Here is a 115,343-nt window from a genome sequence, read left to right as displayed (position 1 = left end):
CCGGCAGGGTGGGCAAGGGCATGGCGGGCGCACGGTATCGGCGACGGTGGCGCATGGTCGTCTCCCTGGGTCTGGATGCCCGGTTCCATCGGGCGCCCGGCGATCCTCCGAGATTGCTGACAGCGCTGTCAAGCATTTCCGGGGACGGGGGGATGTTGCTGGCGGTGTCGTGTGTCGATGCCTTGATCATCAATGACATGCGTCTCGTTTCAGCGACGGGAATGCTGCACGGCAGCATGTTCCAGCGGTGGATGACCGTCCGGCGCGCGTGCTGCTGCGCGGCCATCCGCAGGCGCCAGCAGGAAGCGCAGCGGATGCGCCACCCGCGCCCGCCAGGCCGCCTCGTTGTGTTCGGCGCCCTCGAAGCGCCGGGTCCGCCACGACCTGCCCTGGCGCCAGCCGGCCCGGGACAGCGCCGTGTCCATCCGCGCCTGGAAGGGCGGATAGCGCGCGTCCAGCGTGGCGGTGCCGAAGTCGAAGTACAGCCGGTGCGACCGTCGGGACGGCAGGTGCGCGGCGAGCCAGTCGATCATGCAGCCGCCGCAGGCCGGCCAGTGGGTGGACAGCGCAGCGGCGCCGCCGAAGGTTGCCGGGTACCGCGCGATCGCATACAGCGAGATCAGCCCGCCCATGCTCGATCCCATCACGAAGGTGTCGTCGCGCCCGGGCCGGGTGCGGTAGCGCCGGTCGATCTCCGGCTTCAGCGCGTCGACGAGGAAGCGCAGGTAGGCGTCGCCGCGCAGGGCTTCGGCGGCGAGCAGCGGCCGCCCTTCGATGCCGCTGTCCACCGGGGTCGTGGTCACCGCCGCCTGCGGCATGTACTCCGCGAAGCGATCCGACGTGTTCCACACGCCGACGACGATGGCCTCGCGCACCTCGCCGCGCGCGACCAGCCGGGTCATCTCGCCGTCGATGTCCCAGTCGCTGCCGGTGAAGGCGATGCCGGGATCGAACAGGTTCTGCCCGTCGTGCATGTACAGCACCGGATACCGCCGCCGTGGCGACTGCGCGTACGAAGGCGGCAGCCACACGTCCACGCGGCGCGGCTGCAGTGGCGCGGCGGGCGTCGCCAGCCAGCGTTCGACCGTGCCGGTGGCCTGCAGTGGCGCATCGTCCGCAGGGGCCAGTACCTGCGCACAGCCCGGGCCAGCCACGAGTGCGGCGACCAGTCCCGCAGCGAAGCACCATGCGAGGCGTGCGCGTCTCATGCCGCCAGGCTCCGCCGACAGGTGAAGAAGCCGTTAAGGGTGAGCCGACCGCGTCGCGGATCCGTCGACAGCCGCTGCGGATGCCGGATCTCGCCGCTGTGGAACACCGTGCCTTCGTAGACGATCAGCCGGTTGAAGCGTGCCGGCACGCTGAGCAGCTTCTCGAACCAGGCATTGGATTCGGTCATGTAGCCGGTGCGCACGCCATAGGCCGCCTCGAAGGCGGCGGCGTCGAGCTGTCCGGAGGCGTGGATCATCGGCAGGATCACCTCCGGCGGATGCTTCGGCGCGTAGAACGCCGTGCCGCCGAGCTCCGGATCGTCGAACAGGTAGAGCACCGAGGCGACGATCCGATGCGCGGGCGAGACGCTGAGGCGATCGACGTGGCAGAGCGACTGCGCGGGCCGCAGTTGCTCCGGCGTCGTCGTGGTCAGCGACAGCCGGCTGTACATGCGCTCGGTGCGGCGCACCGCGAAGTGCTCGCGCAGGTGCAGCGAGAAGAAGGCGTCGAGCTGCGCGGAAAAGGCCTCCGGCATGCGCAGCTCGGGCCCGGGAAAGGCGTTGTGCGGCGCTTCGACGAAGTCCCCGATGTGGCGCACCGCATGCGCGACCAGCGCGCCCGGATCGAGCAGCGCATCGTCGATCACATGGCAGGCATGGCGGCCCGTGATGGGCAGGGTCTCGATGCGGGGACGCGGGTTGAACATGCAGGGGCGGCCGTCGTCACAGACGCACGAATCGTATCGCCGTGCCGCCGCCCGGCGCGAGGCGCAGGTCGAGCCTGTCGCGGGCGGTGACCTCGCGCACTTCGCGCACGTAGGAGAAGCGCTTGTCGCCACGGAAGTCGGCATCGTCGCCGTCGCGATGGATCTCGGCGCGATAGCGGCGACCGGGGTCGAGGAAGTCCAGCGGCACGGACACGCTGCGGCGCTGCTCGTCGTTCACTGCGCCGAGATACCAGTCCTCGCTGTTGCGGTCCTTGCGCGCGATCACCGCGTAGTCGCCGACCTCGCCGGCCGGCGCGCAGGTGTCCTGCCAGTCGACCGGCACCTCGCGGATGAAGCCGAAGGCTTCGGGGAATTTCGCGTAGTGCTCGGGCAGGTCGGCGGCCATGTGCACCGGGCTGTACAGCACCACATAGTCGGCGAGCTGGCGTGCGAGGGTGTTCTGGATCTCCTGGCCGTTGCGTCCGGTCAGGCTGAGCACACCTGGGGTGAAGTCCATCGGCCCGGCGAGCATGCGCGTGTACACCAGGTTGGGCTCGTGCTCGGGCGGGTTCGGCGGATTGCCCCAGGCATTGAATTCCTGGCCGCGCGCGCCTTCGCGCGACACCCAGTTCGGATACGTGCGGCGCAGGCCGGTGTCCTTGATCGGCTCGTGCGCGTTGATCGCGATGCGATGCTTCGCCGCCGCCTGCACCACGCGCAGGTGGTGGTTGCTCATGAACTGGCCTTCGTGCCATTCGCGCACGACCGGGCCACCTGCGATGTCCTGGCGCTCGATCTGTCCCGCGTCGCAGACGTAGCCGGTCTTCACTACATCGATGCCGAGTCGCGCGAACTTTTCGAACGCGGCGTCCATCTGCCGCTCGTAGTGGCTGACCGCGCAGGCGGTCTCGTGGTGGCCGATCAGGTGCACGCCCTTCGCCTTCGCGTAGGCCGCCAGGCCTTCGAGGTCATAGTCCGGCGTCGGCTTGGCGAAATCGAACTGCCAGCCGTTGGCGAACCAGTCGCCGTCCCAGCCGACGTTCCAGCCTTCGACCAGCACGCCTCGGAAGCCGTGCTTCGCCGCGAAGTCGATGTAGCGCTTCGTGTTCGCGGTGGTCGCGCCATGCTTCGGTCCGGTGCCCCAGGTTTCGGTGTCGAGGTGCAGCGACCACCACACGCCGACGTACTTCGAGGGCTTGAACCAGCTGACGTCGCCGAGCGCGTTCGGTGCGTTGAGGTTGAGGATGAGATTGGACTCGACCAGGCCGCCGGCGCGATCGGCGATCTGCAGCGTGCGCCAGGGCGTGGCGAACGGCGTGCGCCGCACCACCTTCGCGGGGCTGCCGGGCGTGAGCATCGCGCGCAGCCGGCCGCCATCGCCCTTGGCGAGGTTCATGCCGGCGTAGTCGACCAGCGCGGCCTCGTGTATCGCGATGTGCGTGCCATCCTCGGTGCGGAGGGTGATCGGTGTCTGCGCGACGCCGACTTCCGACAGTGGCGTGCGGTTGTAGAGATATTCCTCGCGGTTCCACTCGAAGGCCGGCAGCCACCAGGCGGTCGCGGGCTTCGCGATCGCGAATTCGGTCAGCTCTTCCTGAATCTGCACCTCGTCCAGCGCCGGCTGCTTCGGGAACTCGTAGCGGAAGCCGAGGCCGTCGTCGAACACGCGCACCACCACGTCGAAGCGGCGGCGGTCGTGATCGCGCTCGACGAAGCTTGCGCGCAGTTCGTTGTAGTGCTCGCGCACGACGCGGCGCTCGCCCCAGGGCAGTTCCCATGTGGTGTCGCTGCTGCGCAACGCCTGCGTGTCGAGAGTGAGGCCACGCAGCAACTGGCGACCGTTGCCAAGGATGAAGCCCAGCCGTGAATCGTCGACCAGCGGTGCGCCCTTGCGCAGCACGCGGTAGGCGAGGCGGCCTTCGCCGTTGAGGTCGAGTTCGACGGTCAGCGTGCCGTCGGGCGAGCGCACCGAGGCGACGGTGTCGGCCTGCGCAGGCAGCGTGCTGCACAGCAGCAGGACGGGCAGGAGCAGGCGAACGGCTCGGAGCGGATGCATCGGCGTGTCCATCGGATCGGCGGGGGTCGTCGTTCAGGACCCGCACTGTCGCGCATCCCGCGCACCGCGTCGGCGGACTTCCGTATCCTTCCCGGATGAATACGTTTGCAGCTGCGCGTCCGGCAGACCGGGTCATGACCCCGCGACGGCGGCGACGCATACTGCGGGACATCATCCAAGAGGAAGTCGTTGCATGAATGCTGCAGCCGCCGAAGCGCTGGGTCGCGTCACCGAGGTCGTCATCGTCGGTGGCGGCACCGCGGGGTGGATGACCGCTGCGGCGCTGGCCAAGGTGCTGACCCCGGCGCACACCATCCGTCTCGTCGAATCCGACGAGATCGGCACGGTCGGCGTCGGCGAGGCCACGATCCCGATGATCAAGCTGTTCAACCAGGCGCTGGACCTGGACGAGAACGACTTCATCCGCGAGACCAAGGGCTCGTTCAAGCTCGGCATCGAGTTCGTGAACTGGGGGCGCCTCGGCGAGAGCTACATCCACGGCTTCGGCAAGATCGGCCAGGACCTCGGCCTGCTGCCGTTCTACCAGTACTGGTTGAAGATGCTCCAGGCCGGCAAGGCAGGTCCGCTGGACGACTATTCGATCAACACGCTCGCCTGCCGGCACGACCGATTCATGCCCGCGCGCACCGACCGGCCGAACTCGCCGCTGGCCGACATCGCCTACGCCTACCACTTCGACGCCGGCCTGTACGCGCGCTACCTGCGGCGCTATGCCGAAGCGCGCGGCGTGCGCCGCATCGAAGGCAAGGTCGCAAGCGTCGAGCAGCGCGCGGAGGATGGCTTCATCGACGCCGTGGTGCTGGAGAGCGGCGAGCGCGTCGCCGGGCAGCTGTTCGTCGACTGCTCCGGCTTCCGCGGCCTGCTGATCGAGCAGACCCTGAAGACCGGCTACATCGACTGGACGCACTGGCTGCCCTGCGACCGCGCGGTCGCGGTGCAGTGCGAATCGAAGGCGTCGCTCACGCCCTACACGCGTTCGACCGCGCGCGAAGCCGGCTGGCAGTGGCGCATCCCGCTGCAGCACCGCGTCGGCAACGGCTACGTGTTCAGCAGCGCGCATATTTCCGAGGACGAAGCCACCGCCACGCTGCTGCGCAACCTCGAAGGCCAGGCCATCGTCGACCCGCGACCGCTGCGCTTCGTCACCGGCAAGCGGAAGAAGTTCTGGAACCGCAATGTCGTCGCCATCGGCCTGGCCAGCGGTTTCATGGAGCCGCTGGAATCGACCAGCATCCACCTGATCCAGTCGGCGATCGCGCGCCTCACCGCGTTCTTCCCGCACGCCGGCTTCGACCAGGCCGACATCGACGAATTCAACGCGCACTCCGACGTGGAGTTCGACCGCATCCGCGATTTCCTGATCCTGCACTACCACGCCACCGAGCGCGACGACACGCCGTTCTGGAACCACGTCCGGACCATGGACGTGCCGGAGAGCCTGCGCCGGAAGATGGACCTCTTCCTGAGCAACGGCCGGATCTTCCGCGACGGCAGCGAGCTGTTCGCCGAACCGAGCTGGATGCAGGTGATGTTCGGCCAGCGCATGCGCCCGCGCGGCTACCACCCGCTGGTCGATGTCTATACCGAAGAGAAGATCGCCGAGTACATGGCGAACGTGCGTGGCGTGATCGGCAAGTGCGTCCAGGTCATGCCGACGCACGCGGAGTACATCGCGAGGACCTGCGCTGCGCCGATGTGAGTGTGAGCGGTGCGTCTGCGACGATGGGCTGTCGGCGGGCTGTTCGCGACTTGCGTCGCTCCCACAAGAGCACCCGCTCCCCCTGTGGGAGCGACGCAAGTCGCGACGGAACCTCGCGGAGAAGCGATCAGGCGCTGGTGACCACCGCGAAGAACGCGCCACGCGGCGGCAGGCGCAGCGTCGCGCCATCGAGCGTCCCCGCGATCGGTCCCGGTGCATCGATCCGCTGCAGCGCCAGGCCTGCAGGCACGGTCCAGGCCGCATCGTCGTTGGACAGATTGAACGCGACCAGCAGCGTTTCGCCGCTCGCCGCATCGCGCCGCGTGAAGACCAGCACCGGTTCATCGCTGTCGAGGAAGGCGATGTCGCCGGAGACCAGCGCCGGCTGAGAGCGTCGCCAGCGCAGGAAGGCGCGGGTGGCGTTGAGCACGGAGTCGGGATCGGCGTCCTGCGCGGCGACGTTGCGCGCGCGGTGCGAGTCGGGCACCGGCAGCCACGGCGTGCCGTCGCTGAAGCCTGCGTTGTTGCCGTCGTTCCAGGGCATCGGCGTGCGGCAGCCGTCGCGGCCCTTGAACTTGGGCCAGAACGCGATGCCGTAGGGGTCGCGCAGCGATTCGAAGGGAATCTCCGCTTCCTCCAGGCCCAGTTCCTCGCCCTGGTACAGGCAGACCGAACCGCGCAGCGAACAGACCAGCGCGACCAGCTGTTTCGCGAAGGCATCGGACGGCGCATCGCCGCTCCAGCGCGTGACCGCGCGGCGCACGTCGTGATTGGAGATCGCCCAGCACGGCCAGCCTTCGCGCATGGTCGCTTCGAGGCGCTCCACGGTGCCGCGGAGGTGGGCGACGCTGAAATCGTCGGTCAGCAGCTCGAAGCTGTAGCCCATGTGCAGCCGCGACGGCGTGCAGTACTCGGCCATCGTCGCCAGCGAATCCTCCGAGGAGATCTCGCCGAGCGTGGTCGCGCCGGGATAGCGGTCGAGCAGGGCGCGCACGTCCTCGATGAAACCGAGGTTCTCCGGCTGCGTGTTGTTGTGCCAGTGGTACTGGAACGCGTACGGATTGTCCGGGCTGAAGCCGCGACCGGTGCGCAGCTCCGGCGGCTTGGCCGGATTGTCGCGCAGCGCCGCGTCGTGGAAGCAGAAGTTGATGGCGTCCATGCGGAAGCCGTCGACGCCGCGGTCGAGCCAGAACTTCAGGTTGTCCAGCTGCGCCGCGCACACCTGCGGGTTGTGGAAGTTCAGGTCCGGCTGCGAGGACAGGAAGTTGTGCAGGAAGTACTGACCGCGACGCGGTTCCCATTGCCAGGCCACGCCGCCGAAGATCGACAGCCAGTTGTTCGGCGGCGCGCCGTCGGGCTTCGCATCGGCCCAGACGTACCAGTCGGCCTTCGCGTTGTCGCGGCTCTCGCGGCTCTCGCGGAACCAGGCATGGTCGATCGAGGTGTGGCTGAGCACCTGGTCGATCACCACCTTCAGGCCGCGCGCATGCGCCTCGGAGAGCAGGTGGTCGATGTCGGCGAGCGTGCCGAACATCGGGTCGACATCGCGGTAGTCGGCGATGTCGTAGCCGAAGTCGGCCATCGGCGAGCGGAAGAACGGCGAGATCCAGATCGCGTCCACGCCCAGCGACGCGATATGGTCGAGGCGCTCGACGATGCCGGGGAGGTCGCCGATGCCATCGTCGTTGCTGTCGCGGAAGCTGCGTGGATAGACCTGGTAGATCACCGCGCCGCGCCACCAGTCCATCATCGTCATCCGGAGAAAAGCAGGTCAGGGCGCAAGACTATTCCATGCCATCGCACTGCACGAAGCCGATCGTGGTCCTGTCCCGACCTGAATACGATTGCAGGTGCCGTTGTGCACCCGCGCCTCTGTCTACCATGCCTGCGACACGTGCCGACCACCCCGGCCGACCGCCCACGGGAACGCGCCGGGCACGCGACCGGACGCCGTGCGCCGGTGTACGTTCGATGCCACGACGCCATGGCGGCGCCCATGAGGAAACCTGGATGAACCGCAGTCCCACGCAACACCGGCCGGACCTGTCCTTCTGGCAGATCTGGAACATGTCCTTCGGCTTCCTGGGCATCCAGTTCGGCTTCGCACTGCAAGGCGGCTTCATGTCGCGGATCTTCCAGACCCTGGGTGCCGACAAGGACGCGTTGCCGCTGCTGTGGATCGCCGCGCCGCTGACCGGCCTGCTGGTGCAGCCGGTGATCGGCTACTTCAGCGACCGTACCTGGCATCCGCTGCTCGGCCGACGCCGGCCGTACTTCCTCATCGGCGCGATCTTCGCCTCGATCGCCCTGGTGTTCATGCCGTACTCGCCCACGCTGTGGATGGCGGCGGGCCTGCTCTGGGTGCTCGATGCTTCGATCAACGTGAGCATGGAACCCTTCCGCGCCCTGGTCGCGGACAAGCTGCCGGAACGCCAGCGCTCCTACGGCTTCGTGCTGCAGACGCTGATCATCGGCATCGGCACCTGGGTGGCGAGCAGCCTGCCGTGGATCGTGAACCAGCTCGGCGTCGCCAACGAGGCCGGGCCGGGCGTGGTGCCGCCGTCGGTGAAGGTCGCCTTCTCGATCGGCGCCTTCGTCTTCCTCGCCAGCATCCTGGTGACCGTGCTGACCACCCGCGAGGATCCGCCGGAGGATCCCGAGGCCTTCGCACGCGAGAAGCAGTCATCGCGCAACTTCGTCGCCGAGATCGCCCGCGACATCGCCGGCATGCCCCGGCAGATGCTCAACATCGGCATCGTGCAGTTCTTCAGCTGGCTGTCGTTCTTCAGCATGTGGAGCATGGCGACCCCGGCGCTGACCGAGCACGTCTTCAAGGCGCCCGCCCCGGATCCTGCCGCGTTCGACATGACCGTCGCCGCGCAGGCCGAGGCCTTCCGCGTGGCCAACGGCGCGTTCCAGAACGCGGCCGACCTGGTCGGTTCGTACATGGGCTACTACGGCCTGTCGTCGATGGCAGTAGCCCTGCTGCTCGCCCTCTACGCCGCGCGCCGACCGCTCAACCGCCGGCTCGTGCACGGCGTCTCGCTGGTGCTCGGTGGCCTCGGCTTCCTGTCGATGGCGGTGGTGCCGTCGCCCGTCGCGCTGATCGGTTCGTTCGCGCTGGTCGGCGTGGCCTGGGCCAGCATCCTGTCGATGCCCTACGCGCTGCTGTCGTCCTGCGTCGACCCGAAGCGGATGGGCGTGTACATGGGCATCTTCAACATGTTCATCGTGATCCCGCAGATCGTCGCCGCGACCCTGCTCGGTCCCACGTTGCGCCTGTTCTTCGACAACCAGCCGATCTACGCCCTGATCATCAGCGGCGCGAGCCTCATCGTCGGCGCCGTGTGCCTGGTCCGCGTGAGCGAGCCGCAGGCGCAGGCCACCGCCACTTCGCCCGCGCACTGAGGAGTTCCCATGATCCTGCGTCACTCGATCCTCGCCGCCGCACTCCCGCTGGCCCTGTTCGCCGGCGGCGCGCATGCCGGCAAGTCCGCCACGCCCATGACGGCCGACTATGTCGGCACCACCGAAGCGATGGCCGCCGATGCCGTGTACTTCGTCGTCACCGACCGCTACGTCAACGGCGACCCGTCGAACGACCAGCACGAGCAGGGCCGCGACAAGGGCGCGGCCTATTTCACCTTCGATCGGCCGACGCCGGGCGCAGAAGCGGAAGGCGACAACATCGGCTACCTCGGCGGCGACTTCAGGGGCGTGCTCGACAACGCCGACACCATCCGCGACATGGGCTTCGGCGCGGTGTGGATCACGCCGATCGTCGACAACCCGGACGAGGCCTTCACCGGCGGCAAGCGCGCGGAGAAAGGCGGCTTCCTCACCGATGGCGGCAAGACCGGCTACCACGGCTACTGGGGCGTGAACTTCTACAAGCTCGACGAACACCTGCCGAGCGAAGGCCTCGACTTCGCTGGATTCACGAAGGCGATGCGCGACAGGCAGCTGAAGGTGGTGCTCGACATCGTCGCCAACCACGGTTCGCCTTCGTACTCGATGCCGAAGCCGCAGCCGCCCTACGGTCAGCTCTTCGACCGCGACGGCAAGCTGATCGCCGATCACCAGAACCTGCCGCCCGACAAGCTCGATCCGGCGAACAATCCGCTGCACGCCTTCTACAACACCAAGCCCGGCCTGGCCGAGCTGTCGGACATCAACGAGAACAACCCGGCGGCGCTCGACTACTTCGTCGGCGCGTATTCGCAATGGATCGACCAGGGGGCGGCCGCCTTCCGCGTCGACACCATCCCGTGGCTGCCGCATGCGTTCTGGAAAGCCTTCGCCGAGCGCATCCGCGCGAAGCGGCCCGGCTTCTTCATGTTCGGCGAAGCCTTCGACTACAAGGCCGAGAAGATCGCCGAGCACACCTGGATCGAGAACGGCGCGTACAGCGTGCTTGATTTCCCGTTGAAGGAAGCGATGGCCGAGGTCTTCGGCCGCCAGCGCCTCGGCTACGAGCGCATCGCGCCGAAGCTCTTCCTCGACGGCGGCCCGTACCGCGATCCGTACGCGCTGATGACCTTCTACGACAACCACGACATGCCGCGCCTCGACGCCAGCGACGCGGGTTTCATCGACGCGCACAACTTCCTGTTCACCGCGCGCGGCATCCCGGTGATCTACTACGGTTCCGAAACCGGCTTCATGCGCGGCGCCGCCGAGCATGCCGGCAATCGCAACTACTACGGCCAGGCGCGGGTCGATGCCGGCAAGGATCACCCGATCCAGCAGGCGATGCGCCGCATCGCCCGTGTCCGCGCCGCGAGCCCGGCGCTGCAGCGCGGCCTGCAGGTGAACCTCGAAATGGCCGGCGACCGCGCCGCGTTCTATCGCGTGCTCCAGCATGAAGGCGTGTCGCAGATCGCACTGGTGCTGCTCAACAAGGGCGATGCACCGACGGACTTCGCGGTGAGCGACCGGTTGCAGCCCGGCCGCTGGCGCAACGCGCTCGACGGCACGCAGGTCCGCGTGAAGGCCGGCGGTGCGCTGCGCGCCACGGTGCCCGCGCACGGCGTGCAGGTCTTCGTGCTCGATGCCCCGGTGCGCGACGCGGCCCTGCGCGCCTCGCTGGATCGCGCCGCGAAAGGCGCGAAGCCGCGCGGGTAGTCAGATCAGGTCATTGGCTCGTGTAGAGCGGAGCTTGCTCCGCTCGTGACCTTAGCGGGAAACGCGAGCGGAGCAAGCTCCGCTCTACAAAAGCGATATCGTGGATGGCACGGATGGGTCGCGTTGCAGGTTCAGAGAGCGTTCGTCTCGATGCGGATCTCGTCAAGCCGGTAGGGCCATAGATCGCCATAACGCTGCACAAGTTCAGGCAACTGTTCGCGGATATGCTGCAGCGCCAGTTCCGGAGACGCCATGTCGACGCGCAGATGGTCGACCTGATATCCGAAGCCCATGACCGGGTGCCCGTCCCAGCCATCGGTGCTGACGCATTCGATGGAGGCTCGTCTCGCAAATGCGAGCAGGGCATCGTCGTCGGCAAGGTCGAGCGTCGGTGCGACAGCCGAGAAAATGACCGGAAACGGCAACAGCAACGGCCTCGCCGGAAACTCTTCCCACGGCAACCTGTCGCAGTGCGCTGGTCCGAGCGTCGCCAGATCGATCAGTCGCATATCCGGAGTCTCTGATTCTCGGATGCGCGCATCGGCCCACGCGATGATGTCGTCATCGCTGGCGATGCCCAATTTCCAGAACGTCATCGCCAGCGAGATCGCACGATTCGCATCCACCGTTACGCCCCGCTCGACTTCCGCACCACCAGTTTCGCGGGCAGCATCATGCTTTCCGCGGGCTGGTCGCGGACCAGGCGCAGCAGGGTCTCGACCAGCAGTTCGCCGGCGCGGCCGGTGTCCTGGATGACGGTGGTCAGCGGCGGCGTGGCGAAGCGGGCCATGGCGATGTCGTCGAAGCCGACCACCGCGATGTCCTCGGGCACGCGCAGGCCGTGTTCGTTGAGCGCGCGGATCGCGCCGATCGCGATCAGGTCGCTGGCCGCGAACACCGCGTCGAACGCGACCTCGCGCGCGAGCAGTGCCTTCGCGGCCTGGTAGCCTTCTTCCTCGGAACTGAGCGCATCGACCTGCAGCGTCGGATCTGCGGAGAGACCTGCCTCGCGCAGCAGCGCGTCGCAGCCACGGTATCGTTCGAAGAACTCCGGATAGTGGCTCGATGCATAGCCGAGGAAGGCAATGCGGCGGCGACCGCGTCCGACCAGATGTTCGGCCACCATGCGCCCGCCGGCGAAGTTGTCGCAGCCGATCGAGACGCCCGGTTGTCCCGCCAACACCGCGCCCCAGCGCACGAAATGCGTGCCCTGCGCGACCAGCTTCTCGAGCTTGGGCCGGTAGTCGACGTAGTCGCCGTAGCCGAGCAGGATCAGGCCGTCGGCCTTCATGCTGTCCTCGTAGTCGGCATGCCAGTCGTCCGACAGTTGCTGGAACGAGACCAGCAGGTCGTGGCCGTTGCGCGCGCAGGCACGGGTGATCGAGCCGAGCATCGACAGGAAGAACGGGTTGATGTGCGACTCGTCCTCGGTCGGATCCTCGAACAGCAGCAGGGCGAGTGTGCCGGCGCGCTGCGTGCGCAGGCTCGACGCGCGGCGGTCGACCTTGTAGTTCAGCGCCTGCACCGCATCGAGCACGCGCTGCCGCGTTTCGGCATTGACCAGCGGGCTGCCGCGCAGCACGCGCGAGACCGTGGCCTGCGACACGCCGGCGTGATAGGCGATGTCGACCGAGGTCGCCTTGGATTTCTTGTTGGCCATGTCGGATCCGTGGGTGGCTCGATGGGAGTGTACGTCGCCTGTCGCGGCTCAGCGCGCTGCGCCGGCCACCAGCCACAGATCGTCCATCACCTTCGGCCCGTCCGCCGCGCCGCCGCCAAAGCGATGCGGCCCGGCGGTCTCGCCCAGCGCCCGGTAGCCGCCGTCGTAGTCCCAGGTCGTGGCGTAGACCGCGAGGCCGTCGAGCGAGGTCGGATGGCCCAGAGCCCGCGCGGGCAAGGTGAAGGTGACCGTGCCCGCCGTGCGATCGACCTCGATGCGCGCGCTCTCGCCGAGGTTGCGGCCTTCGCGCTGCGCATCGGCGTCGTCGGCCGCGAACAGCGCGTTCGACCAGCCATGCGCGCGCAGGCGCAGCTGCCAGCGGTCGCCGTCCGGCATGCGCGCCGACTGCTGCGGCAGCACAGTCGCGCCGTCCTTGCGGCCGGGCAGGCGCAGGAAGAGGGTGAAGGCGACATGGTCGAAGCCGTTCGCCGGATTCCAGTCGGCGACCAGCGCACGCATGCGCAGCTCGATGCGCAGCGCACCGCCCGAAGTCCACAGCGTCGCGCCGCGCAGGTCCGCCGGACGCGGGCCGCGCCAGCCGGGATCGTCGGGATAGGTGTAGCGGCCGGTCGGGCCGTGGTCATCGTCGAGCGGATCGTCGACGGCCGCGACGCGCGTCCACTGCCGCGCGACCATGAAGCGATGCGCCGCCGACACGCGCCTGCTGGCGGGATCGCGCGCGACCACGCGATGCGGAATCGCCGGGTCGAGCATGTCGTCGGTGCGCAGCGTGGCGCGCCAGCGGCCGTCCGGATCGACGGCGACCGTGCGCGCCGAGGCGAGATCGCCGTCGACCACCAGCTGCACCTGCGACAGGCCCGGCGCGTGGCCGGAGATCGGCAGGTCGCCTTCGCTGCGCGCGGGCGCATCGGCGTCGATGCGCAGGTCCGCATCGCCCGGTGCCTGCGCGGGCTGCGCAACAGGTCCGGCACGCCAGACGAAGCCGGCGCGTGGCGGCAGCACCAGCGTCACGCGGCCATCACGGTCGACCTGCAGCGCTGGCGCATCACCCTCGATCGCGAACAGCGGCTGCAGCGTCGTGCCGGGCGGCAGGCCGGTGTCGAGTGCGTCGAGCAGCTGCGGCCGCGACGCGCTGTTGAGCACGACGAGCGCGCTGCGTCCCGCGTGACCCATGCGCCAGGCGATCGCGCCGGGCGCGGCCGGATTCGCGTCGAGCACGTTTGGCGTGCCGCGCGAGAACACGCGGTCGCCGCGACGCAGCGCGATCGCCTGCTGCAGCCAGCGGTACAGCGGCGCGTCGGTGTCGAAATGGTCGCGTCCGCCCGAGCCATGTCCGCCCGCGAACATCGCGGCGCGCTGTTCGCGGAAGCCCTGCTCGGTGCCGTAGTAGAGCGTCGGGATGCCGGGCAGGGTCAGGATCGACAGCAGCGCCTGCTTCAGCCCCGCCTCATCGCCGCCGGACAGGAATCGATCGACGTCGTGGTTGTCGACGAAGGTCGGCATCCGCCAGGGATCGGCATGCGTGCGCATCATGTCCTCGATGCGGTGGCGCAGCTCGTCAGGTGCGTGGCCGCGCGCGAACACGTCGCCCAGCGTGCCGTACAGCGGGAAGTTGATCATGCCCGGCAGCAGCGGCCTGCCACCGGCATCGCGCATGTAGCCGTCGATCTTGCGTGCCATGGCATTGTCGAACGGCCTGTCCACGCCGAAGCCTTCGCCGAAGACATGGAAGTCGCCGATGCCCGATCCGGCGGCGACCTTCGATACGCCCGGCGCCTGCGGATCGTCCGCATGCAGGAAATCGTCGAAGAAGTCCGGCGGCACATAGAACGCGGTATCGACGCGGAAGGCATCGACGCCGATGTCTCGGATCCAGTCGCCGTAGGCCTTGCGCAGCGCGCGGCGCACCTCGGGATGTTCGGTGTTGAGGTCGTCGAGGTCGGCGAGTTGCCAGTCCAGTTCCTGCCAGCGTTCGCGGAAATCGCGGATCGTCGGTGTCCAGTGGTAGACGCCGTCGGCGCGCTGCGCCGGATCGCGCGCATCGTTGCGATCGAACGGCGCCGGGCCTGGCGCGCTACGTCCGTCGCGCTCCGGGCGCAGCACGAAGCCGCGTTCCGGATGCGCGGCGTCGTAGGCGCCGTCGTAGCCGAAGTAGTCGGCGGTGTGGTTGACGACGATGTCCTGCACCAGTCGCATGCCGCGTCCATGCAGCGCGTCGGCGAAAGCCCGGTAGGACGCGCGCGTGCCGAAGTGCGCATCGACTTGGGCGAAGTCCCGCGTCCAGTAGCCGTGGTAGCCGCCGTACTGCGCCTTGTCGTTCCACCACTGGTTCGCGACCGGCGGCGTGATCCACACCGCGGTCGCGCCGAGTCCGGCGATGTAGTCGAGGCGTCGCGTCAATCCGGCGAGATCGCCGCCGCTGAAGCGACGACGGTCGCGCGGATCGTATTCGCCCGCGCCCTGGTCGTTGTTGCGCGCATCGCCGTCATCGAAGCGGTCGATCATCGCGAAATAGATGACCTGGTCGCGCCAGTCGTCCGGTGTGTCCGCGGTGGAGGCCAGGCTGGCTGGCGCCCACGCCAGCACGGCGGCGAGGGCCGCGTGCTGCAGTGCACGATCGGCGGACGACCGCCATCGCGCGCGGAGGCATGCGTCACGGAAACGAGGCATCGGGCGTCCTGATCGTCACGGGGCTGCGCGCACTATTCCACCGTCGGCATGCCTGGAAGCCCCTGATTCGTGCGGATTTCTGGATGAATACGTATGCAGGCGCGGTTGCATGGCGCAGGCCCGGACTACCATCGCCCTGCACGCCGGCGAAGGACTGGACGCCGGACGTGACCGTGACCCGGGCTGCGCCACGCGCGGCCGGACGGCATACAAACTCCAGCCGCAGTGGAGGGGAGCAATGCAGCCTTTGAAGCGAAACCTGCTGAGCATGGCGCTGGCGTCAGCCGCGCTGATGCTGGCCAATGGCGCGTACGCGCAAGCGGCGCCGGCGCAGGAAACGGCGGACAACGCCGATGAACTCGATACAGTCCGTGTGGTCGGCATCCGCCGCAGCATCGAAGCCTCGACGCAGACCAAGCGGGAATCGACCTCGATCGTCGAAGCGGTCTCGTCGGAAGACATCGGCAAGCTGCCGGACACCTCCATCGCGGATTCGCTCGCACGCCTGCCAGGCCTGACCGCGCAGCGCTTCGGCGGCCGACCGCAGGAAATCAACATCCGCGGTTTCGCCGGCGATTTCTCCACCACCACGCTCAACGGGCGCGAGCAGGTGAGCCTGGGCAACAACCGTGGCGTCGAGTTCGACCAGTACCCGTCCGAACTCGTCAACCAGGTGCTCGTCTACAAGACCTCGGATGCGCAGCTCGTCGGCCAGGGCCTGTCCGGCACCGTCGACCTGCGCACCGTCCGCCCGCTGGCCTTCGGCAAGCAGGCGTTCGCGGTCAACGTGCGTGGCGACATGAACAAGGTCGGCGACGAGAAGGAGAACGGCTATCGCGCCAGCGTCTCCTACATCGACCAGTTCGCCGACAACACGATCGGTCTGGCGCTGGGCTACGCCCATCTGAACAATCCCGGCCAGAGCAAGCAGTTCGGCGATGCCTGGGGCTATGACGGCAACGGCATCTTCGGCGGCGGCAAGCTCTACGACCTGGAGAACGACAACGAGCGCGACGGCCTGATGGGCGTGCTCGAATACAAGCCCAGCGACGAGTACCACATGGTCCTCGACGTGTTCTATTCCAAGTTCGACAAGGAAGAGAACAAGCGCGGCATGGAATTCGGCGCGGCCTTCGGCGGCACCACCTTGCCCGGCAGCACCCCGGCCAATTCCAATTTCACCGGCATCAACCCGGTGATCCGCAACGACTTCAACGCAGCCTACGACGAACTGTTCGCCATCGGCTGGCGCCACCAGCTGGAGCTCGGCGAGCACTGGACCGCCGTCGCCGACATCAGCAACTCCCGCGCCAAGCGCGAGGAACGCATTCTCGAAACCTACGCCGGCGTCGGCCCGGGCCTGCCGCGCGACACGCTCAACGCGCGCTACAACTCCGACGGCCATTACGACTTCGACTTCGGCTACGACTACGGCGATCCGAACATCCTCCGTCTCGGCGATGCCGGCGGCTGGGGCCAGGACGGTTACATCAAGGACTTCGAGGTCCGCGACAACCTCACCTCGCTGCGCTTCGACCTCGAACGCCGCTTCGACGAAGGCTGGTTCAGCAGCGTGGAGTTCGGCGCCAACCTGACCGACCGCACCAAGAGCCGCGCGTCGAACGAAGCCTTCCTCGACATCACCGCCTGCCTCGCCGGCGTGTCGCCGACCTGCCCGGACGGCGTGTCCGCGCCGCTGCCGACCGGCATCAGCCGCAGCGCCGCGTTCAATGCCTACGGCGTGCCCTCGATCTACGGCTACGACGCCCTGCGCGCCTACGAGACGCTCTACACCCGTCGCACCAACGTCAACAGCGACATCAGCAACAAGAACTGGGAAGTCAACGAGCAGGTCACCACCGCCTACGTGCAGGCCAACATCGATACCACGATCGGATCGGTCGGCGTGAAGGGCAACATCGGCTTCCAGGCGGTCGCCGTCGACCAGTCCTCGGAAGGTGCCCGCACCTATCCGGGCAACGGCCTCGGCGCCGACATCTCCGGTGGTGCTGCCTACACCGATTTCCTGCCGAGCCTGAACCTGTCGTTCGAGCTGCCCTGGGAACAGGTGGTGCGTTTCGGCGCGAGCCGCCAGATGGCCCGTCCGCGCATGGACGACCTGCGCGCCAACGGCAACGTCAGCTACGACCTCAACTATCGTCGCCCCGACGGCACGATCGCGCCGACGTGGAAGCTGGACAGTGGCAACCCCGAACTGGAACCGTGGCGCGCCAATGCGCTCGACCTGGCGTACGAGAAGTATTTCGGCGACAACAAGGGCTACGTTGGCGTCGCGTACTTCTACAAGAACCTGCGCAGCTACATCTACAACCAGACCAGCCTGTTCGATATCCGCGACGTCACCGAATTCCCGCCGTCGCAGTACCCGTCGAACGCGCCGACCGACCCGATCGGCTATGCCTTCAAGCCCGAGAACGGCGAGGGCGGCACGATCAAGGGTTGGGAGTTCAACATCTCGCTGCCGCTGGACATCCTGTGGGAGCCGCTGATGGGCTTCGGCATCCAGGCGAATTATTCCGACACCAAGAGCGACATCCAGCCGCAGGGTCCGGGGTTCCCGAACGAGCCGCTGCCTGGCTTGTCCAAGTACGTCTCCAACATCACCGCCTACTACGAGCGCTTCGGCTTCAGCACGCGCGTCAGCCAGCGCCATCGCTCGCAGTTCGTCGGTGAGGTGCAGGGTTTCGGTGGCGATCGCACCCGGCGCACCTTCGAGGGCGAGACGGTGACCGACGTGCAGCTGGGCTACACCTTCCAGTCCGGTCCGCTCAAGGACATCTCGCTGCTGCTGCAGGTCAACAACCTGGAGAACGAGCCCTTCCGTTCGTCCTTCAACGGCAACGATCTGCAGCCGCGCGAATACTTCGAGTACGGCCGCACGTATCTGTTCGGTGTCAACTACCGGTTCTGATCTCTCTCCCCAGAATCAGGCGAGCGCTTGGCCCTTGCGCGGTTCCCCGCCGCCAAGGGCCTTTTCTGTGGGGCTTGAAGGAATATCTGCGACGCGTCCGTCGCGACTTGTGCCGCTCCCGCAAAAGCCTGCTTTTCCGTGGGAGCGACGCAAGTCGCGACGCACTTAGACAAGGTGCATGCCCAATGACGAACGCAACGATCAGCGTGCGGCTTCGGCTGCCAGCATCCCGATGCTCGCCCAGTCCCTCGCCTTCAACGCATCCGCAGGTACCATCCACGAGCCGCCGACGGTAAGCACGTTGGGCAGCGCGCGATAACCCGGTGCCTTCGCGGCATCGATGCCGCCGGTGGGACAGAACTTCACCTGCGGGAACGGGCCGGCGAAACCCTTCAGCGTCGCAATGCCGCCGCTGGCCTCGGCAGGAAAGAACTTGAAGCGCATCCAGCCGTGTTCGAGACCGCGCATCAGTTCGCTGGCGGTGGCGATGCCGGGCAGGAAGGGAATCGCTGAAGATTTCGCGGCGGCGTAGAGCGCGTCGGTGGCGCCGGGCGAGATCGCGAACGCCGCGCCTGCCGCTTCAACCGCAGCGAGGTCGTGCGCGTTGAGCACGGTCCCGGCACCGACAATGGCGCCGGGCACCTCACGCATGCGGCGGATGGCGTCGAGTGCGACCGGCGTGCGCAGGGTGATTTCGAGCACGGGCAATCCCGCGTCGACGAGCGCGTGTGCCAGTGGCACGGCGTCGTCGAGATCGTCGATGGCGAGCACCGGCACCACCGGCGCGGCGCGCAGGATGGCGTCGATGCGCTGCAGCTGATCGGGCGTCATGCGCACAGATCCTTGTCATCGCCGAACGACGCGTCTGCGAACAGCGCGCACGCGCCGCGTTCGGCGGAGGTCGTGGTGCGGCGCATGGTGGCGAACAGTTCGCGTCCGGTGCCGTGGGCGCTGGCGGCGAGATCGGGTTGAGCGGGTTCGCGCGCGGACCACTCGGCCTCGTCGACCAGCGCCTGCATCGTGCCGGCCTCGGCGTCGATCGCGATCACGTCGCCCTCGCGCAGCATCGCGATCGCGCCTCCGCAGGCGGCTTCCGGACTCACGTGGATCGCCGCCAGCACCTTGCCCGAGGCGCCGGACATTCTTCCATCGGTCAGCAGCGCGACCCGCTGCCCGCGATCCTGCAGCACCGACAGCGTCGGGGTCAGCTTGTGCAGCTCCGGCATGCCGTTGGCGCGGGGGCCCTGGCCACGGACCACCGCCACGAAGTCGCCTTCGAGCTGTCCGGCCTTGAACGCCGCCAGCAGCGCGTCCTGGGTCTCGAACACCTTCGCCCGCGCTTCGATGCGGCGATGCTCCGGCGCGACGGCCGAGACCTTCACCACCGCGCGGCCGAGGTTGCCCTGCAGTCGCCTGAGTCCGCCTTCGGCATCGAAGGGTTCCTGCACCCCGCGCAGGATCGTCGTGTCGCCCGACTGCGTCGGTGCCTCGCTCCAGATCAGCTTCGTGCCATCGAGTTCCGGCACCTTCGCCTGCCGCAGCAGGTCGCCGCCGTGCACGCAAAGCAGGTCCCGGTGCATCAGGCCCGCCTCGACCAGCTCGCGGATCACGAAGCCCAGACCGCCCGCCGCGTGGAAGTGGTTCACGTCCGCGCTGCCGTTGGGATACACCCGCACCAGCAGCGGCGTGTGCCTTGAGAGTTCGTCCAGATCGTCCCAGTCGATGATCAGGCCCGCCGCTCTCGCAATCGCGACCAGATGGATCGCGTGGTTGGTCGACCCGCCGGTCGCGGCGAGCCCGACCATCGCATTCACGATCGCCTTCTCGTCCACGACCCGGCCGATCGGCCGGTAGTCGTTCGTCAGGTGCGTGATCCGCAGCGCCTGTTCAGCCGCCGCGACGGTCAGCGCATCGCGCAGCGGCGTGTTCGGGTTCACGAACGCCGTGCCCGGCATGTGCAGGCCCATCACCTCCACCAGCATCTGGTTGGAGTTGGCCGTGCCGTAGAAGGTGCAGGTGCCCGCGCCGTGGTAGGACGCCGACTCCGCTTCGAGCAGCTCCTCCTTCGTCGCCTTGCCCTCGGCGAAGCGCTGCCGCACCGCCGCCTTCTCCTTGTTCGGCAGGCCAGACGGCATCGGCCCCGCAGGCACGAAGATCGTCGGCACATGCCCGAAGGCCAGCGCGCCGATCAGCAGCCCCGGGACGATCTTGTCGCAGACCCCAAGCAGCAGCGCGGCGTCGAACATCTCGTGCGAGAGCGCGATCGCGGTCGACTGCGCCACGACATCGCGCGAGAACAGCGACAGTTCCATGCCCGCGCGGCCCTGGGTGACGCCGTCGCACATCGCCGGTACGCCGCCGGCGACCTGCGCCGATCCGCCGGCATTGCGCGCGGCCATGCGGATGAGGGTGGGGTAGTGCTCCATCGGCTGGTGGGCCGAGAGCATGTCGTTGTAGGCGGTGACGATGCCGATGTGCCCGGCGTGTCCCGCCTTCAGCTGCGGCTTGTCCGCGCCGGAGGCGGCGAAGCCGTGGGCGAGGTTGCCGCAGCCGAGGTCCTTGCGCGCGGGGCCTGAAGGTCTGGCTGCATCGATGCGGGCGAGGTAGGCGCTGCGCAGCTTCGCGCTGCGCTCGGCGATGCGCGCGGTGACGCGCTCGGTGACGGGGTGCAGGCTCATGGGTGGAGAGTCCGATCTGCGCCGATGCGCATGTCATGGTCGCGCAAATCCCCCCGCCCGTCGCTGCGCGCCGGTCGACCCCCTTTTTCAAAGGGGGTATGACCTCCGGTTGCACGAAGGGATGCTGATCGTTGACGCGTGCCTGTTGCCGCATCAGGCGCCACGTCATGGAGACGTGCTGTTCCCCCCCTTTGCAAAAGGGGGGCAGGGGGGATTTGCTCTTGCAACACGTCAACACGCTGCATCACGGACTCCAGTGCACATGCACGTCACGCGCTGCGCGCAGCACGGCGGCGACGGGATGGCGCAGCGGGTCGTTGGCGGCCATCGCCTCGCGCAGCACTTCGCGCTTGCGCGGGCCGGTGACGATCAGGTGGATCGAGCGCGTGCGCAGCAGCCGTGCCAGGCCCAGCGTGATGCGCGGGTACGGTGCTTCCGGCGGCAGCGGCTCGGGATGGATCAGGAAGGCGTCCTCGCGCGAGGCCGGCGACAGTGCCGCCGGCAAGCCGCGTGCGCCGGGGAACAGCGAGGCGGTGTGCGCGTCCTCGCCCATGCCCAGCACCACCGCGTCGAAGGTGTCGGCGTGGCGGCTGAGCATCGTGCGTGCATGCTGCAGCGAGGCGCCGGGATCACCGTCGGGCGTGGTCAGCGCACCGATGCGCACGCCTTGGGCCTCGGCGAATGCGTTTCGCAGCGACGCGACATTGCTCGCCGCATGGTCCCAGGGCACGCAGCGGTCGTCGCCCGGAACGATCGCGATGTCCTCCCAGTCGATGCCCTCGCTCGCGGCCAGCTGCCGATAGGCCGGGAACGGCGTGCGTCCGCCGGCCAGGCACAGCAGCGCATGACCACGATGGGCCAGCGCGCTCGCGCAGGCCTGGCGCAGGCGCGCGGCCACCGCCTCGGCCAGCACCGCGCTGTCCTCGTAGGCGTGTTCGATCACCGCCATCGCGGGGTCCCTCCGGTCATGCCGATCCCGCAGATGGCGGACCGGCAGCGTGTACAGCTCAGCCTGTGCATGCATGCGTGTCTCCCTTCACTCGCGCCAGCTGTGGCCGTGGCGCTCGGCCAGGGCGACGGCGGCGGTCGGGCCCCAGGTGCCGGCGGCGTACGGACGCGGCGCCTGTTGTGATTGCTGCCAGCCATCGAGGATCGCATCGACCCACTGCCACGCCGCCTCGGTCTCGTCGCGGCGCACGAACAGGGTGCCGTTGCCTTCGATGGCATCCAGATACAGCCGTTCGTAGGCCAGTCGGCGACGCACGCTGGCGAACTCCTCGTCCAGGTCCAGATCCAGCGACACCTGCGACAGGCGCAGGCCGCTGCGGTCCAGACCCGGGGTCTTGTGCATCAGCTGCAGCTCGATGCGCTCCTCCGGCTGCAGGCGGATCACCAGCGCGTTGGGCTGGGTCGCGGCACCGCCGCGCGCGAAGATCGAGTGCGGCACCGCGCGGAACTGCAGGTAGATCTCGGTGCAGCGGCGCGGCAGGCGCTTGCCGGTGCGCAGGTAGAAGGGCACGCCCGACCAGCGCCAGTTGTCGACATGCGCGCGCAGCGCGACGAAGGTCTCGGTGCGGCTGGAACGACCCAGTTCGTCGAGGTAGCCCGGGACGGAACGACCATCGATCGCGCCGGAGGTGTACTGACCGGCGACGGTCTCCGATCCGACATCACTACGCCCGATCGGTCGCAGCGAGCGCAGGACCTTGATCTTCTCGTTGCGCACCGCCGTCGGCTCGAACTGCGAGGGCGGTTCCATCGCGGTCAGGCACAGCAGCTGCAGCAGGTGGTTCTGCAGCATGTCGCGAATGGCACCGGAGCCGTCGTAGTAGTCGCCGCGACCTTCCACGCCGACGGTCTCGGCGACGGTGATCTGCACCTGCTCGATGTGCCGCGCGTTCCACAGCGGCTCGAACAGGGCGTTGCCGAAGCGCAGGGCGAGCAGGTTCTGCACGCCGTCCTTGCCCAGGTAGTGATCGACGCGGTAGACGCGATCTTCGTCGAAGCACGCGGTGACGCCGTCGTTGATCGCGATGGCCTCGGCAAGATCGTGGCCGATGGGCTTCTCCAGCATCACCCGCGTGCCGGGCCCCGCCAGCCCATGCGCGGCGAGCGCAGCGCAGGCACGGACGTAGAACGACGGCGATGTGGACAGGTGGTAGAGAACGTCGCCCGAGCGCAGCGACGAGACGCGAGAAGCCAGCGCGGCCATCGAGGCATCGTCGTCGAGCGATGCCGGTTGGTAGTGCACGCGATCGAGCAGCGCGGCGATGGCGGCATCATCGAGAAAACCCGCCGGCACGAAGCGGCGCAGCGCGGCATCGACCAGCTCGCGGAAGCCGGCATCATCGAGCGAGGACCGCGCGGTGCCGAGGATGCGCAGCGAGGGATGCAGCAGGCCATCGCGATGCAGGCCGTACAGCGACGGCAGCAGCATGCGCTGCGCCAGGTCGCCGGTGGCGCCGAAGATCGTCAGCAGGGTCGCGGGGGAGGGAACGGCGAGTGGGCTCATGTCAGCGCGGCAGCAGTCGGATGCGATCCAGCACCCACATCGTGGGCCGGGTATCGCCGGTGAAATAGACGCAGAGGTCCTTCGATTCGGTCTGCGCGGGCAGCGGCAAGGTCAGGTCGAGGAAGCCGTCCTTTCCAGGCGCCGCCGGCAGTGGCGTGGTCGCGAGCACCGGGCCGTCGCAGCCGGCCCTCAGCACGGCCTCGCCATGCGCAGTCGTCGCTGGTTTGAACCTGCGATTCTTTTCGTCGTGGGCGAGCTGGAAGTAGTAGGGAATGCGGCCGACGCGCAGCGCGACCGCGCGCGTGCTCGACAGCGGTGCCTGCGTCCATTCCCAGCATGGGTTGAAGATGTCGACGTTGAAGATCGCGCGTTCGCCGGCGACGGTGGTGTCGTCCTCCAGGCGCAGCATCAGCGCACCGGTGCACATCTTCAGGGTCTCGTCAGTGCGTTCGAGCAGCGAGGCCTGCGTGATCGTGTAGCGGTCGGCGGACTGCAGCGGCTTGTCATCGACGAACACCGCCGCGCGCACCGTCGCGGTCTGCGCCAGCGACAGCGGTGCGTCGTAACGTGGCGAGGTCGCCTTCGGCTCGCTGCCGTCCGTGGTGTAGCGGATCTCCGGATAGCCCGTGGCATTCGACAGCGCGACCGATGCCCGGCCATCGTCGGACGCGTTCGCGTCGAAGCGTACTTCGAACGGTGTGCGTGCAGGCGCGATGCCGAGCATGCGGTAGCGGGCGAGCTGCGAGGGGAGGCGGCCGATGAAGTCGTCGTAGCTGCGCGATGCCTCGGCGCTCCAGCCGACTTCGGCCAATGCAGCGAGGCGCGGGAACATCGCATGCTGCACGCGCGCATAGGTGCGCATGTGCTCGGTCCAGGCATTGGCCTGCACGCCGAGGATGTGGTGGTGGCGATCGGCGGCCAGCGAATCGGGCACCGGATCGAAGTCGTAGAGCTTGCGCAGCGTGACCGTGGTCGGGCGTCCCGGCGGTTCGTTCGGCGATTCGGTCTGCAGGTAGTCGAGATAGAGATGCGACACCGGCGACATCACCACGTCGTGGCCCTTGCCCGCCGCCTGCAGGCCGCCTTCGATGCCGCGCCACGACATCACCGTCGCGCTCGGCGGCAGCTCGCCTTCGAGGATCTCGTCCCAGCCGATCAGGCGCTTGCCGCGCGCCGCGAGGAAGGCCTCGAAGCGCGCGACCATGCGGCTCTGCATCTGCATCTCGGTCTTCAGGCCCAGCGCCTTCATCTGCGCCTGCACGCGCGGCGAGGCGATCCACTGGTCCTTCACCGCCTCGTCGCCGCCGATGTGCACGTAGCGCCCCGGGAACAGCGACACCAGTTCCTCGAACACATGCTCCATGAACACCATCGTCGACTCCTCGGTGTTCAGCAGGTTCACGAACACGCCCCATTCGGCCACCGGCTTCAGCGGTTCGGTGGTGGTGCCCAGCTCGGGATAGGCGGCGATGATCGCGGTGGCGTGACCGGGGATATCGATCTCCGGCACGATCTGGATATGGCGTTCGGCGGCGTACTTCACGACCTCGCGGATCTGGTCCTGCGTGTACCAACCGCAATACCGTACCGGTTTGCCGTCGGCATCGATGCCGGCATCGCCGGAAGGCTGGCGGCAGCCGCCGACTTCGGTGAGCTTCGGGTAGCGCTTGATCTCGATGCGCCAGCCCTGGTCGTCGGTGAGATGCCAGTGGAACACGTTGAGCTTGTGCACGACCATCGCATCTATCAGGTGCTTGATCTCGTCGACGGTCTGGAAGTGACGCGCCGAGTCGAGCATGACGCCGCGCCAGCCGAAACGCGGCGCATCCGCGATGCGCACCGCCGGCAGCGTCGAACGCGGGCCGTGCGCATCGATCGCCAGCTGCCACAGCGTCACCGCACCATGCTGCAGGCCCTGCGCTGTCCGGGCGCGGACCACGGCGTGCTTCGCATCGATGTCGATCTCATACGCCTCGTCGCTGTCGCCGCGCAATGCGGGATCGATCTCGAAGACGATGCCGGTCGTCGTGCGACCTGCGTCGACGGCGGGACTGAAACCGTGGCTGCGCTGCGCGAGGTCGGCGAACAGTGTGGACGCGCGCTTCGCTGTCTCGCTTCCGGCATGGATCTGCGTGTTTCGATCGAAGCGCAGCTGTCCGCGTCCGGGCTGCAGCGAGGACGGCACCGGGATCAGGCCCGACGACACGGCGCGTTCGCCTGCGGTGGAGGTGCCGCAGGCGAACAGCGACAGCGGAATCAGGAGCAGGGCGGCGTATGCGCGGGTCGTGGCCATGGATACCTGTCTGTACGGAAGAGGATGTCGCGGGAGACCGGACGCGTCGTCCCGGGCTCGACTGTAATTCATGCCGGTTGCGGAGCACCCAAAAAAACGGGCCCGGTGTCACCAGGCCCGAAGGGGGATCGTTCCAGCACCCGGAGGAGGAGAGAGAGCGGTGCGAACCGGACCCGGCGCGAGGCCGGGTCCGGTCGGGACATCAGAACTTCATGCGGAAGGTCAGGTAGTACTGGCGACCGTTCTGGTAGATCGAACGCGGGCGGTCGCGATTCTCGGCGTAGTAGGCGGTCTTCGGATTGTTCAGGTTCAACGCATCGAGGGCGATCGAGTAGTTGTCGTTGAACTTGTAGCCGAACGACGCCGACACGTTGTCGATTTCGTCCTGGTAGAACGCCGAGGCGCGATCCAGGCCGCTGAAGAACTCGGAGCGGTAGGTGTAGTTCAGGCGCGCGTTGAAGTGCTCGTTCTCGAAGTAGCCACCCAGGTTGTAGGTGTTGCGCGAGGTGCCGAGCATGTCGCCGCCGTCCTCGGTGGTGCCCTTGGCGAAGGTGTAGTTCGCGAACACGCCGAAGTAGTCGCCGAACGGCTGTTCCCAGGCCACTTCGAAGCCGCGGACCTTGGCCTGCGAGTTCACCGGGATGCTGAGGTCGTACTGGACCATGGCGCCGGTCGGGTTGCTCGAATCGATGGTCAGGTAGCTGCGGCGTTCGTTGCCCAGCGTGACGTAGTTGTCGATGTCCATCAGGAAGCCGCTGACCGACAGCAGTGCGCGCTCGCCGTAGTACCACTCGAAGGTCGCATCGAAGTTCGTCGACAGGATCGGTTCGAGTTCCGGGTTGCCGCCGCTGCCGGTGCCGATGCCGCCGACGGTCGCCGGCGGGCTCAGCGAAACCGCACCCGCGATCGCCGAGTAGTCCGGGCGGGTCATGGTGCGCGACACCGCGAAGCGCAGCAGCTTGTTGTCGTCGATCGAATAGCGCAGGTTCACGCTCGGCAGCCAGTCCTTGTAGACGTTGGTTACCACATCCTGGCGGAACGGGCCGAAGGCCGAGGTGGTGACGGCGCGCGGATCGGTGGCCGAGGTGTTCACCCAGTTCGCGGCTTCCATGTCGGTGCGCACGTAGCGCAGGCCGAAGTTGCCGGCCCACTTCTCGCCTTCGAAGTTGGCCTGGAAGTAGGCGGCGGTGCTGCGCTCGTCGAGGCCGTACTCGGCCGGGAAGAAGCGGCGGCTGACCGGGTCGCGGGTGGTGAAGCGGTTGAACTGCGCGAGCTGTTCCGGCGAGTAGTACCAGATGTTGCGCGGGAAGCTGCCGCCGAGGCCCGACGCGAAGTTGCCCGGATAGTTGCGATAGCCGCTGGGCCAGTTGGCCGGATCGAACGGCGACTGCGAGCCGGCCGGGCAGAAGTAGGTCGCGGCCCAGTCGAACGGCACCACCGCGCCGTTGGCGCCGATGCAGCCCGGGCCCTGGGCGACGACGTTGTCGAGGTTGCGCTCATGGCGCGCATCGCGCACGCCGAACTGCAGCGAGGTGAAGAAGCCGTCGAGGAAGACTTCGCCGTCGAGCTTGAGCCAGCGTTCCTTGTCGACCACGTCGACGTCCTGGAAGCCGAAGATCCAGTCGAGCTTCATCGAGGTGTTGAACGTGCCCGGCGCGCCGGTGTTGGTGTTGCCGAGGTTCCAGTCGGCCGCGCCCACGCCGTTGAGGCGCCAGCCGGCGCCGCTGCCCAGGCCCACGTCCCATTCGGCCACGTCCTGCGTCGGCGTCTTGCCGTGGCCGGTCGAGGTGCCGAGCTGCCCGCTGAGGCGGAACTTGTCGTTCACGTCCCACTGGAAGTCGCCGCTGATGAAGTTGCTGCTCGATTCGGCGCCGGGACGCGAGATCTGGTCGTAGATGCCGTACTGGCGGGTGGCGTCCGGGGTGAAGGTGGCGCTGACCAGGGTGTTGTTGCGCACCACATAGCCCGGCGCCGGCGCCTGGCCGCTGCCCTGCGCGAGGATGCGGCTGCCCCACAGCATGTAGTTGCGGTTGTAGTTGTCCGCCTTCATGCGCGAGCTGAAGCCGGTGAGCGAGAACTTGAAGTCGTCGGTCGGCTTGAACTCGGCCGAGACCAGGCCGCCGGTGCGCTTGCGTTCCTGCTCGAACAGCGCCGAACCGATCAGGGTCGGGTAGTACACGCCGCTCAGGTTGGGGTTGCTCACCGCGATCGGCGAACCAGGCAGGATGCGCTCGTAGCCGAGCAGTTCCTGGCCATCGCGACGCAGGTGGCGCTCTTCGCTGAAGGCCTGGACCATGATGCCGAAGCTGCGGCTGTCGTTGGTCCAGTTGGCGAGGGCCGAGAGCTGCGGATCGGTCTTGCCGGGCAGGTCGGCGTTCACCGCGCCGAGCGAGATGTGCGAGGTGAAGCCTTCGCCGAAGTTCAGCGGACGACGGGTGACGATGTTGACGTTGCCGACCGCGCCGCCTTCGACGAGGCGCGCTTCCGACGACTTGATGACTTCGACTTTCTGCACCAGTTCGGAGGGCAGCAGCGAGTAGCTGACGCTGCGGCCGACGGTGCCGCTCTGGTTGAGCACGAACCAGTCGCCGGAGCCGATGTTGTGGCCGTCGATGAGGGTCTGGGTGAAGCTCGGGCTGGTGCCGCGCATGCTGACGCGGTCGTTCTCGTCGAACGCGCCTTCGTTCGCGCTGGCCGCACTGATGTTCACGCCGGCGATGCGCTGCAGCGAGTCGGCCACGTTGTGGTCGGGCATCTTGCCGATGTCCTCGGCGGAGACGACTTCGATGCGGTTCTTCGCTTCGCGCTTGGCGTCCTGCGACTTCTCGATCGAGCCGCGGATGCCGACGACGACGACGGTATCCAGATCGTCCGCCTCCTTGGCGCCCGTCGACGCGCTGTCCTGCGCGAAGGTCTGCCCGGCGAAGCCCAGGCCCGCCAGGATGGCGATCGAGAGCGCGGTTTTCTGCAACTTCATGTGTGTACTCCCCTCATCATTGGAATATCGGCGCGTGCCTGTCGCCGCGACGCTGCCGGGCTGTGTTGACGATTGCGAAGCTGTGCTGCGTGAACGTGTTTCGTGAGCTTGCTGGTGGCCTTGCTGGGTGACCTTGCTGGGTGACCTTGTTTGTTGTTCCGGACATCCTGTCCCGAGCTGTCGATCCTGGTCCGGACATGCGTCCGGACGCGTTATCCGGACGCGATCCGCCGCGCTTCGCGCTGGTGGAGGTACCAGTTCGCCGCGCCGATCACGCCCAGTTGACCGTGCTCGACCAGCCGCACGGGAATGCGTTCCAGCGCCGCGCGCATCGGTCCCTTGTCGAGGAACCGCGCGACGAAGCCGGAGTGAAGGAGGAAGTCGCTGATCTGCGGCAGGATGCCGCCGGCGAGGTAGACGCCGCCGGTGGCGCCGTAGAGCAGGGCCATGTCGCCAACGACGCTGCCGAGCAGGCCGCAGAAGATGTCGAGGGTTTCGCGTGCCAGCGCATCCTCGCCGGCGAGTGCGGCGCGGGTGATCTCGCCCGGATGCCGGTAACGCTGCGTTTCGCCGCGGATCTCGCACAGCGCGGCGTGCAGGTTCATCAGCCCCGGCCCGGAGAGCGCCGATTCGACCGGCACATGGCTGCGCTGCTTCATCAGTTCGGCCAGCAGCGCCATTTCCACGGCGTTGCCGGGCGTGAGCGCGGCCTGGCCGGCCTCGGTGGGCAGCACGAGGCTGCGGCCTTCGCTCTGCACCGACAGCGCGGCGCCGAGACCGGTGCCCGGGCCGAGCACGAGGATCGGCCCCGATGCCGGTGCGTCGACCGGGCCGGTGAGCAGCACGGCCTCGCGCGGATCGACTTCGGCGATGGCGTGCGCCACGGCTTCGAAATCGTTGACCACGCGCAGTTCGCGGAAGCCGAGGCGTTCGCGCAGTGCGGCGGGCACCAAGGGCCAGGGCAGGTTGGCCGCGATCAGCGAGCCGTCTTCGAGCAGATGGCCTGCGCTGGCGATCACCGCCTCGTCGACCTGCACGCCGTCGTCGAGACGGGTGAGGAAGTCCTCGAAGATCTCGGCGGGCGAGGGATGGTCGGCGCAAGTGTATTTGCGGTAGTGCAGCACGCTGATCGGTGCGCCCGCACCGGCGGGACGGATCAGGCCGATGCGTACGTGTGTGCCTCCGACGTCGGCGGCAATGAACGGACGCGTGGTCGCGTTCAGAGGAAGCACCGTCGTCGGCTTGGGGTTGGCCACAGCAGGTCCTTGTGTCGGGGGCGACCGTGGGGGTCGGGTTCGGCGGAGTGTGGCCATCTCTTGACAACGTTGTCAACAAAACAGCCCAACGCTCGCCTGGTCCGGCCGCAATGTGTGCGCCCATGCGATCAATCGACAAGCGGATCGCGAATTGATTGCAGATTTGCGATCAAATCCGGGGTTCACCGAACCGCATGAAAACAGGTCATGTTGCAGTGCACACACGTTTCTCGTGCCATTCGCCCCCGTATTTTCCAAAGGATTCGCAGTGGGGAGTGGTTTTTGCGCGAAAGTTGTGACAACGTTGTTTTCGCCTGCGGGCCCGGTACTGCCTCGTTTGCAGGCCGCCGCACGGTCGCTGCCCCCTATCGCCGCCGTCCGCCACTGTCCGGTCGCCGCCGGATGCGCCACGACGACCCGCCTCACGGAGTCCGCACGACATGACCGCAGTCCGCCACACCACGTCGATCGCCATCATCGGCGCGCTGTTCTTCATCTTCGGCTTCGTCACCTGGCTCAACGGGCCGCTGATCACCTTCGCCCAGCTGGCCTTCGACCTCGACGAGGTCAACGCCTTCCTGATCCTCACCGTGTTCTTCCTGTCCTACTTCTTCCTGGCGATCCCCTCGTCCTGGATCCTCAAGCGCACGGGGATGAAGAAGGGCATGGCCATCGGCCTGTTCACCATGGCGGTGGGCGCGGCGCTGTTCGGCGAGTTCACCACCCAGCGCTGGTATCCGGGCGCGCTGGGCGGCCTGTTCGTGATCGGCGCGGGCCTGGCCCTGCTGCAGACGGCGGTGAATCCCTACATCAGCATCCTCGGCCCGATCGAGAGCGCGGCGCAGCGCATCGCGGTGATGGGCATCTGCAACAAGATCGCCGGCATCCTCGCGCCGCTGGCGATCGGTGCGCTGGTGATGCAGGGCATCGGCGACCTGTCGACCCAGGTCGAGGCCGCCGATCCGGCGACGCGCGAACAACTGCTCAACGACTTCGCGGCGAAGATCCATGCGCCCTACCTGGCGATGGCGGGCCTGCTGGCCCTGCTCGCGGTCGGCGTGCTGTTCTCGCCGCTGCCGGAAATCAAGGCCGCCGAGGTCAATGCCGCACGCGGCGCGGGCGAGGACGATCGGCGCAGCCTCTGGCAGTTCCCGCAGCTGTGGCTGGGCGCGCTGTGCATCTTCGCGTACGTCGGCGCCGAAGTGATGGCGGGCGATGCCATCGGCACCTACGGGCGCGGATTCGACCTGCCGCTGGACCAGACCAAGTTCTTCACCTCGTTCACGCTGGGCGCGATGCTGGTCGGCTACGTGGTCGGCCTGGTCATCATCCCGCGCTTCATCTCGCAGGAGCGCTACCTGTTCGTGTCGGCGGTGCTCGGCATCGTGTTCACCATCGGCGCTTTCCTCACCACCGGCTACGTGTCGGTGGCGCTGGTCGCGGCGCTGGGCTTCGCCAACGCGATGATGTGGCCGGCGATCTTCCCGCTGGCGATCCGTGGCCTCGGTCGTCATACCGAACTCGGCTCGGCGATCCTGGTCATGGGGATCGTGGGTGGCGCGATCATCCCGCGCCTGTTCGCCGAGTTGAAGCAGCACTACGACTTCCAGTGGGTGTTTCTGCTGCTGATGGTCCCGTGCTACGTGTACATTCTGTACTTCGCGTGGCGCAGCCAGCGCGCCGAGGCTCCGGTCGCCCGCGAGGCGACCGCTGCGGCGCCTGCATCGGCCACCGCGATCGAACGGCCAGCCGGCAGCAACGGCTGACATGCCCATCCGAATGTACGGCTGAAACAACGCCAGCGAAGAACAGCAGCATGCGCAGACCCACCATCAAAGACGTCGCCGAACGCGCACAGGTCTCGTTGAAGACCGTGTCGCGCGTGATCAACAACGAAACCTCGGTGATGCAGGGCACCCGCGCGCGGGTGCTGCATGCGATCTCCGAACTCGGCTACGAGCCTGACGTCACCGCGCGCAACCTGCGCAGCGGCACGCCGTTCGTGATCGGCCTGGTCTACGACAACCCGAACGCGTACCACATCATCGGCGTGCAGAACGGCGTGCTCGCCGCCTGCCGGGAAACCGGCTTCGGCCTGCAGATCCATCCCTGCGACGCGACCTCGCCGCTGCTGGCCGAGGAGCTGATCGAATTCGTGAAGCGCTCGCGCCTCGCCGGCCTCGTGCTGACCGCACCGATGTCGGAGAACGAGGAGCTGGTGCAGGCGCTGGCGGCGCGCGACGTATCGCTGGTGCGGATCATCGCCGCGACCGAAGACCCCGACGACGGCCATCCCTGCGTCTATGTCGACGACCGCGATGCCGCGTACGAGATCACCGAACACCTGATCCAGCTGGGCCACACCCGCATCGGCTTCCTCTGGGGTGGACTGGCGCACAAGTCCAGTACCGAACGTTTCGCCGGCTACGAGCAGGCGCTGCAGGACTACGGCATCACCCTCGACAAGCATTTGGTGATTCCCGGCGATTACACCTTCGACGACGGTTTCCGCGGTGCGCGCCGCCTGCTCGCGCTGCGCGAACCGCCGACCGCGATCTTCGGCTCCAATGACGAGATTGCGGCCGGCGTGCTCGCCGCTGCGACTTCGGCCGGCATGAACGTGCCCTACGATCTCTCGATCGCCGGCTTCGAGGACAGCCCGTTCTCGCGCCAGTCGTGGCCGCCGCTGACCACCGCGAAGCAGGCGACCGAGGACATCGCGCGTCAGGCCGCGCGCCTGTTGATCGCCGGCATTCGCCAGGACGCCTACGACGAACATCCCATCGCCATGCACAACCAGGGCTTCGCGCCGCAGCTGGTGGTGCGTGGCTCGACCGCGCCGATGCGCCGCGACCGCGCGCAGGAACGCCAGGCCGAGCGCCTGCCAGAACGCACGCCCGACCGCGACGACGGCGGCGGTTGACGCACATTTTTCCCTCGCCCCCACGACCCCGACACCCACACGTGAACGCACCCATCGACGGCTCCATCGCTCCCTCGATCGCCGAACCCGCGCCCGAATCCACCCTGATGCACACCGAGGCGGCGCAGGCGGCCGAGGTCGTCGCGACCCAGTTCCGTCGCAACGCCGATGCGGTCGCCGCACTCGCTGCCGAACTGCGCGCATCGCCGCCGGCGTTCATCGCGACCTGCGCGCGAGGCAGTTCCGATCACGCCGCGACCTACGCGAAATACCTGTTCGAGACGCAACTCGGCGTGGTCACCGCGTCGCTGTCGCCGTCGGTGCATTCGGTGTATGCGGCGCGTCCGAACCTGCGCGGCGCGCTGTTCGTCGCGATCTCGCAGTCGGGCAAGAGTCCCGACCTGCTGCGCAATGCCGAGGCCGCCCGCGAGTCGGGTGCGCGCGTGGTCGCGCTGGTCAACGCGGAGGATTCGCCGCTGGCGCAGCTGGCCGACGTGACGCTGCCGCTGTGCGCCGGTGCGGAACGCAGCGTAGCCGCGACCAAGAGCTATCTCGCCTCGCTGTCGGCGGTGCTGCAGCTGGTCGCGCACTGGCGCGGCGACGGCGCGTTGCACGACGCGCTGGCCGCACTGCCCGATGCGCTGCGCGATGCCTGGTGTGCCGACTGGTCGTCGCTCACCGATGGCTTGGTCGATGCGCGCAACCTGTTCGTGCTCGGTCGCGGTCTCGGCCTCGGCGCGGCGCAGGAAGCGGCGCTGAAGTTCAAGGAAACCTGCGGCCTGCATGCGGAAGCCTACAGCTCGGCCGAAGTGAAGCACGGACCGATGGCGCTGGTCGGACCCGGATTCCCGGTGCTCTGTTTCGCGCAGCCGGACGAGACCGGCGCCGGTACGCTGGCGATGGCGCGCGAGTTCCGCGAGCGCGGCGCGCAGGTGTGGGTGGCCTCATCTCAGGATGCCGCGCCGGGCGTGCGACTGCCGCTGGGCCTCTCGCATCCGGCCTGCGCGCCCCTGCTCACCGTGCAGAGCTTCTATCGCGCGATCAACGCGCTGGCCCTGCGTCGCGGCTTCAATCCCGACGTACCGCCGCACCTCAACAAGGTGACGGAGACGGTGTGAACAGCATGCGCGGATACCTCGCATGAGCCGTATCGCACTGGTCAACGCCCGCGTGCTTGCCGGCGAATCGCTGCGCGAAGGCCTCGCGGTGGTGATCGAGGACGGTCGAATCACGATGGTCTGCGATGAGACCGCGCTGCCGCCGGATTGCGAACTGCGTGATCTCGGCGGAAAGACGCTACTGCCCGGTTTCATCGACGTGCAGGTCAACGGCGGCGGTGGCGTGCTGTTCAACAATGCGTCGACGGTCGACGCCCTGCGGCGCATCGCCGAGGCGCATCGCCGCTTCGGCACCACCGGCCTGCTGCCGACGTTGATCAGCGACGATGTCGCGGTGATGCGCGCAGCCATCGCGGCCGTGCGTGAAGCGATCGAGATCGGCGTGCCGGGCATCCTCGGCCTTCATCTCGAAGGGCCCTACCTCGCCGCCGCGCGCAAGGGCACGCACGATGCCGGCAAGTTCCGCGTGCCGGACGAGGAGGAGGTCGCGCTCGCGTCCTCGCTCGACAACGGCGTCACGATGCTCACGCTCGCGCCCGATTGCGTGCCCGATGCGACGCTGCGTGCGTTCGCCGCGCGTGGTGTCGTGCTCTGCGCGGGACACACGGCCGCGACGTACGAACAGACGCGCGCCGGTCTCGATGCCGGCGTTCGCGGTTTCACGCATCTCTACAACGCGATGACGCCGATCCAGGGCCGCGCGCCGGGCGTGGTCGGCGCGGCGCTGGAAGATCGCGACAGCTGGTGCGGGATCATCGTCGACGGCCACCACGTGCATCCTGCGTCGCTGCGTGTCGCGCTCGCCGCGAAGCCGCGCGGCAAGCTGGTGCTGGTCACCGATGCGATGCCGCCGGTCGGCGCGGACGATCCTTCATACGTCCTCTACGGCGACACCATCAGCGTGCGCGATGGCGTGCTGCGCAATGCCGAAGGTGCTCTCGCCGGTTCCGTGCTCGACATGGCCAGCGCGGTGCGCAATACGGTCAAATGGCTGGACGTGCCGCTTGAAGAAGCCGCACGCATGGCGTCCACATACGCCGCAGAGTGGATCGATCTGGGCGATCGCCACGGCCGCATCGCGCCAGGCTATCGCGCCGATCTCGTGCTGCTCGACGAGGAATTGCAGGTGGTCGAGACGTGGATCGACGGCGCGTCGATCCGACACGGCGGATGACATGACGGCGGCACAGCGTTTCGTTTCCGTCGACGCGCTGCGCGGACTGACCGTTGCGGCGATGCTGCTGGTGAACAATCCCGGCGACTGGTCGCACGTGTATCCGCCCCTGCTGCATGCGGAATGGTATGGCTGCACGCCGACCGATCTGATCTTCCCGATGTTCCTGTTCGTGGTCGGCGTGTCGGTCGCGCTGGGCCTCGTGCCTCGCGTCGAGGCCGGCGACGAGCATGGCGCATTGACGCGTGCGGCGCTGTGGCGGGCGGCGCGCATCGTCGCGCTCGGGCTCGCCTTGCATCTGCTTGCCTGGTGGTGGCTGGATCGCGAGTTCTTCCGGCCCTGGGGCGTGCTGCAGCGCATCGGCCTGTGCTTTGCGATCGTGGCGCTGTGCGCGATCCACCTGCGTCCACGCATGCAGTGGATGCTGTGCATCGCCTCGCTCGCGGGCTACGCGGCATTGCTCGCCTGGGGCGGCATCGCGCCGTTCGACAATCCGGTGAGTCGTGTCGATACCGCCCTGCTCGGGCCGATGGTCTACCAGTTCGATGCCGTCAGCGGACGCGGGCACGATCCCGAAGGTTTGCTGAGCACCGTGCCTGCGATCGTGACGACCTTGCTCGGTCTGTTCGCAGGTGCATGGCTGCGTGCGGGGCGTGCACAGCATCTGCTCGTCGCAGCTCTCGTGCTGCTGCCGCTAGGCTGGCTGTGCGCGCAGTGGCAGCCGATGAACAAACATCTGTGGTCGCCGAGCTACGTGCTGTGGACCGCGGGCTGGGCGATGCTCGCGATATTCGCCTGCCACCAGCTGTTCGACGTGAAGCGCTGGCCGCCGCTCGGCCATGCGTTTGGCATCAACGCCATCGCCGCGTATGCCGGCTCCGCGATCGCGGTCTACGCCTCGGCCGCATTGGGCTGGGGCGAATGGCTGTATCGCATATTGTTCGTCGCGCCGATGCCGCCCGGCACCGATCCGCGCCTGCCGTCGCTGCTGTTCGCGCTGGCGTTCGTCGCGACGTGGTGGTGCATCGTCGTCGCGATGCGGCGGATGGGTGTGCGCATCCGCTTGTGATGCCCGCGCCCTGTAGGGCGGAGCTTGCTCCGCTCGCTTTTCCCGTGAACGCATGAAACGCATGAGCGGAGCAAGCTCCGCTCTACAAAGGTGGATCAGGCGGTTTCGACCAGTTCCGCGCGCGGCGGCAGCGACCAGTCGATCGGTGCCTTGCCGCGACGCTGCAGATACTCGTTGGTCGAGGAGAAATGCCCGCAGCCGAGGAAGCCGCGATGCGCCGACAGCGGAGACGGATGCGGCGCCTTGAGCACGCGGTGGCGCTGCGGATCGATGACCTTGCCCTTGGCCTGCGCGTAGCTGCCCCAGAGCAGGAAGACCAGGCCCTCGCACTCGCGATTCAGCACGTCGACCACGTGGTCGGTGAAGCCTTCCCAGCCCTTGCCCTGGTGCGCGCCGGCGCGGCCGTCCTCGACGGTCAGGACCGAGTTGAGCAGCAGCACGCCGCGCTCGGCCCATGGCGTGAGGCAGCCGTGGTCGGGACGACGGATGCCGAGGTCGCGCTCGATTTCCTTGAAGATGTTGTCCAGCGACGGCGGCACGATCACGCCGGGCCGCACCGAGAAGCACAGCCCGTGGGCCTGGCCCGCGCCGTGATAGGGGTCCTGGCCGAGGATCACCACCTTCACCGCATCGAAGGGCGTGGCGTTGAACGCGGCGAAGATCTGCGCGCCGGGCGGGTAGATGCGCACGCCCTGCGCCTTGCGCTGGCGCAGGAAGTTGCCCAGTGCGGCCATGTCCTCGCGCTGGAGGTAGTCGCCGATGCGGCATTTCCAGGAAGGGTCGAGTTTGATGCGGTCGTCGTCGGCCATGACGTCAGGGACTGGGCGGGGCGTTGTCGGCCATTGTCGCGCGATTCGGTCCGCGTGCCTGCCCGTACGGTGGCAGCGGCCGTCAGCCCGCCGCCGAGTGTTCCGGCAGCTTCGCCATGCGCAGCTGGAAGAAGGTCTTGGTGATCAGCATGCGCTCCTCGATCGGCTTGAGCACCAGGTCGTTGGCGCCTTCGCGGAGGAGGTTGGACTGCTTGTCGCGGTTGCCGTCGCCGGTCATCACCAGCACCGGCAGACGGCGCTTGCCGTAGCCGAGCTCGTTGCGGATCACGCGCAGCAGGTCCAGGCCGCTGACCTCACCGTCCAGGGTCACGTCGGTCAGCACCAGGTCGGCGCCGATGTCGTCCATGCCGGCCTGCTCGCGCAGGTAGGCGAGGGCGTCGTCGCCGCGGCTCATGTGCATCACGGTGATGTCGTGCGCCTGCAGCATGCGCCGGGTGGCCATCGCCACGGTGACGCTGTCCTCGACGTACAGCACGCGGGCATCGGGGATGGCCTGCGGCTGGATATAGCCGCGCAGGAAGGCGGCGAGGGCCGGGTAGCCGTTGGCCTTGTCGAAGTAGTCGGTGACGTCTTCGGTGAACCGGCGCGATTCGAGATGGTTCTGCGCATCGCCGGAGACCACGATCACCGGCACGTAGCGCTGGCCGGCGCTGGCGCGCACCTGGCGGGCCAGCTGCATGCCGTCGCCGTCGGGCAAGGCGAGCGAGGTGGTGACCAGGTCGAACGGGCCCGCCGCCAGCGCGGCCTCGGCCTCGGCGAGGCCGGCGCAGCCGACCACTTCGACGCCGGGCAGGTCGGCCTTCAGCACGTCGCCGATCAGCTTGCGCACCAGTTTCGAGCCGTCGACCACCATCACCCGCGGGGTGTCGGTGGTGATGTGACGGACGTCGCGGGGAGCCTTGGGCATGGGGCGTGGAACCGGCTGGGGACGCGCTCGGGCGCTTCAGGCTCTAGTCTGACGCAGAAAATGCCCGGTGACCACGCCGGCGCCCAGCCATCCGAGTGCGGCTGCGACGACCAGCACAAGTCCGGCCTGCAGCGGGTCCACGCCGCCCAGCGCGAAGCGGCTGCCGTAGCTCTCGGCCAGGGCGCGCAGCGGCTGGCGCAGCGCGAATTCGGCGGCGGTGAGCAGGCCCAGTGCCAGCGCGCCGGCGGTCAGGCCGTAGGCGGCACCGAGATAGAGGAAGGGGCGGCGGATGAAGCCGTCGGTGGCGCCCAGCGATTGCAGCACCGCGATCTCCTCGCGTCGCGACTGGATGTCCAGGCGCACCGTGTTGCCGACCACCAGCAGGGCGCCGAGGCCGAGCAGCGCGGCCAGCACCCAGGCCAGGCGTGCGCCGAAGCCCAGCCAGCGGTCGAGGCGGTCGCGCCAGATCGCGTCGTGCTGCACGAAATCGGTCTCGGGCAGGGCCTGCAGCGCGTCGGCGAGAGTCCGTTCGTCGCCGCGCGGGCGCACCACCAGCACGTGCGGCAGCGGGTTCTCGTCGACGGCGGCGATGGCGTCGGCATACACGCCGGTGCTGGCCTCGCGCAGGCTGGCCAGGCCCTGTTCGGGCGTGCGCAGGGTGACCGAGGCCACGTCGGCGCGTGCGCGCAGCGTGGTCGCGAGGGTGTCGACCCGCGCCGGGTCGATGCCCTGTTTCAGGAACACCGCGACCTCGCGCGATTGCTCCACGGTCCCGCCGAGGCGGGCCACGTTCTCCAGCACCAGCCACAGCCCCAGCGGCAGGGCCAGCGCGACCGCCATCACGCCGACCGTGAGCAAGGTCGCCCACGGCTTGCGCAGCATCCGGCCGAGGCTGGCGACCAGGCTCTGCAGGTGGTGGTCGAACCACGCGGCGACGGCGGAGCGAGGCTTCGCGGCGGTGGCACCGGCGGCGCCCGGCCTGGCATTGGGCTTAGCCATCGGCCAGTTCCTCCGGCGAGATGTCGTCGACGAGGCGGCCGTGGTCCAGGACCAGCACACGCTTCTTCATGCGCTTGACCAGGCCCAGGTCGTGGCTGGCCACCAGCACGCTGGTGCCGCGCTCGGGCAGGCCGGCGAACAGGGTCATGATCTCGGCCGAGAGGGTGGGATCGAGGTTACCGGTGGGTTCGTCCGCCACCAGCAGCGCGGGCTCGCCGATCAGGGCGCGGGCGATGCCCACGCGCTGCTGCTCGCCGGCCGACAGCTGGGTCGGCAGCGCGTCGGCGCGCGTGCCCAGGCTCACCCGGTCCAGCACGCTGCGCACGCGCTTGCGGATCTCGTCGCGGCGCACGCCGCGCAGCACCAGCGGCAGGCCCACGTTCTCGGCCACGCTGCGGTCGGTCAGCAGGCGGTGATCCTGGTAGACCACGCCGACCTCGCGCCGGTGCATCGCCACGCCGCGCCCGGACACGTTGCGCAGGTTGCGTGCGCCGAACAGCACCGCGCCGCGCGTCGGCCGCTCGGCCAGGTGGATGAGTTTGAGCAGCGTGCTCTTGCCCGCGCCGGAGTGCCCGGTCACGAACAGCATCTCGCCCGGGTTCACCGAGAAACTCATGTCGGTCAGCGCCTGCTGCCCGCCGGGGTACTGCTTGCTGACGTTGTCGAAGCGGAGGACGGTCATGCGGACAGCTTAGCGGGTGGCGATGGTGGTACCAAGCCGACGAAATGCAAGGATCGAATGCTGTCGAAGGGCCGCTTCCCGGTTACGCGCCGGGATGCAGGTCGGTTGGCCTCAGATCGCGGTCTTCATAACGCTTCGAAACGCGTCTTCCGTTTTCGACGATCCAGTAATGCCAGATGCCGTCCTTGAAGTGCCAGCGCATTTCGCCGATCAATCCCTGGCGATACGTCGTATTGCGCCCGTTGAGAACGACTTCGACCGATTGCCCGAGCGAGAAGGCCGGAGGTGGCTTTCCGGCCAGAATGTCCACCTCTCCCAAGTCTTCGGCAATGCCGAGGAGCTGTTCGTCATGTTTCAGACAGGACAGCAGTTCATCCCGGGAAAAGCCTGATGACTGGCCGTAACGCAAAAACCAGCCAAGGATCTCCTTTCTCGTTACGCAAGTGGATCGTGGACTTTCGATCTGGCGAGTCAGTTCCGCACGCAACCAATGCAATCGGCTATCTCTTCCGCAGATCGCCGTGTCGCCAGCATTGGTGGGCATGCTTCAATGCCGCGAACTCGGCGCCCGGGTCACCAGCGACTTGAGCTTGCTGCCGATGCGCGAGATCAGCGAGGGCTTGCCTTCGGTCGTGGGCTTGACCGCGACCGGCGCGGGGGTTTCCAGCGCGCGCACGGCCTGGGTGACCGGATTTTGCGCGGTGTCGCCTTCGGCACCGTCGATGCGCTTGCCGCCACGACGGCGACGACGCTTGCGCGGGCCGCGTTCGCCCTCGGCGCCCGGCAGGCCGGACGCTTGCACGGCGGGTACGGCATCGGGTGCGGATGCGGGCGTCTGCGTCGGGGCCTGCGCGGGATCGCGCGGCGGGCGCGGGGTACGTTCGCGACGTTCGCCGCTGCCACCCTCGCTGCGGCTGCCTTCGCGGCGTGGACCGCCGGAACGCTCGCCTCGGCCACCGCTGCGGCCGCCCGGGCCACCGCGACTGCTGCCGCTGCGGCCACCGCCGCGCTTGGCGTCGTCGGCCGCACGCTGTTCGCGGGCTTCGCGGAAGATCGTGGTGATGCTGTCGTCGCTCTCGCCGTCCTCGCCTTCGACCACGGCCGGGCGCTCGCGCTCGGGGCGAGGCAGGGCGGTCAGCAGCTCGCGGGTGACCGGCTCGGACGGGATCTTCTGCTCGATGTAGGCCTCGATGTCCGGCAGGCTCATCGCGTAGCGCTCGCAGGCGAAGCTGATCGCGTCGCCCTCCGCGCCCAGACGCGCGGTGCGGCCGATGCGGTGCACGTAGTCCTCGGCATCGAACGGCAGGTCGTAGTTGTAGACGTGGCTGACGCCGTCGATGTGCAGACCGCGCGCGGCCACGTCGGTGGCCACCAGCAGTTCGAGCTGGCCGGCCTGGAACTTCTTCAGCAGCGATTCGCGCTTCTTCTGCGGCACGTCGCCGCTGAGCACGCCGACGCGGTAGCCGGCGCGCTCCAGCGCACGGGCCACGCGCTCGACGAAGGCCTTGGTGTTCACGAACACCATGGTCCGCGCGCCCTCGCTGCGCGAGAGCAGGCCCAGCAGCAGCGGGATCTTCTCGTCGTCGGCGGGGTAGTAGATCTTCTGCCGGACCCTGGCGGCGGTGATGAACTCCGCCTCGACCACGATCTTCTCGGGTTCGTTCATGTGTTCGTAGGCCAGCTCCAGCACGCGATGGCTGAGGGTGGCGCTGAACAGCAGGGTCTGGCGCGTGGTGCGCTCGGGCATGCGGCGCAGCAGGAAGCGGATGTCCTTGATGAAGCCGAGGTCGAACATGCGGTCCGCCTCGTCCAGCACGCATACCTCGCAGGCGTGCAGGCTGACCACCTTGTGCTGCTTGACGTAGTCGATCAGCCGGCCGGGCGTGGCGATGATCACGTCGGCGCCGGCCTGCAGCAGCGCGCGCTGCTTGTCGTAGTCCACGCCGCCGTAGACCAGGGCGAACTTCAGCCCCAGGTCCGAGCAGAACTTGACCGCGTCCTTGTGGATCTGGATCGCCAGCTCGCGGGTCGGCGCCAGGATCAGGGCGCGCGGGTCCTCGGGCTTGCGCTCGGCCAGGGCCGGGCGGCTGAGCAGGCGGTTCACCACGGTCACCAGGAACGCGAGCGTCTTGCCGGTGCCGGTCTGGGCCTGGCCGGCGACATCGCGGCCGGGCAGGGTGACCGGCAGGGTCAGCGCCTGGATCGGGGTGCAGCGGGTGAACCCGGCGGCTTCGAGCCCGGCCAGCAGGGCCGGATGCAGCTCGAAGGAAGAAAAGGTGATGTCGGTTAGGGGCTTGTCGCTCATGCTTCTGGCGTTGGAGGCGGGACGACGCGGCGGCGGGATGCCTGCTGCGTGCTTGCGTGCGGAGGCGCGGGGCAGCAGACTGCCGGCCTCTGCGCATTGACTCGGACGTGGCGCTCGGCCCGGGGCGTGGCCCTTGAAGCCGGCGATGCGAGCCCGCAGTGTAGCAGCCCGAGGCCTCTCCGCCCGCGACCCGGCCGGAGCCCGTCTTTGCCCCCGCCTCCCCACCGGACCCCCGCGTCCGCAAGCAGCTTCCCCCCGGAGACCGAAAGTGAGCGACAAGATCATCCATGCCACAGAAGCCGATTTCGATGCCCACGTCCTGCAGTCGGACGTGCCGGTCCTGGTCGATTTCTGGGCCCCCTGGTGCGCCCCCTGCAAGATGATCGCGCCGCTGCTCGACCAGCTCGCCGACGAATACGAAGGCCGCGCCAAGATCGTCAAGGTCGACATCCAGGAGCACCAGAAGCTCGGCATGCGCTTCAACGCCCGCAGCATCCCGATGCTGCTGACATTCAAGGACGGCCAGGTCCACGGCACCCAGATCGGCGCCGTCGGCAAGCCGCAGCTGGCCCAGCTGATCGAAAAGGCGCTCTGATCCGCGCGCTCCCGGCGATGCGGGCACCTGCCCGCACCGCCTGTCCGCTGCCCGGGCGGACATGAATGGCGGCGCCCCGCCGCTTGCCGCCGGGCCTCTCCGGTGCTAGTTTCTGGCGAACCGACGCGCCCATGGCGCCCTCTCGCTCGATTCCGACCACCCACTCCTGACACCGTCCGCGCACTGCGGGCGCTCGCAGACGCGAGGATCTCCGCTTGTCCGACAAGACCCCCGAATCCGGCGAAACCGCCGAGAAGCGCGTGCGCAAGCCGCGCGCGACCAAGACCGCCGCCGTCCAGACCAGCATTCCGCTGCCCGAGGCGCCCAGGCCGGTCGATCCGCCCGCAGCATCGCCTGCACCCGCGCCGGCCCCGGCGCCCGCACCAGCCCCAGCTCCCGCCGCGCCTGCGCCCGCAGCACCGGCTCCCGAATTCTCCGCGCCGCCTCCGGCCCCCCGGCCGCAGTCCGATGCGCCTGCCGCGCAGAACCCGCCCCAGAATGTCTCTCAGGCCCAGGTGTCCGGTGGCCAGAACGACGGCGGCGAAGCCCGCAACGATGGCCAGCGCGGCCAGCAGGGCGGCGGCGACAATCGTTTCAATCGCCGCGACCGCTTCCGCAATCGTCGCGACCGCTTCCGCAACCGCGACCAGCAGGGCGAAGGCGAGGCCGAGGGCGGCGGCGAGTACGCGCCGCAACAGCAGCAGTTCCAGCCGCGCCCGCAGCCGGCCGTGCCCGAAGGCTTCCCGCAATATTCGCTCAGCGACCTCAAGCGCATGCCGGCGCCCAAGCTGCTGGACATCGCCGAGCAGCTGAACATCCAGGAAGGCGTCGCCCGCGCGCGCAAGCAGGACGTGATCTTCGCCGTGCTGAAGGTGCTCACCCGCCACGGCGAGGGCGTCGCCGCCGACGGCGTGCTGGAAATCCTGCCCGACGGCTACGGCTTCCTGCGCGCCCACGAGGCGAGCTATCTGGCCGGCCCGGACGACACCTATATCTCGCCCAGCCAGATCCGCCGCTTCAACCTGCGCACCGGCGACTACATCGCCGGCAAGATCCGCTGGCCGAAGGACGGCGAACGCTACTTCGCGCTGGCCGTGGTCGACACGATCAACGGCGAGCCGCCGGAGGCGTCGAAGAACAAGAACCTGTTCGAGAACCTCACCCCGCTGTTCCCGCGCAAGCGCTTCCGCCTGGAACGCGGCGACGGTTCGACCGAAGACATCACCGGCCGCATCCTCGACCTCATGGCCCCGCAGGGCAAGGGCCAGCGCTCGCTGATCGTCTCGCCGCCGAAGGCGGGCAAGACGATGATGATGCAGCAGATCGCCAGCGCGATTACCTACAACCATCCGGACGTGCACCTGATCGTGCTTCTCGTCGACGAACGCCCGGAAGAAGTGACCGAAATGCAGCGCACCGTGCGCGGCGAAGTGGTCAGCTCCACCTTCGACGAGCCCGCCGCCCGCCACGTGCAGGTCGCGGAAATGGTGATCGAACGCGCCAAGCGCCTGGTCGAGCACAAGAAGGATGTGGTGATCCTGCTCGACTCGATCACCCGCCTCGCCCGCGCCTACAACAACGTCGTGCCCAGCTCCGGCAAGGTGCTGACCGGCGGTGTCGACGCCAACGCGCTGCATCGTCCGAAGCGCTTCTTCGGCGCCGCGCGCAATGTCGAGGAAGGCGGCTCGCTCACCATCATCGCCACCGCCCTGATCGATACCGGCAGCGCGATGGACAAGGTGATCTACGAAGAGTTCAAGGGCACCGGCAACAGCGAAATCCACCTCGACCGCCGCATCACCGAGAAGCGCGTCTACCCGGCGATCGCGGTCAACCTCAGCGGCACCCGCCGCGAGGACCTGCTGATCGAGCCGGACCTGCTGCAGAAAATCTGGATCCTGCGCAAGCTCCTGCACGGCATGGACGAAATCGCCGCGATGGAATTCCTGCTCGACAAGATGAAGACCACCAAGTCGAACGACGAGTTCTTCGCTTCGATGCGTCGTTGATCGCTCCTCTCCCTCCTCCGCTTGCGGGGGAGGGCCGGGGTGGGGGCGAACACGCTGCCCACTCTGATCGCAAACGAACGCCCCGCCCTGTGCGGGGCGTTTGCGTTTCGTCCGCCGCTCTGATGACATCGGGTTGTGCCGACACGCGCAAAGGCCATGACGGTCGGACGAACGCACGAATACACTGCGGACTTTCGTGCGTGACGGAGAAGGCGATGCTCAGGATCGGCGTGGTGGGCATGGGCGCCATCGGTGGCTGGATCGCCGGGTTCCTCGGGCACCGCCTCGGTGCCGATGCGGTGCGGGTGTCCGCATATGCGCGCGGCGCCACGCGCGATGCCCTGCGCGCGCACGGGCTGCGCCTGGACAGCGGCGAGGCGCGCATGGTCGTGCCGGTGCAGGCGAGCGACCGCATCGACGACCTCGGTCCGCAGGATCTGATCGTGCTTGCGGTGAAGGGGCCGTCGCTGCGCGAGGTCGCGCCGGTGGTCGAGACATGGCTCGCAGCCTGCGATGCCGATGCGCGCGTGCTGGTCGCGATGAATGGCGTGCCGTGGTGGTTCTTCGAACGCCTCGACGGTCCGTGCGCGGGCCTGCATCTGGATGCGGTCGATCCCGGTGGCGAAATCGCGCGGCGCATCCCGGCCGATCGCGTCATCGGTTCGGTCGTGCACGCCAGCTGCGCGGTGAAAGCGCCCGGTCATGTGCGCCACGTCATGGGCATGGGCCTGATCCTCGGCGAGCCGGCCGGCGGCATGTCGCCGATCCTGCAGCGCATTGCCGAATCCTTCGTGCAGTCGGGTTTCAACGTCACGCTGTCGCCGCGGATCCAGAACGACATCTGGTACAAGCTCTGGGGCAACATGACGATGAATCCGATCTCCGCGCTCACCGGCGCGACCACGGATCGCATTCTCGACGACGACCTCGTCCGCGCTTTCGTCAGCGCCGTCATGCGCGAAGCGGCGGAGATCGGCGCACGCATCGGCTGCCCGATCGAGCAGACACCCGAGGAACGCCACGCAGTGACGCGCAGGCTCGGCGCCTTCCGCACCTCGATGCTGCAGGACGCCGATGCCGGTCGCCGGCTGGAACTCGATGCGCTGGTCGGCGCGGTCGGCGAGATCGGCCACCGTCTCGGTGTGCCCACGCCGCACACCGATGCGTTGCTTGGGCTGACGCGGCTGATGGCGCAGACGCGCGGGTTGGCGTGATCGATCGCGCTGCCGAGGACAGCCCGGTCGTCGGCTTGCTGCTTGCGCGCGGGAGTCGGATTCGCGATCCTGCGCGCCTCTGAGGGGGGGATGCATGCAGGATTCCACGATCATGGCCGGCGCCGAGAGCGCAGCCAATCCAAGCCCTGCGCGATTGCTGCAGGCACTCGCGCCCAATTCCATCCGGCGCCCGCGCATCTCGCCGGTCTATCTGGTCAGCCTGTGGCTGGTGACCGCCCTGTGCCTGCTGGTGCCGCTGATCTACTTCGGACTGATCGCGGGCATTGTCTGGCTGGAATACCTGTTCTATGCCGAATGGCGGCTCTCCGACTGGGCCGGCCATGTCCCGGTCAAGGCCACGATCCTCGTGTTCGCGCTCTATCTGCTGCCTGGCATCGTGGGTGGCATGCTCGTGCTCTTCCTGATCAAGCCGCTGTTCGCGCCGCGAAGCCCGCCGCCTGTCACGTATCCGATCGATGCCGCGAAGGAATCCGAGTTCGTCGCGGCCGTGCGCGCGCTGTGCAAAGCGATGAATATCCGCCCGCCCGCGCAGATCCGATTGTCCAATGAAGTGAATGCCTCGGTGCATTTCGAGCGTGGCCTGCTCGGCCTGTTCACCGGACGCAAGGTGCTGACCATCGGCCTGCCGATCGTGGCCGGCCTCAACGCACGGCAACTGGTGGGCGTGCTCGCCCACGAGTTCGGCCACTTCGCGCAGTCGGGCGGCATGCGCTGTTCGTTCCTGATCAATACCGTCAACCGCTGGCTGCATTCGCGCGCCTACGTCGAGGATGCCTGGGACCGCGTGCTGCGCGAAACGATCGACGAGGAAGAAGAGTTCCTGCCCAAGGTGCTGCCTGCCATCCTGCTGACATGCCTGTCGTGCACGCGACTGCTGATGCGCGGCCTGTTCGTGCTCAGTTTCCGCATGAGCCGTCGCCTGTCGCAGCAGATGGAGTTCGATGCCGACCGCTATGGCGCGACCGTCGCGGGCAGTGGCACGGTGCGCGAGATATCCCTCCGCGTGCGCGGCCTGATCGTGGCCTGGCACCAGTCGCGCATGAAGAACGCAGCTGCGTGGCAGGAGGGCCGCCTCGTCGACGATCTCGCCGATGCGGCCCGGCTGCGCCTGCAGTCCTTCGACGCCCGGGAGTGGGAGGCCGTCGCGCTCGAACTGCAGGGTGCGCACACGACCGAATACTGGGATACGCATCCGGCGGACCAGGAGCGCATCGAGAACGCCGAACGCCTGGGCGCGCCGGGCCTGTTTCCCGACGACCGTCCGGCGGCCGGGCTGTTCTCCGACTTCGGCGCGCTGTCGCGACGGATCACCATGCTCCATTACAAGGACGCGCAGCTGCCGGTCAGCCCCACGCGCATGATCGATGCGCAGAAGCTGTGGGGCTTGAACCGCGTCGACGAGACCCTCAAGGACGCGTGGATGCGCTACGGCAACGGCCTGCTGTCCGACGTGATGCCGCTGCGCCCGCACGAGATCGCCGACCCGGCCGTCGCGCAGATCGGATGGCAGCAGTCGGTCGACGAACTGCGCCGGCTTGGCCCCGAAGTGCAGGGGTTGTGGCCGCGCCTGGGCAAGCGCCGCGACCGTGCCGACAATCTGGCGTTCTGGTTGCTGCTGATCGAGCACGGCATCGACTTCAGCCTGCCCGATGGCCAGGACTACGACGGCGGCGCGATTCGCCAGGAGTACCTCGACTGCCTGTCCGAACGCGATGCCGATGCGAAGCTGGGCCTGCGCGTCCTCGCCCTGTTCGGCCGGCGGATGCAGCATGCGGTCGACGCGGCAGCCGATGACGCCACCGCTGCGGCCACCTGGGCGCTGCTGCAGCGACTGTCCGTGCTGTGGCCCAAGGTGCGTGCGCTGGAAGTGTCGCGTCGCTCGCTGGCGCGCATGATCCAGGGCCTGTCGCCGGAAGACGACACCTTCGCACCGCTTGCAAAGCGCCTGGTTGAGGTGCATCGCGACCAGGCCATGGCCCTGCTGGCCACGATGGACGAGGTCGTGCTCGACGATGCCCCGCTCGGCAAACAGCTGACCGAGCGCTGCGGCCACCTGTCCGCCACCCGCGATGACCCCTTCCGCTTCCTGTTCGCGACCGGCCCGCTGGAGACCGGTTTCATGCATGCCTACCGCGTCACGCTCGCGGCGATGGTGGACATCGCCGATCGCATCGAGCGCGAGCAGGGCATCACGCCGATCAGGATCGTGATCAAGCCGCGCGACGCGGTGGCCTGCTGAGCCAGGCCACCGCAGCACGAACTGCGCCGCAACTGATACCGGGCCACCCCGGGGCCAGGGATTAGAGTCCTGCGATGCGCGTCCGGCGGCGCGTATCGACCGTCGCCGCCGCCCGCGTATGCTGTCGAGGATGCCCGGCTGCCGATGTCTCGGTGGTGCGCCGGAGACGTCGAAGGAAGGTGGGTCCGACACAGGCGGGGCATGCGATGGGGGCGCATGCCATGGCTGGATTCGCCGGGACGAATGCCAGGCCCCCTGTCCTCACGTCCAACGGAATGCGAGATCGCCCATGAGCACGCCAACGCCAGCCACCACGCCCTGCAACCTCCAGGACGCGCAGCAGGTCATCTCCTGTCTGCACGCCCACCTCAACGCCATCTGCGCGGTCGAGTTCTACACCATCCCGCTGTATCTCACCGCCACGTATTCGTTCTCGGTCGCAGCGGGCAACTCCACGACCCCGTTGAGCGCGACCGACTCGACGCCGCTGTTCTGGTGGATGCAGCAGAAATCGCTGTCGGTGGCGGTGCAGGAGATGTACCACCTGCAGTGCGCGTCCAACATCGCCAATGCCGCCGGCTTCCATCCGAGCCTGGATCCGTCGGTGTTCGACTGGAGCGGGCCGGTCCCGCATCTGCCCAACGTCAAGGGCACGGGCTTCGACAACCTGCCGAACGTGCTCGACGTGCTGATCGGCATCGAGACGCCGATCGAGGGCGGCTTCCCGCCGCCGAACCTCCAGGTCGTCTACGACTCGATCTCGGCGCTGTACCACGCCACCCTGACCCTGCTGGACATCGTGGTCGCCGCCGAGGGCCTGCTGCCGCTGCAGCCGGGCCCGGTGCTGTCCGGCGGCTCGCCGCAGGCCCCGCTGGTCGCGCCCGACCAGATGAACTACCTGACCTTCCAGAGCCGCTACCAGTACACCGTGGTCAAGTGCGCCGACGACATCGCGCACCTCGCCAATGCGGTGAGCTTCCAGGGCGAGGGTGCGGGCGTGGTCGCCGACTTCGCCAGCAAGTTCCCGAACCTCGCGAAGGTGCTGCAGGCCGGCGACGACGGCAGCAACGGCGAGGTGCCGGCGCAGTACCAGCCCAAGGCAGGCAGCCGCTTCGCGCGCTGGGACAACGTGAGCCATTACGAACGCTTCGTCGCGCTCAAGGCGATGATGACGAGCGCCGGCTACGAAGCCGCCGCCGCCCAGTTGCCTGCGGGGCGCAGCGTGTTCAACCGCACCGGCGCGGCCGATCCAGATCGGCCGGCGTGGGTCGCCGATGCCGCTGCGCTGCAGAACTGCATCAACCTCGCGTATTCGCGCACGCTCGACATCATCAACAACGGCATGACCGTCGGCGGTCCGCTGGATACCGCCAATTCCGGCAGCAGCTACACCTTCACCGTGGTGATGACCTCGTTCAAGTACCTGATTCCGCAGCTGTGGCAGTGGGGCCAGGTGCCCACCTTCAGCTATGTCGCAGGGGTCACCGACGACCAGCTGCAGGCCGCGTTCGACCAGGCCGATCCGCTGTGCCTGTATCACTGGGACAAGGTCACCCAGCAGATCCGCGAGGAACAGCCCGACGACATGAACGTCTGCCAGGGCCTCAACAGCTGCCAGGGCCTGGGCTGGGGCGGCCTGGGCACGCAGGCCGGCGACGGCGCCTGCGCCACCGCCGACATCCACACCTGCAGCGGCGGCAACAGCTGCAGGCATCGCGGCGGCTGCGGCTACACCGTCAGCGGCAGTCCGATCGAAGACCAGTGGGTGCCCGGCTGGAACTCGTGCAAGGGGCTGGGCGGCTGCCAGGTGCCGATTTCGACCCAACAGAAGTTCAGTTCGCCCGCGCCGCAAGGCAGCAAGGTCCAGCCCGGCGACGGCGTGTGGGACGAAGCGCGCAAGCTGCTGCAGAAGAACGGCGTCGACGTCACCCGCAGCGTGCAGGCCAGGCAGGGCTGGCAGGCCACCGGAGTCAACGTCACCCAGGGCCAGCCGCTCACCGTGTCGCACTGCAGCGGGCTGTGGTCGGCCGATCCGGACACGAATGGCGGTGCGCCGTACGACGCCAAGGGCTGCCCCGGCGTGATCGTGCCGGCGGACCAGACCGGCTACCCGATCGTCGGCGTCGCGATGGGCGCGCTGGTCGGTCGCATCGCCGGCGGCACGCCGTTCCTGATCGGCGACGGCATCAGTCTGTCGTCGGCACCGGCGGGCGGCCTGCTGGAGCTGTGCATCAACGACGACATCAACCATCTCTACGGCCCGGGCCTGGCCGACAACTTCGGCAGCGTGTCGGTGGAGATCACCACGCCGATCACCCAGCCGCTGCCGCAACCGCAGTCGAAGCAGGTGCCCGGTGGCGTGAACTACAACGGCCTGGCGCGTCGCGAGGCGATCACGCCGACGTCGACCTGATGTCGGCCTGATCCAAGAAACCGCGTGCGATACGACGACGGCTCCGGACACGGGGCCGTCGTTGTGTTGCGGGTCTGCGTACCGCTCAGCCGCGCCTGCCGACCAGCAATCCCCGGCGCTGCTGGCGCTGCAGCCACAGTGCGAGGCCTTCGTCGCCGGCACCCGCGCGGACATCAGCGAGGCCCGCCGCAAGACCGTCTTGGAGGATGCGCGTGAAGATCGCGTGTTCGACCGGGTTGATTGCTTCCACCACCACGCGATACGCCACGCGCGCCAGCGCCAGGTGCGTGGTGCGTGCCGGCATCGCTTCGATGGGCTGGCCGGTGTGATGCCGGCGCAGGCATTCGTGCACGGGATGACTGAGCGTCAGCAGACGCAGGCTGCGTGCCGGCGCCAGCGTGTCGTCCTCGCCGCCTTCCTCGCGATGCTCGTCGCCGGGTCCGTCGTAGACCTCGCACAGCGCGCGCTCGAACGTGGCCAGTGCGATCATGAAATCCGCCCAGTCGCCGTCGTCCGCGTCGCTGCGTGCGGGACGCGTCGCGGCAAGGTGCGTGGCGAAGCCTGTGCCGAGTGCGTGCAACGTGTGGCTGCGCGACGGATGCGCGGCGATGTAGTCCAGCGCGAAGGCGTCGAACAGGCGATCGCCGAGCGCGGCCTGCAGCAGCGGAAAGGTCGCGCGCATGCATTCGAGCAGGCGCAGCCGATAGCCGCCGGCGTAGATGCCCAGCCGCGCCTGCGGCGGCAGCGTGCCGGCATGCACGGTGGCGTCCGCATCCTGCGCGCCGCCGGCGAGGATCGCCTGCCACAGCCAGGCCTGCTGCGCGGACAGGCTCATGAGGTCGCGGCCTCGTAGCCCACCAGGAAGCCCACCGGATTCGAGACCGCATTCGACACCGCGTCGCCGTCGCCGGCATGCGCCGCGCGCGGTTCGGGCAGCGCATCGCGTTCCATCACCGCGCGCGCACGCTCCGCTTCCTGCTGCAGCACCGGGAAGTCGGGAATCTCCTCGTCCCATTCCACCAGCGTCGGCACCGCGCCGAAGCGCCGGATCGCCTCGCGATACAGCGACCACACCGATGAAGGCGTCGGGCCGATGTGGGTGTCGATGCAATGCGTGCCGTGGTCGGTATGTCCCGCGACATGGATCTGGCCCACGCGATCCGGCGGTAGCGCATCGAGATAGGCGATCGCGTCCCAGCCGTGATTGCGGCTGCACACGTACACGTTGTTCACGTCGAGCAGCAGGCCGCAGTCCGCGCGTTCCGACAGATCGGCGAGGAAGTCCCACTCGTGCATCGTCGACGCGCGGAAACTAAGGTAGCTGCTCGGATTTTCCAGCAGCAGGCGCCGGCCCAGCACGTCCTGCACCTGCTTCGCGCGATCCACCACGTGCGCCAGCGTTTCCGCCGTGTAGGGCAGGGGAAGGAGGTCGTGGCTGTTGTGCCCGCCGATGCCGGTCCAGCACAGGTGGTCCGACACCCACGGCGCGCGCACCTCGTCGGCGAGGCGGCGCAGGCGCTGCAGGTAGCCGGCATCCAGCGGATCGCTCGATCCGATCGACAGCGACACGCCGTGCGGCACGATCGGATAGTGTGCGGCGATCCGGCGCAGCGCTTCCGCCGGCCAGCCCTCGCTGTCCATGAAGTTCTCGGAAATGATCTCGAACCAGTCCACCGCCGGACGCTGTTCGATCACGTGGCGGAAATGCCGCGCGCGCAGGCCGATGCCGCAGCCGCGCGCGGGCCGGGGCAGTGCGTGGCCGTGGGTGCTCATGTCGTCTCCGTTGCCATGCCCGGATTGTGGCAGATGCGTCGCGCACTGCGCCCCGGCCGCCGCGCGCCCGCCATCTGCGATGGAATCTGCGACGGAACTGATACCGGCGCCGCCGCGTTGCGGGCCTAGATTGTGTGCATCACCCCGGATGCCGACGCATCCGGTCACTCGTGCCGACAGGGGAACATCGAAATGAACACGGCAGTTCAGGACAGCGCGGGCGCGCAGGGCGTCCAGCAGCAGAGCGTTACCGTCCAGGCCGCGCAGGCCTGGCAATCGAGCGGCGTCAACGTGCCGCCGGGCATCGAAGTCGTCATCGCCTACCAGAGCGGGCAGTGGACCGCGGACCCGCAGACCAACGGCGGCAAGCTCTACGACGCCAACGGCTGCCCCGATGTCATCGTGCCAACCGACCAGACCAGCTATCCGGTCACCGGCGCGCACATGGGCGTGCTGGTCGGCCGCATCGCCAACGGGCGGCCCTTCGTCATCGGCGATGGCCCGTATGGCGTACTCACCGCCACCGGCGGCCTGCTGGAACTGTGCATCAACGACGACCTCACCGGCACCTACGGCGCCGGACTCGCCGACAACAGCGGCAGCGTCACCGTCAGCGTCACCACCTACTTCACGCCGAACACCCCGGCGGACTTCTCGCAGCCGCTCGCACAGGATCCCGCGCAGACCTCGCCGGGCGTCCCCCTCGCGCAGCTCGGTCCGCTGCAGTACCTCATCGGCACCTGGACCAACCAGAACCTGCCGGGTACCGATGCCGGCGGACGCGACAACCCCTACGCCTACAACGTGATGCCGCTGCCGCAGAAGGACCCGAGCACGCCCAGCGGCTACATCCTCAAGAACTTCAGCTACTACGAGGAACTCACCTTCACCGCGATCCACGGCAACGCGCCCAATCGCGGCGGCATCGGCCAGCAGGTCTGCTATACCCTGTTCTACGAGCAGCGCGTGTATTTCGCCGAAGGCCCGAACAAGGACGCCCTCGTCCATGCCGAGAACGGTTCGCTGCTGTACATCCTCGACACCACCCAGCCGCTCGGCCCGTACGGCAACGGCGACCAGCCCGGCCTCGGCACGCTCACCGTCGAGAACAGCGTCCCGCCCACGCAGCGCTTCAACCTGGTCAAGCAGGTCTCGGTGCCTCACGGCAACTCCATCCTCGCCCTGGGCAACTACACCACCGCCAGCGACGGCATCGGCATCCCGATGATCCCGGTCGCCAATCCTCTGCCGTCCGGCGTGCCGACGCAGCAGTACACCGTCGACGACCCGGTCAGCAATCCGCAGCCCGTGCTCACCGCCAATCCCAACCAGGTGCTGGTCAACGCGCTCGACGCGCGTCCCTGCAGCAACTTCATCCATCTCGGCATGAGCAGCCGCAACGGCAGCGGTGGCGTCACCAACATCGGCTACGAACAGCAGCACGCCAACGTCATGCAGTACGACTTCGACTACTGGCTGGAGTCCTTCGACAACGGCGAGAGCTACACGCAGCTGCAGTACACGCAGACGATCACGCTGCAGATCCCGATCGGCGGCACGGTCGTCTCGTTCCCGCATGTCACGGCGAACACGTTGACGAAAGTGCAGTAAGCCGCGAGCGCAATGCAACCGAGCGAACACGACAGGCCCCGCGAGGGGCCTGTCGTCGTTCCGGACCATGCATGTCCGCGCGAACGCAGGTGCATCGCCGCTGTCCGCGCGCCGCTGCACGCTTCGCGAAAATGCGTCTGAACTGATGCCGTGTGCGCGCCGCACCGGGCCTACATTGCATCCAACGGCGCGGCGACCCGCATGCCGCGCGCACGGATCGGCAACGGAAAACAGGACGACACATGGACGCATTGACCACGATCGGCAGCAGCCTCGCGCTTCCCGACACCGACGACTACTTCGGCTTCAAGATCTGGGTCGTCGTACCGGTGAACTCGCCGACCGGCGTGCTCATCGACGGCCTGCATCCCGGCGATCAGGTCATCGTGAACCAGGCCCGCAACCACAACGGCATGGGTGCCTTCACCGACAGCAAGATGCGGCAGGTGCCGGGCATCGTCGGCCTGGCCAATGCGCTGCTGGCGCGCAGCAACAGCCTGCTGTATCCGGACGATGCCGCCGCCAGGCCGTTCGCGAACGCATGGGCCGACGCATTCGCCACCATCAAGCAGGCAGTGCACGAGAATCCGATCCAGCACAAGCGCCGAAATCCCTTCGGCAAGGACCCGGGCGACAACAAGTACAAGCTCGATGAAGGCGGCGTCATCCTGTGCATGCCCGAAGCGGCCGGCCCGATCTATTCCAGCAAGGACACGCGTCCCGCCGACGGCAGCCGCGACAACGGCCGGCAGCCGCAGTACTGGCCGCGGTCGGTGAAGGAACTCAATTCCGGCTTCCTGTACCACGTCAAGCCGAGCGTCATTACCGCTGCCGCCACCCGGCCCGGTGGCCTCATCGTCGTCGCGTTCGACAAGGACAACGCCTACGGCGACAACAACGGCGCCTATGCGCTGGAAATCGACATCCTGCGCACCATGCGCAGCCCGCCCGGCCAGATGCAGTGGCAGATCTTCGATCGGCTGAGCGATGCACCGCCGACGTCCAGCATCGGCGACCTGGGTTTGAACGGATAACCTTCGAAGGAGACGAACATGAGCGACAGCACCAGCACCCCGCCCAGCAGCACGGTCACCCTGCCGTCCAGTGCCGACACCAGCTACTGGGGTTTCAAGATCATGATCGGCGTGTCGTCCAACGACCCCGAAGGCGCGCAGATCGCCGGCCTGGAAGCGAAGGACTACTTCGGCATCAGCGAGATGGCCGGCAGCGCCTCCTTCTCCACCGTCAACGTCAAGCTCATCAAGGGCATCGTCAACGTCGTCAACAAGATCGTCGACGAGACCGTCGACATCGCCACCGACGAAGCCGCCGCACCGATCATGGATGCGTGGAACGAGAGCCTGAAGGCGCTGGAAGACGCCTTCGACGAAGACAAGATCGACACCAAGGTCCGCGACGGCTGGGGCAAGGCCCACGACGGCGGTTACGCGATCGACGAAGGCGGCGTGCTGGTCTGCCTGCCGCAGGCGGGCGGCCCGCTCTACCACGACGATTTCCAGCTCGAGAGCGGCGCCAGCGACGGCCGCCTGCCCAAGTACTACCCGCAGGGCAAGGCCTTCTTCCCGTGCAACAAGCCCGGTGGCCTGCTGTACCTGCAGGCCAGCGAAGCCGGCACTGCCCACGTGCTCGCCTACGACAGCAAGGACGCCTTCAAGGACAACCAGGGCGCCTACAACATCGAAGCCTGGGTCCTGCGCCCCGATCTGATGCCCGCAGGCATGACCTTCGAGGAAGGACTGGAGAAGATCCTCTCGATGCCGCCGAACACCGCCATCGCGAACCCGGACCCCGGCGTCAGCTGAGCCACCGCCGCGCCCGCAACACGCACACCGCAACACCGTCTTGCCATGCCCCTGGAGGGATTACCGGGAAGGGATGGACACCGTCGGGGGACGGGTGTCTGTCTCTTCCCGGTCGTTTATGCTGGATAGCACTGCAGGCTAGGCTCATTCCGCTGGCCCTTGATTTTGCAGGGTAGTTGTGAGTGTAGAGAACACATCCTGCGACGGCGGTATAGGACTCTATTATCAGTCAGCATGGCTGTCGTGATACGAGATGATGGGTTTCGCTGCACTTACGCGATCCTTCACTGGCAGGTTTTTTGATGTCATGGGCAAGCGAATGATTTCCGCAGCGACATCGAAAGAGTCGCTCCGGTAGCGTGATCGCGTCAGGGCAGGCTTGGTCGCTTTCGATTCCATCCATTTTTAATCCGCACAGAGTTCAGATGCTATGCCTCTCTTTGATGATCTCCTTAGCCGTGGATACTTTCCAATTCAGCTTCCGCCAGGCTTCACTACATCGAGCTTTAGCGACAAGCGTGACGAGTACGAGGATGATTGGCCAGCAAACATCCCTATGACTATGGCTGAAAGGTTCTCCGTGCCGCGGTCATCGTACTACCGGAGAAACACAGCAATCCTGAATCCTATCGGCTTCTATCATCTTGCTAAGAAAGTAAGCAGGTACTGGAATGAGATTAATGAGCACTACGAGAAGAGCACATCATCTCGTAGTATTCCATCATTGGGCGGAACACTCCGTGCAATAAAGTTAACCAAGTTCAGTGAACTGCAGGAGGACAAGGTAACTTCATCAGCAGGCTTTAGGTTCGCTCTAGTTACTGATATCTCAAGCTTCTTTCCGACGATCTATACGCACTCGATCCCATGGGCTATTCACAGCAAGGCGATCGCAAAGGCAAACAGGCAAAGAACCGATGAGTTCTTCGGGAACTGGATAGACGTTCGATGCCAAACAACACAGGATGGCCAGACCATTGGTCTGCCCATTGGCCCCGATACCTCTCACATCATTGCTGAGACGATAGGCGTCGCTATCGATCTTGAGGTCGAATCTTCTTTGGGAGCCAAGCCTGCTGGGTTTCGATATGTCGACGACTTCTATCTTTTCTTCAATGAACGAAGTGACGCAGAACGGGCCTTGGCTGCCATAATTAAGGCTGCCGGCATTTTTGAGCTTCAGATCAACCCAGCCAAGACGCGAATCGTAGAAGTCCAAGATATCGTGGAGGACTCGTGGAAGTTCTCTGTCAAGAAGCTCCGCATAGGTCCAAAGCGGCGTGCGCAGCGCAACGATCTTCACCACTATTTTGAGGTGCTGCTGTCTCTGGAGAGGCGCTTTAAGGACGAGAGCATCGTCAAGTACGGCCTAAAGCAATTGTCTTCGATGATTGTTAAGAAACCAAATTGGGATGTTTTAGAAGCCTACCTGTATAAATGTGGGTATGGATTCCCAAACACAATTCAGATCATTGCCCACTTCTTGGCTACGTATCAATTTCATGGCTATGACATAGATCACGAGGCAGTAACGCGATTCTGTAATAATCTCCTGCTTTCATGCGCAGCTTCTGATCACCATGGTGAAGTTGCATGGCTTCTGTGGATAAGCAAGGAGCTCGGGGTAACCCTCACAGATGCCGCAGTTTTGGAAGTTGCCAAGATGGGTAGCCCGGCTTGCACGCTAGTTCTGCTGGATCTACATTACAGTGGACTCGCGCCGAAGGAAGTTCCGATCGAGTATCTTGAGCCTCACGCGAATTCGACCGCTCTCAAGGGGCAATCATGGTTGCTTGCATATGAGGCGGGACGTCGAAATTGGCTTGGTAATAGGAGGATCAGCTATATAAGAAACGATCCGCACTTCGGGCCACTGCTCCGCGCTGATGTCGAGTTCTACGACCCTGACCGCCGTCTCCCCCCAATGTTCAAGTTGAAGCAGGACATTGACGCTGATGCTGAGTTCGACTCAGACGATGATATCGCTGATGATTTCGACTTCGATGATATGGACGAAGAGTACTTTGATGCTGACGATGAGCACTATGAGGACGATAGTGATGAGAACGATGAGGAGGAAGAGGATGACGATTAGGACTTCGGAAGGCAGGTCAGATGTGATGTTTTTTCATGATAAACATCGCCCTAGACGTGCTAAGCGCTGAGGCGCTTGCATCTAGGGAGATCGCCCCGCCTATATCGTCTAATTTGCACAGAGTGACTTGCGTTGTAATGGCGGTTCGAGTTCCCCTTGCAGAACGGTCACGTTGAAAAGGCATCGTTCTCTTTTTTCAGTTACCTTTCAAAAACTGTAGGGAAATCTTCTATCTATCGTATTCTTGTTCGCTTACAGGCATTGTTGTTAAACAATAATTGCTGGTGAGAATTCCGCAATATTATTTCTCTAATGGATGTAATGGATATGCCCATCGGCCGCGTTGCACACACTCATCTCCCGTATTGCCTTCAAAAGACTAAAGATGGCAAATGGCTTGTGCTTAACCGAAACTACAAGCCGCTTGGGGTTACTTCGAAAGAGTGGGTTGATTACGATAATCATCCTGATCGCATAGCGATCAATGCTCGAACTATTTCCGCTTTGCGCAAGCTGGCGATCTACGATATTCCTGATATGCCGGATGATCCTGGCCTGTTTTTCTTCTACAACGATGGTTCTATCCCAACCGAATCTCCTGCAAACTGGAATCGTTACGCCAAGATCCTGCAGTTGCTTGCTGGTGCCAAAACCAAGTGAGTAGGTAGCGCCATAGAGTGGATTTAAGCGTCGTAGCCCGTAAGGCGGTTGCGTTTCCTGCGTAGAAGGGAAAAGCGCCGTAGGGCGGGCCAAGCCCGTCGGAAAGAAGCCGCAAACCGCAAGGCGCATCGCGAACGTCCCGGGGAGCTTCCGGTATAGACACTGCTGGTGCTTGACGCGGATCAAGGTGTGTACAAGACCCGTCCTGCGACACTGGCGGAGAGTGAATCGAAGTGCTTGCCCCGTCGTCGTCCCACTGTCGCACCGTGCTCGGCGTGTCAAAGTCGTGGCGAGTTGCGGTGCAAACCTTGACGCGCCTGCGCGCGATGCGGTGTTGAATCGCCAACGGCGCCCACGGTGGGCGTCGGGCGAATCAAGGAATGCCGTCATGCTCAAGCAGCCCAACGTCCTGCTCGTCGAAGTCCCGCCGCAGTTCATCGCGCTGTGTGAATCCACCGGCGTCAGACCGCAGGCCGCGCTGCGCGGCATGGCCGCGATGGTCTGCGGCCTGCAATACGATGCCAACAACCGCCTGGTGCCGCTGGAAGGAGAGGCCGCGTGAGATGTGCCTGGGCGCGGGGTGTTCCCGCGCCCGGTTCATGCTTGCGTTGCTTGCCAGATGATCGCTCACGGATCGCATGACGTTCACCGGTTCCCTCGCCGATCGCTTCCTCTGCAATCCATCGAAGCGCCGCACGGCGGAATCAACCGCGTACCGCGCAGTTCCGCCATGACCTCGACCCGGGCCGTGGGCATGAGGTCTGCGCTCGAACCGGCGCTTGCGGAAGCGCCGCATACCGGACAGACTGATCTCAAGGCGCAAGCAATCGCGGTGTTCCATGTCGCTCGTAGCGGGCCAATTCTGCGAGGCACGATTCGCATGAGACTGTCTCTACAGTGCTTTGTGCTTGCTTCCTGCTTGCTCGCCATTGGGGTGCCGGCCTCGGCGAGTTGCCTGGGTAGCGGCGATGCCGAAATCGAAGCCCTTGCCAAGGACATCGGCCGCCAGCCGCATCGGGCCCTGCAAGCCATCGAGCAGGCATTGCGCCCGAGCAGCAGCCTTTCGACCGAGAAGCGAGCGTGGCTCGAAGCCGCGCGCGCCCAGGCCAAGCGGATGATCGGTCAGCAAACGACCGAGTTGCCGCTCGCGATCAAAGGCGCGGCGGCGCTGCCTGCAGGCCACGCCGCGCGGCTGCATTTGCAGATCGCTGGTCTGTACGGCGCAGTGCTGTCGCAGTCGAATCGGGAGTCCATCGAAGGGCTGCATCGTCAGCTGGCAGCTCGGCCTCCCCGTCAGCCCGCGACGTTGTGCCTGAAGGTTCGCCTTGCCTCAGTGATGGCCGATCACGTCGAGTTGAACGGCGTGGCATTCCAGCTGGCTTCCGAGGCCTATCGCGATGCCGACACTGACACGCTGGCGTGGGTGCGCGCGGAGGCGGCTTCGGTGCTGGGCCAGGTGGCGCTCAGAACCGACACCCGCTATGGGCGGGCACTGAGCCAGGCGGCGCTTCGCTATTTCGAGTCGCAGGCGATGCATGACATGGCGGCCAACGAATTGTTCATGGATGCCCTGTCCTGGGCTCATCAGCGAAACACGGGATCGTTGCGGATGGCCGAGCAGCAGTTCCTCCGCTCCGCGATAGCGGCACGCCAAGCCAACAACCCCTTGGCCGTTGCCTACGCCGAGGCCGGGCTTTGTGAAGTGCAGGGCCAGTTGGGCCGGGTGGAGGACGCGCTGCGCACCTGCAGCGCCAGCCTTCGACAACTCAAGGGTATTGGCCACGTGACCGAATACAGTACGAACATCCATTACGCATCGGCCCTGCTCGCATCCGGCCGCCCGCGTCAGGCCATGTTCGTGCTCGCGTCCTTGCAGCGTGACTGGCCGGGATCGGATGTCGGCTACAACGGCTACCTCTTCTACGAGGCCAAGGGGAAAACCCACGCAGCCCTTGGCAACGACCGGGAGGCGATTGCCGATCTCAAGTCGGCACTGCTTCTGCTTCGTGAACACGAAAGCAGCACCGGAGCGCGCAGCAGCCGCTTGATCCAGGCACGCTTCCGTGTCGATCAGCTGGAGCAGTCCCTCGAGCAAAAAAAACGCGAGTCCGACGAGAAGGAACAGCGCAACCGCCTGTTGATTGGCGCCGGGCTGATCGTGCTTTTCTTGCTGAGCGTCCTCGTTGTCACGCTGGTCAAGAATCGGCGCCTGTATCGCCGCATGGCTTTCACCGATCCGCTGACCGGTGTCGCGAATCGGCGTTATACCGAGGCGCGGGCGCAGGAGTCCATGCAGCACGCCCTGGCGCGAGGCCAGCAGATGCACATCGCGCTGCTCGATCTGGATCGTTTCAAGTCCTGTAACGACCGCTATGGCCATGATGCCGGCGACGAAGCTCTGCAGCGGTTCGCCAGTGTGGTCAAGGCCGTGCTGCGTCCCGGAGACCTGTTCGGCCGTTGGGGCGGCGAGGAGTTCCTGCTGGTGCTGCAGGGCGTTGACCGCGATGGCGCCGCCGACGTGCTGGGGCGGCTGCGCGCTGCCGCCGCATCCGAGCGTCTTGCTCTTGCCCCCGAGTACCCGTTGCAGTTCAGCGCCGGTGTCGTCGCACTGCCGAATACACCTGCCACTCTGGCTGAGTTGCTCACCTTGGCCGATCAGGCGCTCTTCCGTGCAAAGGCCGAGGGTCGCAACCGAAATTGTTTTGCCGATACCTAAGTGCGAAAAAAAGCCGGGTTCATATCCTCAGGCAGGTGCCCCGTTGTCGTCCCACTTTCGCACCATGCTCGGCGCGTCAAGGTTGGTGCGAATTGCGATGCAAACCTTGACGCGCCTGCGCGCGATGCGTTGCTGGAATCCCTAACGGCGCCCTCGGTGCGCGTCGGGCGAATCAAGGAATTCCGTCATGTTGAAGCAGAACAAAGTCATGCTCGTCTAGCTCTGCCGACAGCGCAGACGAAGCTTGCGCCGGGGGCGCGACGCCCGGCAATGCGCAGGGACACCGTAATGACGCCGGATGCGGTCGATGATGAGACCGCATCGATACCGCCAGATCGCGTATGCTCGGTCATGCAGGGATCGCCGCTCGCGGTGTGCACGGCGAGCGCTCGCGTCACGTTGAGGTCCACACAGGGAGGTCGTCGCGCATGTACAGCCGTCGCAAATTCCTCAAGTCCGGCGTTGCGCTCGGTGCGCTCGCCCTCGCCGGCGGTTGCCGTGGTCGCCTTGTCAAACCACCGAGCTGTCCGCAGTACGCGCGGCCCGACGGCCAGGTGGTGATCGATGCGCATTGCCACATCTTCAATGGCAGTGATCTGCAGATCGCCGGCTTCGTCAATCAGGTCGGATTGCGCCAGCCCGATCTGAGCCCGGTGAACCTGATCGGCGACATCGTCCAGGCGCTGGCGTGGGAGCTGGCGCCGACAGCCGACGAGGAGTTGCGCTGGCTTCGCAGTCGCGACAAGAGCGATGGGCTGGGCATCGGTTCCCAGGAAGGCTCGCTCGTCGCGCCGCATCCGCTGTCGGCCACGCTGCAGGGCGTCGGCAAGGACAGCGACATGCGCTTTGTCGAGTTCTGGCAGCGGCTGGACGCATTCGATGCGGGCGCGGCCGCGCGCAAGGGTCTGCTGCGTGCCAACGATGCGGAGGTGCGTGTCGATGAATTCTTCCGCAGGCTGGAGCAGGGCACGCCGCGCACCAGTGCCGAGAAGAGCGCCCGGTCGCTGCGCCAGCAGCTTCAGAGCCCCGATGGCATCATCGAGGCGCTGCGCGCCGAGGAAGCCGGCGACGGCCGCGTGTCCGCCATCATCAGCTTCCTCAAGACCTTCTTCCGTTTCCGGATCGAGAACGCGTGGACGATGCTGCAGGCCTATGGCTGCGACTCGAAGACCGGCGTCGACCTGCTGTGTCCGGCGATGGTGGACTTCGACCTTTGGCTCGGCGACGCCAACAGCAATCGCGGGCGTACGCGTTCTCCGATCGACCGTCAGATGGACGTCATGCGTGAGATCGCGCTCGCCACCGAGGGGCGGGTGCATGCGATGGCGCCGTTCAATCCGCTGCGCGCCGCCTGCGACCCGGACGCGGGTTACATCCGACGTGCGGTCGAGGAATACGGCTGCATCGCGTTCAAGGTATATCCGCCGATGGGGTTCAGCGCGGCCGACAACGCGCAGATCACGCAGCCGACGTTGAAGCAGTGTCCGGGCAACCGGCCCGTCGCCACGCGGCCGCAGCTGGATGCGATCCTGCACGATTTCTACTCTCGTTGCGCGGAACTCGGCGTCCCGGTGATGGCCCACACTTCCGACTCCAACGAGGCCTATTCCGGTTCCGGCAAGCTCGCCGCGCCACGTTTCTGGGAAGACGTGCTGGGCAGCTACGGCAGGGAGATGGCCGCCGGTCGTTCCAGTCTGCGGATCAACCTCGGCCACATGGGCGGCGACCACAAGGCCGACGAACCGAATGACTGGCGCGAGCAGGTCGCGACGGCGATGGCGCGTTTCCCGGGACAGGTCTACACCGACCTGAGCTACTACGAACACATGATGGGCAGTGCCGACGTGCGCCGCCGGCTCGCACGGCAGATGCAGATGGTGAAGCGCGACGGTGTCTGGCAGCACGTCATGTACGGATCGGACTGGAGCATGCTGGCGGCCCAGCCGCGCTGGCGCCATTACATCGACGACTTCGCGAGTTTCCTCGACAACGACCTGCAAGTGGATGCACCGATGCGCGCAGCGATCATGGGCGGAACGGCCCTCACCTTCTACGGCCTGCGCGACGGTCAACCGACGATGGAGCGCCTGCGCAAGTTCCACGACGCCGACTGGCGAGGCATGGGGGCGCTGGTCGAAAGAGGGTAAGGTCGATGCGCTCGGTGCAAACGTAGCCGCTGGTTGCAGCCACCTGCGAGCTCTGCCCGCTCAGCGCGCGTAGGTGGGAGGCAAGAGGGCGATCGGGTCGGGATTGGCGATCACCCAGTGCACCGCGAGTTCGGCGAGCCTGCGTAGCTGGTCGACGTCGCCCTTGCCATGGCGCAGTCCCGTGGCGATGCGGCGTGCGTCCGCGACCGCGTCGTGCGGGAGCGAGGTGCCGCTGGCGATATGCGCGACGAACGCGTCGAGCATCGCCCTGAAGTGCGCGTTCCAGTTGACGCCGCCGTTGTCGAGGATTTCCTGCGAGAGGCGCCCGGTGATGCGGATCGCCTCGCCCTGCACGGTGGCGGCTGCGCCGGAGGAGGGCACCAGCAGTTCCCACAGCGCCTGGTGCTGGTCGGGCCAGTCCATCGCGGCGACGCGGATCGGCGAGACGCCGTCGTGCATCACCCGTTGCGCCGCCGGTCGGGTTGCGAACAGGCGATAGAGCGTGTGGAGGCTGTCGTCGGTTTCCGTCAGGAACTCGGGATTGAAGCCGGCGCGGTGGAACTCGAACTCGCGTCCGATGCGCTCGACCTCGGCGCGCATCGTGTCCGTCACCGTGACGCCCGTGGTCAGCAGGGCCTCCGCGAGTTTCGCCGTCTCGACGATGTCGATGTTGCGGGTTGTGGTTAGGGCCAGCTCCAGCGGTGTGGCACCGCTGGTGGTCCTGGCATGCGGATCCGCGCCCTTCTTCAGAAGCGCGTCAACCGAGGCGGACTTGTGGCTTTCGGCGGCTGCATGCAACGGTGTATGCCCACGGTCATCCCGTGCTTCGATGTCCGCACCGAGCGAGAGCAGGCGATCGACGCCGCCCTTCCAGCTGGCGCTGCGATGGTGCAGCGGCGTGCGCCCATACGCATCGGCGGCGTTGATGTCGGCGCCCTGTGCGACCAGCCACTCGACCAGCGCATCCGGGCAGTTGTAGAAGCCGAGCGCGGTACTCTTACCGTAGCCGCCGGTAGATTCGAGATCGCAAGCGCCGAAGACCGCGATCAGGTCGTCGAGTGGTGCATTGTCGAGCATCTCGCCGAAGTTCTTCGGTAGCGTCTTGCGCTTCTGCTTGGCCATGCCTGTGTTGAACGCTTGGAGGAAGTCAGGATGCGATGCTGGCAAATGATGCCAGAGGTATTGAATGATGCTCGTGCAGTGCCTGCGTCGATATATTCCGCGCTGCAGCAAAACTCATCACATCTGACTATGCAAGATTGGCGTTGTCTTTAGGTTGAATGATGCAGTGTGCTTGTGCAGAATCAGGAAGAAACCGCAGTACGACATGAGCTTGAAAACCGCCTAGGGAGGGGGGCATGCTGGAACCATGGACGAATGACGCAGGGTCAATCAATTTCGAGAACCTGCCGCAGGTGATGAACAAGCTTTTCGGACCGGACAAGATCCGGCGTTTCATCCCGAACTACGTTATCCGAAATCCTGAAGATCTGCTATCGAGGCCTTACATCCTGATTGGATCGAAAGGTTCGGGAAAGACACTGCTGTTGCGGTGCAAGGAAGCCATCCTCAAGCAGTTCGAGGAAGAGCTGAGTCTTGTCTTCGCGCCATATGCGCATGACCTTCGAAAAGGTCATTCGATACTTCTCACTGGCCAGAGCATCCGCATTCCGGCACGAAGCAGGAACATGTATCGAAGCGTGAGGGCATGGTTCTCGCTGTTCTACTTTCTGATTGCGTGCATGTCGCTGATCAGACTCGCCAGGCATCACATGGCGCCTAGATATCGCGTTGAAGAGACCTACGATGAGTTTTGCCGGGTCTACCTGCAGGAGGCAAGTCCGGTACAGAAGGATTTGGTCGGCGAAGTATGGAGAATGTATGCTGAGGATCAGAAGGGCGAATTCCTCAGCCGGATCATCTCGAGACTGGTGCAGGCCCACCATGATTTTCATATCTTCGAGTCAACAGCAGAGCTCATAGATCTAGGCTCGCTTCCCGGCGATCGTAGGTTTGTCATCCTGATTGATTCGATAGACGAAAGCTTCTGTGACGAAAATGGTGCCGCGCTGGTCGAAAACATCGGCGAATTCGTTGGCGGCAAAGGGGACGGTTCTGTTCCTGGCAAGGGAATCGATGTCGCCGACACCATCGAAATATGGACTGCCATACAATGTGGTTTGGCTGACGCGGTCATCAAGTTGTGGGAAAAAAGCAACAATCGGATCGTCGCATATGCGACAGTAAGGGGCGAACTCAAAAGCGCTTACAAGGGTGACGCGCAGTTGAAGGATTACACCTTGAGTCTGGAGTACACGAGGGACGACCTCGAATCGGTATTCGACTCCAATGTGCAGCTTTGGATGGAAGTCAACCAGCGACCGCCATCGGAGGAGGGGCATGGAAAGTCCGCGAAAGTTCATGAAACCGTCGATCCCAGGGAGCAGCGTCTGAAGGCCTTCTTCAGGGATGGCTGCCAAGTGGCAGGCGAAGATGCACTCTCTCGTGTCCTGAGGCATGCATTGCCCTATCCGCGTTGTGTCGTCGAGATCGGGCGTGAGATATCGGAACTGAGCAATCGTAAAAGACAATCCGATGTCCGCTCGGCGATCGAAAGGGGGGCTAGGATTTCATGTCAGGACCATCTGCTCTACGCTGTTCCTTCGTTTCTGCCTAACAGGGGCGATGAGGCAGAAGCCATCACAAAGCGGAAAATTGAACTCCTGCGTGAAATATTCAAGTCGAATGTCATCTACAAAACCATTGATGCGAATGCATCGAATCGCAACGAGGAAAAGTCGAATCATTTCGGGCTGCAGGAAGATCAATTCCAAACGCTGATACGTCTCCGCCAGTTGGGATTGATCGGAATACCGATTCCTGCAGGGGGCGGCTGTGAACTTGACTTCTACGAAGACAGCTTCGATGGCGGAAAGTCCGAAAGGACCACCGAGCGGATCGCGACTGCGCGCGAACGATTAATGTCCGCGCCGTATCTCGTCGCACACTCGGCACTGGCCGCATATTTGGGGAGCGATATGATCAAGGTCGACAGAAGAATTCGACCGGGAGAGCGCCTTCCTTGTCCTCCCCAGCTTTATCGTCCATCCGTTTATATCTACGTGCAGAATGGAAAGCTGATGTTGAAGATCGATTCGACATCGGCCGATGCTGAAGGTCAGGAAAAAGTCGTTGAGGTGAATGACCGGTATGCGAAGCTGGCGGTGAGCGTTCTCATCTGTGCGGCTGCCCTGTGCAAGGATGAGGTCTCAAACAAGGAAGTGAAGGCGAACAACGACAAGATGCAAATGATGGAAAAAAGATTCCGATTCAATGGGGCGCTCAAGGATCAGGGTGCCGTCAAGCACATCGCATCTGCTCTGAAGCCCTTGGGCCTCAACATCGGTGTCAGAAAGAAGAGGCAGCTCGACAAGGAGCACGACCATGATCTCTTCGCTGTGCAGGGAGTGCATGCATCGCAGATCTACCTTGCCGACCACCTGGAGTTTCTGAACAGATACGGAAACTCGAAGATCACAGCGGAATGAGGGCCGAATGGCACTGCCACAGATGGAGCCCAGTAGATCTCCGGGCCCATCCGGGTTTCATTGAATTGCAGATCTATTCGGTCATGAGTGAGAAGCGTTTTGTCAGTGGGCGAAGCGAATCGCTTGGTCCGAATATGATCGCTGCAATGTATTCAGGGCTTTCATCGCCTTCGACAGCGCGCAGTTGTTCTTCGAGCGATGCGCCGATCATGCTTCTGGTGAATGCGGCGAATCGAATGCCTGCTTCGTGAGACTCGTTTATCAACCGCGAGATGTGCGCGTTCGATTTAGATGTCATCACGATCACGGGATAGGTTGAGATCGCTGCCAGGATGCCCCGTGCATCCTGGTACGCGACGAAACGGAATGGTGCGCTGTCATCATGCGAGAAGCCAAGTGCAAGGTGGGTTGCCGCATTCATGATTTCTGACATTCGGCTTCCCGAACGCGTAACGATGATGGTCTTGTGGTCGTTGTTGGCGTAGCTCATTTTCCAGCCTCCTCGATGTGCTGCATGACGGCGGTCAGCACGGCGCCATAACCCCAGTACTCCCGGGTCTCGATGTCGTTGTCGTACAGTTCCCAGCGCAGCGCGCCAAGTTTCTGGAAGTCCGCGTTCGGGCGAAGATGATGCATGTCGTGCTGGGGAAGGTCTCCATTGAGCGCAAGCACGCGCATCGTCAGGTGCAAGGTCAGAAGGCGTGCCCACCAGCGAATCCACCCGAGTCTGCTCGAAGGCGTTGGATCGCAACTGAAACGTGCATGTGAAAGTCGTGCGGCACGACAGTTGGCGGACTCTCCAGGCAGCATGGGGCTGAACCACAGGTGCTCTGTCGTGAACTGGAACAATGCAGCACAGTGCACGACCGGGAACAAAGCGAAAGTCAGCATTGCGCCGAACGCAGGCTCCAGCAAAATCAGTAGCAGAAGCATCGACAATGTCGTCATGACACCAATCTTTCGTGCCATGCTTGGTCGACCTGCGCTGCAGATCCGCTGCCAAGCCATCCTGGCATGCAACCGCGGACTCAGCAGTGTCCTGAGCAGCAGCCACCTCTGCTTGGCAACAGAAGTGCCAGGAATGAATCCCAGCCCCAAGAGGAACGCCGCGTCTGGATCCGCTGTGGTCGCAAAGATCCGGAGGGTCTTGTGATGCGCTGCTATGTGCTCTTCGTGATAATCCTCCGGCGAAGGCAGCAAGAACATGCATGATGCGATACTCGCGTAGCGAAGATTGCGCGGATCTTTGCCATGTTGCCCAGCCTGTGTGGGATGGTCAGAATCCATCCCGGGCTTCGATTTGAACAGCATTCCATGTGCTGCGTGGTGCATCAACACTGTCTGGTGGTAACGAATGCTGCCTGCAAGAACGATGCAGCCCATGTATGCCAGAATAATGGTCCACAAGCTGATGGCAGAGGATGTCGCGAGATACAGCGCTGCGCCTCCAGCAATCATCGATGCAGTCGAGGCTGCAATCAGCGTGTGCGCGGACCATGTCCTCTCCTTGTGGTCCCGCGCAGGGCATCCAGAGATATGGCTCACCAGCAGATCGGCGAGCGGATGCAGTCTGGACGAAATTTGATTTCGGACATTTGACATTGGACTCACCATTCATGTTGAAGGCGAGACCGATTCTGCAGGCGCTAGGGGCATGCATCAGGGAGCATGCCGGTGCGAAGTCGTTGCTCCTGGCAGTGTTCGGACAGAACGGTCCGAGTGTTTCTTCGGTGCTCTGCCAGTTTCGATTCTTCAGTAAGTGATTGATGACGATGGAAATCCGGTACGCGCCGCAGCTGGCTTGATGTCTTGACTCAAACCATCCTGCTTGCTTTGTTCGGGAATCGCGTCTGCGATGCATACGATTTCATTCTGGAAATCGATTCCGAATGAGGGGTTGGAACCGAGCATCCTTCCTGTCGATACAGCAGGGAGACACTTGCTTTCATGCGCTGCAATGCGACATCGACGTCATGGATGTGGAGCCATGAGTCTGGGGTAGGGACGTGCCAGGATGAGTCCTTCTCCAGCGCGTGCAAGCTCCGTACAAGTCGGGCTGTAGAAGTGTGGTAATTACCCGAAACTCGGGCCTCGGCAGGAGCTGTTACCCGGCGAATGTATCGGGTCCGTTTCGAATTTCCGCCCTGCCTGTGAACGGCATGGGGTGGAGTTTCGACTGCGAATCTTTCGCGCAAGCCTCAGCGATAGCTCGCCATTTCAGGCGTTGGCCCCGATGTTTGCGGTCGAAGTTGGATCTGTGCAGGGTAGTGTTCAGGTAGCATTGGATCTGGGCGTGCGGGACCTGGCGTCCACTGTCACGGACGTGCTCTTCCGTCTGGACAAGGCCGTACGATTTAAAGACTGTGCGACCTATTCATTGATGTTTCCTAAGCCTATCTCGGCGGCGGGCTGTTGCGCGCTTCAAGACTCGGCATGGATTGCTCGAACTGACACCGAACTGATACCGACGACGTCACAAGCGATGTCGCGGCGTCCGCTTCCATGCGGGCGGCGCGTATCACTCCATCGCATCCCGCACACGCAATCGATCCCCAGCCCATGGAGCAGCGCATGTCGACCTACCTGATGGCATCGAACGGCAACGATGGTTCCTTCTGGGCCTTGAACGGGTCCCATCAGGCCCTGCGCTTCCTGGGTAACAGCACCATCCAGCCGGAGGATTCGCAGGCGCTCACCTGCATCGCGGTGGCGAATGTCGACACGGTCTACGGACTCGATGCGGCGGGCGATCTCTATCGACTGGTGAACACGGGCTTCCAGCAGGCGCCGTGGGCGCCGATCTGGCACGCGGTGCCCGGCCCGGATGGCAGCGTGTGGGGCGTCGATGGCGGTGGCGGGATCTTCGAGTGGACGAACGGGCAGTGGGAGGGCCGTCCCAACGGCGGCGCCTATGCGCTGTTCGTCGCGGTGGGCGCCAACGGCAACATCTGGACGATCGACAACAACAGCGGCTGGTGGGGCGGCCCGGGCGTGCCGTACAAGTGGAACGGCAGCACCTTCGTGCCGGTGGCCGGCGCGCCGAACGCGCAGTGGATCTCGATCGCGCCCGACGGCACCGTGTGGCTGCAGTCCGACGACAACCGCACGCTGTATCTCGATGGCAATACGTGGCGCGTCGCCGCGATGAATACGCCCCGGCTGTTCGGCATCTCGGCGGGCAACAACGGGCTGGTGTACGGCTGGGATTTCGGTTCGCTGTACCTGTTGGCTGGCGGCGTCTGGCAGTACATCAACACGCCGGGCAACTGCGCGTCCGCCAGCACCTGTCAAGACGGTACGGTGGTGGCCGACGGCATGCCGGTGACGCGCCTCGCGGGTTTCTCGGCGTGGAGCCCGGTGCCGGTGCCGGGGCGCACGCTGGACGTGTTCGCGCTGGATGCGCACAAGATGTATTTCCTCAGCATCGATACGAACCGCTACCTGCAGTGGGGCGGAAGCACCTGGCAGAAGATCGCGGGCGGCGGCATGGCCTCGATCTCGGCGGGCGTCGATGGTGCGCTGTGGGGCGTGGATGCCGCGCATGCCGTGTGGAGCTTCGACGGCGCGAACTGGCAGCGCGTCCCGGGCACGATGCAGAAGGTGTCGGTGGGCTCGTCGCAGAACATCGTCGGCCTCGATCCCAATGGCCGGATCTTCTATTTCGATGGCGGCGGCTGGCGACCGATCGCATCGCCGACCACGGGCCCGATGCTGGACGTGGCGATCGGCAGCGATGCCGCGCTGTTCGTCATCGATGGTGCGAACGACCTGTGGTCGCGCATCGCCCCCGGCGACTGGATGAAGCCCGGTGCATTGCCGCTGATGCAGATCAGCGCCGCCGATCGCTACCACGTCTGCGGTGTCACCAAGCCCGACGGCGCGGGCAGGAACCAGGTCTGGCTGGGCGCCGGCGTCGCGGTCGGCGCCGACCACCACCTGCATCACTACTTCAAGGCGCCCGGCTGGGCTGCACGTCAGGAGGCGATGATGGCGCAGAGGGCTTGCGAGGAGATGTGATCGCGTTTCGCGATCACCACATCAGATCGTCCGGCACCTCGAACTGCGCGTAGTAGGCGTCGTCTTCGGAAGTACTGGCCTCGGGTTCGCTGCCCGCGGCTTGGCCGTGGTCGAGGACGATCATGCTGGCGTCGCGTTCGCGGCGCCTGTGCGGCGCGTGCAGAGGGTTCATGGCCGGCGCAAACGCCATTGCACGAGAAAGCTCGTCCCGCTTGGTCTGCTGCTCAGGCATCGGATTTACCTGGCCCCGCAATGAGCGCGCTGCGAAAAACGCTGATCAACAAGCCAAAGCGCGCTGAAACCGCATTGAGCTCTGCGGTGGAAAATGCGACCGGATTGGGCAACAAGTCAATGTGGATGCCGGGTGCCGAGCCATGTCCCCAGCCAACAGACGCATCGCACAGAAGCGGTGCCGTAGTCAGATGCTTGACGCCGATGATGATTGCGACATTGTCCGCTAGCTCGTCGGGCGTGCCAGGGAACAAGCACTCCAGCCCCACGTCATGCCCTTGATATGACGTGAGTCCTCCTGTTGAAGAAGACCAAACATTGAAATGGAAGCTCGGGAACTCACGCTCAAGCATCTCTTTCGCCGCGTCAAGTCGCGGCAGAAATGCCTCTTCCAGTTCTTGTACAACCTGACTGCCCATCATAAGGCGTCTCACACCTGAATAATCAGGACTATGGTGGTTCAGTGCTTGATGTCCGGGTCAGCGCCGCGCGCTCACCACATCAGATCGTCCGGCACCTTGAACTGCGCGTAGTAGGCGTCGTCTTCCGAGGTGCTGGCCTCGGGTTCGCTGCCGGTGGCCTGGCCGTGGTCGAGGACGATCATGCTGGCGTCGCGTTCGCGGACCTTGTCGGCGGCGGGGCGGGGCAGGAGCTCGAAGCGGTCGTCGATGCGTGCGATGACCAGCGCGCCGGAAGACAGCTTCCTGCGCAGGTCGTCGTTGACCAGCAGGGTGCGGATGGCGCCGTCGACGACGAAGCGGTATTCGCTCTCGCCGGTGCGCGGCACCTTGCGGTCGTTGATGATCTGCCGCGCCTGGGCGCGCAATTCGGCGGTGCGGGCCTGCGTCTTGCGCTCGGCTTCCAGCGCGCGGTCGCGTTCGACCTTCTCGGCGCGTGCGCGCTCGGCTTCCAGCTGGATCTCGCTCGGGCCTGACGCGGCCTTGGCGTGCTTGGCCTTGTGCTGTTCGCGGGCCACTTCGGCCACCTTGGACTTCTTGACCAGGCCGGCCTTGAGCAGCTGTTCCTGGAGCGGGTTCGCCTTCGCCATGTCGCGGTATCCTGCGGGGATGTTCTGATCCGGTTGTCCGCGCATGATACCCGCCGATCCCGCTGCCTGGTCGCCCCGCCGATGGACGCACTGAAGTACCTCGCCGGCTATCCGGAGCCCCTGCTGGCGCAGGTCCGCGCCCTGATCGACGCGGACCGGCTGGGCCCGATGCTGGCCGAGCGCTACGCCGAGCGCCACGCGGTGCGCAACGACGGCCAGCTGTACGACTACGTGCAGGCGATGAAGGACCGGTATCTGCGCAAGTCCGTGCCACTGGGCAAGGTGGTCTACGACGGGAAGTTGCAGGTGGTGCAGCACGCGCTGGGCACGCACACTGCGATCTCCCGCGTGCACGGCGGCAAGCTCAAGGCCAGCCGCGAGATCCGCATCGCCAGCGTCTTCCGCGACGCGCCCGCCGAGTTCCTGAAGATGATCGTGGTGCACGAGCTGGCGCACCTGAAGGAAACCGAGCACAACAAGGCCTTCTACCAGCTCTGCACGCACATGGCGCCGGACTACCACCAGCTGGAGTTAGATTTGCGGTTGTATTTGACGCAGTTGGATTTGGAGACGAGGTGAGATTGGCAGGGATTCGAGCGCGCGAAACCTTGCGTCGAAAAGCCGGTGCGCTGTAGCGCACCCTATCGGGTGTTTCGAGTCACACTGCCATGCCTGCAGCGTTTCCTGACGCCCAGGCCCACTGGAAGTTGTAGCCGCCGAGCCAGCCGGTGACATCGACGACTTCGCCGATGAAATGCAGGCCGGGCAGGTGTTTCGACATCATCGTGCTCGACGACAGTTCGTCCGTGTCCACGCCGCCGAGGGTGACTTCGGCGGTGCGATAGCCTTCGGTGCCGTTCGCGATCAGCGGGAAGGCCTGCAGGAAGGTCGCGATCTCGCGCAGCTGCGGATCGTTGTACTGCCGGATCGGCCGGCTCGGGAACCACACTTCGCACAGACGCTCGGCGAAGCGCTTCGGGAAGAATTCGGCGAGCGCGGTGCGCAGCTCGATGCCGGGGCGGCTCGCGCGCAGGGATTTGAGCGTCTCGAAGGCGTCGGCCTGCGGCAGCAGGTCGAGCAGCAGCTCGTCACCGACGTTCCAGTACGAGGAGATCTGCAGGATCGCCGGGCCGCTGACGCCGCGATGGGTGATCAGCATGAAGTTGCTGAAGGCGCGGCCGTTGCACTGCGCGGTGACCGGCAGCGACACGCCGCTGAGCTCGGCGAAACGTTCCTGCGGCTTGCCGGTCATCGTCAGCGGCACCAGGCCGGCGCGCGTCGGCAGCACGGTGTGGCCGAACTGCCGTGCCAGCTCGTAGCCGAAACCGGTCGCGCCCATGCTCGGGATCGACAGTCCGCCGGTGGCGACGACCAGCGACGGCGCGCGCAGTTCGCCGAGCGTGGTGCGCACGCGAAAACCGTCGTCGGTCTTCTCGACGCCTTCGACGCTGCAGCTGGTATCGATACGCACGCCGGCATCGGCGCATTCGTCGAGAAGCATCTTCACGATCAGCTTCGACGACTCGTCGCAGAACAACTGGCCGAGTTCCTTCTCGTGGTAGGCGATGCCGTGCGCCTCGACCATGTCGATGAAGTGCTGCGGCGTGTAGCGCGCCAGTGCCGACTTGCAGAAATGCGGGTTGTTCGAGAGGAAATTCGCTGGCGTGGTACCGGTGTTGGTGAAATTGCAGCGCCCGCCGCCGGACATCAGGATCTTCTTGCCGCAGCGGTTCGCGTGCTCGACCACCCGCACGCGCTTGCCGCGCAGACCGGCCACGCGCGCGCACATCAGGCCCGCCGCGCCGCCGCCGATGATGATGACGTCGCTGGTGGTGGTGCGGTCTATGCTCATCGAGAGGTCGGTCGGGGACGGGGGTCTGGGCGCTATTGTAGGGAAACACGCGAATTGAACGCGAAACAGCCGGCCAATCCGCTATTGCGGGTAGAAAAAAGCAACGTCATCCTCGCGCAAGCGAGGACCCATGCATCAGCGACGATCTGGCTTGGGTCCTCGCTTGCGCGAGGATGACGAGGATTTTGATGGCTCGCAAAAGCCCCGTCTCCCGCCACGGTCACATGACGGGAAACGGGGCGCACGAATCACAGCTTCACCGTATCCGCGTTGGCGCGCACCTCGGCGAAGGTCCAGTCGCGCAGCAGGCGACCGTCCTCCCACACCGTGACCATGGCGTCATCGAAGCCGGCGGGCATCTCGACATCCGCCAGCGAGGCAGCCTCGGCGGAGACAGGCACGGTTCTGTAGCTGCCGTACTCCCGGTGACGCAGCAGGGTCATCCGGCCGCGTTTGCTCTGCTTGCCCTTGTCGGTGATCGGATCCTTGTAGACGTCGATCCACTGGCCGTCGACGCGCGCGGCACTGCACTTGAGCGCGAACTTCTGCGTGTCGCGGTTCAGCTGCTGCAGCAGCGCGCCGCCCATGCCGAAGGCGAGGTTGTCGGTGGCGTAGCCGTCGCTGGTCACGCGTTCGAGGATCGCGCGCAGGCTCGTCGGATTGATGCCGTCGCCCTGGATCACGCGGACGTGGTTCAGCACCTTGTAGCCCTTGCTGTTGACCGTGTGGCCGAAGGCCTCGTCGAGCAGCTCGATGCACTGGTGCACCACCGCGACCGGATCACCCGAGTCGGGACGCACGACCAGCGTGCCACCGGAGGCGATGACTTCGTCGCGCAGGGTCTTGCCCCAGTGCTCGCGGATCGCGTGGTAGATGTCGTAGCTGTCCGACACCACGGCGACGATGCTGCCGGGCTTCGCGAATTGCTTCAGCATGTTGCGATAGGCATCGAGTTCGCGCTCGCGGCCCCAGCTGGTGATCGTGCTGTGCTCGGCGGCGGGGATCGAATAGCCGGCCATGGGCTCATGGTAGTGCGCTCGCGCCAGCAGCAGGCCCGATACAGTGTCAGTGCCCATGAAGTTCACCAGGTGCGCTGCACCGCCGAACGCGGCCGATTCCAGGCTGGATACGCCGCGCGCGCCGAAGTCGTGCAGCTTGAACGGCAGCTGGCCTGCGGGATCGTCGCTGGTGCGTTCGAGGAACTGGCGGATCGTCTGCTTCGCGTGCCAGCTGATCGTGGCCACGGTGATCGGATACCAGATGCGCAGCAGCATCGTTTCGAGATACGACGGCACCCAGAAGGCTGCGGGATCGGTCGACTCGATGGTCATCAGCGCGTGATGCGTAGGCACGACGCTGCCTTCGGGGACCGCACGGATGCGGATCGGCAGATGGCCGCCGAGGCGATCGACGATATCGCGCCAGCCGGCCTCGTTGAACGGCTCGCCGTGCGCGGCGAACAGGTCGCGCGCTTCATCCACGTCCGCATGCGTGATCGGCGTGGACAGATATTCCTTGAGAATGGCCTGCAGGCCGAAGAACACGGTGCGGTCGTGCACGCCGCCGCGCGATTCCACGTAGAAGAAGGTGGCGTCGGTGCCGGGCGGGTACTGCAGCCAGTGGCTGGCCTTGTAGCTGTCGGTGTTGAGCAGCAGGTTGCGCAGCGATTGATTGAGCGATTGCATGACGGGAAGCTCCTTCGCGTCGTTGGAAGCCGCCGGTCTATCCGGCGACGGGTGTGCGGTCGCGCGTGTCAGACGCGGCCGAGGAAGAATTCGAGGATGTGCAGGTGGTCTTCGTACAGCTTCGGCCCCATCTCCAGCGCCTCGCTGACCGGCACCCAGCGCGCCTTGTCGGCATCGTCGCCGCCACGCACCTCGGGCAGTTCGCCGCTGGGGAAATCGAAGTGGAAGGCGTGGGTGATCGTGCGTCCGCGCTGGCTGCGTTCGGGGTGGTCGAACACGTGCTGCCGCTTCAGCGAACCCTTGAGCACGGGGATCGGAATCTTCAGCCGGGTTTCCTCGCGCAGCTCGCGCAGGCAGCTGTCGAGGAGCGCTTCGTTCTGGCCGACGAAACCGCCGGGCAGCGCCCAAAGACCCTTGCCGGGTTCGGCGCGGCGGCGCACCAGCAGCACGTGGCCCGAATGCACCACCACCGCGTCGGTGGTGACGAAGGTCGGCGGATACGGCGCGTCCTTCCACGCCGCCTTGTACTGCTCGATGAAGCGGTACTCGGCGACCAGCTGCGTGTAGGCCGGCGAACTCCTGCGGAAGGCTTCGAGCATCTCGAACACCGGGTGCGGCACGTTCGCGCGCAGCATCAGCAAGGCGCCGTGGAAGTCGATGTCACCGGCTTCGAAAAGATAGCGACGCAGTTCCGTCGCCGACAGCGCCTCGGTGTGCTGTACGTCGACCAGCGGCCACTGCGGGAATTCGCGGAGGTAGTAGCTCGATGCATCCTTGTCGAAACCGATCAGCCCGACGCGCGCATTCGCATCGCCGCCGTCGTCGCGGATCGCCTCGGCCACGGTGCGCTGCACCCCGGCGATCCACAGGCTTTCGTTGTAGAGATGATCGCGCAGCGGGCGCAGGATCAACCGGTCGGTTGCGCCATCGAGCGCCGCCTGGATCATCACCGAACGCTCGGCGACGGACCATGGATTGCGCAGGCTGCGGGGGGTATCGGCCGAGCCGATCAGGAAGATGACTTTCTTCGCGCGCCCCAGTGCGTGGCGGGCAACGGCCGCGTGGCCGTTGTGGAAGGGCTCGAAACGCCCGATGAAGACGAGGTAGTCGAAGTCGACCGCAGTGCGGTCCGGTGTGCGATCCATGAGGCTCCCTCACGGTTGGGTGGACGGCGCCGAGTCTGTCCCGGGCCTTGGTGTCGATGCTACGCCGATGGTGGGCGGTTTCAAGTGCCCCGGCCACGCAACATTGCGTGCCGAGGGGACTCGATTGACCCGGCGAACGGCCGGGCGCAGAATGCGCGCCTTCCTTCCCTCTCACCCGGCACGGCCATGATGCGGACCCCGCTTCTGATACTGCTGAACCGCCAGCGCGCGAGCGCGGGCCGGGTGCGCCTGCCTCACGGAGCGGGACGCCGGGAATCCTGAGGATTCCGGTAGTCCAGGCTTCACGCAGCAAGCACCCGCGAGGGTGCTTTTTTGTTGCCCGCGATCCGTCGCTTCGATGCGTCGCCATCCACCAGTCCCTTCATCGTCGCGGCATCTGTCGACGACATCCCCCTGATGCTTTTTTCACCGAGGAGAACGTGCCATGAGCATCGCCGCCGAGACCGAACCGTAGCCGCACGCCCTGTCGCCAACCGGGGTGTGCGGCCCCGCATGTTGGCGACCTGGAATGCAACACATGAACACCTTCACACTCTCCCGCTGGCGCAATCTCGGCATCATCGCCCACGTCGACGCCGGCAAGACCACGCTCACCGAACGCCTGCTGTGGGCGTCTGGCGCGATCCATCGCATCGGTGAAGTCCACGACGGCGCCGCGACCACCGATTTCGACGAGATCGAACAACGCCGCGGCATCACCATCGGCGCCGCCGCCGTGCGCATCGACTGGATGCGCGACGACGTCGACCATCGCCTGACCCTGATCGACACGCCGGGCCACATCGATTTCGCGATCGAAGTGGAACGCTCGCTGCGCGTGCTCGACGGCGCGGTCGCGGTGTTTTCCGCCGTCGACGGCGTGCAGCCGCAATCCGAGACCGTGTGGCGACAGGCGCAGCGGCATCGCGTGCCGCTGCTGGCCTACGTCAACAAGATGGATCGCCCCGGTGCCTCGTTTGCGCGCGTGCTGGCGCAGATGCGCGAGAAGCTCGACGCGACGCCCCTGCCGATCGGCCTGCCGCTCGGCGAGGAAGCCGCGTTCGAAGGCTGGGTCGACCTGGTCGATCCAGCCGTGGTGACGTGGGACGCGCACGGCAACGCGATGCGTCGGGCATGGTCGGACGAGAGCGCGCTGCACTACGTCGCGGCGCGCCAGCGCCTGGTCGAGGCTGTCGCCGAACACGACGACGCGCTCGCGCAGCTGTGGCTCGACGAACAGCCGATCGACGCGGCGACGCTCCGCGCGGCCCTGCGTCGCGTGGTCATCGCCGGCCTCGGCGTGCCGGTGCTCGCCGGTTCGGCGATCCGCAACAAGGGCGTCGACACGCTGCTCGATGCGATCGTCGATTACCTGCCGTCGCCGCTCGATCGTCCGGCCGTGCCTGCGCAGCAGGGCGAGGACACCGTGCTCTTGTCGCCGGACCCGCAAGGTCCGTTGGCCGCGCTGGTGTTCAAGGTGGCGCACCAGGACCACGGTCCGGTGACCTACATGCGCGTCTATTCGGGCACGCTGCGTACCGGCGATGCGGTGTGGTGTTCGCTGTCGGCGCGCATGCGTCGCATTGGTCGGCTGGCGGTGGTGCAGGCGAACCGGACGCACGACATCGACATGGCATGCGCCGGCGAAATCGTCGCCGTGCTCGGCTGGAAGGACGCGGCCAGTGGCGACACGCTCAGTGACGCGCACATGCGGTTCGCGCTCGACACCATCCGCGCCCAGCCGGCGGTGCTGGCGTGGCGGCTCAGCGCTGCGAATGCGGGCGATCTGATCCGACTCGGCCAAGGCCTCGCGGCGCTGGCGCAGGAAGATCCGTCGTTCCGCGTCGGCACCGATCCCGACACCGGCGAAACCCTGGTGTGGGGCATGGGCGAGCTGCACCTGGACGTCAAGGTCGAGCGCCTGCGCAAGGACTGGCGCGTCGACGTGCGTACCGGTTCGCCGCGCGTGGCCTGCCAGGAAACGCCGGCGCGTGCGGTGCAGGGCATCGAAGGCAAGGTGTCGAAGCAGACCGGTGGTCCCGGGCAATTCGCCCGCGTGGCCATCGACTTGTCGCCACGCGACGACGGCGACGTGGTGTTCGTCGACCGTACGCGCGGCGGCGCGGTGCCGAAATCCTTCGCATCCGCGACCGAGCGCGGCGTCCGCGAGGCGCTGTCGTCCGGCCCGCACGGCTATCCGGTTGTGGGCGTGGAGGTCGTGCTGGTCGACGGCGAAACCCACGTCAACGACTCGTCGGAACTCGCGTTCCAGCGTGCCGGCATGGATGCGGCACGCGCGGCGCTGGCCCTGGCCGGCACCGTGGTGCTGGAACCGGTGATGACGCTCACCGTCGATACCCCGGCGGCGCATGTTGGCGATGTCGTCGGCGACGTGCAGCGCCGCCTGGGCCGGGTGGTCGCGATCGAGGACAAGGGCGCGCGTGCGGACATCGTGGCGCACGCGCCGCTGTCGCGCCTCGACGGTTACACCACCGCGCTGCGCTCGCTTACCCAGGGGCGCGCATCGGCCAGCATGGTGTTCCATCGCTACGAAGCCGCGCGCGCGGCATGATGCGCAGGGATGCGCGATCGAAGGGGTGCCGGGCGACCGGCGCCCCTTCGTTTTGCAGGGGGCTGGGAGTGTTGTTGCGACAGCGGCAGGCTGCGTGATCACCCACCCATCAGCGGACTGGTCATCCGGCGCTGGTTGCCTCCGCTGTGGAACTGGTTCGGGGCGAGCGCGTCGGTCTGCTCGGCGGTGAGGCCATGACCGTCCAGCCAGGGAATGATCTTGCGCGGGCCGGGGATGTAGGCCTCCCACTTGCCGGGCTGCGGTTCGGGGACGCCTTCGGCGATGAACATCACGGGCAGGGTGCCGGTCCAGTACGGGGCGTCGACATCGGGGCCTGTCGTCGGCGGTTTGAACGTCCAGCCGCGCACGGCCTGGATGCTGAGCTTGGCGAAGGCATCGCGCCAGAGCGCCATGTTCTTCTCGCTGCCGATCGCGCGCAGGTTGACGTGGCTGGCGTCGATGTTCATGACCTTGCCGTCGCGGCCGACCTTGACGTGGAGGTAGACCGTGGCGCCGATGCCGTTCGCCACGAGCGCCTGGGGATAGGCCGGCATCCGGCCGCGGCGTGCGACGCTGATCCTTGCTTCCGGCGGCAGGTCGGCTTCGAAGCTGGCACTGCGCAGCTCCAGCGTGTGCCGGTTTTCGTCCAGCGGCTTGACCACGTACAGCAGCGACATCCGCGAGCGGGTGGCCTGTGCGTTGGCGAGCGTCACCGGCTCGAAGGTCCAGTTCGACGCCAGCTTCGCGGTGAGGTCGACGATGCCTTTCGGCAACTTGTCCACGCCGTCGAGGGTATGCCCCAGCACTTTGCCGTCGGCGGCGATGACGATCTCGCCGCTGACCAGCAGGCTGGATTCGGCCTGGCGGCGGATGGCGTCGTCGTTGCGCTTGCCGGCGTGCACGGACAGCGCGGCGCCGAGGCAGAGCAGGAGGGTGAGCAGGCGCAGCGGGAGGGTGGAACGCATCGTGATGTCCATGGTGCCTGGGTCCGGGAGGGCAGCGTAGCAAACCAGAGCCGGGACGATGCTGCGTTCCCGCCCTGCGATTGCGGCCTGTCCGATGCCCGGCTAAGGTCGTCGCCGGAGGTGCTCATGCACGGTGATGGTCTGCAACTTGCGTTGGTCTTTCTGCTCGCGGCGGTGATCGCCGTGCCGCTGTTCAAGCGTTTCGGCCTGGGCGCGGTGCTCGGCTACCTGGCGGCAGGCGTGGTGCTGGGCCCGTTCGGGGCGAAGGTGGTGCCCGATGCGGCGCCGGTGCTCACGGCGAGCGAGATCGGTGTCGTGATGATGCTGTTCGTGATCGGTCTGGAGCTGTCCCCGGCGCGGCTGTGGGTGATGCGCCGGCCGGTGTTCGGCATGGGCGGCCTGCAGGTGCTGCTGTCGGGCCTCGCGCTGGGCGGAATCGGCCTGATGGTCGGCCTGGGCTGGAAGGCGGCGCTGGTCGTCGGCCTCGCGCTGGCGCTGTCGTCGACGGCGGTGAGCCTGCAGCTGCTGTCCGAGCGCAAGGCGCTGAACACCGAGCACGGGCGGACCGGTTTCGCGATCCTGCTGTTCCAGGACATCGCGGCGATCCCGCTGATCGCGGCCGTCCCGCTGCTGGGCGCGGCGGCGGCGAGCCCGGATCCGATCTGGCACGACGTGCTGAAGGCGGTGGGGGCGATCGCGGCGGTGGTGATCGGTGGTCGCGTCCTGCTGCGCCAGTTGTTCCGTCTGGCGGCGCGGATCGGCGTGCCGGAAATGCTGACCGCCAGCGCCCTGTTCGCGGTGCTCGGCGCAGGCTGGGTGATGCACCTCGCCGGCCTGAGCATGGGCCTGGGCGCGTTCCTCGCGGGCGTGCTGCTGGCTGATTCGGAGTTCCGCCACGAGATCGAATCGCAGATCGAGCCCTTCAAGGGCCTGCTGCTGGGCCTGTTCTTCATGGCCGTGGGCATGAGCATCGACCTGAAGCTCATCGCCGCCGAGCCCGGCCTGATCGTGCTCGGCACCTGCGCGCTGCTGCTGGTCAAGTCGCTGGTGCTGTTCGGGATCGGGCTGCGCCCGGGGGGCATGGGCTGGCGCGAGGCGCTGCAGCTGGGCGCGGTGATGGCGCTGGGCGGCGAGTTCGCGTTCGTGGTGCTGTCCGAAGCGGTGAAGGCGCGCCTGATCGACGATGTCCTGCAGAACCGGCTGATCGCGATCGTCGGTCTGTCGATGGCGCTGACGCCGCTGTCGGTGATCGCGGCCTCGCGCGTGCTGCGCGCGCATCCCGACCGTGCGCCCGCGCGCGAGTTCGATGCGATGCCGTCCGGGCATCCGCAGGTGATCCTCGCCGGCTTCGGCCGTTTCGGACAGATCGTGGCGCGCATGCTGGTGGCGCAGAAGATTCCGTTCGTCGCGCTGGAGACCGATGCCAAGCAGGTCGATTTCATGCGTCGCTTCGGCAACGCGATCTATTACGGCGACCCTGCGCGTCCGGACCTGCTGCGCTCGGCGGGCGCTGCGCACGCGAAGCTCTTCATCAATGCGATCGACAGTGCCGAAGCGAACGTGCGGGTGACGCGGGTCGTGCGCCGGCTGTATCCCGACATGCGCATCTTCGCCCGCGCGCACGACCGCCGGCATGCCTGGCAGTTGATGGATCTCGGTGCGGAGGTGACGCGCGAGACGTTCGCCTCGGGCCTGGAGATGGGACGCGATGTCCTGATCGCGTTGGGCATGAGCGAGGAACAGGCCACGCAGCGCGTGCAGAAGTTCCGTCTCCACGACGAGGAACTGCTCGCGACGCAGCACCTGATCTACGACGACGAGGCCGCGCTGCTGGAAAGCGCGAAACAGGCGCGCAGCGAGCTGGAGCAGCTGTTCGAGGCGGACGTGGAGGAGCAGACGCAGGCAGCGTCGGACGAGACGCGGGCGAAGTAGGAGGGCCTTCAGGCCCGAGCTTTTTGAGCTTTTGTAGGAGGGCCTTCAGGCCCGAGCTCTTGATCTTGCGTGTCGAAAAAAAGCTCGGGCCTGAAAGCCCTCCTACAAGGCAGAAGAAATCACCCGGGCCGGATTACTCCCGATCCTTCAGGAACCGCGCCATCGACAGCTGGCCGGTTTGCGGCGCGAATTCGGCGGCGACATCGATGAAGCCGCGCATCACCGCGATCTCGCGCGGCGTGCGGTTGAGCGCGTCGCGCGCGTCCGGCTCGGCGCCGTCGCGCATCAGTTGCTGGGTGACTTTCAGCAGGCCGTGCAGCGCGGCCAGGTGCAGCGGGCCGAAGCCGCGCGGATCGCGGACTTTCAGGTGCGCGCCTTCGTCGAGCAGGCGTTCCATGCCGGCGATGACCACGTCCTCGTCGCAGGCAGTGCCGGGTTCGGCGCGCGCGCCCAGCAGCAGGAGCAGCGGCGTGACGTTGCCGGCGGCCGGGGTATCGGGGTCGGCGCCGGCCAGCAGCAGCGCGTCGAACAGGGCGACCAGCCGGCGGCGGTCACGGCAGGTGAAGCCGAACAGCGCGGCGCAGTGCAGCGGCGTCAGGCCCTGGGCATCGGTGGCGTTGATGTTCGCACCTGCGGCGAGCAGGCGCGAACAGACGTCCGGCAGGCCCAGCGCGGCGGCGAGCATCAGCACGGTGACGTCGCCGGGCAGGCGCTGCTCCAGCGTGGCGCCAGCGGCGAGCAGGCGGTCGACGATCTCGATCTGGCGCATGCTCACCGCCGCCGACAGTGGCGTGGCACCGGTGCGCGCAGCGATTTCCGGGTCGGCGCCGCGCGCCAGCAGCAGCTCGATCACGCCGCGATGACCACCGCCGGCGGCGCGCAGCAGGGCGGTGCAGCCCTGGCTGTCGACGGTGTCGATCGGCATGCCCAGGTCGAGCAGGCGACGCACCGCGTCCGCATCGCCGGCGGTGGCCGCCTGCGGCAGGTCCGACGGCCGCAGCGCGCGGCCGGGCAGCTGCCAGTGGCGCCAGTCCAGCCAGTCGGCGAGGTCGCGGCGACCGCTGGCCAAGGCCACGCCCAGCGGCGTCTGGCCGTCGGCGGCGCGGACGTTCGGCGAGGCGCCGTGCAGGATCAGTTGCTTGAGGATCGGCTCGCGGCGCAGCGCGGCGGCGAGGTGCAGCGCGGTCATGCCGTGGTGGTCGCGTGCGCCGAAATCGACGCCGATCTCGATCAGGCGCGCGATCAGTCCGCTCCAGCCCAGGCGCACGGCGAGGGTGAGCGGCGGATCGCCGTTGGGGCTTGCGGCGAACGGGTCGGCACCGCGTTCGAGCAGGTCCAGCGCGAGCTTCTCCAGGCCGCGATCGGCGCGGTCGGCGGCGACGCAGGCGGCGAGGAAGCGCGCCAGGCCGCCGGCGCCGGCGGGCGAGACGCCGCGACGCAGCAGCTGCTGGATCGGCACGGTCGCCACCGGGCCCAGCGCCAGCCAGGCGAACAGCGGCGTGTCGCCGTGGCGGTCGCGCGTCTCTGGGTCGGCGCCGTGGCGCAGCAGCCAGTCGATGTGCACCGGTTCGGCCGGCGAGTCGCCGTCGTGCAGCAGGCTGCCGAGTTCACGCGGCGACACCAGCGGCAGCAGGCGCGGCAGGAGGTCCTCGCGGCCTTCGTAGAGCGCATCGCGCAGCATCGCGATCGGTGCGCGGTCCGGCGGCGGCGTGTCGTTGTCGGCATCGGGACCGACGCTGGCCGGCAGGAGATAGTGGGGATCGATGGCCGAGACCAGCGCCCAGCGCCCGGCGGCGGCGGCGCAGTCGATCGCGGCGCGACCCTCGGCGTCGCGATGGTTCCGGTCCAGGCCGAGGTCGAGCAGGGTCGCGATCAATCCCGGCGAGGGCGCATCGGCGAGGCAGGCGAGGATCAGGGCATGACGGCCCTGCGCATCGACCGCATGCACGTCGGGACGCGCCGGCAGCAGCGCCTTCAGCGCGGGCAGGCGCGCGCCGCGTGCGGCGTCGAGGAAGGGCGTGCGCTGTGCGTTGTCGCGGGCATGCACGTCGGCGCCGGCGCCGAGCAGGATGCCGATGATGTCGGCGTGCCCGGCCAGCGCGGCCTCGTGCAGCGCGCTGCGCCCGCGCATGTCGCGCGCATCGACCTTCGCGCGGTGCTTGAGCAGCAGCTGCACGCCGGCCGGATCGTCCTCGTCGCCGCCGGCCGCCGCGTGCAGCGCGGGCACGGCGCCGGGCAGGTCGGGCTTCGCGCCGCGTTCGAGCAGGAAGCGCGCGAGCCGCCAGTTGCCCGAGGTGCAGGCGATCGCCAGCGGCGAGGCGTGGTCGTGGTTGAGCGGATCGATCTCCGCGCCCGCGTCGCGCAGCAGCGCAGCGACGCCGGGGTCGGAGCTGCGTGCGGCGTGGTGCAGCGGCGTGTTGCCTTCGCCGTCGGCGATGCGCGGGTCGGCGCCGTTCGCGAGCAGGGTCATCACCGCTTCCGGACGCCCGTGCCAGCTGTCGCGGGTGGCCGCGACCAGCGGGGTCATGCCGCCGTGCGGTCCGTTCACATCGACGCCGTGGGCGATCAGGCCACGCAGCAGGCGCAGGTCGGGCAGCACGGCGGCCAGCATCGGCAGCGTGCGCTGGTCGCGCTCGTCGGCGCGCGGCAGGGCATGCGGGTTGGCGCCGGTTTCCAGCAGGCCGAGCGCGCGGTCGACGCGGCCGTGGCGCGCAGCGGCGTAGAGCGCGGCGTCGAGGTCGTCCTCGTCGACGGCGGTGGCCTCGGCCACATCCTCGGCCAGGGCTTCCTGGAGCAGGGCCTCGGCACTGAGCGGGGAGGGCGCGGCCATGCGCAGCAGGGCGAAGTGCGCCAGCGGCCACAGCACGAGGCAGGCGGCCACGGCCGGCCAGCGTGCGGCCGACGGCAGCAGGCCCGGCCAGGCCAGCAGCACGATGCCGGCAAGCGGCAGGATCAGCAGCAGCGCGGCGAGCAGGCCGTGCCAGTCGCGGGTATCGGTGTTGCCCAGCGCGCGCCAGTGTTCGGCGAGCGTGCCGCCCTCGCCTTCGAGCCAGCGCCACAGGGGCCAGGTGCGCCACAGGCCGATCAGCGCGCCGCCCACGATCGCGCTGACCGACAGCGCGGCGCCGAGCGTGCGGCCCTGCAGCAGCGCGGCCAGCGGCCAGGCGATCAGCGCGGCGAAGGCGGCCAGCGCCAGCGCCCACAATGCCAGCAGCGGCAGGGCGTCGGTCGCGCGCCCGCGTCCGCGCATCGCCAGCGCGAAGGCCGGCTGCGCGAGCAGGCCCGCGATCGCCACGACGCAGGCGCCCAGTCCGCCGCCGATCAGGGCCGCGCCGACGCCGGCCACGCCGGTCAGGGCGAGGCCCGCCAGCAGCGGCACCGGGGCCGGCCGCCTGCGCGGCGCAGTGTTCAGGACCGCGTCGGTCAAGGCCGCGTCATCCGACGCCATGCCGTCCCGGGGGGTGTGGTCAGGCATCCGTGCCCCAGTCGTCGGTCATCGGATCGAGCACGGTCTTCGGGAACTGCAGGTGGAAGCCGCGCTCGGCCAGGTTCGCGCGGACCACGGCGGCATCGGCCTGGGCCAGCTTCCGCTCGGGGGTCAGGGCCACGTCCAGCACGAAGCGCAGGTCGCCCAGCTGGGCGCGCACCGGCGGCGGCAGGCAGTCGAAGTCGTCGCGCGTGGCGAGATAGACGTAGGTATCGGCCTTCCGCTGGCTCTTGTAAACGTAGGCGTGCATGGCCGGTGGTGCCTCGGAGCGGACTCTTGCGACAGGGAACGACGACCGGCCCGAAGGCCGGCGGCAGTGCGACACGCCACAGGCCCCGAGGAGCCTGCCCCTGTCAGATCAATCACTTGCGAGACCGACCTGCGGCGGATGCGTGGGAGTATCGCCCAACTGCCCGATATTGTGGAACTTCGCGACGAATTGTGCGGGAAAGCACGCTTGCGGGCTAGGTCGGGGACAGGCGTTGCAGCGACGTTCCGACGGCCGGCCGCACAGGCGTGGCGCCGTGACGCAGGTCGTGGTCGCGACGGTGTGCGCATCTTGGCCCGCATCGCGGGTGGGTCCAGTGGCCCATGAAAAAGGCCATCGCACCCTCTAAGCTTCGGCGTCTTTCATCCGCCGGCGCCTTCCATGACCGTTCGCTCCCGCGCTTCCCGCTTCCGCGCTCCGCTCCGCAGCCTGCTCGCCTCCGCCCTCATCATCGGCACCGTGGTACCCGTCGTGCAGGCCGCCGAACCGCTCACGCTCGACACGGTCATGGCCGACCCGGACTGGATCGGCAATGCAGTCGAGCAGGCGTGGTGGTCGCTGGACGGCAAGACCGCGCTGTACCAGCGCAAGCGCGAGGGCGCGAGCATCCGCGACCTGTGGCAGGTGCCGGTGGCCGGTGGCGCGCCGGTGAAGGTCGGCGATGCCGCGCGTGCCGGGCTCGATGCCGCCCGCCCGGCGTACGACGCCACGCGCACCCGCGCCGCGTTCGCGCGCAACGGCGACATCTTCGTCCGCGACTTGCGCAGTGGCGCGCTCACCCAGCTCACCCGCACCGAAGCGCAGGAATCGCGCCCGCAGTGGAGTCGCGACGGCGCCCTGGTCTGGCGCGCCGGCAACGACTGGTATCGCTGGACCGCTGCGCTCGGCGTGGTCCAGGCCTCGAACGTGCAGGCCGCCGACGACCCGGCGAAGGCGCCGCCCGCGGACGACCTGCGTGACCGCCAGCTGCGCCTGATCGAAACCCTGAAGACCGACCGCGACCGTCGCGAGGCCGCGCGCGCGCAGGAACTGGCCTGGCGCCGCGCCGATCCCACCCGCGCGCCGCTGCCGACCTACCTCGGCAAGAACGTCGAGATCGCCGACAGCGCGCTGTCGCCCGATGGCCGCTGGCTGCTGGTCGTCACCACCGCCAAGGGCGCCGACGGCGGCCAGGGCGGCAAGATGCCGAAGTACGTGACCGAATCGGGTTACGAGGAATTCGAGGAGGTGCGCACCCGCGTCGGCCGCAACGCGCCGCAGCCGCACGCCCTGTGGCTGGTCGATGTCGATGAAGCGAAGGCGACGGAACTGAAGTACGACGCGCTGCCGGGCATCGCGGTCGATCCGCTGGCCGAACTGCGCAAGGCCGCGAAGCAGGATGCGCTCAAGGGCAACCGCCCGGTGCGCATCGAGACCGATGGCGACGGCCTCGGCCCGGCCATCCAGTGGAGCCGCGACGGCGGCAACGTCGCGGTGCTGGTGCGTGCGGTCGACAACAAGGACCGCTGGGTCGCCACGGTCGATCTCGCCGGTGCGAAGTTGCAGGCGCGTCACCGCCTGACCGACCCGGCGTGGATCAACTGGAACTTCAACGACTTCGGCTGGCTGCCCGATGGCCGCACGCTGTGGTACCTGTCGGAAGAGAGCGGGTATTCGCATCTGTACCTGCACGATGGCGCGAAGCCGCGCGCGCTGACCTCGGGCCAGTGGGAAGCCTCGTCGCCGGTGCTGTCGGCCGACACCAAGCGTTTCCTGTTCCTGTGCAACCGCGCCTGGCCGGGCGACTACGAAGTCTGCGAGGTGCCGCTGGCCGGCGGCGCGGTGCGCGAACTGACGTCGCTGGACGGCGTCGAGGATTTCGTCGAATCGCCCGAAGGCGGGCGCCTGCTGGTGCGTCATTCCGACAGCTACCTGCCGCCGCAGCTGGCGGTGGTCGCCGACGGCAATGCGCGCGACCTCACCGACACGCGCAGCGAAGCGTTCAAGGCGCGCACCTGGCTCGAACCCGAATACGTGAAGGTGCCCTCGAAGCACGGTGCCGGCACGATCTGGGGCAAGTACTACGGCCCGAAGACGCCCGAGCCGGGCAAGCGCTATCCGGTTGTGCTGTTCGTGCATGGTGCGGGCTACCTGCAGAACGTCAGCGACCGCTACCCGAACTATTTCCGCGAGCAGATGTTCCACCAGATGCTGGTCGAGCAGGGCTACATCGTGCTCGATCTGGATTTCCGCGCGTCCGAGGGCTACGGCCGCGATTGGCGCACGGCGATCTACCGGCACATGGGCGAGCCGGAGCTGCAGGATTACCTCGACGGCATCGACTGGTTGGTCGAGACGAAGCAGGCCGACCGCGACCGCGTCGGCATCTACGGCGGCAGCTACGGCGGCTTCATGACCTTCATGGCGCTGTTCAAGAAGCCGGGCGTGTTCAAGGCCGGCGCCGCGCTGCGTCCGGTCACCGACTGGTCGCAGTACAACCATGAGTACACCAGCAACATCCTCAACACGCCTGTGCTCGATCCGGAGGCCTTCAAGCGTTCCTCGCCGCTGGAATTCGCCGACCGCCTGCAGGACCACCTGCTGATCGCGCACGGCATGATGGACGACAACGTGTTCTACAAGGATTCGGTGATGCTGGCGCAGCGCCTGATCGAACTGCGCAAGGGCAAGTGGGAGCTGGCCAGCTATCCGCTGGAACGCCACGGCTACACCCGCGCGGCGTCGTGGTACGACCAGTACCGCCGCATCCACGAACTGTTCGAGCGCACGCTCAAGCCGTAATGGACGTGCCGCGTTGCCGGCGATCCCCGGCAACGCGGTCTTAACGCCGAACTAGCGGAAACTTGAGGTTCGCCTCATGTTCCGCTAATCCCGTGCGGGCATGCTGCGTGCATGCCCCATGCCGTCAAGACGTTCCGCCCGGCGCTCGGTGCCGGCTCAGTGCTGCTGCTCGTCGTCGCCTATCTCGTGGTCGCGCTGAACGCGCGGTTCTGGGGCGTCGTGTTCGACACGACAGGTCTGGCCGGGCTGCATGGCGCGAAAGTGGTCGCGGCCGTCGCCGCCGCGCTGTTCGCGCTGACCCTGCTGATGCTGCTGCCGCTGAGCCTGCGCTGGACCTTCCGGCCCGGGCTCGCGGTCGTGCTGCTGCTGTCCGCGGCGGCTGCGTTCTTCATCGGCGACTACGGCGCGGTGATCGATCGGCATGCGCTGGCCAGCGTGTACGCGACCGACGCGCGCGAGGCCGGCGAATGGCTGAGCCTGCGCATGCTCGCCTTCATCGCGGCCTTCGGTGCATTGCCGGCGGCGCTGCTGTGGTGGGTGCGGATCGACTGGCGCAGCGCACCGCGCGAACTGTGGTCGCGGCTGAAGCTCAGCGCGCTTGCCTTCGCACTGCTCGCCGTCGCTGCCGGCGTCGCCGGCAAGGACGTGGCTTCGCTGCTGCGCAACCGCATGGAGCTGCGCCACATCGCCAACCCGTTCGCGCTGCTCGCGGCGAACCTGTCCTACCTCGACCACGCACGCGATGCCGATCGCCCATTCGTGCGCATCGGCACCGACGCGCGTCGCGGCGACGTGCTCGTGCCGTCGAAGCGCCCGGTCGTGCTGGTGCTGGCGATCGGCGAATCGCTGCGCGCGGCCAGCCTGGACCTCAACGGCTACACCCGCGACACCGATGTCGACCTGCATCCGCTGCCGATCGTGAACTTCGGTCGCGTCGACAGCTGCGGCACCAATACCGCGACCTCGCTGCCCTGCATGTTCTCCGACCTCGGACGCGCCGCCTACGACGATGCCGAGGCGAAGCATCGCGAGAACCTGGTCGACGTGATCCAGCGCGCTGGCTACGAGGTGCTGTGGATCGACAACAACACCGGCAGCAAGGGCCTGGCCGCGCGCGCGAAGGAACTGTCCGCCGCCGAGGGCGCCGATCCGTCGCGCTGCAATGCCGACGGCTGCCACGACGAAGTGCTCGTCGATCGCCTGAAGACGCTGCTGCCGACGATCCGCCGCGACACGGTGATCGTGGTGCACCTGCTGGGCAGCCACGGACCGGCCTACCACGCGCGCTATCCCGCCGGTTTCGCGGTGTTCCAGCCCGAATGCCGGACCAACGAATTGCAGACGTGCAGCGATGCGCAGCTGCGCAACACCTACGACAACTCGGTGCTCTACACCACGCACGTGCTTGCCGAGATCGTGTCGCTGCTCGGCGAACCCTCGGCGCTGGTCAATCGGATGCCGATCGAAGCGCTGCGCTGTCGCGCGCGACGCGGCCATGCCGGCGCGGGCGCGTGCCCGGAGCCCGACGTGTCGCCGACGGCAGCGGTCGATCCCGGCATCGATGCCGCGATGCTGTTCGTTTCCGACCACGGCGAATCGCTCGGCGAGAACGGCCTGTACCTGCACGGCGCGCCGTACGCGATCGCGCCGGACGAGCAGACCCACGTGCCGATGCTGCTGTGGGCGTCGGATCGCTTCGCCGCGCGCCGTCGCCTCGACCTCGACTGCGTGCGTCGCGGCGCGGACCGGCCGCTGTCGCACGACCACTTCTTCCACAGCGTGCTCGCGCTCGCCGACGTGCGCACCGCCGCGCGCAAGCCTGCGCTGGACCTGTTCGCGGGCTGCGCGCCGTCGCGTTGACGGCGGCGCCTCCGCTCACGCACCGGTTGCGCATCACGCGCTCGCCGCGAACTCCTCGGCATGCAACCACGCGGCCTGGCGCACGGTGCGCCGGGTGCGTTGCCACTCGTCCATCATCGACGGCGCGAGGCGGTTGAGCTCCTCCAGCTGGCCGGGCTTGACCGTGTTCGCGGCCAGTTCGATGCGATGCCCGCTGGGGTCGTGGAAGTAGATCGACTGGAAGATCTCGTGGTTGGTCGGACCGATCACGTCCAGGCCCATGCCTTCGAGACGCGCCTTGGCGGACAGCAGCGCGTCCATGTCCTCGACCTCGAACGCGAGGTGCTGCACCCAGGCCGGGGTGTTTTCGTCGCGGCCCATCGGCAGCGAATTCGGCACCTCGAAGAAGGCCAGCACGTTGCCGCGACCGGCGTCGAGGAAGATGTGCATGTACGGGTCGGGTTCCTTCGTCGACGGCACGCGATCTTCGGAAATGGCCAGCACCAGGTCCATGTCCAGCGCGCGCTTGTAGAAATCGACGGTCTCGTTCGCGTCGCGACAGCGGTACGCGACGTGGTGAATGCCTCGGGTCAGGGCCATGCGTGTTCGCTCCGGGTCGTGTTCGGGAATGCCTGCGCGCCGGGTCAGAGGACCCCGCGACGCTCCTGGTCCTTCTCCAGCGAGCGGAACAGTGCGCCGAAGTTGCCTTCGCCGAAGCCGAGGTGTTCCGCGCGCTGGATGATCTCGATGAAGATCGGGCCGATGAAGTTGCGGGTGAAGATCTGCAGCAGGTAGCCGTCCGCGTCGCCGTCGACCAGCACCTGGTGCTCGCGGATGCGCGCGCGGTCCTCGCGCACGCCGGGCACGCGCTCGAAGACTTCTTCGTAGTACGCGTCGTCGATCTCCAGGGTCTCGATGCCGCTGCCGCGCAGCGCGTCGAGCGAGGCGAGGATGTCTTCGGTGAGGAAGGCCAGGTGCTGCACGCCGGGGCCGCGGTATTCGCGCAGGTATTCGGCGATCTGGTCCTTCTCGTCCTTGGGCTGGTTGATCGGGATGCAGAACGAGCCGTCGGGCGAGCGCAGCGCGTAGCTGGTCAGGCCGGTCTTCGCGCCCTGGATGTCGAAGTAGCGCACTTCTGTGAAGCCGAAGATGTCCTTGTAGAACGCGGCCCACTGCTCGCGCCCGCCGATCGGCACGTTGTTGGTCAGGTGGTCGACGACGAGGAAGCCCTTGTCCTGTTGCACGATCGGCTGGTCCAGCGGCACGAAGTCGCGGGCGTAGACATCCACGCCGACTTCGATGAAATACAGCACGCTGCCGCCGATGCCCCACACCGCCGGATACGCATGGTCCTTTGCCGCTGCCGGCACCGCTTCGGCGCCGCGCGCGACGGCGGTGGCCAGCGCGGCCTCGGCGTCGTCGACCAGCCAGCCCATCGCGCTGATCGCGGGGCCGTGGGCACGGGCGAAGTCGGCGGAATGGCCCTCGCGCTCGCCGTTGAGCAGGAAGTGGATGTCGTTCTGCCGGAAATGGACGATGTCGCGGGCCGGATGGCGGTGCAGCTTCGAGAAGCCGAAGGCGAGGAACAGGCGCTCCAGCTGGCCAAGGTCGGGGCCACAGAACTCGGTGAAGGCGATCCCGCGAATGCCGCAGGGGTTGGCGGTGTCCATTCGATGCTCCTCGTCTGACAGGGTCGGCGCAGGGGCCGGTTGGATTGACCCGGATTCTGGCGAGGCCGTACATTCGAAAAAAGCGAATTGAATTGCGGCTCTCTTTCAGGAATTTCGAACATGAAGGTGGACCTGGAGGCATTGCAGGCCCTGGATGCGGTGATCCGCCACGGCGGCTACGCCCAGGCCGCCGCGCAGCTGAACAAGGTCAGCTCGGCGCTCAGCTACCAGATCCGCAAGCTGGAGGAACAGCTGCGCCTGCCCCTGCTCGACCGCAGCGGCTACCGGGTGCGGCTGACGCCCGAGGGCGAGGCGGTGCTGGCCGAAGGCCGGCGCCTGCTGCTGCAGGCCGGACGGATCGAGACCCTGGCCGAGCAGCTCGGCAGCGGCTGGGAAGCCCGGCTGCTGGTGGTGGTCGACGGCATCCTGCCGCTGGCCGACACCCTGCAGGCGCTCAAGCGCCTGGCCGACGAAGGCGTGCCGACTCGCGTGCAGCTGAAGATCGAATTCCTCGGCGGCGTGCAGTACCGCTTCGCGAAGGAAGGCGCCGACCTGATGCTGGCCAAGGACTACGTGCCCGACCCGGCCTGCCGCGCCCAGGCGCTGGACCCGGTCGAATGCGTGCTGTGCGTGGCGCCGTCGCATCCGCTCGCCGCGCGCGACCACCCGGCCACGCTGGCCGACCTCCAGGCCCACGTCGAGCTGACCGTGCAGGATTCCAGCGAGCGCGGCGGCGAGCGCAACCTGTTCGGCGGCGAACGGGTGTTCCATCTCTCCGGCTTCGTCGCCAAGCGCCAGGCGCTGCTGATGGGCATGGGCTTCGGCTGGCTGCCGCGCTACCTCGCCGACGACCATCTGGCCGACGGCAGCCTCTGCGAACTGGCCTGGGAAGGCGGCTCGCGCTACCGCTTCACGCCCTGGCTGGTCGAACGGCTGGATCGCCCGCCGGGTCGCGCGGGACGGCGGCTGGTCGACCTGCTCTCGGGGCGCGTGGACGCATGAAAAAACCGCAGGCCCGGGGGCCTGCGGTCGGGTGCCATCGATGCTGGGGATTGGGCGCCGATGGCGGCCGGGGTGAACCGGCAGTGCTTCAATCGCGCGGGGCGGCGGTTCGGGGTTGCGCTGTCCTGCCATTCGTCGGCGCGCGCGGGCAGAGCGCGACCAGGGTCGGCCCGCACAGGCGCTGGCTGCCCGAGAGATAACCGCGCAGCGCGCCATCGGGCGGCGTCGGTGCCGGGCCGCCCAGGTGCCGATGCAGCATCGCTTCGAGCAGGTAGAGGTTCGATTCGCGGGCCAGCGGCGTGCGGTTGACGTGTCCGGCCTCGTCGTCGACGAACAGGCTCACGTCCTTGCCGGCCAGCTTCAGGCGTGCGGCGTATTCGACGACCCCGGCGATGCCCACGCGCCGGTCCTCGCCGCCGGCGACCAGCAGCACCGGCCGGCGCAGGCGCGCGAGGTTGGCCATCGGCGACTGCGCGCGCAGCGCGGCCATGCGCGCGGTGTCGTCCGGATCCAGCGCCAGCATGCGCAGCATGTCCGGCATCGGCACCGTGCGCCCCAGCGCCATCGATTCGGGATTGCGCAGGATCCAGCGCAGGGTCCAGGCCATGTCCGGTGGCGGCACGAATGCGATCGCGGCCTTGAACAGGTCCGGCTCGAAGGTGACGCCGAGCAGCGCCGCATAGCCGCCGAACGAGGCGCCGGCGATCGCCACCCGCTGCGGATCGCCGATACCCGATGCAAGCAGGTGGCGTGTGCCCTCGATGATGTCGCGCTGCACGCGGCCGTTGCCGAAGTCGCCGTTCGCTGCGAGCGTGTAGGCGATGCCATGGCCGGTCGAACCGCGGAAGTTCGGTTCGAACACGACGTAGCCGCGATGGGCGAGGTACTGCGCGATGCCGTTGTACTCCGGCCGCGCATGATTCCAAGGCCCGCCGTGCACCAGCACCACCAGCGGCGCCCGCGCGGCGTCGCGGCCTGGCGGCAGTTGCAGGAACCCATGCAGGCGCATGCCGTCGCTGGCCTGCCACTGCACGGGTCGACGATGCGAGAGCATCGCGTCCGGGATGTGCGTGGCCGGCGTGCGGTCGCGCGCATGCAGCGGCGCATCGTCGAACAGCAGCGACAGCGTGCCGGTCGCGGGGTCGTAGCGATGCCAGCGCAGGCCCTGCTGCCTGCCGCCGCGTGCTTCGACCAGCCACTGCACGCCCGGTCCGCGTCCGAGTGACAGGCGCAGGTCGCGGTCCGGCAGACGTGCGGCCAGCGCATCGAGGTGCGGGCGCAGGGTCGGGTCGAGCGCGTGGTTGCGCGCGATCGTGCTGCGATACGCAACGATCCGTGGTGCGTGCGTCGCAGGATCGATCACGATGCCATCCAGATCGGCTTCGCCGTACGGATCGGCATGCAGCACCTGTCGCGTACCGTCGCGCCCCAGGCGCAGCAGCGCGATGCGCTCGGTGCCGTCGCCGGTGTCGACATGCGCGCGCAGCAACAGGCTGCCGTCCTCGCCCGCGACCAGAGGCGTGCAGACGCGCATCTGCGTACAACGCAGCACTTCGGTCGCGCGGCCGTCGGTTTCGATGCGCCGCACCACCAGCGACAGCCCTTCGACGCGCTGCACATGGGTCAGCCGGCCGCGCGGATCCAGCGCGAAGCCGAGGATGCGATGCGCGGCGCCGTGCAGCAGCTCGCGACGCCCGCGTGCGTCGATGCGCACCAGATGCCATCGCGCCTGGGCCGCGATGCCGCGCGGCCCGGTGGTCTCCAGCACGATGGCCGCTGCCGGCCGGGTTTCGTCGATGCGCAGCAGTTCGCGGCGCACCTGCGCGCCGAGCGTCGCCATGCGGCCGGAGCGGCCCTGTCCCGCGCCATGCACGGTCACCGCCAGTGCATCGAGTTGCCCGGGCGATGCCAGCATCAACCAGCGACCATCGCCCGACCAGTCTAGCGATTCCGCCGGCGTGTGCGCGAGCAGGCGCCGCGTCGTGCCTTCGTCGAGCGTGCGCAGCCAGACTTCGCGCGCACGGCCGGCCTCGCGCAGCCAGGCGATGCGACGGCCATCGGGCGACAGCGTCACCGAGGACACCGTCGGCTGCAGCACGAAGGCCTTGCGCGGCAGCGGCGCCGTCGCAGCGGCGACAGGCAGCGATGCGAAACACAGGAGGAAGAGCGATGCGGCGATGCGGGCCGGCGCGCGGCGCGCGGGCACGGCGGGTCGCGTCGCGAACGTCGTCGTCAACGGCATGGGGAGCTCCGGGTGCCGGATCGTTGTCGATCCGGCTGATGGGTTCAGTGGGCGTGGTGCGCGTCGGTGTGCGTGTCGCGGCCTGGTTCGAGCAGGCGATCGGCCGGGCGATGCAGCAGCCACAGCGCACCGAGCGCGGGCGGCCCGAGCACCGTGCAGGCCGCGATCCAGGCCCAGCGACGCGCGGACGCCAGGTCGAGACGACGCGTGCGCCACCAGCCGCCGAGACCGGCCAGCAGCGACAGCACGGCTGCCAGCCACCACATCGCGCGCGGAATCGGCGCCGGCGTCGTGGTTTCCAGCGGCAGCGGCGGTGCGAACAGGCGCAGTGCGCGGTCGCGCACCGCATGCGATGCCGGCGAGATCACGAAGCTGCGGTAGCGGAACACGGCCGGGTAGTCGTATGCGAGCCGGCGTGTCGCGATGGTCTCGATGCGGCCGTCGTCATGCGCGCGCAGCACGTACTGCATGGGCGCGGGGCCGTCCTGGGTGTGGGCGTCGTAGGTGTTGCTGAACACGAACAGGTGTCCATCGACCAGTTCGATGATGTCGAGGTGGTAGATGTCGCGGTAGGCGCCGGGGATCGGCACGCGCAGGCGCGGCGTCATCGTGTCGCGATGCTCGGCCGCTTCGCGCGCATCGTAGAGGTACAGCGCGCGGTCACCGATCACGCCCAGTGTCTCGCCGAGCATGCCGACGCCGACGACATGCTCGCCTGCGGGCAGGCGGATGCGCGCGTGGATGCGCCGTTCCTCGCCGGCGTACTGGTACGCGGTATTGCCGGCGAACAGCAGCATGTCGTCCTTGCCGCCACCCGGCGCGAGGCCCACCGGCACCGCGGGCGCGGGGAACGCGGCCTGGCCGTCGCCCACGCCCAGCATGCCGACCGCACTGCGATCGCTGAGGCGCCAGCCGTGGAAGCGCATGTCGTCGTGGCTGAACACCCAGCGCACGCCCTGCGCGCGATCGTCGAATTCCATCGGTGCCACGTTCGCCAGTTCGTGACGCAGCGGCAGCCTGCGCAACTGCGAAGGAATGCCCAGCGTGTCCGACAGCGCGATCTGCTCCCGCAGCAGCGCCGCATCGGCATGCCGGCTGCCCTCCAGCGCCAGGCGCATCCGCGTCCGCGCGTCGGCCTTTTCCACTTCGTTGTGGCCACCGCGCGGCGGCACGGCGGTGTTGTTCGGATGCGAGCCTTCCGCGATCCAGGCGAACTCCGCGCCGAACGCCGCCAGCACCAGCAGCAAGGACACGCCGATCTGCAGCGGCATCGCCACGATCGCTGCGGCCAGCGGATGCGCCGGCGGCGCATCGAGATCGGGCTGGAACGAAGCCAGAACGACGGCCGCCAGGCAGAGCACGCACAGCGCCTGCAGCGCGAGCATCCCCGGACCGGTGGCCGAGGCCATCGGCAGCAGCAACAGGAAAGGCAGCACGGCCAACGCGCGCCGTGCGCCGCCGAGCATGCCCTGTGCGCCGGCGAGATAGCCGATCGTCGCCAGCTGCAGCCCGGACAGCGCCAGCAGCCAGTGACGCAGGTCGACCACACGCGCGGTCATCGTGTCCTGCCACAGCGCGACCAGCAGGATCGGGATCGCCACCACCATGGCAAGCGCAGCGACGCAGGCGAGCATGATGGCGACCGCGACGCGACGCGGCGGCATCGGCCGGTGCAGCAGGGTCAGCCAGACGTTCGCCTTGCGATAGGTGCCCATCTGGTACAGGCCCGCGAGCAGGCCGATCGCTAGGTAGCAGCCGCCGATGGTCCAGTGCACCACCAGCGGCTGCTGCGCGAGATCGACCACGCGGGTCAGGAAGGCGAGCACGATCAGGTGCGCGCCGGTCAGCGCCAGCGCCAGCGTGCGGAAGCGCAGCCATTCTGCCTTGAACAGTTCGAACATGACGATGCGTCCTCAGTGCGTCGCGCCGGGCGCGATGTGGTTCTTGGCGAGGAATGCGTTCACCGCGCGGTCCAGGCTCACCGGCATGCACTGCACGTTGCGCGCACCCGCGCCGCGCAGGAATTCCGCGAAACCATCGTCCTGGTCGAACACGAGGTAGTGGTGCAGTCCGTCGATGCGCTGGCGTTCCAGCAGGCCGGGGATGTCGGCGGCGTCCGGCCCCTTGAACGGGATGTCCGCGACCCAGTGGCTGACCCGCGCGCAGAACTCGTCCGGTGCCGACATGTGCACCAGCCGGCCGCGTTCGAGGATGATCAGGTTGTCGGCGACGCGCTCGATCTCCTCCATCTGGTGCGAGCAGTAGATCACCGTGCACTGGTCGGTCGCGTTGCTGTACATCAGCGATTCCAGGAACGCGCGCTTGGCGACCACGTCCAGTCCCAGCGTCGGTTCGTCGAGGATCAGCAATTCCGGCGAGCGCGCCAGCGCCAGCGCGAGGTTGAAGCCCGCGCGTTCGCCGCGCGAGAGCTGGCCGACCTTCTGTTCCGGCAGCACGTGGTAGTGGCCGATCACCTCGTCGTAGGCGCGCTGATTCCAGCGCGGGTATTCGCGGCGCTGCATGCGCGCGATGTCGGCCACGCGCATCCAGCCGGGCAGGGTGTGCTCCTCGTTGACGAAGCCGATGCGCGCCCGATCTGCCGGCGACAGGCGGGCGCTGTCGCGGCCGAGGATGCGCGCGCTGCCCGAACTGGGCGAGAGAAAGCCCAGCAGCAGCCGGAACAGCGTGGACTTGCCGGCGCCGTTGGCACCGACGATGGCGTGGATGCGGCCGCGCGGGATGCGCAGGTCGAGGTGGTCGAGCGCGAGCTTGCGCCCGTAGCGCTTGCTCAGGCCGTCGGTTTCGATCACGTGGTCTGTCATGGACATGGCGGGATCCGGTGCGGTTCGTGAACCGGTGGAAGAGGCAGGAAGACACGTCGCGACCGGAACCCGGCACGACACGGTCGCGCCGGGCGCGGCGCGGGAATGCGGACAGCAGGCGGAGCGGAGGATGCGGAGCGACCGCGCCTCAGCGCCCGTCCTCAGGCGGTCTTGCGGGGTGCCAGCGCGCGAAACTCGGCGTCCATGCGTTCATGGACCTCCTCGAGGGTGGCGTCCAGCGGGACGACATCGTTGACGAAGCGCTGCACGGCCTCGTCGAAGCGCCGTTCGCGTTCCGCCTCGCTCAGGCGCTGGCGCGGCGGCGCGACGAACAGGCCCAGGCCTTGCCGACTGTCGACCCAGCCTTCGGTCGTCAGTTCGGCATAGGCCTTGGCCACGGTGTTGGGGTTGATCGTCAGCTGCTGCGCCAGGCCGCGCACGCTGGGCAGCTGGTCGCCTGCCTGCAGCTCGCCGGTGGCGATCTGCATGCGCACCGCATCGACGATCTGGCGGACGATCGGACGTGTGTCGCCGGTGGCGATCTGGATCATCAGCGGGCGGGTGCGTGCCATGGCGGCTCCGGGGTGTCTGTACTGTGTGTAGTAGTACAGCAATGACGCAGCCGGCTGTCAAGCACGGTCCAAGCCGCCTGTCGGCTGAACGCCGGGACGCGGCATGACCTTCGACCCTCCCCGGGCCGGGCGAGGCCCCGCAGTCTGGTCACATGCCGGGTCGATCCACCACCGGCACCACCACCCGCGCAGGCCCTTGATTCTTCCGGCTCCGCCTCCATCGTCAACGGATGGCTGGCCATGACCTTGAAGCAGGGACCGGCACATTAGAGGAAGGAAGCGCACCCCGAGGGTTCGATTCGCAACATGAATGGAACGCTGGGGAACTTTTCAGGGATTTAGCACTCCAAGCAGGCGACTGCTAAGATCGGATCTTATGAACCAGACCACTGCCACTGCCCTGATTCCCAACAGCCTGCCGATCCCGAGCGCGCTGGGTTCGCTCGAGGCCTACATCGGTGCGGTCCACCAGATCCCTGTGATGACGGCCGAGGACGAGCAGGCGCTCGCCCGCCGCTACCACGAGCACAACGACCTCGACGCCGCGCGCGAACTGGTGCTCTCGCACCTGCGCTTCGTCGTCCATGTCGCCCGCGGCTACAACGGCTACGGCCTGCAGATGGCTGACCTGATCCAGGAAGGCAACATCGGCCTGATGAAGGCCGTGAAGCGCTTCGACCCCAGCGTCGGCGTCCGCCTGGTGTCGTTCGCGGTGCACTGGATCCGCGCCGAGATGCACGAGTTCATCATCAAGAACTGGCGCATCGTGAAGGTCGCGACCACGAAGGCGCAGCGCAAGCTCTTCTTCAACCTGCGCCGCAGCAAGACCCGCCTGGGCTGGCTCAACGCCGAGGAAGTCCGCGCCGTCGCCCAGGACCTCAACGTGTCCGAGCGCGAAGTGATGGAGATGGAATCGCGCCTCTCCGGTCGCGACATCGGCTTCGATGCCCCGGACGATGTCGACGACGACCATGCACCGCCGGCACCTGCCGCCTACCTGATGGCTGAAGGCTTGGACCCGGCGCAGACCTACGAGAGCGCCGACAGCGAAGCCGACCAGCTCGACCTGCTCCGCGAAGGCATGGCCCGTCTCGATGACCGCTCGCGCGACATCATCAAGCGCCGCTGGCTGGAGCCCGACAGCAAGGTCACGCTGCAGGAACTGGCCGACGAGTACGGCGTCTCGGCCGAGCGCATCCGCCAGATCGAGGCGAATGCGCTGAAGAAGATGAAGGCGCTGTTCGCCGCCTGATCCGGCCACACAACGCGATCCACCACGACGGCCCGGTCTTCCGGGCCGTCGTCGTTTCCGAGTGTCGCGGGGCCGCCGCCACGTCGCCCTGCGGCGGCTGGTGGCCAGGCGGCGCAGGAATGCCGCAGGCATACTGCCTGCGCCCGTCGAAGGGACGGGCATCCCGATGAACACATGGAGGTTGTCTATGATCGTGAAATCCCTTTCGGCGGCGGTGTCCGCCGGCCTGTTGTCCGTCCTCGCCCTCGCTGCGCCCGCGACCGCGCAGGCCGGCGATGTCTCCAACGCCACCCTGGGCTGTTTCGTCGACACCTATGCCTACGACACGCTGAGCGAAGGCATGTGCACGAGCTGGTGGACACCGTGGAGCGCGGACGATCCGTCCGTCGTCCATCTGGAGGTGGGCGGCTTGCCGCCGGGCACCTATTCGTTCGTGTGGCGCGACACCGACACCGGGCAGACCGTCTGCGCGGGCAGCACGACCACCTGCGGTCGCGCGATCTCCGTGTCGAGCACGGTCAGGACAACCGTCTACGTGCAGGACGTGCAGACCGGCGCGACCAGGCAGCTCAACGCCACTGCCGCCTTCTTCGACGGTTACCACTGATCGACCCGGGATGCGCCCGCCGTCGACGGCGGGCGCATCCCGGCCACCTGATAGGCTTGCGCTTTCGACGATGGGGACGGCGACATGGACGACAGGCTGCGGATCGCACTGCTGATCGACGCGGACAACGCGCCGGCGGCGAAGATCGACGTCGTGCTGGCCGAGCTGGCGCGACACGGCATCGCCAACGTCCGCCGGGCGTATGGCAACTGGAAGAGCCCGAACCTCGGCAAGTGGGAGCAGGCGCTGCATCCCAACGCGATCCAGCCGATGCAGCAGTTCGCGCTGAGCACCGGCAAGAACGCCTCCGATATGGCGATGGTGGTCGACGCCATGGACCTGCTGCACAGCGGACGCTTCGATGCCTTCGCGATCGTGTCCAGCGACGCCGATTTCACGCCGCTGGCGATGCGCCTGCGCGCGCAGAACATGCGCGTGTTCGGCTTCGGCGAGAAGAAGACGCCCGAGCCTTTCGTCAACGCCTGCTCGACCTTCCTCTTCATCGACGAACAGCCGGTCGACGCCAAGTCCGCCAGCGAAGGCCCCGCACCGCGCGCGCCGCTGCCGACAGCCAAGCTGCGCCAGGACACGAAACTGGTCAACCTCCTGCGCGATGCGGTGGAAGCGGAAAAGGACGACGACGGCTGGTCGAACCTCGCTGCGGTCGGCCACAACATCGGCAATCGCGCTTCCTTCGACCAGCGCAACTACGGCTACGCCAAGCTCAGCGCGCTGATCGAGGCCACCGAACTGTTCGAGACGCGGCGTGAGGGCCTGCATGTGCAGGTGCGCGCGAAACCGAAGAAGACCGCGAAACCGCAGGCTGCGCAGAAACCGGGTTGATCGCGGCCGGCTGATCGCGGCAGGAATCGGATATCGCGACGCCGTCGCGTGCGCGACGATGCGCTCCCCTCTGATTCCGGAGCGCATCCATGTCCTTCCGCATCCACGCCTTGCCCCTCGAACCCTTCGCGCCGCTGTTCGCGTTGTTCGACGACGCGCTGCATGCGCACGGCGCGCGCCGCGTCGTCGCCGATGGCCGCCCGGTGTATCCCTGCCGCGTCAGCCTGCAGGATGCGACCGAGGGCGAGCGGCTGGTGCTGCTGCACCATCAACACCAATCTGCCGACACGCCGTATCGCGCCGCAGGCCCGATCTACGTGCGCGAAGCGGCGGTGGTCGCGACACCGGATGTCGATGAAGTCCCGCAACTGCTGCGCCGCCGCCTGCTGTCGCTGCGCGCCTACGATGCGCGCGGCATGATGGTCTGGGCCGACGTGCGGCCGGGTGAAGAGCTCGAAGCGGGCATCGCCGAGCTGTTCGCGATCGATCGCACCGAGTACCTGCACCTGCACTACGCGAAACCCGGCTGCTATGCCTGCCGCGTCACGCGTGCCTGAGCAGGGTCAGTCGTCGCGATCAACCATCACGATCACCCATCACGATCGCCGCCGAGGATGATCCGCGCGCTGCGCTGGTAGCTCCAGTACGCTTGCGCCCAGTCGATCAGCACGACGAGGCGGTTGCGGAAGCCGATCAGGAAGAACACGTGCGCGGCGAGCCAGAACCACCAGGCGAGCAGGCCCGAGAACTTCAGGCCGTGCAGGTCTACGACTGCGGCCATGCGGCCGATGGTCGCGAGGTTGCCGAAATCGCGATAGCGGAACGCAGAGGGCGTCGCGCCGCGCAGGCGGGCGAGGATCGATCGCGCGACATGGCGGCCCATTTGCTTCGCAGCGGGCGCCACACCGGGCACCGGCTTGCCGTCGCATTGGATCGACGCGAGATCGCCGGCGACGAAAATCGACGGATGACCGGGCACGCTCAGGTCGGGTTCGACCAGGACGCGACCGGCGCGGTCGAGTGGCACGCCCAGGTCGCGCGCCAGCGGTGATGCGGCGACGCCGGCAGCCCAGAGCACGGTGCGCGCGGCGATGCGCGTGTCGCCAAGCTGCACGCCTTCGTCATCGATCGCCGCGACCGGCACGCCGGTGCGCACCTCGACGCCGAGTTTCTGCAGCTGCGCGCGCGCCTTTTCGGACAACGATTCCGGAAAGCTGGCCAGGACGCGCGGCCCGGCTTCGAGCAGCAGCACGCGCGCCTTGCGTGGATCGACGCGGCGGAACTCGCCGCGGAGCGTGTGGCGCGCGATCTCGGCGAGCGTGCCGGCCAGTTCCACGCCGGTCGGTCCGCCGCCGACGATGGCGAAGGTCAGCCAGGCATCGCGCTTCGCGGGGTCGTCTTCGGCCTCGGCACGTTCGAACGCGGTGAGGATGCGCCGACGAATGCCCAGCGCGTCGTCGAGCGTCTTCAGGCCGGGCGCGTGCGGTGCCCAGTCGTCGTGGCCGAAATAGGCGTGCGTGGCGCCGCTGGCGAGCAGCAGGTGGTCGAAGGCGAGTGTGCGGCCATCGGCGAGGTGCACCTGTTTTTCTGCCGGCGAGATGCCGGCGACTTCGCCGAGCAGCACGGTGACGTTCTTCTGCCGGCGCAGGATCTGGCGCAGCGGCGCGGCGATGTTCGGCGCGGACAGGCCGGCGGTGGCGACCTGGTACAGCAGCGGCTGGAACAGATGGTGGTTGCCGCGATCGAGCAGGGTGATGCGCACCGGTGCGCTGGACACTGCGCGCGCGGCCCACAGGCCGGCGAAACCGCCGCCGACGATGACGACATGCGGCCGGCGATCCTCGCCGGTGGCGTGCGGGTGATGCTGACTCATGACAACGTCCTGGAAGCGATGGGAATGGCGTGCGGCGTCGCGTCGTGCGCGGTCGTGGTCACGCCGATCGTGCGCGGCGCGCGGCCGAGCAGCGCCGGCAGCCGGTTCTCGCGTGGGAGGTTGTCGCGCTGGAGCAGTTCCCAGTGGCCGTACGAGAACGGCGTGGCATGGAACAGGTCGCAGACGTGCGAGGCGAGTCGGGCGAGAAGGTCGGGCACGGGCAGGCGACGCGCGGGCACCGGCGTGTGCAGCGCGCGGAGCGCGGCAAGATGTCCGGCGAGCGTGCGCACGTGCAGGCCGCCGAGGTCGTGCTCGCGCATCGGCGGCGCGGGGTCGAGCACTAGGTTGGCGATGGCCTCGCCCAGGTCGGCGACATCCAGCATCGCGATCCGCCCGGCGGCGGCCGGGGGCAGCGGGTGCACCGGCCAGCGCGCGACACGGCGGATCCAGCGCGCGCCGAAGCCGCCTTCGCCGTCGAGCAGCGAGGGCCGGACGATGTGCCAGTCCGCACCGCTGGCGCGCAGCGCGGCTTCGCCGTCGCGCTTGGAGCGCAGGAAGCGACTCCCCGCCGGCCCGTCGAGGCCCAGCGCGGAGATGTGGACCAGGCGCAGGCCGCTCGCGGCGCAGGCAGTGGCGAGCGCTGCGGGCGCGCGATGGTGGACGCGGTCGTAGGTCTCGCGCCCGCGTTCGCGGAGGATGCCGACGCAATTGACGACGATGTCGCAGCCTTCGATGACGGGCTGCCAGGCGGCGGGATCGAGGAGGCGTTCGAGATGGGCCTCGCGGCCGGGGAGGTCGCCCAGGCCATGACGCGGCAGGCGGCGACGGGGCCGGCGGCTGCCGACGACCACCTGCAGACCGCAGGCGCGGAGCGCGGCGACGACGTGTCGGCCGATGAAGCCGGTCCCGCCGAGGACGAGCACGACCGGGACGGGACTGCCTGCGGGAGGAGGCTTGCTGTCGGCCGGGGCCGGGACTGCGAGAGCGCCCATGCGCTGCTCCTGTGCGACGGTAGTGTCGGTTATTTCTGTCTTGACAGAAATATATGACGAACCTAGGCTGGCCGCAAGCTTCGAAAACGCATCCATCGCGATCACCGCCGCCATGTCGTCCTCATCCGAACCTGTCCACGATCCCCTGTCGCCGCTGAGCCGGCGTTTCGTCCTGCACTGGGGCGAGATGGGCTCGCGCTGGGGCGTGAACCGCACCGTCGCGCAGATCCACGCGCTGCTGTTCCACACGGGCCGTCCGATGCACGCGGAGGAGATTGCCGAGACGCTGTCGGTCGCGCGCTCGAACGTCAGCACCAGCCTGCGCGAGCTGACCAACCTCAACCTGGTGCGCACGGTGCACCTGCTCGGCGACCGCCGCGATCACTTCGAGACCTCGAAGGACGTGTGGGAGCTGTTCCGCGTCATCACCCGCGAGCGCAAGTCGCGCGAATTCGATCCCACCGTGGCGCTGCTCAAGGATCTGGTCGCCGACGAGGCGTTCGCGAACGAGCCGGCCGACGCGCGCGCCCGCATCAAGGAAACGCTCGCGTTGATGACCGCGCTGTCCGCCTGGGGCGAGGAAATGCTGCGCCTGGAGCCGGCGACTCTGATGAAGGTGATGAAGCTCGGCGGAAAGATCCAGAAGCTGCTGCGCGAATAGTCGACGCCTCCACGCGACAGCCGGCGTGCACCCGCTACACTCCGTGCGGGGCCGCAGCGCGTGGATCGCGCCATGCGGTGACGTATCGTTTCGCGATGTCGCCGCGCGCGGCGTCGCATGCACGCACGGGAGTGGGCTCGTCCATGAATCGCAGGGATTTCCTCATCGCCTCCGCTGCAGGCGCGGCGTCCGTCGCACCGCTGTCGTCGCTGGCCAAACCGCGTGTCTGGAAGCGAGGCGAGCCGCTGAAGATCGGCGTCCTCGGCGTCGGCATGCGCGGCCAGGTGCACCTGAAGGAACTGCTGCGTCGCGACGACGTGGCGATCACCGCGATCTGCGACACGGATCCGTACATGATCGACAAGGCGCTGGAGCGCATCGCGAAGGCCGGCAAGCCGAAGCCGCAGGTCTACACCGGCGATGGCGATGCCTGGCGCAGGATGTACGCGAAGTCCGGCATCGATGCGGTGTTCATCGTCACGCCCTGGGAGCTGCATGCAGTGCAGTCGATCGAGGCGATGCAGGCGAAGATCGCGGTCGCCTGCGAGGTCGTCGCGGGCATCACGCTCGACGATCACTGGGACGTGCTGCGCGCACAGCTGCGCACCGGCACGCCCTACATGCTGCTGGAGAACGTGTGCTACCGCCGCGACGTGCTCGCGGCGTTGCACATGGCGCGCAAGGGCCTGTTCGGCGAGATCGTGCATCTCGAAGGCGGCTACCAGCACGACCTGCGCGCGGTGAAGTTCAACAGCGGCGAACCGGGCAAGCCCTATGGCGGCGGCTACGAGTTCGGCGAGAAAGGCTGGTCGGAAGCGCGCTGGCGCACGGACCATTCGGTCCGCCGCAACGGCGAGCTGTATCCCAGCCACGGCATCGGCCCGTGCGCGATGCAGGCGAATATCCATCGCGGCAACCGTTTCACGCGACTGACGAGCTACGCCAGCAAGGCGCGCGGCCTGCACGACTACATCGCGAAGAACGCGCCGGAGCATCCGAACACGAAGGTCGCGTTCAAGCTCGGCGACGTGGTGCAGACCCACCTCGCCTGCGAGAACGGCGAAACCATCCTGCTCACCCACGACACCTCGCTGCCGCGCCCGTATTCGCTGGGCTTCCGCGTGCAGGGCACGCAGGGCCTGTGGATGGACGTGAACAAGGGCATCCACATCGAAGGCCAGTCGAAGCCGCATGAATGGGACGCGGCCGAGGACTGGTTCGCGAAGCACGACCATCCGCTGTGGCAGCGTTTCGCCGATGCGGCGAAGGAATCGGGACACGGCGGCATGGATTTCTTCGTCGTCAACGCCTTCGTCGAAGCCCTTCGTCGGGGCGAGCCGATGCCGATCGACATCTACGACGCGGTGGCGTGGAGCGCGATCACGCCGCTGTCGGAGCAGTCGATCGCCGAGGGCAACCGCACGTTGGACTTCCCGGATTTCACCGACGGCCTGTGGGCGAAGCGCAAGCCGATCTTCGCGTTCGACGATCGTTACTGAGTCGGTTCAATACAGGTCGACCGGATCCACGTCCAGCGACCAGCGCGTCCTGCGCGCGTCGGGCAGGGCGTGGATCGCGGGCAGCGCCGCGTCGAGTGCCTGATGCAGCGCGCGTCGCGTGGAAGCGGTGAGCAGCAGCTGCGCGCGGTACATCCCGGCGCGGCGCGGCATCGGCGCGGCGACGGGACCGTTGAGGGCAAGGCCGTCGCTCTCCTCGCGTTGCGTCGCTGCGTACGGCAGCAGTGTGGCCTTCGCCGCGTGCAGGAACTGCATCGGCGCGTCGGCGTGCTGCGCTTCGGCGCGGAGCAGGGCGAGGTGCGCGAACGGCGGGAAGCCGGCGGCTTCGCGCAGGGCCAATTCGGTCTCGGCGAAGGCGTGGTAGCCGCCCTGGATGAGCGTGAGCAGCAGCGGATGTTCGGGATGGTGGGTCTGCAGGATCACCTCGCCGCGCTTGTCGGCGCGCCCGGCGCGTCCGGCGACCTGGATGAGCAGTTGCGCGAGCTTCTCGCCGGCGCGGAAGTCGGCGGAGAACAGGCCTTCGTCGATGCCGACGACGGCGACCAGGGTGAGGTTCGGCAGGTCGTGGCCCTTGGCCAGCATCTGCGTGCCGACGAGGATCCCCGGCTGTGTGCCGAGTTCGGCGAAGTGCTTTTCGAGCGCGTCCTTGCGCCGCGTGCTGGCGCTGTCGATGCGCAGCACCGGCACGTCGCCGAAGCGCTCGGCGAGCAGTTCCTCCAGACGCTCGGTGCCGACGCCCTGCGGCTGCAGGGCGAGGCTGGCGCAGTCGGGGCAAGCCATCGGCGGGGTCTGCCGTGCGCCGCAGTGGTGGCACTGCAGGCGACGACCGCCGCCGTGCACGGTCATCGGCACCGCGCGCAGCGGCGTGCTGCAGCGGCGGCACTGCGCGCTCCAGCCGCAGTCGTGGCAGAGCAGCACCGGCGCGTAGCCGCGCCGGTTCTTGAACACGAGCACCTGGCCACCGTCGTCCAGCGCCTTGCGCATCGCCTGCAGCAGTTCCGGCGACAGGCCGGCATCGAGCGGACGCTTGCGCACGTCGAGCACGCGCACGGTCGGCGGCTGGGCTTCACCGGCGCGGCGGCGCAGGCGCAGGTGCGCGTAGCGGCCGGATTCGGCGTTGTGCAGGGTTTCCAGCGAGGGCGTGGCGCTGCCCAGCAGCACCGGCACGTCCAGGGCCTTGCCGCGCACCAGGGCGAAGTCGCGGGCGTGGTAGCGGATGCCGTCCTGCTGCTTGTAGCTGCCGTCGTGTTCCTCGTCGATCACGATCAGCCCGGCGTCGGGGAGCGGCACGAACACCGCCGAGCGCGTGCCGACGATCACGCGCGCCTCGCCGCGCCAGGCGGCGGCCCAGACCCGGGCGCGTTCGCCGTCGGCCAGCCCCGAGTGCAGGGCGTGGACCGGGACGCCGAGGCGGCGGCGGAAGCGCTGCAGGGTCTGCGGGGTCAGGCCGATCTCGGGGACCAGTACCAGCGCCTGCTTGCCTGACGCCAGGCAGTCGGCGATCGCGCGCAGGTAGACCTCGGTCTTGCCGCTGCCGGTCACGCCGTCGAGCAGCGAGGCCGCGAAGCCGCGACGCGCGCGCAGGCTGTCCAGCGCGGCGTCCTGCTCCTCGTTGGGCACGGGCCCCGACTCTGGCATCGGGGCGTGCGCCGATGCTGGCACCGCGACGCGTTCGGTCAGGCCGCGCTTGAGCAGGGCCCGCGCGGCGGGACGCCAGTCGTCCAGGCGCGCATCCAGCACGTCTTCGTCCAGGCCGGCATCGCCCAGCAGTTCGGCCAGCCGCGCGGGCTTGCCGCGCAGGCGCGTGCCGCTGGCCTCGGGGGTCAGTCGCCAGGCCCAGGCATGGGTGTCGGGCAGGGGCTCGCCGTGGCGGAGCAGGGTCGGCAGGGCGGTGGCGAAGACCTCGCCCAGCGGGGCGTGGGTGTAGCGCGCCAGCCAGCGCAGGGAGTCGAGCAGCTCGCCCTGCAAAAGTGGCGTCTCGTCGAGCAGCACCTCAGCCTGGCGCAGCTCGCCCAGCCCGGGGTCGACCGGGCCGATCTCCGCGATCACCCCGACCAGGCTGCGGCTGCCGAAGGGCACCCGCACGCGTCCGCCGACCATGGCGACGCCGGCGTCCGGCGGCAGGTAGTCGAAGAGGCGAGGCAACGGCAGCGGCAGGGCCACCCGGAGCACGGTGTCGGGGCTGTGCATGGCCGGCAGTCTACCGGTTCGCCCCGGGGTGGCCGCGATCATCCACACAGCCTGTGGATAACGCTGTGCATGGCCTTGTGGGGCATGCGTTCCACGCCCCGGAAAACGTGGGCTTCGCTGAACATGGCGAAAATATGTCCATCTTGTTCGTCATTGAAATCAATGGCTTGCGCGTGGAACACGGCGGGCGGATGGCGCGTGGCGCTGTTTTCCCCGGGAAACACGGTCTTGCATGCGGCTGTGCACAATCGTTCCGGACCGGGCTTGACAGCGAGGGCGTTTGCGGCATCTCCACACGTCACCGCATCGACCCGGGGCGAGCTATCCACACAGCCTGTGGATAAGCGTGTGGATGAAGGTGTGGGTGGCGCGTTCCACGCCCCGGTTTTCGTGGGGTTCCGAAAACATGGCGAAATAATGGCCATGTTCGTTTTCAATAAAATCAATGGTTTGTGCGTGAAACCCGTCCGCGCACATCAACTGCAGCGTTGAAGTCCGCGCCGATCCAGCCAAAAACCGGCTTGTGTACAACGCCTGCGTCACCCCTTGACAGACGGCGCTCATCGATGGGGTCGATCGAGCACCAGGCCGCCGAACGTCCGGACACCCGGTTTGCTTGCCCGGGCCGGACCGGCAGGTGGGCAGGAGGGGGAGGGCGGAGCCGGTTCGGTCCGGCAGCACGGCCCGATCTCATGCGACGCGACTTGCATCGCATTGCTGTCCTCCGTCACACGATTGCGGGCTAAGTCACGGATCGTGAAAGGAATCGCGATTTATCCACACAAGCTGTGGATAAGTTTGTGCATGACGCCCGGCGACGGCGCCGCGATGCCGGAAAACCAAGGCTTTGCCCATGTCTGGCGAAAAAAACGCCAAGGCCAATGATCCTTTTTGAAATCAATCGTTTATCCGTGAAACATTGCAGGACTGTCATGCGCGAAACGGCACCGTCCGGCGACATGACAGTCCCGTGACCGCTGTGCACAACCCATGGCCGCCATCGATCCGACAGGTGCAGGTGGGAGCCTGTTTCGTGACGATTGTCAAGTCGATCCGGCGGGGCACAGGGCATCATGCGTCGCCTCCGAAAATCCGCCCCCGCAATGATGGCTCTACCGAACACGCTCGACAGTGCCGCGTCTGCCGGCACCGCTCTCGGGAATTTCCTGCGTGGCATGGAGCGCCGCGCCGCCCTGCTCGCGGAACTGCAGTGCGGCGACCAGTCGCATGGCGACCGCGCCCTGGCGGCGGCCATCGAGAGCTTCGCACTGCAGGCCCCGGGCCTGCCCCAGGACAGCTGGACGCTGCAGTTCTGGACCATCCTGCTGCAGACCCCGGTCCTCAACAGCGAGCCGGTCGCGCCCTACTGGAACGGCGACTTCGCGTCCCTGGCGCGCCTGGACTTCGGCACCCGGGCTGTGCTGCTGCTGCGCGTGGTGGCCGGGCTGGATGATGCGCAGGCCTCGGCCGTGTTCGGCGTGGACCCGGCGGAGTTCCGCCAGGCCCTGCAGCGGGCCCTGCCGCAGCGCGAGGACGGCAGCCTGGACGGCGAGGCCTGGCTGGCCCTGAACGACGAGGCCCGCTTCGTGATCAAGCACATGCCGCCGGAGCGCGTCGCGTCGATCGCCCGGCTGCGCGACAGCGCGGTGGCCGCGACCCTGGTGGAGACGCCCGCGCGCGGTGCCCAGGGCGGCAAGTCGGGCTGGCTCGGCCGGATCTGGCCCGGCCGGGGCTGAGTTCCGCCCGGGCCCCGAGCCCGGCGGGCCACTTCAGCGTTTGGTGGCGCGCAGGACGCGCCGGCTGGCCTGGAAGCGACCTCCGAAGCGCGCCATGCCGTCGGCGCGCAGGCGCGGCGCATGCTCGCGCAGGTAGTCGTCGAGCGCCGCCTGGTCCTTCAGCGCGTACTGCACGCACAGGCCGATGCGGCCGGCGCTGGCCGGCGGGTCCAGCACCTCGAAGAGCTTGGCTCCCGTGAAGCCGGGGAGCGCGAGGATCTCGGCGATGTGGTCGCGCAGCCAGGCGCGGTACTCCTCGTGCGCGGAGGCATCGACCTCGATGTTCACTTCGTAGAGGACGCCGGTCCTTCGGGATGCGGTCATGTCGTGCAGGGGGCCTTGGGGGAAGGGACGGGCGTCAGCTGCTGATGCCCGCGAGGACAGCATAGATCAGCGCGCAACCGAGCAGCACGGTGTACACGCTGCCGAGGATCGCGTACTTCGCGAGGGTCTTGATCCAGCCCTGCGCATAGACCCGTTTCTGCATCCACAGCAGGTAGGCCGGGGCGACGAAGCCGAACAGCACGACGGCGAAGGCATTGGTCGCCACCGCCATCGCGGTGCCGCCGACCAGCGTACCCAGCCCGAGCGCGACGAAATTGACGAGCAGCATGCACAGCAGGGCGATGTGGCTGTACATCGCGACGACCAGGTGTTCGAGGAAGCCGCGACCGGAGCGGATGTAGAGCAGCTTCAGGAACAGCGCGAACACCGGCATCAGCATGAGCAGCGCGCCCGGCACCGCGCCGAGGATGAGCTTGATCAGCATGTCGGGATCCTTGCGGATCGCGTTCGCGTTCTGGCGCATGCGTTCGCCGCGCTGCTTCAGCCAGCGCGTGAACCAGCCTTCGCCGGGCGCCGGGGTGAAGGCCGTGTCCGCTGCCGAGGTGATGGGGCTGTCCGCCGCTGGCGCCCACGGTTTGTCGGCGTCGTAACCGGCGGCGCGCAGCTGCTCGGGCGTGGCCTTCAATTCGATGAGCCGCTTGCGGGTGGTCTCGTGCAGCGACTGCTCGGTGTTCGGCCCGAGCATCGAGAGCATGGCCTGGCCGAAGGGGTTGTCGCGCAGCTCGCCCAGCGATTCGAACGCGGAGGCGCGCGCCTTCAGCACGGCATCGACCGTGGCTGCGCTGCGGATGCCGGTCTCGCCGACCTCGATGTCGCTGGTCTGCAGGGTGCCGTCCGGGTTCGCCGCGTGCATCGGAACCGGGTCCACGTGGATCGTCAGTTTGCCGATGAAGAAGGTCAGCAGGCTGAGGATCACGAACAGCCGCAGCGGCGGCACGTAGGCGACACGCCGGCCGTCGAGGTAGTTCTTCGCGACGCGGCCGGGCACCAGCAGGTCGCGCAGGGTGCGGAAGATGCGGCCGTCGAGGTGCCAGAACGACTCGAACACGTCCTCCACCGCATGCTTGAAGCTGCGCAGCGGGTTGTGGGCGTGTTGGCCGCAGATGTGGCAGTAGGCGCCGACCAGCGGGGTTTCGCAGTTGTCGCAGCGCGAGGCGTGATGATCGTTCATGTGCGCTCCCCGGGCGCCGCCGTTCGGCCGGGTAAGATAGCAGCCCCCGTGTCCGCGCCAGCGGACCTGCCATGGCCATGCTGGCCGCCTCGACGACCGAGATGACTCCAACGCCTCCCTCCACGCCGCGCTTCCGCGACGAGCTGCGCACCAGCGCGCGCCTGGCCGCCCCGCTGATCGCGGGGCATGTGTCCAGCGGCCTGATCGGCTTCGTCGATGCGGTGATCGCCGGCCACCACGGTACGGCCACGCTGGCAGCGGTGTCGATCGGCACGGCGCTGTTCTGGCTGCCGCTGCTGGTGCCGATGGGCACGCTGATCGCACTGCCGGCTTCGGTATCGCAGCTCGACGGCGCGGGCCGGCGCGGCGAGATCGGCCCGCTGTTCCGCCAGGCGATGTGGCTGGCGCTGGTGCTGGGGATGGTGATGTTCGCCTTTCTCAGCGCGATCCCGCTGGCGCTGGAGAGCATGGGCATCGCCCCGGAGATCCGCCCCGGCGCCACCGCCTTCGTCCACGGCATCCGCTGGGGCGTGCCGGCGCTGGCCCTGTACCTGTGCATGCGCTACCTCTGCGACGGCCTGCACCACACGGTGCCGACCATGGTGATTGGCTTTGGCGGGCTGGTGCTGCTGGTGCCGCTGGGCTACGCGCTGGCCTTCGGAGTCGATGGTCTGCTGCCCGAACTGGGTGCCGGCGGCCTGGGCATCGCCTCGGGCCTAGTGATGTGGGCGCAGCTGCTGGCCATGGCCGCCTACCTGCTGCGCACGCGGCGTTTCCACGACCTGCAGCTGTTCGGCCACCTCGAACCTCCGCGCCGCGCGCCGATCGGCGACCTGCTCAGGACCGGCCTGCCGATCGGCCTGACCTGGCTGATGGAGGGCGGGCTGTTCGTCGCCACGGCGCTGGTGATTGGCCGGCTGGGCGAAGTGCCCTCGGCCGCGCACCAGATCGCCATCAACGTGTCCAGCCTGTGCTTCATGGTGCCGATGGCCCTGGCCGAGGCGACCACCGTGCGCGTCGGCCATGCCGTGGGCCGTGGGGACCGCGACGGCCTGCGCCGTGCCGCGTTTGCCGGCTACGCGCTGGTGGTGATGACACAGCTGGCGACCGGCAGCACCCTGTTCCTCGCCAACGACGCCATCGCCGGTCTGTACACGAACGACGCCGCGGTCGCCGCGCTGGCCGCCACGCTGCTGCTGATGGCCGCCACCTTCCAGTTCCCCGATGGCATCCAGGTGCTCTCGATCGGTGCCCTGCGCGGCCTGAAGGACACTCGGGTGCCGATGCTCATCGCCGCCCTCGCGTACTGGGGGATCGGCATGCCGCTGGGCGCGGTGCTGGGCCTGGGGGTGGGGGCGTTGACCCCGGCGCTGGGCCCGAAGGGCATGTGGATCGGCCTGATCGCGGGCCTCACCGTCGCCGCGATCCTGCTGTCCACCCGCTTCGTCCGCCTGTCCGGGCGCATCCCGGTCGGGCAGAACGTCGTCATGACCGATGGCGGATGACGCCGCCCGGCCCAGCCGTCAGACTGATTCCGAAAGTTCCAGGAGAGAGTCCACATGAACGAACCGCGTCGACGCGGTCCCATCGCCACCGTGCTGGTCGGCATCTGGGATGCAATGAACTTCACCCGCCGGCTGGTGTTGAACCTCGTGTTCTTCGGCCTGCTGTTCTTCTTCGTCGCCGCCGTGGGCATCGGCGCCAGCGCCGGTCCGCGCGTGCTGCCCGTGCACGAGCGCACCACGCTGGTGATCGATCCCGAAGGCAACCTGGTCGAGCAGTTCTCGCTCGATCCGATGAGCCGTGCGCTGGCCGGCGCGCTGGGCGACGACGGCGCCGCCGAAGTGCAGCTGCGCGACGTGCTGCGCGTGCTGAAGGCCGCGAAGAACGACAAGCGCATCGAGCGCGTGGTGCTGCGCGTGGATGGCCTGGCCTTCAGCGGCTACGCCTCGACGCGCGAGATCGCCGAAGCCATCGCCGCGCTGCGCACCGCCGGCAAGAAGGTCATCGCCTTCGGCGAATCCTTCGACCAGTCGCAGTACCTGCTGGCCGCGCAGGCCGACGAGATCTACCTCGACCCGATGGGCGGCATGCTGATCGAAGGCCTGGGCCGCTATCGCCAGTACTTCCGCGAAGGCCTGCAGGACAAGCTCGGCGTCGACGTGCATCTGTTCAAGGTCGGCGAGTACAAGTCCGCCGCCGAACCGTACGTGCTCGACGCCGCGTCGCCGGAATCGAAGCAAGCCGACCTGTTCTGGATGAACGACATCTGGCAGCGCTACATCGCCGATGTCGCCAAGGCGCGGAAGATCTCGCCGGAAGCGCTGTCCGCCTCGATCAACGACCTGCCCACCGGCATCGTCGAAGTGCAGGGCGATCTCGCGAAATACGCGCTCAAGCACAAGTGGGTCACCGGCCTGAAGACTCGCGAAGAGATCGACGCCATGCTGACCAAGCTCGGCGTCGAGGACGAAAACGCGGACGGCGGTTTCCGCCAGATCTCCTACGAAGGCTACCTCGCCCACATCAACGGCACGCACATGGCGATCGGCGACGGCGACCATGTCGCCATCGTGGTCGCCTCGGGCGAAATCACCGGCGGCGAGCAGCCGCCGGGTACCATCGGCGGCGAATCCACCGCTGCCCTGCTGCGCGACGCGCGCGAGAACGAATCCACCAAGGCCGTGGTGCTGCGCGTGGATTCGCCCGGCGGCGAAGTCTTCGCCTCCGAGCAGATCCGTCGCGAAGTGGTCGCGCTGAAGAAGGCCGGCAAGCCAGTGGTCGTGTCGATGGGCGATGTCGCCGCATCCGGTGGCTACTGGATCAGCATGAATGCCGACCGCATCTACGCCGACCCGTCCACGGTCACCGGCTCCATCGGCATCTTCGGCATGATTCCGACCTTCTCCCGCGCGCTGGAGAAGATCGGCGTGCGCACCGACGGCGTGTCCACGACGAAGATCGCCGGCGCCTTCGACGTCACCCGCCCGCTGTCGCCGGAAGTCGGCGGCGTGATCCAGAGCGTGATCGAGAAGGGCTACCGCGACTTCACCGGCAAGGTCTCCGAAGCGCGCAAGAAGCCGGTCGCCGACATCGATGCCGTCGCCCGCGGTCGCGTGTGGTCCGGCGCGCAGGCGAAGGAGCGCGGCCTGGTCGATGCCTTCGGCGGCCTGCAGACGGCCATCGCCGATGCCGCCAAGCGCGCCAAGCTCGGCGGCAAGCCGGACGAGTACCGCGTGCGCTACATCGAGCGCGAGCTCACTCCGTTCGAGCGCTGGTTCACCGGCTTCGCCGGCAGCCGC

85 protein-coding genes and 1 pseudogene (1 of these 86 cut by a window edge) are annotated in these 115,343 nt (G+C 67.2%); 39 read left to right on the top strand and 47 right to left on the bottom strand.

The genetic code is table 11. The annotated features are described in order from the left end of the window. Positions 1-209: 209 nt before the first annotated feature. The 3 genes from ACFQ0E_RS03280 to ACFQ0E_RS03270 are packed head-to-tail and all read right to left on the bottom strand — an operon-like array spanning position 210 to position 3,971. The gene (locus ACFQ0E_RS03280) at positions 210-1,208 is read right to left on the bottom strand and encodes an alpha/beta hydrolase (protein WP_386822265.1); all 999 of its coding nucleotides are present in this window, start codon (positions 1,206-1,208) and stop codon (positions 210-212) included. Further along, the gene (locus ACFQ0E_RS03275; RefSeq protein ID WP_386822264.1) at positions 1,205-1,915 is read right to left on the bottom strand and encodes a DUF6445 family protein; all 711 of its coding nucleotides are present in this window, start codon (positions 1,913-1,915) and stop codon (positions 1,205-1,207) included. Before ACFQ0E_RS03275 ends, ACFQ0E_RS03280 begins: the two co-directional genes overlap by 4 nt. 16 nt (positions 1,916-1,931) lie before the next feature. Then, positions 1,932-3,971, bottom strand: a complete 2,040-nt coding sequence (locus tag ACFQ0E_RS03270; RefSeq protein ID WP_386822263.1) for a glycoside hydrolase family 97 protein — start codon at positions 3,969-3,971, stop codon at positions 1,932-1,934. 193 nt (positions 3,972-4,164) lie between these two features. Between ACFQ0E_RS03270 and ACFQ0E_RS03265 the strand changes: the two genes are divergently transcribed. Next, complete coding sequence (locus tag ACFQ0E_RS03265) at positions 4,165-5,691, top strand: tryptophan halogenase family protein (RefSeq protein ID WP_386822262.1); 1,527 nt, start codon at positions 4,165-4,167, stop codon at positions 5,689-5,691. A gap of 127 nt (positions 5,692-5,818) precedes the next feature. Here the strand turns inward: ACFQ0E_RS03265 and ACFQ0E_RS03260 are convergent, their stop codons facing one another. Next, on the bottom strand, positions 5,819-7,447 hold the full coding sequence (locus ACFQ0E_RS03260; RefSeq protein ID WP_386822261.1) for an alpha-glucosidase family protein: 1,629 nt from the start codon (positions 7,445-7,447) through the stop codon (positions 5,819-5,821). Between the two features lie 254 nt (positions 7,448-7,701). Between ACFQ0E_RS03260 and ACFQ0E_RS03255 the strand changes: the two genes are divergently transcribed. Both ACFQ0E_RS03255 and ACFQ0E_RS03250 read left to right on the top strand, forming a co-directional pair. Beyond that, positions 7,702-9,099: an MFS transporter gene (locus tag ACFQ0E_RS03255; protein WP_386822260.1), complete on the top strand. Its 1,398-nt coding sequence runs from the start codon at positions 7,702-7,704 to the stop codon at positions 9,097-9,099. Positions 9,100-9,108: 9 nt separating this feature from the next. Further along, a complete protein-coding gene (locus ACFQ0E_RS03250; protein WP_386822259.1) occupies positions 9,109-10,815 on the top strand; it encodes an alpha-amylase family glycosyl hydrolase in 1,707 nt (568 codons plus the stop codon). 131 nt (positions 10,816-10,946) lie between these two features. Here ACFQ0E_RS03250 and ACFQ0E_RS03245 read toward each other — a convergent pair whose 3' ends face one another. From ACFQ0E_RS03245 to ACFQ0E_RS03235, 3 genes are read right to left on the bottom strand one after another with little or no spacing between them, the layout of a single operon-like run. Continuing rightward, on the bottom strand, positions 10,947-11,441 hold the full coding sequence (locus ACFQ0E_RS03245; protein WP_386822258.1) for a hypothetical protein: 495 nt from the start codon (positions 11,439-11,441) through the stop codon (positions 10,947-10,949). Positions 11,442-11,443: 2 nt separating this feature from the next. Beyond that, positions 11,444-12,475, bottom strand: a complete 1,032-nt coding sequence (locus ACFQ0E_RS03240) for a LacI family DNA-binding transcriptional regulator (protein WP_386822257.1) — start codon at positions 12,473-12,475, stop codon at positions 11,444-11,446. 48 nt (positions 12,476-12,523) lie between these two features. Beyond that, a complete protein-coding gene (locus ACFQ0E_RS03235; RefSeq protein WP_386822256.1) occupies positions 12,524-15,166 on the bottom strand; it encodes an alpha-amylase family glycosyl hydrolase in 2,643 nt (880 codons plus the stop codon). 238 nt (positions 15,167-15,404) lie between these two features. Here ACFQ0E_RS03235 and ACFQ0E_RS03230 point away from each other — a divergent pair, with 238 nt between their 5' ends. Further along, a complete protein-coding gene (locus ACFQ0E_RS03230) occupies positions 15,405-18,098 on the top strand; it encodes a TonB-dependent receptor (protein ID WP_386822255.1) in 2,694 nt (897 codons plus the stop codon). 201 nt (positions 18,099-18,299) lie between these two features. On the opposite strand, the gene eda is transcribed toward ACFQ0E_RS03230, so the two are convergent. From eda to ACFQ0E_RS03195, 7 genes are all read right to left on the bottom strand, one after another. Then, positions 18,300-18,929: a bifunctional 4-hydroxy-2-oxoglutarate aldolase/2-dehydro-3-deoxy-phosphogluconate aldolase gene (gene eda / locus ACFQ0E_RS03225; RefSeq protein WP_386822254.1), complete on the bottom strand. Its 630-nt coding sequence runs from the start codon at positions 18,927-18,929 to the stop codon at positions 18,300-18,302. After that, positions 18,926-20,776 carry a phosphogluconate dehydratase gene (edd, locus tag ACFQ0E_RS03220; protein WP_386822253.1) on the bottom strand — a complete coding sequence of 617 codons (1,851 nt, stop codon included), beginning with the start codon at positions 20,774-20,776 and terminating at the stop codon, positions 18,926-18,928. Before edd ends, eda begins: the two co-directional genes overlap by 4 nt. A gap of 244 nt (positions 20,777-21,020) precedes the next feature. Continuing rightward, a complete protein-coding gene (pgl, locus tag ACFQ0E_RS03215) occupies positions 21,021-21,800 on the bottom strand; it encodes a 6-phosphogluconolactonase (protein ID WP_386822252.1) in 780 nt (259 codons plus the stop codon). A 12-nt stretch (positions 21,801-21,812) separates the two neighbouring features. After that, a complete protein-coding gene (zwf, locus tag ACFQ0E_RS03210; protein ID WP_386822251.1) occupies positions 21,813-23,288 on the bottom strand; it encodes a glucose-6-phosphate dehydrogenase in 1,476 nt (491 codons plus the stop codon). A gap of 1 nt (position 23,289) precedes the next feature. Beyond that, positions 23,290-25,581: a beta-N-acetylhexosaminidase gene (locus ACFQ0E_RS03205; protein WP_386822250.1), complete on the bottom strand. Its 2,292-nt coding sequence runs from the start codon at positions 25,579-25,581 to the stop codon at positions 23,290-23,292. A 202-nt stretch (positions 25,582-25,783) separates the two neighbouring features. After that, positions 25,784-28,558: a TonB-dependent receptor gene (locus ACFQ0E_RS03200; RefSeq protein WP_386822249.1), complete on the bottom strand. Its 2,775-nt coding sequence runs from the start codon at positions 28,556-28,558 to the stop codon at positions 25,784-25,786. A gap of 212 nt (positions 28,559-28,770) precedes the next feature. Beyond that, positions 28,771-29,814, bottom strand: a complete 1,044-nt coding sequence (locus ACFQ0E_RS03195) for a glucokinase (protein WP_386822248.1) — start codon at positions 29,812-29,814, stop codon at positions 28,771-28,773. Between the two features lie 440 nt (positions 29,815-30,254). Here ACFQ0E_RS03195 and ACFQ0E_RS03190 point away from each other — a divergent pair. The 5 genes and pseudogenes from ACFQ0E_RS03190 to ACFQ0E_RS03170 form a co-directional block, all read left to right on the top strand. Next, positions 30,255-31,505: pseudogene (locus tag ACFQ0E_RS03190) on the top strand (sugar MFS transporter); the annotation flags it as partial. A 125-nt stretch (positions 31,506-31,630) separates the two neighbouring features. Next, positions 31,631-32,737, top strand: coding sequence for a LacI family DNA-binding transcriptional regulator (locus ACFQ0E_RS03185; RefSeq protein WP_386822247.1), 1,107 nt, complete (start codon positions 31,631-31,633; stop codon positions 32,735-32,737). A 107-nt stretch (positions 32,738-32,844) separates the two neighbouring features. Then, a complete protein-coding gene (locus ACFQ0E_RS03180) occupies positions 32,845-33,855 on the top strand; it encodes an SIS domain-containing protein (RefSeq protein WP_386824013.1) in 1,011 nt (336 codons plus the stop codon). A gap of 22 nt (positions 33,856-33,877) precedes the next feature. Beyond that, positions 33,878-35,029: an N-acetylglucosamine-6-phosphate deacetylase gene (gene nagA / locus ACFQ0E_RS03175; RefSeq protein ID WP_386822246.1), complete on the top strand. Its 1,152-nt coding sequence runs from the start codon at positions 33,878-33,880 to the stop codon at positions 35,027-35,029. A gap of 1 nt (position 35,030) precedes the next feature. Then, positions 35,031-36,098, top strand: coding sequence for an acyltransferase family protein (locus tag ACFQ0E_RS03170; RefSeq protein WP_386822245.1), 1,068 nt, complete (start codon positions 35,031-35,033; stop codon positions 36,096-36,098). A 95-nt stretch (positions 36,099-36,193) separates the two neighbouring features. On the opposite strand, the gene ung is transcribed toward ACFQ0E_RS03170, so the two are convergent. The 6 genes from ung to rhlB form a co-directional block, all read right to left on the bottom strand. Continuing rightward, positions 36,194-36,907: a uracil-DNA glycosylase gene (gene ung, locus ACFQ0E_RS03165; RefSeq protein WP_386822244.1), complete on the bottom strand. Its 714-nt coding sequence runs from the start codon at positions 36,905-36,907 to the stop codon at positions 36,194-36,196. 82 nt (positions 36,908-36,989) lie between these two features. Then, positions 36,990-37,835 carry a response regulator gene (locus tag ACFQ0E_RS03160; protein WP_386822243.1) on the bottom strand — a complete coding sequence of 282 codons (846 nt, stop codon included), beginning with the start codon at positions 37,833-37,835 and terminating at the stop codon, positions 36,990-36,992. Positions 37,836-37,871: 36 nt separating this feature from the next. Next, positions 37,872-38,834, bottom strand: a complete 963-nt coding sequence (gene ftsX / locus ACFQ0E_RS03155) for a permease-like cell division protein FtsX (protein ID WP_386822242.1) — start codon at positions 38,832-38,834, stop codon at positions 37,872-37,874. Next, positions 38,827-39,516, bottom strand: coding sequence for a cell division ATP-binding protein FtsE (gene ftsE, locus ACFQ0E_RS03150; protein WP_386822241.1), 690 nt, complete (start codon positions 39,514-39,516; stop codon positions 38,827-38,829). The genes ftsX and ftsE overlap by 8 nt, the downstream gene beginning before the upstream one ends. An 82-nt stretch (positions 39,517-39,598) precedes the next feature. Further along, positions 39,599-40,060, bottom strand: coding sequence for a hypothetical protein (locus ACFQ0E_RS03145; protein WP_386822240.1), 462 nt, complete (start codon positions 40,058-40,060; stop codon positions 39,599-39,601). 3 nt (positions 40,061-40,063) lie between these two features. Then, positions 40,064-41,821 (bottom strand): ATP-dependent RNA helicase RhlB, encoded by a 1,758-nt coding sequence (rhlB, locus tag ACFQ0E_RS03140; protein ID WP_386822239.1) that lies wholly within the window; start codon positions 41,819-41,821, stop codon positions 40,064-40,066. 268 nt (positions 41,822-42,089) lie between these two features. Here rhlB and trxA point away from each other — a divergent pair, with 268 nt between their 5' ends. The 5 genes from trxA to ACFQ0E_RS03115 all read left to right on the top strand — a co-directional run bounded on the left by trxA (position 42,090) and on the right by ACFQ0E_RS03115 (position 50,312). Further along, positions 42,090-42,416 carry a thioredoxin gene (gene trxA / locus ACFQ0E_RS03135; RefSeq protein ID WP_137853303.1) on the top strand — a complete coding sequence of 109 codons (327 nt, stop codon included), beginning with the start codon at positions 42,090-42,092 and terminating at the stop codon, positions 42,414-42,416. A 215-nt stretch (positions 42,417-42,631) separates the two neighbouring features. Then, positions 42,632-44,425, top strand: a complete 1,794-nt coding sequence (gene rho / locus ACFQ0E_RS03130; RefSeq protein ID WP_386822238.1) for a transcription termination factor Rho — start codon at positions 42,632-42,634, stop codon at positions 44,423-44,425. 215 nt (positions 44,426-44,640) lie between these two features. Then, positions 44,641-45,639: a 2-dehydropantoate 2-reductase gene (locus ACFQ0E_RS03125; protein WP_386822237.1), complete on the top strand. Its 999-nt coding sequence runs from the start codon at positions 44,641-44,643 to the stop codon at positions 45,637-45,639. 94 nt (positions 45,640-45,733) lie between these two features. Then, on the top strand, positions 45,734-47,899 hold the full coding sequence (locus ACFQ0E_RS03120; RefSeq protein ID WP_386822236.1) for a M48 family metallopeptidase: 2,166 nt from the start codon (positions 45,734-45,736) through the stop codon (positions 47,897-47,899). A gap of 289 nt (positions 47,900-48,188) precedes the next feature. Then, positions 48,189-50,312, top strand: coding sequence for a ferritin-like domain-containing protein (locus ACFQ0E_RS03115; RefSeq protein WP_386822235.1), 2,124 nt, complete (start codon positions 48,189-48,191; stop codon positions 50,310-50,312). Between the two features lie 85 nt (positions 50,313-50,397). Here the strand turns inward: ACFQ0E_RS03115 and ACFQ0E_RS03110 are convergent, their stop codons facing one another. Further along, complete coding sequence (locus ACFQ0E_RS03110) at positions 50,398-51,147, bottom strand: HvfC/BufC family peptide modification chaperone (protein ID WP_386822234.1); 750 nt, start codon at positions 51,145-51,147, stop codon at positions 50,398-50,400. Further along, positions 51,144-52,085: an MNIO family bufferin maturase gene (gene bufB / locus ACFQ0E_RS03105; RefSeq protein WP_386822233.1), complete on the bottom strand. Its 942-nt coding sequence runs from the start codon at positions 52,083-52,085 to the stop codon at positions 51,144-51,146. Before bufB ends, ACFQ0E_RS03110 begins: the two co-directional genes overlap by 4 nt. A 192-nt stretch (positions 52,086-52,277) precedes the next feature. Between bufB and ACFQ0E_RS03100 the strand changes: the two genes are divergently transcribed. The 8 genes from ACFQ0E_RS03100 (at position 52,278) to ACFQ0E_RS03065 (ending at position 63,137) form a co-directional block, all read left to right on the top strand. Beyond that, positions 52,278-53,696: a heme-binding protein gene (locus tag ACFQ0E_RS03100; RefSeq protein WP_386822232.1), complete on the top strand. Its 1,419-nt coding sequence runs from the start codon at positions 52,278-52,280 to the stop codon at positions 53,694-53,696. A 242-nt stretch (positions 53,697-53,938) separates the two neighbouring features. Continuing rightward, positions 53,939-54,730 (top strand): hypothetical protein, encoded by a 792-nt coding sequence (locus ACFQ0E_RS03095; RefSeq protein WP_386822231.1) that lies wholly within the window; start codon positions 53,939-53,941, stop codon positions 54,728-54,730. Between the two features lie 18 nt (positions 54,731-54,748). Then, complete coding sequence (locus ACFQ0E_RS03090; RefSeq protein ID WP_386822230.1) at positions 54,749-55,519, top strand: hypothetical protein; 771 nt, start codon at positions 54,749-54,751, stop codon at positions 55,517-55,519. Between the two features lie 430 nt (positions 55,520-55,949). Beyond that, entirely contained in the window at positions 55,950-57,614 is a 1,665-nt protein-coding gene (locus ACFQ0E_RS03085; protein WP_386822229.1) for an RNA-directed DNA polymerase, read from the top strand. A 321-nt stretch (positions 57,615-57,935) separates the two neighbouring features. Further along, on the top strand, positions 57,936-58,274 hold the full coding sequence (locus ACFQ0E_RS03080) for a hypothetical protein (protein WP_386822228.1): 339 nt from the start codon (positions 57,936-57,938) through the stop codon (positions 58,272-58,274). A gap of 388 nt (positions 58,275-58,662) precedes the next feature. Continuing rightward, a complete protein-coding gene (locus ACFQ0E_RS03075; protein WP_386822227.1) occupies positions 58,663-58,836 on the top strand; it encodes a hypothetical protein in 174 nt (57 codons plus the stop codon). A 168-nt stretch (positions 58,837-59,004) separates the two neighbouring features. After that, positions 59,005-60,990: a GGDEF domain-containing protein gene (locus tag ACFQ0E_RS03070; RefSeq protein ID WP_386822226.1), complete on the top strand. Its 1,986-nt coding sequence runs from the start codon at positions 59,005-59,007 to the stop codon at positions 60,988-60,990. Between the two features lie 428 nt (positions 60,991-61,418). Next, a complete protein-coding gene (locus ACFQ0E_RS03065; protein WP_386822225.1) occupies positions 61,419-63,137 on the top strand; it encodes an amidohydrolase family protein in 1,719 nt (572 codons plus the stop codon). A 60-nt stretch (positions 63,138-63,197) separates the two neighbouring features. On the opposite strand, the gene ACFQ0E_RS03060 is transcribed toward ACFQ0E_RS03065, so the two are convergent. Beyond that, positions 63,198-64,259, bottom strand: coding sequence for an ankyrin repeat domain-containing protein (locus tag ACFQ0E_RS03060; RefSeq protein ID WP_386822224.1), 1,062 nt, complete (start codon positions 64,257-64,259; stop codon positions 63,198-63,200). A 236-nt stretch (positions 64,260-64,495) separates the two neighbouring features. On the opposite strand from ACFQ0E_RS03060, the gene ACFQ0E_RS03055 reads away from it, so the two are divergent. Next, complete coding sequence (locus tag ACFQ0E_RS03055; RefSeq protein WP_386822223.1) at positions 64,496-66,685, top strand: hypothetical protein; 2,190 nt, start codon at positions 64,496-64,498, stop codon at positions 66,683-66,685. 73 nt (positions 66,686-66,758) lie between these two features. Here ACFQ0E_RS03055 and ACFQ0E_RS03050 read toward each other — a convergent pair whose 3' ends face one another. From ACFQ0E_RS03050 to ACFQ0E_RS03040, 3 genes are all read right to left on the bottom strand, one after another. After that, entirely contained in the window at positions 66,759-67,175 is a 417-nt protein-coding gene (locus tag ACFQ0E_RS03050) for a DUF2000 family protein (RefSeq protein ID WP_386822222.1), read from the bottom strand. Further along, on the bottom strand, positions 67,172-68,143 hold the full coding sequence (locus tag ACFQ0E_RS03045) for a fatty acid desaturase (protein ID WP_386822221.1): 972 nt from the start codon (positions 68,141-68,143) through the stop codon (positions 67,172-67,174). The genes ACFQ0E_RS03050 and ACFQ0E_RS03045 overlap by 4 nt, the downstream gene beginning before the upstream one ends. Positions 68,144-68,437: 294 nt before the next feature. After that, the gene (locus tag ACFQ0E_RS03040) at positions 68,438-68,596 is read right to left on the bottom strand and encodes a hypothetical protein (protein ID WP_386822220.1); all 159 of its coding nucleotides are present in this window, start codon (positions 68,594-68,596) and stop codon (positions 68,438-68,440) included. A gap of 660 nt (positions 68,597-69,256) precedes the next feature. On the opposite strand from ACFQ0E_RS03040, the gene ACFQ0E_RS03035 reads away from it, so the two are divergent. Next, positions 69,257-70,702 carry a tectonin domain-containing protein gene (locus ACFQ0E_RS03035; RefSeq protein ID WP_386822219.1) on the top strand — a complete coding sequence of 482 codons (1,446 nt, stop codon included), beginning with the start codon at positions 69,257-69,259 and terminating at the stop codon, positions 70,700-70,702. Between the two features lie 13 nt (positions 70,703-70,715). Here ACFQ0E_RS03035 and ACFQ0E_RS03030 read toward each other — a convergent pair whose 3' ends face one another. From ACFQ0E_RS03030 to ACFQ0E_RS03020, 3 genes are all read right to left on the bottom strand, one after another. Then, the gene (locus tag ACFQ0E_RS03030; RefSeq protein WP_386822218.1) at positions 70,716-70,934 is read right to left on the bottom strand and encodes a DUF2058 family protein; all 219 of its coding nucleotides are present in this window, start codon (positions 70,932-70,934) and stop codon (positions 70,716-70,718) included. Then, positions 70,927-71,352, bottom strand: coding sequence for a hypothetical protein (locus ACFQ0E_RS03025; protein ID WP_386822217.1), 426 nt, complete (start codon positions 71,350-71,352; stop codon positions 70,927-70,929). The genes ACFQ0E_RS03030 and ACFQ0E_RS03025 overlap by 8 nt, the downstream gene beginning before the upstream one ends. Positions 71,353-71,426: 74 nt before the next feature. Then, positions 71,427-71,981, bottom strand: coding sequence for a DUF2058 domain-containing protein (locus ACFQ0E_RS03020; protein WP_386822216.1), 555 nt, complete (start codon positions 71,979-71,981; stop codon positions 71,427-71,429). A gap of 81 nt (positions 71,982-72,062) precedes the next feature. Between ACFQ0E_RS03020 and ACFQ0E_RS03015 the strand changes: the two genes are divergently transcribed. After that, on the top strand, positions 72,063-72,560 hold the full coding sequence (locus ACFQ0E_RS03015) for a M48 metallopeptidase family protein (protein ID WP_386822215.1): 498 nt from the start codon (positions 72,063-72,065) through the stop codon (positions 72,558-72,560). 79 nt (positions 72,561-72,639) lie between these two features. Here ACFQ0E_RS03015 and ACFQ0E_RS03010 read toward each other — a convergent pair whose 3' ends face one another. The 3 genes from ACFQ0E_RS03010 to ACFQ0E_RS03000 all read right to left on the bottom strand — a co-directional run bounded on the left by ACFQ0E_RS03010 (position 72,640) and on the right by ACFQ0E_RS03000 (position 76,663). After that, the gene (locus ACFQ0E_RS03010; RefSeq protein WP_386822214.1) at positions 72,640-73,833 is read right to left on the bottom strand and encodes a BaiN/RdsA family NAD(P)/FAD-dependent oxidoreductase; all 1,194 of its coding nucleotides are present in this window, start codon (positions 73,831-73,833) and stop codon (positions 72,640-72,642) included. A gap of 248 nt (positions 73,834-74,081) precedes the next feature. Further along, positions 74,082-75,518 carry a nicotinate phosphoribosyltransferase gene (locus ACFQ0E_RS03005; protein WP_386822213.1) on the bottom strand — a complete coding sequence of 479 codons (1,437 nt, stop codon included), beginning with the start codon at positions 75,516-75,518 and terminating at the stop codon, positions 74,082-74,084. 68 nt (positions 75,519-75,586) lie between these two features. Further along, positions 75,587-76,663, bottom strand: coding sequence for a bifunctional nicotinamide-nucleotide adenylyltransferase/Nudix hydroxylase (locus ACFQ0E_RS03000; RefSeq protein WP_386822212.1), 1,077 nt, complete (start codon positions 76,661-76,663; stop codon positions 75,587-75,589). Positions 76,664-77,201: 538 nt separating this feature from the next. Here ACFQ0E_RS03000 and fusA point away from each other — a divergent pair. Beyond that, positions 77,202-79,235, top strand: coding sequence for an elongation factor G (gene fusA, locus ACFQ0E_RS02995; RefSeq protein WP_386822211.1), 2,034 nt, complete (start codon positions 77,202-77,204; stop codon positions 79,233-79,235). Between the two features lie 98 nt (positions 79,236-79,333). Here the strand turns inward: fusA and ACFQ0E_RS02990 are convergent, their stop codons facing one another. Next, positions 79,334-80,200 (bottom strand): hypothetical protein, encoded by an 867-nt coding sequence (locus ACFQ0E_RS02990; RefSeq protein ID WP_386822210.1) that lies wholly within the window; start codon positions 80,198-80,200, stop codon positions 79,334-79,336. A 126-nt stretch (positions 80,201-80,326) separates the two neighbouring features. On the opposite strand from ACFQ0E_RS02990, the gene ACFQ0E_RS02985 reads away from it, so the two are divergent. Next, positions 80,327-82,132 carry a monovalent cation:proton antiporter-2 (CPA2) family protein gene (locus ACFQ0E_RS02985; protein WP_386822209.1) on the top strand — a complete coding sequence of 602 codons (1,806 nt, stop codon included), beginning with the start codon at positions 80,327-80,329 and terminating at the stop codon, positions 82,130-82,132. 133 nt (positions 82,133-82,265) lie between these two features. Here ACFQ0E_RS02985 and ACFQ0E_RS02980 read toward each other — a convergent pair whose 3' ends face one another. Both ACFQ0E_RS02980 and ACFQ0E_RS02975 read right to left on the bottom strand, forming a co-directional pair. Beyond that, positions 82,266-85,502, bottom strand: a complete 3,237-nt coding sequence (locus ACFQ0E_RS02980) for an ankyrin repeat domain-containing protein (RefSeq protein ID WP_386824012.1) — start codon at positions 85,500-85,502, stop codon at positions 82,266-82,268. Between the two features lie 97 nt (positions 85,503-85,599). Beyond that, on the bottom strand, positions 85,600-85,869 hold the full coding sequence (locus ACFQ0E_RS02975; RefSeq protein ID WP_386822208.1) for a YcgL domain-containing protein: 270 nt from the start codon (positions 85,867-85,869) through the stop codon (positions 85,600-85,602). A gap of 399 nt (positions 85,870-86,268) precedes the next feature. Between ACFQ0E_RS02975 and ACFQ0E_RS02970 the strand changes: the two genes are divergently transcribed. Together ACFQ0E_RS02970 and ACFQ0E_RS02965 are read left to right on the top strand one after the other, a co-directional pair. Next, the gene (locus ACFQ0E_RS02970; RefSeq protein WP_386822207.1) at positions 86,269-88,668 is read left to right on the top strand and encodes a S9 family peptidase; all 2,400 of its coding nucleotides are present in this window, start codon (positions 86,269-86,271) and stop codon (positions 88,666-88,668) included. Positions 88,669-88,779: 111 nt separating this feature from the next. Then, entirely contained in the window at positions 88,780-90,528 is a 1,749-nt protein-coding gene (locus ACFQ0E_RS02965) for a phosphoethanolamine transferase (protein ID WP_386822206.1), read from the top strand. A gap of 33 nt (positions 90,529-90,561) precedes the next feature. Here the strand turns inward: ACFQ0E_RS02965 and ACFQ0E_RS02960 are convergent, their stop codons facing one another. Together ACFQ0E_RS02960 and hppD are read right to left on the bottom strand one after the other, a co-directional pair. Then, entirely contained in the window at positions 90,562-91,107 is a 546-nt protein-coding gene (locus tag ACFQ0E_RS02960; protein WP_386822205.1) for a VOC family protein, read from the bottom strand. A 44-nt stretch (positions 91,108-91,151) separates the two neighbouring features. Next, entirely contained in the window at positions 91,152-92,177 is a 1,026-nt protein-coding gene (hppD, locus tag ACFQ0E_RS02955; protein ID WP_386822204.1) for a 4-hydroxyphenylpyruvate dioxygenase, read from the bottom strand. A 120-nt stretch (positions 92,178-92,297) separates the two neighbouring features. On the opposite strand from hppD, the gene ACFQ0E_RS02950 reads away from it, so the two are divergent. After that, on the top strand, positions 92,298-93,179 hold the full coding sequence (locus tag ACFQ0E_RS02950) for a LysR family transcriptional regulator (protein ID WP_386822203.1): 882 nt from the start codon (positions 92,298-92,300) through the stop codon (positions 93,177-93,179). An 88-nt stretch (positions 93,180-93,267) separates the two neighbouring features. On the opposite strand, the gene ACFQ0E_RS02945 is transcribed toward ACFQ0E_RS02950, so the two are convergent. The 4 genes from ACFQ0E_RS02945 to ACFQ0E_RS02930 all read right to left on the bottom strand — a co-directional run bounded on the left by ACFQ0E_RS02945 (position 93,268) and on the right by ACFQ0E_RS02930 (position 98,815). Beyond that, entirely contained in the window at positions 93,268-95,421 is a 2,154-nt protein-coding gene (locus tag ACFQ0E_RS02945) for a S9 family peptidase (protein WP_386822202.1), read from the bottom strand. Between the two features lie 44 nt (positions 95,422-95,465). After that, on the bottom strand, positions 95,466-97,322 hold the full coding sequence (locus ACFQ0E_RS02940; protein ID WP_386822201.1) for a hypothetical protein: 1,857 nt from the start codon (positions 97,320-97,322) through the stop codon (positions 95,466-95,468). 12 nt (positions 97,323-97,334) lie between these two features. Beyond that, complete coding sequence (locus ACFQ0E_RS02935; protein WP_386822200.1) at positions 97,335-98,249, bottom strand: ABC transporter ATP-binding protein; 915 nt, start codon at positions 98,247-98,249, stop codon at positions 97,335-97,337. Positions 98,250-98,404: 155 nt separating this feature from the next. Next, positions 98,405-98,815: a GntR family transcriptional regulator gene (locus ACFQ0E_RS02930; RefSeq protein ID WP_386822199.1), complete on the bottom strand. Its 411-nt coding sequence runs from the start codon at positions 98,813-98,815 to the stop codon at positions 98,405-98,407. Positions 98,816-99,191: 376 nt separating this feature from the next. On the opposite strand from ACFQ0E_RS02930, the gene rpoH reads away from it, so the two are divergent. The 4 genes from rpoH to ACFQ0E_RS02910 all read left to right on the top strand — a co-directional run bounded on the left by rpoH (position 99,192) and on the right by ACFQ0E_RS02910 (position 102,074). After that, positions 99,192-100,067, top strand: coding sequence for an RNA polymerase sigma factor RpoH (gene rpoH, locus ACFQ0E_RS02925; RefSeq protein ID WP_386822198.1), 876 nt, complete (start codon positions 99,192-99,194; stop codon positions 100,065-100,067). A 187-nt stretch (positions 100,068-100,254) separates the two neighbouring features. After that, positions 100,255-100,674 (top strand): hypothetical protein, encoded by a 420-nt coding sequence (locus tag ACFQ0E_RS02920; RefSeq protein ID WP_386822197.1) that lies wholly within the window; start codon positions 100,255-100,257, stop codon positions 100,672-100,674. Positions 100,675-100,758: 84 nt separating this feature from the next. After that, a complete protein-coding gene (locus tag ACFQ0E_RS02915; RefSeq protein WP_386822196.1) occupies positions 100,759-101,517 on the top strand; it encodes an NYN domain-containing protein in 759 nt (252 codons plus the stop codon). Between the two features lie 89 nt (positions 101,518-101,606). Beyond that, entirely contained in the window at positions 101,607-102,074 is a 468-nt protein-coding gene (locus ACFQ0E_RS02910) for a DUF1203 domain-containing protein (RefSeq protein ID WP_386822195.1), read from the top strand. A gap of 32 nt (positions 102,075-102,106) precedes the next feature. On the opposite strand, the gene ACFQ0E_RS02905 is transcribed toward ACFQ0E_RS02910, so the two are convergent. Beyond that, positions 102,107-103,390 (bottom strand): NAD(P)/FAD-dependent oxidoreductase, encoded by a 1,284-nt coding sequence (locus ACFQ0E_RS02905; RefSeq protein WP_386822194.1) that lies wholly within the window; start codon positions 103,388-103,390, stop codon positions 102,107-102,109. After that, positions 103,387-104,382 (bottom strand): NAD(P)H-binding protein, encoded by a 996-nt coding sequence (locus ACFQ0E_RS02900; RefSeq protein ID WP_386822193.1) that lies wholly within the window; start codon positions 104,380-104,382, stop codon positions 103,387-103,389. Before ACFQ0E_RS02900 ends, ACFQ0E_RS02905 begins: the two co-directional genes overlap by 4 nt. 112 nt (positions 104,383-104,494) lie before the next feature. On the opposite strand from ACFQ0E_RS02900, the gene ACFQ0E_RS02895 reads away from it, so the two are divergent. Further along, a complete protein-coding gene (locus tag ACFQ0E_RS02895; RefSeq protein ID WP_386822192.1) occupies positions 104,495-105,043 on the top strand; it encodes a GbsR/MarR family transcriptional regulator in 549 nt (182 codons plus the stop codon). Between the two features lie 143 nt (positions 105,044-105,186). Further along, entirely contained in the window at positions 105,187-106,542 is a 1,356-nt protein-coding gene (locus ACFQ0E_RS02890) for a Gfo/Idh/MocA family protein (RefSeq protein ID WP_386822191.1), read from the top strand. Positions 106,543-106,548: 6 nt separating this feature from the next. On the opposite strand, the gene ACFQ0E_RS02885 is transcribed toward ACFQ0E_RS02890, so the two are convergent. Together ACFQ0E_RS02885 and ACFQ0E_RS02880 are read right to left on the bottom strand one after the other, a co-directional pair. Next, complete coding sequence (locus ACFQ0E_RS02885; RefSeq protein WP_386822190.1) at positions 106,549-108,750, bottom strand: primosomal protein N'; 2,202 nt, start codon at positions 108,748-108,750, stop codon at positions 106,549-106,551. 321 nt (positions 108,751-109,071) lie between these two features. Further along, a complete protein-coding gene (locus ACFQ0E_RS02880; protein ID WP_386822189.1) occupies positions 109,072-109,314 on the bottom strand; it encodes a hypothetical protein in 243 nt (80 codons plus the stop codon). A gap of 539 nt (positions 109,315-109,853) precedes the next feature. Between ACFQ0E_RS02880 and ACFQ0E_RS02875 the strand changes: the two genes are divergently transcribed. Continuing rightward, positions 109,854-110,486 carry a hypothetical protein gene (locus tag ACFQ0E_RS02875; RefSeq protein ID WP_386822188.1) on the top strand — a complete coding sequence of 211 codons (633 nt, stop codon included), beginning with the start codon at positions 109,854-109,856 and terminating at the stop codon, positions 110,484-110,486. A 33-nt stretch (positions 110,487-110,519) separates the two neighbouring features. On the opposite strand, the gene ACFQ0E_RS02870 is transcribed toward ACFQ0E_RS02875, so the two are convergent. Together ACFQ0E_RS02870 and ACFQ0E_RS02865 are read right to left on the bottom strand one after the other, a co-directional pair. Further along, on the bottom strand, positions 110,520-110,849 hold the full coding sequence (locus ACFQ0E_RS02870; RefSeq protein WP_386822187.1) for a DUF4286 family protein: 330 nt from the start codon (positions 110,847-110,849) through the stop codon (positions 110,520-110,522). A 34-nt stretch (positions 110,850-110,883) separates the two neighbouring features. Beyond that, positions 110,884-112,041: a DUF3667 domain-containing protein gene (locus tag ACFQ0E_RS02865; protein ID WP_386822186.1), complete on the bottom strand. Its 1,158-nt coding sequence runs from the start codon at positions 112,039-112,041 to the stop codon at positions 110,884-110,886. A gap of 101 nt (positions 112,042-112,142) precedes the next feature. On the opposite strand from ACFQ0E_RS02865, the gene ACFQ0E_RS02860 reads away from it, so the two are divergent. Continuing rightward, complete coding sequence (locus ACFQ0E_RS02860) at positions 112,143-113,546, top strand: MATE family efflux transporter (RefSeq protein WP_386824011.1); 1,404 nt, start codon at positions 112,143-112,145, stop codon at positions 113,544-113,546. Between the two features lie 54 nt (positions 113,547-113,600). Beyond that, positions 113,601-115,343: the 5' portion of a signal peptide peptidase SppA gene (gene sppA, locus ACFQ0E_RS02855; protein ID WP_386822185.1), read on the top strand. It continues 162 nt past the right edge of the window; only the first 1,743 of its 1,905 coding nucleotides appear in the window; it begins with the start codon at positions 113,601-113,603; its stop codon lies beyond the right edge, outside the window.

The organism is Lysobacter brunescens, assembly GCF_042677005.1.
GTDB lineage: Bacteria > Pseudomonadota > Gammaproteobacteria > Xanthomonadales > Xanthomonadaceae > Lysobacter_I > Lysobacter_I brunescens.
This window is presented reverse-complemented; position numbering and strand designations above follow the sequence as displayed.

Bases quoted from the DNA above. Each gene is read 5' to 3' on its own strand.
- ACFQ0E_RS03280 (WP_386822265.1), bottom strand. From the start codon at position 1,208: ATGAGACGCGCACGCCTCGCATGGTGCTTCGCTGCGGGACTGGTCGCC.
- ACFQ0E_RS03275 (WP_386822264.1), bottom strand. From the start codon at position 1,915: ATGTTCAACCCGCGTCCCCGCATCGAGACCCTGCCCATCACGGGCCGC.
- ACFQ0E_RS03270 (WP_386822263.1), bottom strand. From the start codon at position 3,971: ATGCATCCGCTCCGAGCCGTTCGCCTGCTCCTGCCCGTCCTGCTGCTG.
- ACFQ0E_RS03265 (WP_386822262.1), top strand. From the start codon at position 4,165: ATGAATGCTGCAGCCGCCGAAGCGCTGGGTCGCGTCACCGAGGTCGTC.
- ACFQ0E_RS03260 (WP_386822261.1), bottom strand. From the start codon at position 7,447: ATGACGATGATGGACTGGTGGCGCGGCGCGGTGATCTACCAGGTCTAT.
- ACFQ0E_RS03255 (WP_386822260.1), top strand. From the start codon at position 7,702: ATGAACCGCAGTCCCACGCAACACCGGCCGGACCTGTCCTTCTGGCAG.
- ACFQ0E_RS03250 (WP_386822259.1), top strand. From the start codon at position 9,109: ATGATCCTGCGTCACTCGATCCTCGCCGCCGCACTCCCGCTGGCCCTG.
- ACFQ0E_RS03240 (WP_386822257.1), bottom strand. From the start codon at position 12,475: ATGGCCAACAAGAAATCCAAGGCGACCTCGGTCGACATCGCCTATCAC.
- ACFQ0E_RS03235 (WP_386822256.1), bottom strand. From the start codon at position 15,166: ATGCCTCGTTTCCGTGACGCATGCCTCCGCGCGCGATGGCGGTCGTCC.
- ACFQ0E_RS03230 (WP_386822255.1), top strand. From the start codon at position 15,405: ATGCAGCCTTTGAAGCGAAACCTGCTGAGCATGGCGCTGGCGTCAGCC.
- eda (WP_386822254.1), bottom strand. From the start codon at position 18,929: ATGACGCCCGATCAGCTGCAGCGCATCGACGCCATCCTGCGCGCCGCG.
- edd (WP_386822253.1), bottom strand. From the start codon at position 20,776: ATGAGCCTGCACCCCGTCACCGAGCGCGTCACCGCGCGCATCGCCGAG.
- pgl (WP_386822252.1), bottom strand. From the start codon at position 21,800: ATGCATGCACAGGCTGAGCTGTACACGCTGCCGGTCCGCCATCTGCGG.
- zwf (WP_386822251.1), bottom strand. From the start codon at position 23,288: ATGAGCCCACTCGCCGTTCCCTCCCCCGCGACCCTGCTGACGATCTTC.
- ACFQ0E_RS03205 (WP_386822250.1), bottom strand. From the start codon at position 25,581: ATGGCCACGACCCGCGCATACGCCGCCCTGCTCCTGATTCCGCTGTCG.
- ACFQ0E_RS03200 (WP_386822249.1), bottom strand. From the start codon at position 28,558: ATGAAGTTGCAGAAAACCGCGCTCTCGATCGCCATCCTGGCGGGCCTG.
- ACFQ0E_RS03185 (WP_386822247.1), top strand. From the start codon at position 31,631: ATGCGCAGACCCACCATCAAAGACGTCGCCGAACGCGCACAGGTCTCG.
- ACFQ0E_RS03180 (WP_386824013.1), top strand. From the start codon at position 32,845: ATGCACACCGAGGCGGCGCAGGCGGCCGAGGTCGTCGCGACCCAGTTC.
- nagA (WP_386822246.1), top strand. From the start codon at position 33,878: ATGAGCCGTATCGCACTGGTCAACGCCCGCGTGCTTGCCGGCGAATCG.
- ACFQ0E_RS03170 (WP_386822245.1), top strand. From the start codon at position 35,031: ATGACGGCGGCACAGCGTTTCGTTTCCGTCGACGCGCTGCGCGGACTG.
- ung (WP_386822244.1), bottom strand. From the start codon at position 36,907: ATGGCCGACGACGACCGCATCAAACTCGACCCTTCCTGGAAATGCCGC.
- ACFQ0E_RS03160 (WP_386822243.1), bottom strand. From the start codon at position 37,835: ATGCCCAAGGCTCCCCGCGACGTCCGTCACATCACCACCGACACCCCG.
- ftsX (WP_386822242.1), bottom strand. From the start codon at position 38,834: ATGGCTAAGCCCAATGCCAGGCCGGGCGCCGCCGGTGCCACCGCCGCG.
- ftsE (WP_386822241.1), bottom strand. From the start codon at position 39,516: ATGACCGTCCTCCGCTTCGACAACGTCAGCAAGCAGTACCCCGGCGGG.
- ACFQ0E_RS03145 (WP_386822240.1), bottom strand. From the start codon at position 40,060: ATGCCCACCAATGCTGGCGACACGGCGATCTGCGGAAGAGATAGCCGA.
- rhlB (WP_386822239.1), bottom strand. From the start codon at position 41,821: ATGAGCGACAAGCCCCTAACCGACATCACCTTTTCTTCCTTCGAGCTG.
- ACFQ0E_RS03125 (WP_386822237.1), top strand. From the start codon at position 44,641: ATGCTCAGGATCGGCGTGGTGGGCATGGGCGCCATCGGTGGCTGGATC.
- ACFQ0E_RS03120 (WP_386822236.1), top strand. From the start codon at position 45,734: ATGCAGGATTCCACGATCATGGCCGGCGCCGAGAGCGCAGCCAATCCA.
- ACFQ0E_RS03115 (WP_386822235.1), top strand. From the start codon at position 48,189: ATGAGCACGCCAACGCCAGCCACCACGCCCTGCAACCTCCAGGACGCG.
- ACFQ0E_RS03110 (WP_386822234.1), bottom strand. From the start codon at position 51,147: ATGAGCCTGTCCGCGCAGCAGGCCTGGCTGTGGCAGGCGATCCTCGCC.
- bufB (WP_386822233.1), bottom strand. From the start codon at position 52,085: ATGAGCACCCACGGCCACGCACTGCCCCGGCCCGCGCGCGGCTGCGGC.
- ACFQ0E_RS03100 (WP_386822232.1), top strand. From the start codon at position 52,278: ATGAACACGGCAGTTCAGGACAGCGCGGGCGCGCAGGGCGTCCAGCAG.
- ACFQ0E_RS03095 (WP_386822231.1), top strand. From the start codon at position 53,939: ATGGACGCATTGACCACGATCGGCAGCAGCCTCGCGCTTCCCGACACC.
- ACFQ0E_RS03090 (WP_386822230.1), top strand. From the start codon at position 54,749: ATGAGCGACAGCACCAGCACCCCGCCCAGCAGCACGGTCACCCTGCCG.
- ACFQ0E_RS03085 (WP_386822229.1), top strand. From the start codon at position 55,950: ATGCCTCTCTTTGATGATCTCCTTAGCCGTGGATACTTTCCAATTCAG.
- ACFQ0E_RS03080 (WP_386822228.1), top strand. From the start codon at position 57,936: ATGGATATGCCCATCGGCCGCGTTGCACACACTCATCTCCCGTATTGC.
- ACFQ0E_RS03075 (WP_386822227.1), top strand. From the start codon at position 58,663: ATGCTCAAGCAGCCCAACGTCCTGCTCGTCGAAGTCCCGCCGCAGTTC.
- ACFQ0E_RS03070 (WP_386822226.1), top strand. From the start codon at position 59,005: ATGACCTCGACCCGGGCCGTGGGCATGAGGTCTGCGCTCGAACCGGCG.
- ACFQ0E_RS03065 (WP_386822225.1), top strand. From the start codon at position 61,419: ATGTACAGCCGTCGCAAATTCCTCAAGTCCGGCGTTGCGCTCGGTGCG.
- ACFQ0E_RS03060 (WP_386822224.1), bottom strand. From the start codon at position 64,259: ATGGCCAAGCAGAAGCGCAAGACGCTACCGAAGAACTTCGGCGAGATG.
- ACFQ0E_RS03055 (WP_386822223.1), top strand. From the start codon at position 64,496: ATGCTGGAACCATGGACGAATGACGCAGGGTCAATCAATTTCGAGAAC.
- ACFQ0E_RS03050 (WP_386822222.1), bottom strand. From the start codon at position 67,175: ATGAGCTACGCCAACAACGACCACAAGACCATCATCGTTACGCGTTCG.
- ACFQ0E_RS03045 (WP_386822221.1), bottom strand. From the start codon at position 68,143: ATGATTGCTGGAGGCGCAGCGCTGTATCTCGCGACATCCTCTGCCATC.
- ACFQ0E_RS03040 (WP_386822220.1), bottom strand. From the start codon at position 68,596: ATGCTCGGTTCCAACCCCTCATTCGGAATCGATTTCCAGAATGAAATC.
- ACFQ0E_RS03035 (WP_386822219.1), top strand. From the start codon at position 69,257: ATGTCGACCTACCTGATGGCATCGAACGGCAACGATGGTTCCTTCTGG.
- ACFQ0E_RS03030 (WP_386822218.1), bottom strand. From the start codon at position 70,934: ATGCCTGAGCAGCAGACCAAGCGGGACGAGCTTTCTCGTGCAATGGCG.
- ACFQ0E_RS03025 (WP_386822217.1), bottom strand. From the start codon at position 71,352: ATGGGCAGTCAGGTTGTACAAGAACTGGAAGAGGCATTTCTGCCGCGA.
- ACFQ0E_RS03020 (WP_386822216.1), bottom strand. From the start codon at position 71,981: ATGGCGAAGGCGAACCCGCTCCAGGAACAGCTGCTCAAGGCCGGCCTG.
- ACFQ0E_RS03015 (WP_386822215.1), top strand. From the start codon at position 72,063: ATGGACGCACTGAAGTACCTCGCCGGCTATCCGGAGCCCCTGCTGGCG.
- ACFQ0E_RS03010 (WP_386822214.1), bottom strand. From the start codon at position 73,833: ATGAGCATAGACCGCACCACCACCAGCGACGTCATCATCATCGGCGGC.
- ACFQ0E_RS03005 (WP_386822213.1), bottom strand. From the start codon at position 75,518: ATGCAATCGCTCAATCAATCGCTGCGCAACCTGCTGCTCAACACCGAC.
- ACFQ0E_RS03000 (WP_386822212.1), bottom strand. From the start codon at position 76,663: ATGGATCGCACACCGGACCGCACTGCGGTCGACTTCGACTACCTCGTC.
- fusA (WP_386822211.1), top strand. From the start codon at position 77,202: ATGAACACCTTCACACTCTCCCGCTGGCGCAATCTCGGCATCATCGCC.
- ACFQ0E_RS02990 (WP_386822210.1), bottom strand. From the start codon at position 80,200: ATGCGTTCCACCCTCCCGCTGCGCCTGCTCACCCTCCTGCTCTGCCTC.
- ACFQ0E_RS02985 (WP_386822209.1), top strand. From the start codon at position 80,327: ATGCACGGTGATGGTCTGCAACTTGCGTTGGTCTTTCTGCTCGCGGCG.
- ACFQ0E_RS02975 (WP_386822208.1), bottom strand. From the start codon at position 85,869: ATGCACGCCTACGTTTACAAGAGCCAGCGGAAGGCCGATACCTACGTC.
- ACFQ0E_RS02970 (WP_386822207.1), top strand. From the start codon at position 86,269: ATGACCGTTCGCTCCCGCGCTTCCCGCTTCCGCGCTCCGCTCCGCAGC.
- ACFQ0E_RS02965 (WP_386822206.1), top strand. From the start codon at position 88,780: ATGCCCCATGCCGTCAAGACGTTCCGCCCGGCGCTCGGTGCCGGCTCA.
- ACFQ0E_RS02960 (WP_386822205.1), bottom strand. From the start codon at position 91,107: ATGGCCCTGACCCGAGGCATTCACCACGTCGCGTACCGCTGTCGCGAC.
- hppD (WP_386822204.1), bottom strand. From the start codon at position 92,177: ATGGACACCGCCAACCCCTGCGGCATTCGCGGGATCGCCTTCACCGAG.
- ACFQ0E_RS02950 (WP_386822203.1), top strand. From the start codon at position 92,298: ATGAAGGTGGACCTGGAGGCATTGCAGGCCCTGGATGCGGTGATCCGC.
- ACFQ0E_RS02945 (WP_386822202.1), bottom strand. From the start codon at position 95,421: ATGCCGTTGACGACGACGTTCGCGACGCGACCCGCCGTGCCCGCGCGC.
- ACFQ0E_RS02940 (WP_386822201.1), bottom strand. From the start codon at position 97,322: ATGTTCGAACTGTTCAAGGCAGAATGGCTGCGCTTCCGCACGCTGGCG.
- ACFQ0E_RS02935 (WP_386822200.1), bottom strand. From the start codon at position 98,249: ATGTCCATGACAGACCACGTGATCGAAACCGACGGCCTGAGCAAGCGC.
- ACFQ0E_RS02930 (WP_386822199.1), bottom strand. From the start codon at position 98,815: ATGGCACGCACCCGCCCGCTGATGATCCAGATCGCCACCGGCGACACA.
- rpoH (WP_386822198.1), top strand. From the start codon at position 99,192: ATGAACCAGACCACTGCCACTGCCCTGATTCCCAACAGCCTGCCGATC.
- ACFQ0E_RS02920 (WP_386822197.1), top strand. From the start codon at position 100,255: ATGATCGTGAAATCCCTTTCGGCGGCGGTGTCCGCCGGCCTGTTGTCC.
- ACFQ0E_RS02915 (WP_386822196.1), top strand. From the start codon at position 100,759: ATGGACGACAGGCTGCGGATCGCACTGCTGATCGACGCGGACAACGCG.
- ACFQ0E_RS02910 (WP_386822195.1), top strand. From the start codon at position 101,607: ATGTCCTTCCGCATCCACGCCTTGCCCCTCGAACCCTTCGCGCCGCTG.
- ACFQ0E_RS02905 (WP_386822194.1), bottom strand. From the start codon at position 103,390: ATGAGTCAGCATCACCCGCACGCCACCGGCGAGGATCGCCGGCCGCAT.
- ACFQ0E_RS02900 (WP_386822193.1), bottom strand. From the start codon at position 104,382: ATGGGCGCTCTCGCAGTCCCGGCCCCGGCCGACAGCAAGCCTCCTCCC.
- ACFQ0E_RS02895 (WP_386822192.1), top strand. From the start codon at position 104,495: ATGTCGTCCTCATCCGAACCTGTCCACGATCCCCTGTCGCCGCTGAGC.
- ACFQ0E_RS02890 (WP_386822191.1), top strand. From the start codon at position 105,187: ATGAATCGCAGGGATTTCCTCATCGCCTCCGCTGCAGGCGCGGCGTCC.
- ACFQ0E_RS02885 (WP_386822190.1), bottom strand. From the start codon at position 108,750: ATGCACAGCCCCGACACCGTGCTCCGGGTGGCCCTGCCGCTGCCGTTG.
- ACFQ0E_RS02880 (WP_386822189.1), bottom strand. From the start codon at position 109,314: ATGAGCGCCGTCTGTCAAGGGGTGACGCAGGCGTTGTACACAAGCCGG.
- ACFQ0E_RS02875 (WP_386822188.1), top strand. From the start codon at position 109,854: ATGATGGCTCTACCGAACACGCTCGACAGTGCCGCGTCTGCCGGCACC.
- ACFQ0E_RS02870 (WP_386822187.1), bottom strand. From the start codon at position 110,849: ATGACCGCATCCCGAAGGACCGGCGTCCTCTACGAAGTGAACATCGAG.
- ACFQ0E_RS02865 (WP_386822186.1), bottom strand. From the start codon at position 112,041: ATGAACGATCATCACGCCTCGCGCTGCGACAACTGCGAAACCCCGCTG.
- ACFQ0E_RS02860 (WP_386824011.1), top strand. From the start codon at position 112,143: ATGACTCCAACGCCTCCCTCCACGCCGCGCTTCCGCGACGAGCTGCGC.